Source organism: Amycolatopsis sp. cmx-11-12 (assembly GCF_046269425.1).
In the GTDB taxonomy this organism is placed as follows: Bacteria; Actinomycetota; Actinomycetes; order Mycobacteriales; family Pseudonocardiaceae; genus Amycolatopsis.
Window position 1 is genome coordinate 1 of sequence record NZ_JADNQM010000013.1, and the last position, 115,343, is coordinate 115,343.

85 protein-coding genes, 4 tRNA genes and 2 pseudogenes (1 of these 91 running past the window's edge) are annotated in these 115,343 nt (G+C 68.6%); 48 read left to right on the forward strand and 43 right to left on the reverse strand.

What is annotated here, in order from left to right:
* Window positions 1-528 precede the first annotated feature (528 nt).
* A complete protein-coding gene (locus tag ACLARN_RS19315) occupies window positions 529-1,551 on the forward strand; it encodes an RICIN domain-containing protein (protein WP_409492823.1) in 1,023 nt (340 codons plus the stop codon).
* 277 nt (window positions 1,552-1,828) lie between these two features.
* Entirely contained in the window at window positions 1,829-2,026 is a 198-nt protein-coding gene (locus ACLARN_RS19320) for a hypothetical protein (protein ID WP_409492824.1), read from the forward strand.
* 46 nt (window positions 2,027-2,072) lie between these two features.
* Here the strand turns inward: ACLARN_RS19320 and ACLARN_RS19325 are convergent, their stop codons facing one another.
* Both ACLARN_RS19325 and ACLARN_RS19330 read right to left on the reverse strand, forming a co-directional pair.
* On the reverse strand, window positions 2,073-4,139 hold the full coding sequence (locus tag ACLARN_RS19325) for a M48 family metalloprotease (RefSeq protein WP_409492825.1): 2,067 nt from the start codon (window positions 4,137-4,139) through the stop codon (window positions 2,073-2,075).
* Window positions 4,126-4,575: a hypothetical protein gene (locus tag ACLARN_RS19330; RefSeq protein WP_409492826.1), complete on the reverse strand. Its 450-nt coding sequence runs from the start codon at window positions 4,573-4,575 to the stop codon at window positions 4,126-4,128. The genes ACLARN_RS19325 and ACLARN_RS19330 overlap by 14 nt, the downstream gene beginning before the upstream one ends.
* Window positions 4,576-4,926: 351 nt before the next feature.
* Here ACLARN_RS19330 and ACLARN_RS19335 point away from each other — a divergent pair, with 351 nt between their 5' ends.
* Window positions 4,927-5,193: a hypothetical protein gene (locus ACLARN_RS19335; RefSeq protein ID WP_409492827.1), complete on the forward strand. Its 267-nt coding sequence runs from the start codon at window positions 4,927-4,929 to the stop codon at window positions 5,191-5,193.
* A gap of 300 nt (window positions 5,194-5,493) precedes the next feature.
* Here the strand turns inward: ACLARN_RS19335 and ACLARN_RS19340 are convergent, their stop codons facing one another.
* From ACLARN_RS19340 to ACLARN_RS19365, 6 genes are read right to left on the reverse strand one after another with little or no spacing between them, the layout of a single operon-like run.
* On the reverse strand, window positions 5,494-7,767 hold the full coding sequence (locus tag ACLARN_RS19340; protein WP_409492828.1) for a lantibiotic dehydratase: 2,274 nt from the start codon (window positions 7,765-7,767) through the stop codon (window positions 5,494-5,496).
* Window positions 7,767-8,036 carry a phosphopantetheine-binding protein gene (locus ACLARN_RS19345; RefSeq protein ID WP_409492829.1) on the reverse strand — a complete coding sequence of 90 codons (270 nt, stop codon included), beginning with the start codon at window positions 8,034-8,036 and terminating at the stop codon, window positions 7,767-7,769. The genes ACLARN_RS19340 and ACLARN_RS19345 overlap by 1 nt, the downstream gene beginning before the upstream one ends.
* Window positions 8,033-9,256, reverse strand: a complete 1,224-nt coding sequence (locus ACLARN_RS19350; RefSeq protein WP_409492830.1) for an MFS transporter — start codon at window positions 9,254-9,256, stop codon at window positions 8,033-8,035. Before ACLARN_RS19350 ends, ACLARN_RS19345 begins: the two co-directional genes overlap by 4 nt.
* Entirely contained in the window at window positions 9,253-16,116 is a 6,864-nt protein-coding gene (locus ACLARN_RS19355) for an amino acid adenylation domain-containing protein (RefSeq protein WP_409492831.1), read from the reverse strand. Before ACLARN_RS19355 ends, ACLARN_RS19350 begins: the two co-directional genes overlap by 4 nt.
* A gap of 4 nt (window positions 16,117-16,120) precedes the next feature.
* A complete protein-coding gene (locus ACLARN_RS19360) occupies window positions 16,121-23,884 on the reverse strand; it encodes an amino acid adenylation domain-containing protein (protein WP_409492832.1) in 7,764 nt (2,587 codons plus the stop codon).
* A gap of 4 nt (window positions 23,885-23,888) precedes the next feature.
* Window positions 23,889-24,086 carry an MbtH family protein gene (locus ACLARN_RS19365; RefSeq protein WP_409492833.1) on the reverse strand — a complete coding sequence of 66 codons (198 nt, stop codon included), beginning with the start codon at window positions 24,084-24,086 and terminating at the stop codon, window positions 23,889-23,891.
* Between the two features lie 270 nt (window positions 24,087-24,356).
* Here ACLARN_RS19365 and ACLARN_RS19370 point away from each other — a divergent pair, with 270 nt between their 5' ends.
* On the forward strand, window positions 24,357-25,925 hold the full coding sequence (locus tag ACLARN_RS19370; RefSeq protein ID WP_409492834.1) for an amino acid adenylation domain-containing protein: 1,569 nt from the start codon (window positions 24,357-24,359) through the stop codon (window positions 25,923-25,925).
* On the opposite strand, the gene ACLARN_RS19375 is transcribed toward ACLARN_RS19370, so the two are convergent.
* From ACLARN_RS19375 to ACLARN_RS19385, 3 genes are read right to left on the reverse strand one after another with little or no spacing between them, the layout of a single operon-like run.
* Entirely contained in the window at window positions 25,870-29,190 is a 3,321-nt protein-coding gene (locus ACLARN_RS19375; protein ID WP_409492835.1) for an ATP-binding protein, read from the reverse strand. The two genes, ACLARN_RS19370 and ACLARN_RS19375, sit on opposite strands and share 56 nt — an antisense overlap.
* A gap of 25 nt (window positions 29,191-29,215) precedes the next feature.
* Entirely contained in the window at window positions 29,216-30,595 is a 1,380-nt protein-coding gene (locus ACLARN_RS19380; protein WP_409492836.1) for a M1 family metallopeptidase, read from the reverse strand.
* 50 nt (window positions 30,596-30,645) lie between these two features.
* Window positions 30,646-32,061, reverse strand: a complete 1,416-nt coding sequence (locus ACLARN_RS19385) for a M1 family metallopeptidase (protein WP_409492837.1) — start codon at window positions 32,059-32,061, stop codon at window positions 30,646-30,648.
* Between the two features lie 74 nt (window positions 32,062-32,135).
* Here ACLARN_RS19385 and ACLARN_RS19390 point away from each other — a divergent pair.
* Window positions 32,136-32,575: pseudogene (locus tag ACLARN_RS19390) on the forward strand (IS5/IS1182 family transposase); the annotation flags it as partial.
* 9 nt (window positions 32,576-32,584) lie between these two features.
* Here ACLARN_RS19390 and ACLARN_RS19395 read toward each other — a convergent pair.
* From ACLARN_RS19395 to ACLARN_RS19410, 4 genes and pseudogenes are all read right to left on the reverse strand, one after another.
* Window positions 32,585-32,719 (reverse strand): hypothetical protein, encoded by a 135-nt coding sequence (locus ACLARN_RS19395; protein WP_409492838.1) that lies wholly within the window; start codon window positions 32,717-32,719, stop codon window positions 32,585-32,587.
* Between the two features lie 492 nt (window positions 32,720-33,211).
* Complete coding sequence (locus ACLARN_RS19400; protein WP_409492839.1) at window positions 33,212-33,457, reverse strand: hypothetical protein; 246 nt, start codon at window positions 33,455-33,457, stop codon at window positions 33,212-33,214.
* 118 nt (window positions 33,458-33,575) lie between these two features.
* Window positions 33,576-34,286, reverse strand: a pseudogene (locus ACLARN_RS19405) (DMT family transporter); the annotation flags it as partial.
* Between the two features lie 398 nt (window positions 34,287-34,684).
* Window positions 34,685-36,217 (reverse strand): trypsin-like serine protease, encoded by a 1,533-nt coding sequence (locus ACLARN_RS19410; protein WP_409492840.1) that lies wholly within the window; start codon window positions 36,215-36,217, stop codon window positions 34,685-34,687.
* A gap of 547 nt (window positions 36,218-36,764) precedes the next feature.
* On the opposite strand from ACLARN_RS19410, the gene ACLARN_RS19415 reads away from it, so the two are divergent.
* Together ACLARN_RS19415 and ACLARN_RS19420 are read left to right on the forward strand one after the other, a co-directional pair.
* Window positions 36,765-36,980 carry a hypothetical protein gene (locus ACLARN_RS19415; protein WP_409492841.1) on the forward strand — a complete coding sequence of 72 codons (216 nt, stop codon included), beginning with the start codon at window positions 36,765-36,767 and terminating at the stop codon, window positions 36,978-36,980.
* 285 nt (window positions 36,981-37,265) lie between these two features.
* Window positions 37,266-37,388: a hypothetical protein gene (locus ACLARN_RS19420; protein ID WP_409492842.1), complete on the forward strand. Its 123-nt coding sequence runs from the start codon at window positions 37,266-37,268 to the stop codon at window positions 37,386-37,388.
* Between the two features lie 96 nt (window positions 37,389-37,484).
* Here the strand turns inward: ACLARN_RS19420 and ACLARN_RS19425 are convergent.
* The 4 genes from ACLARN_RS19425 to ACLARN_RS19440 form a co-directional block, all read right to left on the reverse strand.
* Window positions 37,485-37,559: transfer RNA gene (locus ACLARN_RS19425), tRNA-Val, on the reverse strand.
* Between the two features lies 1 nt (window position 37,560).
* Window positions 37,561-37,631 (reverse strand) — tRNA-Cys (locus tag ACLARN_RS19430).
* Between the two features lie 25 nt (window positions 37,632-37,656).
* Window positions 37,657-37,729: transfer RNA gene (locus ACLARN_RS19435), tRNA-Gly, on the reverse strand.
* Between the two features lie 136 nt (window positions 37,730-37,865).
* Window positions 37,866-38,291, reverse strand: a complete 426-nt coding sequence (locus ACLARN_RS19440) for an SsgA family sporulation/cell division regulator (protein WP_005159130.1) — start codon at window positions 38,289-38,291, stop codon at window positions 37,866-37,868.
* A gap of 400 nt (window positions 38,292-38,691) precedes the next feature.
* Here ACLARN_RS19440 and ACLARN_RS19445 point away from each other — a divergent pair.
* The 5 genes from ACLARN_RS19445 (at window position 38,692) to ACLARN_RS19465 (ending at window position 44,628) form a co-directional block, all read left to right on the forward strand.
* Window positions 38,692-38,763, forward strand: a tRNA-Val gene (locus tag ACLARN_RS19445).
* Between the two features lie 883 nt (window positions 38,764-39,646).
* Window positions 39,647-41,173: a sugar transferase gene (locus ACLARN_RS19450; protein WP_409492843.1), complete on the forward strand. Its 1,527-nt coding sequence runs from the start codon at window positions 39,647-39,649 to the stop codon at window positions 41,171-41,173.
* Window positions 41,174-41,281: 108 nt separating this feature from the next.
* Window positions 41,282-41,896 carry a malonic semialdehyde reductase gene (locus tag ACLARN_RS19455; RefSeq protein ID WP_409492844.1) on the forward strand — a complete coding sequence of 205 codons (615 nt, stop codon included), beginning with the start codon at window positions 41,282-41,284 and terminating at the stop codon, window positions 41,894-41,896.
* Window positions 41,897-42,034: 138 nt separating this feature from the next.
* Complete coding sequence (gene thrS, locus ACLARN_RS19460) at window positions 42,035-44,095, forward strand: threonine--tRNA ligase (protein WP_409492845.1); 2,061 nt, start codon at window positions 42,035-42,037, stop codon at window positions 44,093-44,095.
* Complete coding sequence (locus ACLARN_RS19465) at window positions 44,092-44,628, forward strand: HIT family protein (protein ID WP_409492846.1); 537 nt, start codon at window positions 44,092-44,094, stop codon at window positions 44,626-44,628. The genes thrS and ACLARN_RS19465 overlap by 4 nt, the downstream gene beginning before the upstream one ends.
* Before the next feature lie 207 nt (window positions 44,629-44,835).
* Here ACLARN_RS19465 and ACLARN_RS19470 read toward each other — a convergent pair whose 3' ends face one another.
* Window positions 44,836-45,378, reverse strand: coding sequence for a YceI family protein (locus ACLARN_RS19470; RefSeq protein WP_184891747.1), 543 nt, complete (start codon window positions 45,376-45,378; stop codon window positions 44,836-44,838).
* 117 nt (window positions 45,379-45,495) lie between these two features.
* Between ACLARN_RS19470 and ACLARN_RS19475 the strand changes: the two genes are divergently transcribed.
* The 6 genes from ACLARN_RS19475 to ACLARN_RS19500 all read left to right on the forward strand — a co-directional run bounded on the left by ACLARN_RS19475 (window position 45,496) and on the right by ACLARN_RS19500 (window position 49,815).
* Window positions 45,496-46,038 carry a MarR family winged helix-turn-helix transcriptional regulator gene (locus ACLARN_RS19475; protein WP_409492847.1) on the forward strand — a complete coding sequence of 181 codons (543 nt, stop codon included), beginning with the start codon at window positions 45,496-45,498 and terminating at the stop codon, window positions 46,036-46,038.
* 102 nt (window positions 46,039-46,140) lie between these two features.
* Entirely contained in the window at window positions 46,141-46,782 is a 642-nt protein-coding gene (gene pgsA / locus ACLARN_RS19480; protein ID WP_037307085.1) for a phosphatidylinositol phosphate synthase, read from the forward strand.
* The gene (locus ACLARN_RS19485) at window positions 46,779-47,696 is read left to right on the forward strand and encodes a phosphatidylinositol mannoside acyltransferase (protein WP_409492848.1); all 918 of its coding nucleotides are present in this window, start codon (window positions 46,779-46,781) and stop codon (window positions 47,694-47,696) included. The genes pgsA and ACLARN_RS19485 overlap by 4 nt, the downstream gene beginning before the upstream one ends.
* A gap of 22 nt (window positions 47,697-47,718) precedes the next feature.
* On the forward strand, window positions 47,719-48,864 hold the full coding sequence (locus ACLARN_RS19490) for a glycosyltransferase family 4 protein (protein ID WP_409492849.1): 1,146 nt from the start codon (window positions 47,719-47,721) through the stop codon (window positions 48,862-48,864).
* On the forward strand, window positions 48,861-49,343 hold the full coding sequence (locus ACLARN_RS19495; RefSeq protein WP_409492850.1) for an NUDIX hydrolase: 483 nt from the start codon (window positions 48,861-48,863) through the stop codon (window positions 49,341-49,343). Before ACLARN_RS19490 ends, ACLARN_RS19495 begins: the two co-directional genes overlap by 4 nt.
* A 13-nt stretch (window positions 49,344-49,356) precedes the next feature.
* Window positions 49,357-49,815: an XdhC family protein gene (locus tag ACLARN_RS19500; protein WP_409492851.1), complete on the forward strand. Its 459-nt coding sequence runs from the start codon at window positions 49,357-49,359 to the stop codon at window positions 49,813-49,815.
* Here ACLARN_RS19500 and ACLARN_RS19505 read toward each other — a convergent pair.
* Window positions 49,812-51,920, reverse strand: a complete 2,109-nt coding sequence (locus ACLARN_RS19505) for an elongation factor G-like protein EF-G2 (protein ID WP_409492852.1) — start codon at window positions 51,918-51,920, stop codon at window positions 49,812-49,814. The two genes, ACLARN_RS19500 and ACLARN_RS19505, sit on opposite strands and share 4 nt — an antisense overlap.
* Before the next feature lie 164 nt (window positions 51,921-52,084).
* On the opposite strand from ACLARN_RS19505, the gene ACLARN_RS19510 reads away from it, so the two are divergent.
* Together ACLARN_RS19510 and pdxS are read left to right on the forward strand one after the other, a co-directional pair.
* Complete coding sequence (locus tag ACLARN_RS19510; RefSeq protein WP_409492853.1) at window positions 52,085-53,503, forward strand: FAD-binding oxidoreductase; 1,419 nt, start codon at window positions 52,085-52,087, stop codon at window positions 53,501-53,503.
* 191 nt (window positions 53,504-53,694) lie between these two features.
* Window positions 53,695-54,609: a pyridoxal 5'-phosphate synthase lyase subunit PdxS gene (gene pdxS / locus ACLARN_RS19515; RefSeq protein ID WP_409492854.1), complete on the forward strand. Its 915-nt coding sequence runs from the start codon at window positions 53,695-53,697 to the stop codon at window positions 54,607-54,609.
* Between the two features lie 63 nt (window positions 54,610-54,672).
* On the opposite strand, the gene ACLARN_RS19520 is transcribed toward pdxS, so the two are convergent.
* Window positions 54,673-55,833 (reverse strand): epoxide hydrolase family protein, encoded by a 1,161-nt coding sequence (locus ACLARN_RS19520; protein WP_409492855.1) that lies wholly within the window; start codon window positions 55,831-55,833, stop codon window positions 54,673-54,675.
* A 110-nt stretch (window positions 55,834-55,943) separates the two neighbouring features.
* Window positions 55,944-56,882, reverse strand: a complete 939-nt coding sequence (locus ACLARN_RS19525; RefSeq protein WP_409492856.1) for a cyclase family protein — start codon at window positions 56,880-56,882, stop codon at window positions 55,944-55,946.
* Between the two features lie 461 nt (window positions 56,883-57,343).
* On the opposite strand from ACLARN_RS19525, the gene ACLARN_RS19530 reads away from it, so the two are divergent.
* A complete protein-coding gene (locus ACLARN_RS19530) occupies window positions 57,344-57,652 on the forward strand; it encodes a YciI family protein (protein WP_143253076.1) in 309 nt (102 codons plus the stop codon).
* Window positions 57,649-58,881 carry an RNA polymerase sigma factor gene (locus ACLARN_RS19535; RefSeq protein WP_409492857.1) on the forward strand — a complete coding sequence of 411 codons (1,233 nt, stop codon included), beginning with the start codon at window positions 57,649-57,651 and terminating at the stop codon, window positions 58,879-58,881. Before ACLARN_RS19530 ends, ACLARN_RS19535 begins: the two co-directional genes overlap by 4 nt.
* Before the next feature lie 223 nt (window positions 58,882-59,104).
* Here the strand turns inward: ACLARN_RS19535 and ACLARN_RS19540 are convergent, their stop codons facing one another.
* The gene (locus tag ACLARN_RS19540; protein ID WP_409492858.1) at window positions 59,105-60,406 is read right to left on the reverse strand and encodes a glycosyltransferase 87 family protein; all 1,302 of its coding nucleotides are present in this window, start codon (window positions 60,404-60,406) and stop codon (window positions 59,105-59,107) included.
* Window positions 60,407-60,713: 307 nt separating this feature from the next.
* Here ACLARN_RS19540 and ACLARN_RS19545 point away from each other — a divergent pair, with 307 nt between their 5' ends.
* The 4 genes from ACLARN_RS19545 to ACLARN_RS19560 all read left to right on the forward strand — a co-directional run bounded on the left by ACLARN_RS19545 (window position 60,714) and on the right by ACLARN_RS19560 (window position 65,353).
* The gene (locus ACLARN_RS19545; RefSeq protein ID WP_409492859.1) at window positions 60,714-61,577 is read left to right on the forward strand and encodes a phytanoyl-CoA dioxygenase family protein; all 864 of its coding nucleotides are present in this window, start codon (window positions 60,714-60,716) and stop codon (window positions 61,575-61,577) included.
* 11 nt (window positions 61,578-61,588) lie between these two features.
* On the forward strand, window positions 61,589-62,896 hold the full coding sequence (locus ACLARN_RS19550) for a hypothetical protein (protein WP_409492860.1): 1,308 nt from the start codon (window positions 61,589-61,591) through the stop codon (window positions 62,894-62,896).
* Window positions 62,897-62,928: 32 nt separating this feature from the next.
* Window positions 62,929-63,750 carry a TIGR03084 family metal-binding protein gene (locus tag ACLARN_RS19555; RefSeq protein WP_409492861.1) on the forward strand — a complete coding sequence of 274 codons (822 nt, stop codon included), beginning with the start codon at window positions 62,929-62,931 and terminating at the stop codon, window positions 63,748-63,750.
* A 313-nt stretch (window positions 63,751-64,063) separates the two neighbouring features.
* The gene (locus tag ACLARN_RS19560; RefSeq protein WP_409492981.1) at window positions 64,064-65,353 is read left to right on the forward strand and encodes a glycosyltransferase; all 1,290 of its coding nucleotides are present in this window, start codon (window positions 64,064-64,066) and stop codon (window positions 65,351-65,353) included.
* A 491-nt stretch (window positions 65,354-65,844) separates the two neighbouring features.
* Here the strand turns inward: ACLARN_RS19560 and ACLARN_RS19565 are convergent, their stop codons facing one another.
* The 3 genes from ACLARN_RS19565 to ACLARN_RS19575 all read right to left on the reverse strand — a co-directional run bounded on the left by ACLARN_RS19565 (window position 65,845) and on the right by ACLARN_RS19575 (window position 68,877).
* Window positions 65,845-67,008: an aminotransferase class I/II-fold pyridoxal phosphate-dependent enzyme gene (locus ACLARN_RS19565; RefSeq protein ID WP_409492862.1), complete on the reverse strand. Its 1,164-nt coding sequence runs from the start codon at window positions 67,006-67,008 to the stop codon at window positions 65,845-65,847.
* A 63-nt stretch (window positions 67,009-67,071) separates the two neighbouring features.
* On the reverse strand, window positions 67,072-67,485 hold the full coding sequence (locus ACLARN_RS19570; protein WP_409492863.1) for an SgcJ/EcaC family oxidoreductase: 414 nt from the start codon (window positions 67,483-67,485) through the stop codon (window positions 67,072-67,074).
* A gap of 96 nt (window positions 67,486-67,581) precedes the next feature.
* A complete protein-coding gene (locus ACLARN_RS19575) occupies window positions 67,582-68,877 on the reverse strand; it encodes a cytochrome P450 family protein (RefSeq protein WP_409492864.1) in 1,296 nt (431 codons plus the stop codon).
* Window positions 68,878-69,044: 167 nt separating this feature from the next.
* On the opposite strand from ACLARN_RS19575, the gene ACLARN_RS19580 reads away from it, so the two are divergent.
* Window positions 69,045-70,193 carry an epoxide hydrolase family protein gene (locus ACLARN_RS19580; RefSeq protein ID WP_409492865.1) on the forward strand — a complete coding sequence of 383 codons (1,149 nt, stop codon included), beginning with the start codon at window positions 69,045-69,047 and terminating at the stop codon, window positions 70,191-70,193.
* Window positions 70,194-70,246: 53 nt separating this feature from the next.
* Here the strand turns inward: ACLARN_RS19580 and ACLARN_RS19585 are convergent, their stop codons facing one another.
* Window positions 70,247-71,644 (reverse strand): FAD-dependent oxidoreductase, encoded by a 1,398-nt coding sequence (locus tag ACLARN_RS19585; protein ID WP_409492866.1) that lies wholly within the window; start codon window positions 71,642-71,644, stop codon window positions 70,247-70,249.
* 454 nt (window positions 71,645-72,098) lie between these two features.
* On the opposite strand from ACLARN_RS19585, the gene ACLARN_RS19590 reads away from it, so the two are divergent.
* Window positions 72,099-72,947: a TauD/TfdA dioxygenase family protein gene (locus ACLARN_RS19590; protein WP_409492867.1), complete on the forward strand. Its 849-nt coding sequence runs from the start codon at window positions 72,099-72,101 to the stop codon at window positions 72,945-72,947.
* A gap of 562 nt (window positions 72,948-73,509) precedes the next feature.
* Window positions 73,510-75,099 carry an MFS transporter gene (locus ACLARN_RS19595; RefSeq protein ID WP_409492868.1) on the forward strand — a complete coding sequence of 530 codons (1,590 nt, stop codon included), beginning with the start codon at window positions 73,510-73,512 and terminating at the stop codon, window positions 75,097-75,099.
* A 233-nt stretch (window positions 75,100-75,332) separates the two neighbouring features.
* Here the strand turns inward: ACLARN_RS19595 and ACLARN_RS19600 are convergent, their stop codons facing one another.
* Genes ACLARN_RS19600 through ACLARN_RS19635 form a run of 8 tightly spaced genes read right to left on the reverse strand, consistent with a single transcriptional unit; the run spans window position 75,333 to window position 85,113 of the window.
* Complete coding sequence (locus ACLARN_RS19600; RefSeq protein WP_409492869.1) at window positions 75,333-76,358, reverse strand: carboxymuconolactone decarboxylase family protein; 1,026 nt, start codon at window positions 76,356-76,358, stop codon at window positions 75,333-75,335.
* A 2-nt stretch (window positions 76,359-76,360) separates the two neighbouring features.
* Window positions 76,361-78,013 carry a GMC family oxidoreductase N-terminal domain-containing protein gene (locus tag ACLARN_RS19605; protein WP_409492870.1) on the reverse strand — a complete coding sequence of 551 codons (1,653 nt, stop codon included), beginning with the start codon at window positions 78,011-78,013 and terminating at the stop codon, window positions 76,361-76,363.
* On the reverse strand, window positions 78,010-78,576 hold the full coding sequence (locus ACLARN_RS19610) for a DUF5987 family protein (protein ID WP_409492871.1): 567 nt from the start codon (window positions 78,574-78,576) through the stop codon (window positions 78,010-78,012). The genes ACLARN_RS19605 and ACLARN_RS19610 overlap by 4 nt, the downstream gene beginning before the upstream one ends.
* A 37-nt stretch (window positions 78,577-78,613) precedes the next feature.
* Window positions 78,614-79,975, reverse strand: a complete 1,362-nt coding sequence (locus ACLARN_RS19615; protein ID WP_409492872.1) for a cytochrome P450 — start codon at window positions 79,973-79,975, stop codon at window positions 78,614-78,616.
* A complete protein-coding gene (locus ACLARN_RS19620; RefSeq protein WP_409492873.1) occupies window positions 79,972-81,045 on the reverse strand; it encodes an enediyne biosynthesis protein in 1,074 nt (357 codons plus the stop codon). Before ACLARN_RS19620 ends, ACLARN_RS19615 begins: the two co-directional genes overlap by 4 nt.
* 10 nt (window positions 81,046-81,055) lie before the next feature.
* The gene (locus tag ACLARN_RS19625; protein ID WP_409492874.1) at window positions 81,056-83,029 is read right to left on the reverse strand and encodes a CRTAC1 family protein; all 1,974 of its coding nucleotides are present in this window, start codon (window positions 83,027-83,029) and stop codon (window positions 81,056-81,058) included.
* A 3-nt stretch (window positions 83,030-83,032) separates the two neighbouring features.
* A complete protein-coding gene (locus ACLARN_RS19630) occupies window positions 83,033-84,055 on the reverse strand; it encodes a DUF1702 family protein (RefSeq protein WP_409492875.1) in 1,023 nt (340 codons plus the stop codon).
* Between the two features lie 53 nt (window positions 84,056-84,108).
* Window positions 84,109-85,113, reverse strand: a complete 1,005-nt coding sequence (locus ACLARN_RS19635; protein ID WP_409492876.1) for a DUF1702 family protein — start codon at window positions 85,111-85,113, stop codon at window positions 84,109-84,111.
* A 759-nt stretch (window positions 85,114-85,872) separates the two neighbouring features.
* Here ACLARN_RS19635 and ACLARN_RS19640 point away from each other — a divergent pair.
* The 4 genes from ACLARN_RS19640 (at window position 85,873) to ACLARN_RS19655 (ending at window position 94,384) form a co-directional block, all read left to right on the forward strand.
* On the forward strand, window positions 85,873-91,671 hold the full coding sequence (locus ACLARN_RS19640; protein WP_409492877.1) for an SDR family NAD(P)-dependent oxidoreductase: 5,799 nt from the start codon (window positions 85,873-85,875) through the stop codon (window positions 91,669-91,671).
* A 1-nt stretch (window position 91,672) separates the two neighbouring features.
* Window positions 91,673-92,122: an acyl-CoA thioesterase gene (locus tag ACLARN_RS19645; protein ID WP_409492878.1), complete on the forward strand. Its 450-nt coding sequence runs from the start codon at window positions 91,673-91,675 to the stop codon at window positions 92,120-92,122.
* The gene (locus ACLARN_RS19650) at window positions 92,122-92,697 is read left to right on the forward strand and encodes a flavin reductase family protein (RefSeq protein WP_409492879.1); all 576 of its coding nucleotides are present in this window, start codon (window positions 92,122-92,124) and stop codon (window positions 92,695-92,697) included. The genes ACLARN_RS19645 and ACLARN_RS19650 overlap by 1 nt, the downstream gene beginning before the upstream one ends.
* Before the next feature lie 145 nt (window positions 92,698-92,842).
* Window positions 92,843-94,384: an acyl-CoA carboxylase subunit beta gene (locus ACLARN_RS19655; protein WP_409492982.1), complete on the forward strand. Its 1,542-nt coding sequence runs from the start codon at window positions 92,843-92,845 to the stop codon at window positions 94,382-94,384.
* Between the two features lie 126 nt (window positions 94,385-94,510).
* Here ACLARN_RS19655 and ACLARN_RS19660 read toward each other — a convergent pair whose 3' ends face one another.
* The 4 genes from ACLARN_RS19660 to ACLARN_RS19675 all read right to left on the reverse strand — a co-directional run bounded on the left by ACLARN_RS19660 (window position 94,511) and on the right by ACLARN_RS19675 (window position 98,371).
* Complete coding sequence (locus ACLARN_RS19660) at window positions 94,511-95,233, reverse strand: helix-turn-helix transcriptional regulator (RefSeq protein WP_409492880.1); 723 nt, start codon at window positions 95,231-95,233, stop codon at window positions 94,511-94,513.
* 445 nt (window positions 95,234-95,678) lie between these two features.
* On the reverse strand, window positions 95,679-96,530 hold the full coding sequence (locus ACLARN_RS19665; protein WP_409492881.1) for an alpha/beta fold hydrolase: 852 nt from the start codon (window positions 96,528-96,530) through the stop codon (window positions 95,679-95,681).
* A gap of 168 nt (window positions 96,531-96,698) precedes the next feature.
* Window positions 96,699-97,763, reverse strand: coding sequence for a P1 family peptidase (locus tag ACLARN_RS19670; RefSeq protein ID WP_409492882.1), 1,065 nt, complete (start codon window positions 97,761-97,763; stop codon window positions 96,699-96,701).
* Window positions 97,760-98,371: a TetR/AcrR family transcriptional regulator gene (locus ACLARN_RS19675; protein ID WP_409492883.1), complete on the reverse strand. Its 612-nt coding sequence runs from the start codon at window positions 98,369-98,371 to the stop codon at window positions 97,760-97,762. Before ACLARN_RS19675 ends, ACLARN_RS19670 begins: the two co-directional genes overlap by 4 nt.
* A gap of 142 nt (window positions 98,372-98,513) precedes the next feature.
* On the opposite strand from ACLARN_RS19675, the gene ACLARN_RS19680 reads away from it, so the two are divergent.
* Entirely contained in the window at window positions 98,514-99,893 is a 1,380-nt protein-coding gene (locus tag ACLARN_RS19680; RefSeq protein WP_409492884.1) for an APC family permease, read from the forward strand.
* Here ACLARN_RS19680 and ACLARN_RS19685 read toward each other — a convergent pair whose 3' ends face one another.
* Window positions 99,894-100,460, reverse strand: coding sequence for a helix-turn-helix domain-containing protein (locus ACLARN_RS19685; protein WP_219151444.1), 567 nt, complete (start codon window positions 100,458-100,460; stop codon window positions 99,894-99,896). It lies immediately after the preceding gene.
* 68 nt (window positions 100,461-100,528) lie between these two features.
* On the opposite strand from ACLARN_RS19685, the gene ACLARN_RS19690 reads away from it, so the two are divergent.
* From ACLARN_RS19690 to ACLARN_RS19710, 5 genes are all read left to right on the forward strand, one after another.
* Window positions 100,529-101,242: an AzlC family ABC transporter permease gene (locus ACLARN_RS19690; protein WP_409492885.1), complete on the forward strand. Its 714-nt coding sequence runs from the start codon at window positions 100,529-100,531 to the stop codon at window positions 101,240-101,242.
* The gene (locus ACLARN_RS19695) at window positions 101,242-101,562 is read left to right on the forward strand and encodes an AzlD domain-containing protein (protein WP_409492886.1); all 321 of its coding nucleotides are present in this window, start codon (window positions 101,242-101,244) and stop codon (window positions 101,560-101,562) included. The genes ACLARN_RS19690 and ACLARN_RS19695 overlap by 1 nt, the downstream gene beginning before the upstream one ends.
* A gap of 54 nt (window positions 101,563-101,616) precedes the next feature.
* Window positions 101,617-102,246 carry a pyridoxal 5'-phosphate synthase glutaminase subunit PdxT gene (gene pdxT, locus ACLARN_RS19700; RefSeq protein WP_409492887.1) on the forward strand — a complete coding sequence of 210 codons (630 nt, stop codon included), beginning with the start codon at window positions 101,617-101,619 and terminating at the stop codon, window positions 102,244-102,246.
* A 51-nt stretch (window positions 102,247-102,297) separates the two neighbouring features.
* Window positions 102,298-103,047, forward strand: a complete 750-nt coding sequence (locus ACLARN_RS19705; protein ID WP_076161730.1) for a YebC/PmpR family DNA-binding transcriptional regulator — start codon at window positions 102,298-102,300, stop codon at window positions 103,045-103,047.
* Between the two features lie 67 nt (window positions 103,048-103,114).
* Window positions 103,115-103,645, forward strand: coding sequence for a DUF4262 domain-containing protein (locus tag ACLARN_RS19710; RefSeq protein WP_409492888.1), 531 nt, complete (start codon window positions 103,115-103,117; stop codon window positions 103,643-103,645).
* A 151-nt stretch (window positions 103,646-103,796) separates the two neighbouring features.
* Here the strand turns inward: ACLARN_RS19710 and ACLARN_RS19715 are convergent, their stop codons facing one another.
* Window positions 103,797-104,243, reverse strand: a complete 447-nt coding sequence (locus ACLARN_RS19715) for a cupin domain-containing protein (RefSeq protein ID WP_409492889.1) — start codon at window positions 104,241-104,243, stop codon at window positions 103,797-103,799.
* Window positions 104,244-104,329: 86 nt separating this feature from the next.
* On the opposite strand from ACLARN_RS19715, the gene ruvC reads away from it, so the two are divergent.
* The 9 genes from ruvC (at window position 104,330) to ACLARN_RS19760 (ending at window position 114,402) form a co-directional block, all read left to right on the forward strand.
* Complete coding sequence (ruvC, locus tag ACLARN_RS19720) at window positions 104,330-104,929, forward strand: crossover junction endodeoxyribonuclease RuvC (protein ID WP_409492890.1); 600 nt, start codon at window positions 104,330-104,332, stop codon at window positions 104,927-104,929.
* Window positions 104,926-105,525, forward strand: coding sequence for a Holliday junction branch migration protein RuvA (ruvA, locus tag ACLARN_RS19725; protein ID WP_409492891.1), 600 nt, complete (start codon window positions 104,926-104,928; stop codon window positions 105,523-105,525). Before ruvC ends, ruvA begins: the two co-directional genes overlap by 4 nt.
* A gap of 8 nt (window positions 105,526-105,533) precedes the next feature.
* A complete protein-coding gene (gene ruvB / locus ACLARN_RS19730) occupies window positions 105,534-106,607 on the forward strand; it encodes a Holliday junction branch migration DNA helicase RuvB (protein WP_409492892.1) in 1,074 nt (357 codons plus the stop codon).
* Window positions 106,608-106,752: 145 nt separating this feature from the next.
* Window positions 106,753-107,151 carry a preprotein translocase subunit YajC gene (yajC, locus tag ACLARN_RS19735; protein ID WP_409492893.1) on the forward strand — a complete coding sequence of 133 codons (399 nt, stop codon included), beginning with the start codon at window positions 106,753-106,755 and terminating at the stop codon, window positions 107,149-107,151.
* A gap of 404 nt (window positions 107,152-107,555) precedes the next feature.
* On the forward strand, window positions 107,556-109,265 hold the full coding sequence (secD, locus tag ACLARN_RS19740) for a protein translocase subunit SecD (protein ID WP_409492894.1): 1,710 nt from the start codon (window positions 107,556-107,558) through the stop codon (window positions 109,263-109,265).
* Between the two features lie 56 nt (window positions 109,266-109,321).
* Window positions 109,322-110,467: a protein translocase subunit SecF gene (secF, locus tag ACLARN_RS19745; RefSeq protein ID WP_409492983.1), complete on the forward strand. Its 1,146-nt coding sequence runs from the start codon at window positions 109,322-109,324 to the stop codon at window positions 110,465-110,467.
* Window positions 110,468-110,579: 112 nt separating this feature from the next.
* Complete coding sequence (locus ACLARN_RS19750; protein WP_409492984.1) at window positions 110,580-111,098, forward strand: adenine phosphoribosyltransferase; 519 nt, start codon at window positions 110,580-110,582, stop codon at window positions 111,096-111,098.
* A gap of 78 nt (window positions 111,099-111,176) precedes the next feature.
* Complete coding sequence (locus ACLARN_RS19755; RefSeq protein ID WP_409492895.1) at window positions 111,177-113,516, forward strand: RelA/SpoT family protein; 2,340 nt, start codon at window positions 111,177-111,179, stop codon at window positions 113,514-113,516.
* A gap of 106 nt (window positions 113,517-113,622) precedes the next feature.
* On the forward strand, window positions 113,623-114,402 hold the full coding sequence (locus tag ACLARN_RS19760; protein WP_409492896.1) for an enoyl-CoA hydratase/isomerase family protein: 780 nt from the start codon (window positions 113,623-113,625) through the stop codon (window positions 114,400-114,402).
* A gap of 91 nt (window positions 114,403-114,493) precedes the next feature.
* Here the strand turns inward: ACLARN_RS19760 and ACLARN_RS19765 are convergent, their stop codons facing one another.
* Window positions 114,494-115,343, reverse strand: the 3' portion of a protein-coding gene (locus tag ACLARN_RS19765) for a peptidylprolyl isomerase (protein WP_409492897.1). Its footprint extends 8 nt past the window's final position; the window shows 850 of its 858 coding nt (coding positions 9-858); its start codon lies off the right edge, out of view — the gene reads right to left on this strand; it ends in the stop codon at window positions 114,494-114,496.

Below are 115,343 nucleotides of genomic sequence, written 5' to 3' on the forward strand. Positions count from 1 at the left end.
TTTACGCTGGGACCCGCGGCCACCAGCCGATCAGGGTTAGTCCACACAACCGACCATGATCAACTGGTGGCCGCACCTGTCTACGGGCAGCCCACCAGCGACATCACGAAGTCCGGCTGGAGTACTAGGGCGTGTCCGGTGGATCTTGGGTTGGCGTTTCGGCGCCGTGAGTCGTAACTGGACCGACCCGCGTGCAGTCCCGCCGCCCTCTGACCAGAGTGGTCTGTGAAGGTGACCTCACGGACCAGAAACCGAATCGCCACCCACGAAAGGCAACTCCACCCCTCATCAGCGTCCTCACAACCAAGATCCACCAGACACGGCCTGGTGCCCCGTCCAGCAAGGTTCGCGGGGAATGCCGGCGAACCTTGCCAGACGCTGGTTGGTGAGTGCTCCCAGCAGTCGTGCATTTGACAGCTATCCGTTTGAAATGCGCACCATGAAAGGACCGCACCGGTGGCAAAAACAGCAGCGAGACGCACGAGATTCTCGCGGAGAAGGTTACCTGTCATAATTGCGGTGTTGTGCGTGGCCACGGGGACCATGTCCATCCCGGCTACCGCCGCGTCTCAGGAGGACTTCGCCACCATGGCGCTGATCCAGCTGACGCTCACCTCCGTCAAGGACGGCCGTCTCCTGGATGTCAAGGATGGTGCCCGCAACGACGGCGCGGCCATCGTCGTTAACAAGGCGCCAGGCTCTGCCCAGTCGTGGCGCATCAACACCGGAGCCAACCCTGCCTTGGGATTCACCATCGTCAACGACACCACCGGCAAGTGCCTTGACGCGCCCAGGCTGTACCAGCAGTTGCAGCAGCAACCCTGTGATGGACGCGCGAGCGAGAAGTGGTACTTCCAGCCGGTCACCGGATCGGGGCAGAAGGCCTTCATGATCCGCCACGAGGCCGACAACTCCTGCTTGTCGCCGCAGACCCCCGATCATAGCGACAACGGGGTCTATACCGACGAATGTAGCGGCACACCTCTTCAGCAATGGACCATCCCCGCCGACGTCTACACGAAGGCGTTGAGCACGGCCGTTGACTACGCCGCCGCCCGGTGCACCAAGGACACCTCGACCTGCTCGTGGTCCACGACCACCCAACAGCGCCCGGTGCTCCTGCCGCAGGTTTGTGTCTCGCCAGTGTGGTACAACGACACGTCCGACACGATACCGTGGACCTTCACCCTCACCACCTCCACGGGCTGGACGAACACAGTCGGTTTCAAGCTGAGCGCAAGTCTGCAGCTCGGCTCCGACGCCCTTCCCATCAAGGTCATGGTCGCCGGCGAGGTCCACGGCGAGACCTCGTTGAACCTCAAGGAAGACTTGGGTAACAGCCTGACCGTCTCCGTGCAGGCCAGGAAGTACGGATGGGTCGCGTTGTCCGAACTGGCGACGCAGGTCACCGGTACCTGGACGTTCGACACGCAAGGTTTCGCGTGGACCATCGAAGACACCATTACCGTGCCCCTCAAGCACGATTCCAACGGCGGCGCGAGCGTCTACCACGCCAAGACCAGGCCGGAGTTCACCAACTGCGCCGCATAGAAGCCTGGCTCTGACTGGGTGATGTGGCCCCATTCGGACCGTCCGGTCAGGATGGGGCCATTGCGTCTGGTTGAGCCACGCATGACGAAAGGATCGCAAGATCTGGGTAACAGTCTGCTGGTGACCGTGCCCCTCATCGGCAGTACGGATCGGTCGCGTTGTCCGAACCGGCGACGACGGTCGTGCCGCGGGTGGCATGGCGAGATCGGGGCATGCCGCGCCACCGCCACCACACTCCCCGCGACCCGAACGCACCCGGCCTGGAGGAACGGCAGGCGTGGTCACCAACGAGGCACTCGCCAGACTGGACGTCACCCGCGCCCGGCTCGGTCAGGGCAACATCACTGGAGCGCTCGCGGCCGCCGAACCCGTCCTCGGCCTGGACCCGCAGCTACGGATCCGGCAGATCGACAACACCATCAGCCTGGTGCGCGCGGACGCACGGGCACTCGCGCGACGCGGCCCGGCTCGATGACCGCCTCACCGGCTACCTGACGTCGGCCGCGGGTGGTTCGCGAGACTTAGGTGAGGACGTTTCCCAGGTGCATGACGATCGTGGTGGTGCCCGCGGTCGTGGCGAGTGCGAGTGCCGGCCGGTGCCAGGTGCGGGTACGGAGCCACCGGCTGGGGAGCAGGGTGATGGGCAGTGCGAGGCAGAGGATGGCGAGGGTGGACAAGGCCATGGCCGAGGTGAGGTAGGGGATGAGGTCGTGCTGGGGGTCTCGTGTCAGGAGGCATCCGGTGGTGGTGAGGAGAGCGGCCAGTGGGGCGGCGGCGAGTGAGTTCCCGAGTCCGTTGCGGCCGTGGAGTGCGGTGAGGGTGAGTACGCATGCCGTTGCCGCGCTGACGGCGATCCACCAGTCGAGCCGGTCCAGGGCCAGCGGGTCGGTGTGATTGACGTTGACGGGCAGCAGTTCGCGTCCGGCCAATGCCGCGGCCGTAGCGGCGACACTGGTCGCGAGCAGTGAGAGCCGTTGGCGGTTCCAGTACCAGGCGAGACCGGCGATGACGATCAAGCCGAGTGCGGCCGGTTCTTGCCACGCCGCGGTCATGCCCGCGATCGCTACCCCGAAGAACCAGTTCTCGGCGATGGTGATCAGGGTGCCGGAGGTCATTCCGATCCACCAGGCGCCGGTGAACAACGCGGTGTTGAGCACGGCGGCGAGGATCCAGATCCGGCGTGGCGTGGGGACGGCGCCGGCGTGGGCAGCCCAGAGTGCGGCGAGGGCGAGGCTCAGGCAGGCGGCTCCGGCCATGGCGAGTGAGACGGCGACGAGTTGCGGCCAGTCGCCGAAGGGGCTCAGGTCGGTGGTGCCGGTGCGGGAGAAGTCGGTCAGGAAGCCCAAGGCCACACCCAGCGGCAGGCTGAGGGTGACACCTGCCAGGGTGAGGGCGGAGCGCTGGGGGGTTCGCCAGAGCGCGGTGCCCCAGCCCGCCGCGGTCAGCACACCGGCGAGCAAGCACGACAGCGGTACCGCGTAGGTCTGGGAATTCTCTCCTGTGCCGAGGAGCGTGGGGAGTGCCACCAGGGTCGCCGTCTGGGCGGCCATCGCGGCGAGCGCACCGTAGACGACACCGTCGAGGACCCGGGTCTGTCCGGGAAGATCGCCTGCGTCGAGCACGGCGATGCGTCGCGCGGGCGGGGGATGGATGGCCCTGGCCCGGTGCCACCAGGACATCCGCCTGGTGGTGGTGCGGCTGAGCAACGCCCGTAACGGTGCCGACGGGGTCCCTCGCACGGAGCGGAGGTCGGCTTCGTGCTCGCGTGAACGCAGGACGCTGGTGGAGACCAGTGCGGTCAGGATGAGCACCAGCGCCGCGCGAGCCGCGTATTCGGCCCAGAACGGTGTCCACAGCGTGTGCGGGGACGCCGTGTCACTGCTCAGCAATACCCGGATTTCGGTGGTGGCCATGGGAAGCAGCAGGACGGGCGGTAATGCCCACCAGACACCTCGGGTGAGCCACACCAGGCCGACGTCGCCGGCCGCGACATGGGCGCTTTCGTGCCGCACGATCGCCTCGGCCTGCTCAGCGGGCGCGGTCACGATTCCGGGTGGGAGCACCATCCGGGTCCGGCGCAGGAACCGGATGGTGAACGCCTCCCGCAACGCCAGCGAGCCGAAGACGACCTGCGGGGGTGCCGCGTGGCGGTGCATCGAGCGCACCGCTCGCTCCGCGCGTTCCTGCCACACCGCCGGTGCGGGCCGGACGGGACCCGCGCGGCGAAACAGGCGCCACGGCAACAACTGTGTCAGCGCGAGACCGAGCAGAAGTACCAGGACCGCACCGCTGAGCGAGACCAGTCCCTTGCGTCGTTCGGCGGGTGCCAGGCACTGCAGGAACTGCTGTGACTTCTCCACGCTTTGGGCTGGTGTGTCTCCGGCAGTGACTGGAGGTGTCGCCGCCCGGCAAGTCAGGAAGGCGTCCCGCCACGCCAATCCCAGGAACTGGCCGTGGAGAAGGCTTCCGACGAGCACTCCGGCGAGCAGCAGCACCACGATGAGCAGCGCGTACCGCCCGCGCCCCGCGGACGGTACGGATGCGGTTCCCGTATCGACGCCGGGCGGTCGCTGATCAGTCGTCGTCACTGGCAGGTTTTCCGGGCAGTAGCGCGTCGCTGACCTTGCCCGCGATTTCGCGTGCCACCTCGGGACTGGCTCCCGTGCCGGTCAGATGGATCGTGATGACCATGGTGAGGTCGGCGTCGGCATTCGCCGGAGGGGGAGCGTCGTCGGTAATTCGTCCTGCCTTGCGCGCGGCCCATGCCTTGGTGAGCCGGTCGCGTACCGCGTCCAGCGTCTTGTCAGCCGCTTTCTCCACGAGAACGTTCCCGAGATAGGCCGCCGCCGCGAGAACGTACGGCGTCATCAGCACCAGATCGACACCGATACCCACCGGCGCACGCAGGGTCTCCGGATTTAGCAGACTGTCCGGGTCACGCCGATACTCGTCCACGACGGCGTCGAACAGGTCGAGCTCGGGCGGATAGTGCGTGCCGACGATCTCGCGGGCGAGATTCAGCACGTCTGGATCACCAAGCGGAACCGCCGAGGGCGACGGACGGCGCAAACCCATAAGAAGCCCCTATCTCGTCAGCACGGCCCACGCCGCGATACCGGTACCTGTCGCGACGGACACCGCCTCTGTTACGAGAGGTCTTTAACTGAAACAATTCAAGCGATCGATTCGCCATGATCGTGCCGAGGTGCTGTCACTCGCTCGGGCCGCCGGCGTCCAGCGATTTTGCTGATCTGTACCTAGGTTTGAGTTTGATCGGGTTCGTTGGGGTGTGGCCGGTGTCATGGCCTGTTGGTAGTTGCACCCGTCCGGCCATGTGGTGTCGTTGTCGGCCAGCGCGTCGCGCAGTGAGGCTTGGTGAGATCGGCTTCAGCGAAGACCGGCACCTACACCAAGATCTGGTACACCGACAGCGGCGGCAATACGGTCACGAACTATGCCTACGCCGACTCGAGCTTCCAGGCTGGCCAGAGCTTCACACTCAAGCGCAACGACGAGCACACTCTCATCGCCTCCCGCGGCTCAGCCGACGATCCCGACGGACCGGGAAACCCGTACCTCTGCGACGCCTACGCAATGCAGCACAACGTGGGCGGCGAACCGTATGACATTTGTGGAGCGTAGCCGCGTCCAGCACCTTCATGCCGCCCGTCCGTGACAACCATGTCGCAGGATACGCGAGCCAATGAGAGTTACAGGCTGACTCGCGCTAGGCGGCAAGCGATAGCACTAGCAAGTATCGGGCCGAGGTGATCCGGCCTGCGCGCCGACTGCTACTGGTCTCGAGTGTCGTCACGCTGGCCTTGAACGTGGCTGAGCCGCTTATCGCGGGGGACATCGGGCGAGCGCACCTAGTTCGAATGCCGTGGATCGCGGTGGCACTGGCCGGTGACCCGCTTCGTGCGATCCCGATGCGGTGCAAGGTCAGGGTTGCTGATCCACCGCGACGAGGCGGAGTTCGGCGGTGTAGGTGTCACCGTGGCCGTCTGCCAGCCACGTCTGTTCTGGGGTGGGCAGCATTTCGGTGATGGTGAGGGTCGCATCCGGGTCTTTCCTGGTCAGCCGCCGGATGGCTTTCGCCAGGATCTGGACGTAGACCGGGCTGTCGAAGTCGACGTAGAGCGGCCTTGGTTCGGTCGGCGAGACGGCGAAGACGAAGCGGGGCAACCGGTTAGCCCGCGCCCATTGCCGGGCGCGGAGGAACCGTTCGGACTCGGTTTTCGACTCGGCGAAGGAGAGTTCGCCCGCCCGCGGGCGCCAGGTCTCCCGGGCCACGACCAGACGGTCGACCGTGGTCCGCGGGGTGTGGGGTAGGTCTGGGACGGGTTGGAAGGCGTCCATCACCAGCCGTGTCAGCACCTGGGAGAACACCTCCAGGACGTCGAACTCCTGGCCGTCGGGCAGTTGGACGACGACGCGCCCGTCACGTTCGGAGACCACGGCGTCCGCGCTCAGCGCGACTCGCGGCCGCGACGGGTCGGCGGTGTGGTCGAGCAGTGCGACCTGGTAGTCCTGGTCCCGTACCAGCGACTGGCGGGTCCTGGCGGACAACCGGGTGTGATTCTCCTTGGCCAGCAACGGAAGCAGCCTTGGGCCAGGGAAGTCGCCGGTGGTCAGGTCCAGCAGTTCGGTGACCTCGGGATGCTGGGTCAGGAACACGGACGCGCCCATCGTGTTGATCGCGGTATGCAGCTCGCCGAGCACGACCTGGAAATCCCCGCGTGCCACGGCTTCCTTGCTGTCCGCCAGCAGCAGCACATCCGGGCTGACGTACCGCGAAGCCGCCCAGCCGGGAGTGCCCGGCGGTACCGGGAACAGGCGTTCCACCTCGGGGCGCAGTGAATCGGCCGACAGGGTCACCCGGCCGCCCTCGTCGGGCAGGAGTGAGGACCATCGTCGCCGGAAGTCTGCTCGGATGTCCGCGGCGTCGGCCGGGGCGTCCCCGTGCAGCAACGGCATGCATGCGAACCAGAAGGAGGCCAGGTCGACCGGCCCGGGGCCGAGTCCGGCCAGGATGGTCCTGGCGCGTTCCGAGGTGCGTCGGGCCAGTTCGGTGGCCATCCACCTCGCACTGGTCAGGAAGAGTTCCAACGGTGCGAGTGCCTCGGCCATCCGGCTGCCGAGCAGGACCCGGGCACCCCGGCGGGCGTCGGAGTAGGCCACCGCCCGGCACGGCGCGACCCGTGCCCCCTTTTCCCGCAGGGACGCCACGTCGGTCAGGCCGGTGAAGTCGTCGCCGAGCGCGGACAACGTGGCGCCCAGCGAATCGGCGTCCGCCGCGCGACGGACTTCGCCGAGCCGGAACTCCAGCAGCTCCAGCGTTTCCAGGCACTCGCGGCGCAGCCCGTCCTCGCCGATCCGTTCCAGCAGGGCGCGCAACGCCCGTTCCGGGTGGGGCCCGGCCGGTACCTCCAGCCGCCAGGTCATCCAGCGGTCGCCGCACATCCGCTCCAGGATCCGGGCCGTGTCCTCGACACCGGTACGGCGGCCGATCTCGTCCGCGGTGAGTGTGCCGTCGCACAGCACGAAGATCTTCTCCTCCTCCGGGCCGACCGGTACCGGTGGCCTGCCCGGGACACACACCTGGCCACCGTCGAGCCGGACGAACGGCACCCGCCGTGGCGCGAGCCAGCGGCGGAGACCCGGTTTCCCGTCGAGCGTCTTGGCCAGCGAGTCGATCGCCCAGCTCGACAGGTACACCTCGGAGCTTTCGATCAGCTCCGGCGAGGTGGTGACCCGGAGCCCGGTCAGCGCCGGGTCGAACCGGCCCCAGCCCACCGGCCCGAAGAACCCGATCGTGTCGTTCTTGACGCAGAACCGCTGCCAGTAGCGGGCGACGAGTTCCTCGCGTTTGCGCGGCATGTTCGTCCGGCCCTCGACGGTGGGCGTCCAGGCAAGGAAGGGCGTGAGCGTTTGCTCCACCACGGACTGGTTCTGCCAGGTGATCGCGGTCCGGAACCGATCGTCCGCGGCGATCTCTTGGAGGACGAACGCGGTGTCGACCGCCGCCTGGTGGTAGGCGTCCTCGAAGGCGGCACGCTGGGCGCTGTCCGGTGCTTCCCCCGCGATCGCGTCCGCCGCCTCGCCCAGACCCTCGGGGGCGAGGCGGAGCACGCCCTCCGCGGGGAAGCCGGCGCCCCGAAGCACCAGCTGCGGCCAGAGTGACCACCGGCCGCCGATCGGGACCAGCGCGCCCATCACGCCCGCCCGGCGGCGATCGCGAGCACCGCGTCGGTCAGAAGGTCGGGCGAGGGATTGGTGAACACCGCACCCAGCGGCAGCTCGACGCCCAGCTCCCGGTGCACGCCGACGGTCAGTTCGAACGCCGCCATGGAGTCGCCGTCGGATTCGAAGAAGTCGCTGTCGGCGGTGAGCGTGTCGTTGTCGAGGGCCGCTCGGTACAGCCGCAGGATGACCGCGGCCGTCTCCGTGTGTGTCCGTTCGACGGTCGGTGCTTTCTCGTTCATCGGTACTGCCTTTCCGGTGCTGGTGTCGATGCTGTGGTCGGTGCCGGGCCCGGCCGCCAGGCCGCGGCGACGAAGATGGCGCTGGCGAAGGTCGCCGCCAGCGCGACGAGGTAAAGCACCGGGTCGAGCCCGGCACGCTCGATGAGGAACCCCGCGAGGAGGAACCCGGCAGGTCCGCCGAAGGCGTTGACGGTGATCACCGCCTGAAGCACCTTCGGCCGCCACGCCGGGGGGACGCGGGTGGTCAGCAGGGTGAAGTAGGGCGCGTTCAGCACGGGTACCGCGGCCGCCGACAGCGTGAGCGCGGCCAGCAGCCAGGGCAGCGGGGCACCGGTGACCAGCACCCACAGCGGCAGCGCGATCACGACGGCCGCGACCGCGGCGAGCATCCGGGGCGGGCAGCGCGGCGCCACCAGGTAGGCGGTGACCGAGCCGGCCACCGCACCACCCCCGGAACAGGCGACGAGCAGGCCGCCGACCGCCGGGTCGCCGTCGAAGCGCTGGAAGGCCAGCAGCGGCAAGGCGATCCACAGCATCCGGAACAGCAGGCCGTAGAGCACGCTCGACACGGCGGCCAGCCCCAGGAACCGGTCCCCGCGTAGATATCCCAACCCGGCCAGTAGCCCGCGCGGGGCTTCGGCGGTTGCCTGCCCCGATCCGACGGCGGGTACGGCGAACAGGAGCAGAGCCGACACCGCGTAGGTGGCCGCGTCGGCGAGCAGCACCTGCCCGGGTGACATGGTGGTCAGCAGCAGCCCGGCCGCCGCGGGGCCGGCGAACGCGGCGAGGTTCACCGTTCCTTCGAGCACGCTGTTGACCCGGGTCACCGCCATGGCGTCACCGCGCACCAGTTCCGTGCCCAGCAGCCGTTGTGCGGCCAGATAGGGAATCGTGAACACCCCGAGCACCACGACGATCCCGATCAGCAGGCCGAAGCTGAGCGCCTGGGCGGCGTGCAGCACCGGCACCAGCGCGATCACCGGCGCCCGCGCGACGTCGCACCACACCATTACCCGGCGAGGCCCGAACCGTTGCACCACCTCACCACCGAGCAGGCCGAACAAGGCGGTGGGCAGGATCTGCGCGGCGAAGACCAGCCCGGCCCGCCCCGCCGACCCGGTCTGCTCCAGCACGAACCACGGCAGCGCCAGCATGCTCATCTGCGAGCCGAAGGCGGAGATCCCTCCCGCCAGCAGCAACGCGCGTACCGGCCACCTCAAAGCGGCCGCTCGTCCAGCGCCCGGCGGATGATCGCGGCCACTTCCGGTGCCGACGAGTCCACGATGTCCATGTGACCGCCGTCGACGGTGTGCACGGCCAGCCCGGTGGTCAGCCCCGTCCACAGTTCGACCTGGCGGGCGTGCCCGTCGTCGGTCCGGTCGCGGGCCAGGACCAGGACGGCGGGCCCGTCGTAGTGGCCGTGCCGATGCTCCGCCAGCGCCTGGAGCAGGGCCCGCCACATCCGCAGCGGCAGTCCCGCCACCGATTCGGTGGTCACCCCCATCGCCTGGGAGCGCCGGAGCAGGTCCAGGATCCGGGCCAGCTGCCGGTCGCGTTCGGGGGAGAGGCCGTGCGGGAGCGTCGCCACCAGTTCTTCGGCCTCCCGGAGAAAGCCGACCTGTTCGGTGACCCGGCTTGCCTCCGCGGCCGTCGGCATCGGCGGGTCCAGCAACAGCAGCGGGTCGACCCGGCGTCCCGCCGCGCGCAGCTGCCGGGCCATCTCGTGGGCGAGCACCGCGCCGAAGGACCAGCCGCACAACGCGAACGGCGCCTCCTGTCCGGTGGCCAGCAGGTCGGCGACGTAAACCTTTGCCAGCGCCTCCACCGTTTCCGGCGTTTCGCGGTCCCCGTCGGAGCCGGGGGCCTGGAACGCCAGTACCGGGCGGTCCTGGCCGGTCAACGTCGCCAGCTTGACGTACCAGCGGACACTGCCGCCGGTGGGATGCACCAGATAGAGCGGGGCGCCGGGGCCGCCCGCGCGCAGCCGGACGAGGTTCGCCGACGGCGGCGGGCTCGCCGGCGCGGACGCGGCGAGCGCGGTGACCAGGCCCCTGATCGTCGGATGCTCCAGCACCATCGGGACGGTCAGGGTGATGCCCGCGTTCTGGGCCGCCGCGCGCATGTCGAGCAGGGTCATCGAGTCGCCGCCGAGGTCGAAGAAGTCGTCGGTGACCCCCACTTCGTCCAGATCCAGTACCTCCGCCCAGATCGTGGCGAGCGTGCTCTCGGTCGCCGACGCGGCGGTGACCCGTGGTCGTGTCTCCTCCTGATCGGGTTCCGGGAGGGGAAGCCGGGTGCGATCGACGATCCCGTCGGAGGTCAGCGGGAATTCACCGAGCCAGGTCCAGGACTCCGGCACGAGGGGTGCGGGCAGGTGTTCGGCGGCGAACGGCCGCAGATCGGCGCGGACACCGGTCAGGTAGGCGGACAGGCGCCCCTCGATCGGCACCACCAGCGCGTCGCGCACCTGGGGGTGCCGGCACAGGACAGCGCGGATCCGGGCGGTGTCGGCTCGCACGCCCCGCACCCGGATCTGGTCCGCCTCGAGGCCGAGCACGTGGAGCGTACGGCTCCCGTCCACCCATCCGAGATCGCCGGTGCGGCAGAATCGCCCGCCGGGATGATCGGCCAGATGGATCTCACCGACGACCCCGGCGGGTGCCGGATGGCCCTGACCATCGAGCACGGTGATCCGCGCACCCGGCGCGGGCCGGTAACCCGATGCCTCCTTACGCGCGACGAAAAGTCCTGTCTCGGTGCTGCCATAGCCGGTGACCACGGTGATTCGGTCCGGCAGCGCGTCCAGGCACCACGGCGGCAGTTCCCCGCTCACCCACAGTTCGTCCACTTCGGACAGACAGTGCGGGTCCTCGGTGAGCAGCCGGGCGCCAAGGGCGGCCGTGAGCGTCAGCCGTCCGACCCGGTGTCGCGCGATCAGCGCTCGCACCTGTCCGGCATCGGGCAGGGAAGCGGGGCTGGGCACGAACAGGCCTCCGCCTAGCAACGGCCCCCAGAACGCGTCCTCGTCCGGCCCCAGGTTCAGGCTCACTTTCGCGGTGCGTGGGACGCGGTTCAGGATCGCCCGGTGCGACAGCGCGCGGCCGTCGGGTTCACTCGAGGCCCCGCGCGGCAGGACGGCGAGGTCCGCGTCGACCACTTCCGCGGGCTCCGCCGATTTCACGTCCGTCAAGGGAAGGACGGGAACCGGATCGAACGCCGCCCCGGAAACCGTCGGCACCACCGCCTGTGCACCGCGCGCCACCGGAGACGAGGCGTCGGCACCGGACAGTGGGACCACGACCGCGCCGGCCTTGAGTACCCCCAGCCAGGCGACCGCCCGCTCGGCCGGTTCCGGGACGAACACTCCCACCGGGGCACCGGGCCGGATACCGTACCCGGCGAGATCCGCCGCCACGGCGTCGGATCGCCGGTCCAGTTCGGTATAGGACAACGCGGGCGCGACCGCGACCCGGTCGGGTGTCCGCCGGGCCTGCGCGCGGAAGGCCTCGTGCAGGGTGGTTTCCCGAGGATCCGTGCCGGGGCCGGTCAACGGCTGCACGTCGTCCTCGCCGAGGAACGCCGAACCGAACGGGCCAGGGCCGTCTTCGGCGATGGCCGTCAGCACGGCCAGATGGAGCCTGGCGATGGCCTCGGCCCGAGCCGGGGAGAGGACCGCCTTGTCGGCCTGGAGCGTCATCAGCCTGGGGTGGAAGGTGACGGCCAGCGGCAGATCGGTGTAGGCGACCTCCCGCATGTCGTCGGAGACCTCCGCGCCGATGTTGTGGAAGCTGACGTAGTTGACCAGCGTGGTGATGACCCGGTGGCCCTGGTCCCTGGTCATCGACGCGGTGGGGTAGCGGCGGTACGGCTGGATGTCGCGTTCCTTCGCGAACACCGCGCGCAGGAACTCCCGCCAGGTCGCGGGCGTCTCGGTGACACCGAACGGCGCGAGGGTGAGGAACAGCCCACGCATCCGCTCGGCCCCTGGCAGTTCGGGACGGCCGTTGCAGGTCAGCCCGGTCGACACCGCGGTGGTGCCCGAGAGGATCTGCATGGCGCGCAGGTGTGCCGCGATCATCACCGTCTTGAGCGGCACCCCGGCGGCCGCGGCGGCGGTGTGCAGGCGTTCGGTCAGCTCCTCCAGTGGCGCCTCGATCTCGTGGACGCCCTGGTCGTCCCCTGGATCGGTGGCGGACTCGGGCAGGGTCACCGGGGTGAGCGCCCGCGCCTGTCCCGCCCAGTACTCCCTTGCCTCGAAGGACTTCTTGGCCTGCGCTTCGAGCGCGACGTACTCGGAGAACGGGGGCGGCGGCCGGAAGGGGGGCACCGTCCGGCCGGTGACCCCGGCGTCGTAAAGCTCCCGCAGATCGGCCAGCAGGGAGGTCAAGCTCCAGCCGTCGATGATCGCGTGGTTGTCGGTGACGGTCAGGCGGGCCCACCGGTCGGTCATCCGGTGCACGGCCAGCCGCAGGAGCGGCGGCCGGTCCAGATCGAGCGGTGTGGCGCTCTCCTGCCGGAAGAACTCGGTGTAGGCGGCGTCGCGCCTGTCCTCGGGAAGCGCACGCAGATCCACCACGAGCGGCCGGTGCTCGCCGCGCGGGTGCACCAGCGCCAGCGGTTCGCCGAAACCACCCGGCGCCAGGGATGTCCGCAGGATTTCGTGGCGTGCCACAAGTTCCGCGACCGCTTGGTCGAGCGCGTCGCGGGAGAACGGCGTGAAGTGGTCCACGAGGAAACCGGTGACGTTGTGGTACGGCGTCCGCCCTGGCCGCGCGGTCATCTCGTAAAGGATGGCGCGCTGCATCATCGTCTGCGGGTAGGCGTCGGCCAGTCCCTCCGGCAGGCGCCGACGGTCCTCGGGAGTGAGCAGGCTGAACGGGGTCACCGCCGGACGCGGCTCACCTGCCTCCGGCGCGGCTTCGGCCAGCGCGGCCACCGTCCGGTGCCGGAACAGGTCGTGCACGCTGATCCGCAGGCCTGCCTCCGCGGCGCGCCCGGCCACCCTCAGCGCCAGGATCGAGTCACCGCCCAGGTCGAAGAAGTCGTCCTCGGCGCCGACCCGGCCGACACCCAGCACCTCGGCGAACACCGCGGCCACCCGCTGCTCGGCAGGGGTCCTCGGTGCCGGTCCCGTGCCCCCGGAATCGGGGCGGGTCCTGTCCGGCTCGGGCAGCCGGGCGAGATCGACCTTCCCGTTGGCGGTCAGCGGGAACTCGTCCAGCCAGACGAACACCGACGGCACCAGGTGATCGGGCAGGTCCTTCCGGAGCCGGGCCCGCACCTCCCCGACGGGACGGCGCACGCCGGTCAGATAGGCGAGCAGTCGGGGGGCGCCGTACTCGTCCGGCCGGGCCGTCACCACCGCCGCGCGGACCCCGTCGAGGCGGGCGAGCGCGCTTTCCACCTCGCCCGGTTCCACCCGGAACCCGCGGATCTTCACCTGCTGATCGGAGCGGCCCAGGTAGTCCAGCGTGCCGTCCGCGCGCGTCCGCGCCAGGTCCCCGCTGCGGTAGAGCCGGGAACCGGGCCGGCCGAACGGATCGGCGACGAACCGTGCCGCCGTCAGGCCAGGACGGCCCAGGTACCCGCGTGCCAGTCCGGCTCCCGCGATGTACAGCTCACCCCGCACTCCAGGTGGCACCGGCCGCAGGCGGTCGTCGAGGAGATGGATCCGGCGGCCGGGGAACGGCCCGCCCACCGGGCTCACCGGGGCGGACAGATCCGCCGAGGTGAGCCGGTGCAGTGTCACGTGCACGGTGGTCTCGGTGATCCCGTACATGTTGACCAGTTCGATACGGTCCAGGCCCAGTCGATCAGTCCAGTCCGCCAGTTCGGACGGCGCGAGTGCTTCGCCGCCGAACACCACCCGGCGCAGGCGCAGTTCCGCCCGACGGTCCGCGAGCACCGGCGCGAGATGACCGAAGGCGGTGGGCGTCTGGCTGAGCACGGTGACTCCGGCACGGACGATCAGGTCCGCGAACGCCTCGGGAGCGCGCACGGTCTCGGCCGGGGCGATGACCACGCGGCCGCCGGAGAGCAGCGCGCCCCACAGTTCCCAGACGGAGAAGTCGAAGGCGAACGAGTGCGCGCACGCCCAGACGTCGCCGGAGGAAGTCGGCAGGCTCTCGCGATTGGCCTCGATCAGAGTGGTCACGTTGGCGTGGGTGACGCCGACGCCCTTGGGCACCCCGGTGGATCCGGACGTGTGGATCACGTACGCCAGGTCGTCGGGACTCAGCGGTACCCCGGGGTCGTGCGTGGGGTACCCCGCCGGTGTGGCGTCCAGCCGTAGGACCGCGGTCGCCCGGCCGGCGAGCAGTGCGTCCGTGGCGGTCTCGGCCAGGGTGACCAGAACCTTGGCGTCCACATCGGACAGTGCGAAGCGCAGTCTTGCCTCGGGGTGCGCCAGATCGAGCGGGACGTAGACGGCGCCGGCCCGGAGCACGCCGAGCGCGGCCACCGCCAGATCCACCGCCCGGGGTAGTCCGATCGCGACCCGGTCACCCCGGCGGACGCCCAGCCCCAGTAGCCGGTGGGCGAGCTGGTTCGCCCGGGTGTCGAGGTCGCGGTAGGTCAGTTCCTCGTCCCCGCAGACGACGGCGACCGCGTCCGCGCTCTCCGGCATCCGCTCCCGGAACACGGTGTGCACGAGCGATCCCACCGGATCCGGTCCGCCGTCGAGCCCGGCCGCCAGCAGTTCCGCCTCGGCGGCGGGAAGGACCGGCAGCGAGACGATCGGCACCGTCGCGTCGCGCGCGATCCCGCCGAGCAGCTCGGCGTATCCCCGGGCCATCCTGGCGGCGGTTTCCCGGTCGAACAGGTCGGTCGAGTACTCCAGCGACCCCCTGAGCCCGCCGGACCGTTCGCGGGCGAGGCTCAGCACGAGGTCGAACTTGGCCGTGTCCGTGGTGAAACCCAGCGGTTCGGCCCGGACACCGTCGAACTCCGGGCCCGGCGAGGGAACCTCGGTGTCGAGGTTGAACACCGCCTGGCACAAGGGATCCCGGCCTGGCCGCAGCTCCCGCGCGAGGTGTTCGAAGGGCAGATCCTGGCGCTCGAAGGCGGCAAGGCACCGTTCGCGGGTGCGGCCGAGAAGACCGATGAAATCCGGTTCCCCGGAGAGATCCCCGCGGATCAGGACGGTGTTGGCGAAGAACCCGATGACGTCCTCGTAGCCGGCCCCGGGGCGGTTGGCCGTCGCGGTGCCCACGACGAGGTCGTGCTGTCCGGAGAAGCGGCCGAGCAGCACCTGGAAGGCGGCCATCCCGGCCATGAACAGGGTGCAGCCGTGCTCCCGGGCCAGCGTGCCGAGCGCGTCGGCCACCGCCGGTTCGACCGCGAAGGCGGCCAGCGCTCCCCGGTCCGAGCGATCGGTGGACCGGGGACGGTCGACCGGCAGGTCCAGCGCCGGGACGCCGTCCAGTTCCTGTTTCCAGAACCTCAGCCGCCGTTCGCCTTCCGGGCCTTCGATCAGCGCGTGCTGCCGACGTGCGAAGTCGGCGAACCGGAGGGCGGGTGGCGGGAGCGACCGGCGGTGGTACAGCTCGGTGAACTCGCGGAGCAGGATCGTGGCGGACCAGCCGTCGAACACGGCGTGGTGGACACGGAACACGAGTACGTGCCCGCCAGCGGCGAGCCGGAGCACGGCGACCTTGAGCAGTGGCCCCTCGGCCAGGTCGAGCGGCTCGTCGACCAGGTCCCGGATCAGATCCCTGGCGGCCGGCAGCCCGGTCACCTCGTGCACCGCGACGGAACCGGCCGAGTCTGGCAGCACCTCCTGCCACACTCGGCCGTCGCGGTAGGCGAACCGCGTGCGCAGGGCGTCGTGCCGGGCGACGAGGGCGTCGGTGGCCTCACGGACGCGGTCCACCGCCAGCGGGCCGGGCACATGCAGGGCGAGCGGAACGGTGTAGGCCGCGCTGCCGCCGAACAGCTCGTCGTGGAACCACAACCCGGTCTGGGCCGGGGTCGCGGGCAGTGGCCCGGACGGCCGCGCCGGGGAAGCCTGGCCGGGAGAATTGCCGCCGAGCAGCATTCCGGCGAGGCGAGCACGCAGCTCGGTCGCGTCGAGATCCGTCATCGTGTCACCGGTCCTTCGTTTCGGAGTGCGCGGCGACCGCCTCGGCGATCTCCTCGTCGGTCATGTCCCGCACGCGCGCCCACACCAGCTCCTCCACCACGGTGGCCAGATCGCGGACCGTCGGATGCCGGAACACCGCGGGGAGCGGGAGTTCGATCCCGAACGCCGCGTGGGCACGGGCACACACACGGTTCGCCGCCAGCGAATGCCCGCCCAGGCCGAAGAAGTCGTCCAGTGCGCCCACCCCGGTGACACCGAGGACTTCCGCGAAGATCCGGGCCACGGCCTGTTCGGTGGGTGACTCCGGGACGGCGTCCGGTGGGGTGGCGTGCCCGGCGGGCGCCGGCAGCCGGGCCTCGTCGAGCTTCCCGTTGGTCGTCAACGGCAGTTCGGCCAGCTGGACGAAGACCGAGGGGACCAGGTGCCCGGGCAGCCTCGAGGCGAGGAACCGGCGCAGTTCGGCGGTGTCGACCGGAACCCCGGTCAGATAGGCGGCCAGTTTCCGGTCTCCCGGCACATCTTCGCGGGCGATCACCGCGGCCGCGCGCACAGCGGGGTGCGCGGTGAGGGCCGACTCGATCTCACCCGGCTCGATCCGGAATCCGCGGATCTTGACCTGCCGGTCGGCACGGCCGTGGAACTCCAGCGTGTCGTCCGACCGGAGCCGGGCCAGGTCTCCGGTGCGGTAGAGGCGGGCGCCGGGCGGTCCCCACGGATCGGCCACGAACCGCTGCGCGGTGAGCCCCGGGCGGCCCAGATAGCCTCGGGCCACTCCGGCCCCACCCAGGTACACCTCCCCGACGACCCCGCCTGGTACCAGGACGAGCCGGTCGTCGAGCAGGCGTACCTCGCGGCCGGGAAACGGCACGCCGATGGGTACCCGCTCGCCGGTCCAGTCGCGGTGCGCGGTGAAGGCCGTCGCGGTGATGGTGGATTCGGTCGGGCCGTAGGTGTTGACCACCGGGATGTCCGTGGCCGCCAGCCAGCGGCGCAGTGTCCCGGCGGGCACCGTGTCGCCGCCCAGCACGAGCAGTCGCAACGACGGCGGAGCCGGCCGGATCCCGTCGGCGAGCACGGTCACCAGGTCCTCCCAGTAGGCCGGGGTCAGCTCGCACACCGTGATCTCGTCGTCGGCCAGTGTCCCGGCCAGTTCGACCGCGCCGAGCACGTCGTCGCCGCGCAGCACCACGGTCGACCCCGACGTCAGCGCGGGAAGGATCTGCTCCAGCGAGGCGTCGAAACTGGTCGAGGCCAGCTGCAGGACCCGGTCGCCGTCGAGGGCGTACAGCTCCCGCGCGGCCTGGCAGTGCGCGGCGAGGGAACGGTGCTCGACCACCACGCCTTTGGGAGTTCCGGTCGAGCCGGAGGTGTGGATCACGTAGGCGGCGTCGCGGGGCCCTCCCAGTGGTTCCGGGTTCTCGGCGGTGGCGATGTCGTCGAGGGTGTCCGTGCGCACCACGGGCAGGTCCAGCCCGCCGAACCGCCCGGCGACGTCCCCGGTGGTGACCAGCACGGCCGCCGCCGTGTCGGCGAGCGTCCAGCGCAACCGCTCGTCGGGGTACGCCGGGTCGAGCGGAAGGTAGGTGCCGCCCGACTTCAGCACGGCGAGCAGGGCGGCGACGGTGTCCGCGGATCGCGGGAGGCAGACCGCGACCGTGACCTCCGTCCCGGCACCGGCGGCGCGGAGCCGGTGGGCGAGGCGATTGGCCCGCCGGTTCAGTTCGGCATAGTCGGTGTCCACGCCGTCGAATCGGACCGCCGCCCGGCCCGGGGTCTTCAGGACCTGCTGTTCGAACGCCTGGTGGACCGGTGGCGGTGACTCCGGCGCCGGGGCGCGCAGCGCGGCGACACGCGCTCGTTCGCCGTCGGAGAGCAGGGGAAGGTCGCGGACCGGCGTGCCGGGGGCCGCGACCGCCCCGGCGAGGAGTACGGCGTAGCTCTCCGCCAGCCGCGCGGCCGTCGCCCGGTCGAACAGATCGGTGGCGTACACCAGATGTCCGACGAGGTCGCCGGTGGTGGCGTCCTCGGCGAGGGTGAGCCCGAGATCTTCCTTGGCGGACAAGCTTTTCAGCGGCAGCCGCGCCAGTGTCGCCTCGCCGAGTCGGAGGTCCGTCGCACCCGTTTCCAGGGCGAACATGGCTTGGTAGAGCGGAGTCCGGCTCGGATCGCGAGGCGGGGCGACGGCGCGGACCACCCGGTCGAACGGAAGTGCCTGGTGGCTCAGTGCGGTGAGGACCCGTTCCCGGGTGCGTGCCAGGAACTCCGCGAACGGCGGATCCTCGCCAAGGTCGGCCCGGATGACCACGGTGGTGGCGAAGTAACCCATCACGTCGGCGTATTCGGCGTGGTCGCGATGGGCTCCTGTGATCGCCGCGGTGACGTCGTGCTGACCGCTCCACCGCGACAGCAGCACGTGAAACGCCGCCAGACCGGTCATGAACAGCGTGACGCCGCTGTGTCGGCTGAGCGCTTCGGCTCGCTCACGCAGTGGGGCGGGGATCGTGAACCGCACGACGTCCCCGTTCGCCGAGCGCAGCGCGGGCCGTGGACGGTCGGTGGGCAGGGCGAGTGGCTCCACGCCGGTCAGTTCGGCACGCCAGAACTGTTCGGATCCGGCCAGGAGCCCGGATTCGAGGGCGGACCGCTCCCACCGGACGTGATCGGCGAATCGGCGGGCGGGCGCCGGCGGTTTCCCGCCTGTGGTGAACACGGCCAGTTCCCGCAGGAGCACCGCCACCGACCAGCCATCGACGGCGATGTGGTGCATCGACACGACGAGTCTGCGTTCGCCGTCCGGGGAACGCAGGACCCTGGTCCGGATCGGCGGCTGGGCCGCGAGGTCGAACGGGCGGCGTAACTCGGCCTCGACGGCGTCGTCCAGGCAGCCGACGTCCAGCACTTCGATGGCGATGGACGTGGTCGGATCGACGAGGGCGACGGGCTCATCACCCTCGACCACGTATCGGGTGCGCAGTACCTCGTGCCGCCGCACGATGTCGGTGAGCGCGCGGCGCAAGCCCGCGAGGTCGACCTCGTCCGGCAGTCGGTACACCAGCGGCACGGTGTACTCGACACTGTCCGGATCCAGGCGCTGAGCCAGCCACAGCCGTCGCTCGCCCGACGACAGCTCGCGTCGGTGCTCACCGGCGAGGGAAGCCTCCGGCCCGGCCGGTGGCGCGGGTGCGCCGGCGATTCGCCCGGCGAGCGCGGCGATGGTGGGGCATTCGAACAGGTCGCGCAGCCGGAGCCCTGCCCCGAGTACGCTACGGGCGCGGGCGGCGATCTTGCCTGCCAGCAGCGAATCGCCGCCGAGGTCGAAGAAGTTCTCGTCGATCCCGACCTCGGCGTGTCCGAGGGTCTCCGCCCAGATCGTGGCCAAGGCGCGTTCGGCCGGGGTCCGGGGCGCCAGAGTGCTCCGGTGCGGCGTTCTGCCGGAGATTCTGGCGGCGGGAGCGGAGCGGCCGAGCTTCAGGTCTGCCCCACCGGTGATGTCCTCTAGGGCACGCAGGAAGCCTTCGGCCATCCGCGCGACACGGTTTTCGTCGAACAGGCTCGTCGCGTAGGTCAGCGCGGCCGCGATCCCGGTGGCGCCCTCGTCGAACACCAGCGAGAGGGTGATGTCCTCCTTGGCCGCCGCGGAGGGCGGCGGCACCCGGCGAAGGACCGCGTCGCCCAGCCGGGGTGGCGCCGGACGGTGCTCCAGCGTGAACATCGTCTGGTACAGCGGATGCCTGCCCGGATCCCGTCGCCCGCCCGCCGCGCGGACCACCTCGTCGAAAGGGAGATCCTGGCCGGCGAGCGCGTCGACGACCTGGTCCCTGGTGCGGCTGAGCAAGTCGCCCGGCGAGTCCGCGAGATCGGCGCGGACGGCCACGGTGTTGACCAGGCAGCCGATCACCCCGTCGAACTCGGCGTGTTCGCGGTTGGCCGAGACCGTGCCGACGGCGAAATCGTGGTGCCCGCCGAGCCTGGCCAGTGTGACCTGCCAGGCGGCGAGGCCGAGCACGAACGGGGTGATGCCCTGTGCCGTCGCGGTTTCCTCCACCGTCGAGCGCAGGGCGGCGGGCACGGTGAACCGCCACACCGCGCCGGCGGTGGAGCGCAGCGGGGGACGTGGACGATCCGTCGGGAGCACGAGCGGGCCGACTCCCCGGAGCCGATCCGCCCAGAACCGGTGCAGCCGCGCCGATTCGGTCGAAAGCAGGGCTTGCCGCTGCCACGACGCGAAGTCGGAGACCTGTGCCGCGTCGCCGGGGAGGGCACGCCCCGCGTACAGCTCGGCGAGGTCGTTCAGGAAGACCTGCGCGGACCAGCCGTCGAACACGATGTGATGGACCGCGACGACGAACACCGAGGCCGCGGAACCGTTGTTCACCAGGGAGAACCGCACCAGTGGACCGGTCTCCAGGTCGATCGGCGTGGCGGCTTCCGTGGCGAGGAACGCCTCGATTCCGGCGGATGGCCGGTCGAGGGTGTGCAGCGTGGCCGGGCCAGGCGGGTCGATGAGGCGGACCGGTTCCCCGGCGCCGATCCGGTAGCGGGTGCGCAGGGCAAGATGTCGTCCGGACAGCGTGGTGAGGGCTCGCCGCAGCGCGGTCTCGTCCAAAGGTCCGTCCACTGTGTACGCGAGGGTGATGACGTACTCGGCGCTGTCGGGATCGAGTTGGTGGGCCAGCAGCAGCCGTCGTTCGTTCGCCGAGAGGAGTGCGGTGTCCGGATCGGTGAGAGGCCGCAGGGAGGCCGCCTCGGTGGTCGCGGCGGCGAATTCCGCGAGTGTCCGGTGCCGGAACAGCGCGGCCATGCCCACCGAGGTCCCGAGTTCGGTCCGCAGACGCGCGATCACCCGGCCCGCAGTGAGGGAATGCCCGCCCAGCGCGAAGAAGTCGTCGTCCCGCCCCACCAGGGGCACCGACAGCACGTCCTGCCAGACCTTCGCGACCGCCCGTTCCGCGGCGGTCGCGGGAGGCCGGTGGCCGCCGGCGGGTTCCGGTGCGGGGGCGGGCAGCGCGGCGCGGTCGACCTTGCCGTTCGGCGTCAGGGGTAACCGGTCCACCGGGATGAAGAACGCCGGAACCAGGTAGCCGGGCAATACCGAGCGGGCGAAGTCACGCAACGACTCGGCGCCGCCGGTGAAATGGGCGATGAGCCGCCCGTCCCGGACGGTGACCACCACCGCGCCGACGTCCGGATGCGCCGCCAGCGCGGACTCGATCTCGGCGGGTTCGACGCGGTGGCCCCGGATCTTGACCTGTTCGTCCGCGCGGCCGAGGAACTCCAGGTCGCCGCTTTCGCGGAGCCGGACCAGATCTCCGGTGCGGTACCAGCGGCGGCCACCAGGAGCGGCGATGAACCGCTCGGCTGTGTGTGCCGCACGCCGGGAGTACCCGCCGGCCAGTGCGTCGCCGCCGAGGTAGAGCTCACCGGTCGCGCCCGCTGGAACCGGGCGCAGACGGTCGTCGAGGACGTGGGCGGTGCGCCCGTCCAGCGGCGTGCCGATCGGGACGCCGTGCTCCGACCAGTTCGCGGGCACGGTGAAGGCGGTGGCGGTGACCACGCCCTCGGTCGGGCCGTACGCGTTGACCACGCGGGCGGAGGGGAAGCGCGCCCGCCAGCCGGTGAGCTGGGCCCCGGTCAGGGTTTCCGCGCCGAGAACGAGGAGCCGGGGTGCCCAGCCGGCGCCGTCCAGCCCGTCCAGTTCGGCCAAGAGCGCGTCGGCGTAGGACGGGGTCACGTTGAGCACCGTCGGCCGGGTGCGGAGCAGTTCGGCGGCGGTCTCGTCCACCGCGCGGGGATCGGTGATCACCACGCACGCCGCTCCGGAGACCAGCGGGACGAGAATCTGTTCGAGGGAGACGTCGAACGCGCTGTTGGCGATCTGGGCGATCCGGTCGCCGTGGTGTACGCCGAAGGCGGCGGCCACCGCACTCAGATGGGTGGCCAGCGCGCCTCGGTCGACCTCTACGCCCTTGGGGGTTCCGCTGGAGCCGGAGGTGTAGATCAGGTAGGCCGGGTCCCGGCTCGGCTCCACCGGACGCGGGAGATCGGGAACGCCGTCCGGAACCGAGGGAGAGACCAGCGTGACACCGGCGAAACGTTCCAACGCCTCAGGGCTGTCCTCGGCGACGACCAGGCGTACCCCGGCGTCCTCCAGGGTCCATCGGGTCCGTGACACCGGATGGGCCGGGTCGAGTGGCACGTACGTCCCGCCGGTGCGCAGTACGGCCAGCAGGCCGACCACCAGTCCGGGGGACCGGGAGCCGGACACCCCGACGCGGGTACCGGGTCCCGCACCGAGCGCGCGCAGTTTCCCGGCGAGAAGGTGCGCGCGCCGGTCGAGTTCGGCGTAGGGGAGCGTAACGGGACCGCATACCACGGCGGGTGCGCCGGGGGCTCGTGCCACCCAGCGGTCGAACGAGGCGGTCACCGATTCGGGAGGGGCCACGGCAGGGGCGTCCAGCAGTGCGTGATGCGGCCCGGTGAGCACCGGCAGGTCCTCGATCCCGGCCGAGGTGCCGGTCGCAGCCAGCGCCGAGAGCAGGTTCCGGAAACCGTCGGCGAACCGGTTCGCCCAGCCTGGTTCGAACAGTTCGGTGTCGTAGGTGACCTCGATGTCGAGCCCGCCGTCGCGGTGGACGAGGGATACCGCGAGATCGGTGTTCACGCCCTGGGTGCGCAGCGGGTACGAGCTGACCTCGACACCGGCCATCGTGTCGTTCGTCCGCCGCTCGACGCCGAACATGGCCTGGAACAGCGGGGTCCGGCCCGGATCCAGCTCGGGCCGCAGTTCGCGGACCACGTCTTCGAACGGGACGTCGCCGTGCGCGAAGGCTTCCAGCACCCGGTCGCGGGTACGTTCCAGCAGCGTCCCGAAACCGGGCTCGCCGGTCAGATCCGCCCGGACCACCAAGGTGTTGACGGCAAACCCGATCCGTGACGCCGTCCCGGCACCGACGGCGCTGGCCACCCCGACCGAGAGATCACGCTGCCCGGTGAACCGTGACAGCAGGATCTGGAACGCCGTCAGCCCGGTCATGAACAGGGTGGCCTGGTGCGGTCCGCCCAGCTTGCGGAGCAGCCGGGCCTCCTCGCCGCCGAGAGACACCCGCGCGATGGCCCCCGCGCCGGTCCGCACGGCCGGCCGGGGCCGGTCGCCGCGCAGGGCGAGCGGTTCCAGGCCACTGAGCCGGTCACGCCAGTAGTCCAACTGTGCGGCGAATCCGGCCTCCTCCTCGCGCGGCTCGGACCGGTCAGGCGCCGGAAGCCGTGCCTCCCGGCCGTGCACCGCCGCCTCGTACAGCTCGGCGAACTCGCGGCGGAAGACCCCGGCGGATCTGCCGTCGAACACCAGGTGGTGCACCGACAGCAGCAGGACGTGCCGGTCTTCGGCCAGCCGCAGCAACGAGACCCGCAGCGGCGGGCCCGATGTCAGGTCGAACGGGGTCACGCCCTCGGTGTCGACGTACCGGTCCAATGCCTCCTCCGCGGGCCCGGGTCCGCCGGTGAGCGGGATCAGCGGCACCGGGACGGGCGCGGGCGGCTCGACGATCCGCATCGGGTCGTCACCTTCGAGCACGAACCGGGTCCGGAGCGCGGCGTGCCTCGCCACCACCCCGGTCACCGCTCGGCGGACCGCTTCGACGTCGAGTTCTCCCTGAAGCAGCCAGGGATAGCGCTGGTTGTAGCCGCGGTAGCCGGGGGCGAGCTGCAGCCGGAACCACAGCCCGCGCTGCCCGGCGGTCAGTGGCAGGGAGGGGCGGGGGTCGCTCATCGTGTCAGCCGTCTGCCAGGCTGCGCGGACGCAGCTCGGTCCAGACCCGCTCGATGTGGTCCACGCACCGTTGCCGGTCTGTCTCGCTCAGCTCCACCCGCCAGCCCTCGGGGACTTCGGCGAAGGCGGGCCACAGCGAGCGCTGGTCCTCGTGGTTGACGAGCACCAGGAAGCGGCCGTCGGGGTCGTCGAAGGGGTTCATGGGCCGCCGTTTCTGCCTGCCGTTCGTGGACAGCCGCCACTGTCACAACCCGGGGCGGTCCGGCACATGCGTGGTGGGCACCCATAACCGCGTTCGCCGACGTCGGCACGCATGAGCGGGTACCGGGGTTCACCGGTTCGGCGCAGCGATACGCGACGCCCGGACAGCGAGCGGCCGTCCGGCATGGGTGTTCGCCACGGATGTGGCCGTACCGGCGTCCCGGTACGTTCGGCCGGGTCAGGCCCGGGGATCGAATACAGGGGAGACGCAGTGCCCGATCGCACGCTGTATCAATGGTTCGCCGAGTCGGTGTCCATCCATTCCGGACTCCCGGCGGTAGAGGCCCCGGAGGTCGTCCTCAGCTACACCGAGCTGGCGGAGCGGGCCGAGGCGCTGGCCGCGTACCTCGTGCGGACGGCGGGCCGCGTACCGCGCCGGATCGGCCTGCTGGCCGGGCAGGACCTGGTGGCCGTGGTGGGGTATCTCGCGGTGCAGCGCCTGGACGCGGTCATGGTGCCGCTCAACCCCGCCTACCCGGTGGCCCGGAACGCGACCGTGTGCCGGATCGCCGGGGTCGACACGGTGATGGTGAGCCCGGCGGGCGCCGCGCAGTGCGACGCCGGGCTGGGCGGGGACCTGACGGCCGTGCTCCGGATCAGCGAGGCCGAACTGCTCGGGTTGCCACCGGCAGGCGATGTCCTGCCGCCCCGCGCGGCGACCACCGACGACCTCGCCTACGTCATGTTCACCTCGGGTTCCACCGGGGTGCCCAAGGGCGTGCCGACCCGGCACCGCAACATCTCCCCGTACATCGAGCACAACCGGCGGCGGTACGAGGTGGAACCGGGATCCCGGCTCTCCAACACCTTCGACCTCACCTTCGACCCGTCCGTGTTCGACCTGATCGTCACCTGGGCGGGCGGCGGCACGCTGGTGGTGCCCGGCCCGCGTGAACTCCTCACCCCGGTCGACTACCTGATCCAGCGGCGGATCACGCACTGGTTCTCCGTGCCCTCGGTGATTTCGGTGTGCGCGGACCTGGGCACCCTGCCCGACGGCACGGATCCGGCCGCCACCGCCACCTCGCTGCGCCACAGCGTCTTCATCGGCGAACCGCTGACCCACGGTCAGGCGGAGGCGTGGCGGCGCGTCGCGCCACAGGGGGCCATCCACAATTCCTACGGCCCCACTGAGGTCGCCGTGGCGTGTGCCGAGTACCGGTTGCCGTCGGATCCCGCTGACTGGCCGTCGACCTCCAACGGAACGCTACCCATCGGCGCCGTCTATCCGCACCTGGAGTTCGTGGTGCTCGACGACCGGGGCGAACCGGCAAGGGAAGGGGAACTGTGCGTGCGGGGCGGCCAGCGCATGGACGGTTACCTCGACTCCGCCGATGACCTCGGACGCTTTCTCCTGGCAGGCCCGTCAGGCGTCGACGAGTACCTCGGACAGGGCCCGCTGACCCCGGAGCACTACTACCGCACGGGCGACCTGGTGCGCTGGGAAGACGATGTCCTGGTCTGCCTCGGGCGGCGGGACAACCAGGTCAAGGTGCACGGCTACCGGGTCGAGCTCGGCGAAATCGAAGCGGCGTTGCGCCGCCACCCCGGCGTACGGCAGGCGGTAGTGCTCGCCACGCCTTCCGGCGCCGACAACGAGCTGACCGGGTACTACACCGGCCCGGACCCGGGCGCGTCCACCGTACGCCGGTGGCTGCGCACCCAGGTCCCGCCGCATATGGTGCCCCGGCGTTGCGTCCACTGCGAAACGCTGCCGCTGACGGTCAACGGGAAGATCGACCGTCGTGCGCTGTCGGCACTCGCGCCGGTTCCGGGGTGATCCGGAGGACTCCCGCGGTGACCGCGAACCGCCCGAGTTCGATACGGCCCGACAACCCCGTCTTGGCGATCAGGCTCGACACGTGCCGTTCGACCGTGCGGTGGGACAGGTGCAGCAGGTCGGCGATCTCCCGGTTGCTGAGCCGGTCCATCAGTAGCCGCAGCACCTCGTACTCGCGCGCGGTCACCCCGGCCGCCCGCACCGCCGCCGGGACGACCGCGGCACCGGCCCGCCGCAGCAGGGAAACTGCTGCCTGCGCAACGGGGAGGCCGTCGAAGTGCTTCTCCACCGCGCGCAGCCAGCGCACCGGCGCACCCCACCCATCGGCCAGGGCTGCTTCGCCGACCAGTCGCAACCCGAGATGCCGCGCGTTCGGATAGGGGGCCCCGAGGGTGACGGCTTCGGTGACCGCGACCTCCGCCTCCGCCCGGTCGCCCCGACGGCCCAGCAGGATGGCCCGCGCGAAGGCCGCGAACTGCCGGTCCCAGCGCAGATGATGCGCAGGGTCGGCGGTCACGGCCTCCCACCCGGCCAGATCGAGGTCTCCACGCAAGGCGCGCAGCACCAGCGCCAGCCCGTGCCTGCCCGAGTGGTGCGGGACCGAGAGGGAGACCACCTGGGCTCGCGTTGCCAGGTCCAGCTCGCGCGTGGCGCGATCCCGGTCCTCGGTGAGCAGGGCGCAGAAGGCCCCGGACAGGCCGTGCACCCAGCCGGAATGCTGGGGCTGGAAACCTCCCTGCGCCTGGAGGGCGAAGATCGCCGCGGCCAGCTCGGCGGGCCGTCCGCGGTGACCGGCCAGTACCGTCCGGACGAGAAGCGCCTGCTGGGTGAGCCGGTGCAGGCGCAGCCGGGTCGCGTTCGCCAGCAGGCGGTCCAGCAGTTCTTCCGCGGTGGTGAACTCTCCGCGCAGCACCGCCACCAGCGCCAAGCTCAGGGTGCCCTGGTGGCGGAGGGACTCCGCGCCCACTTCGCCGGTTCGCTCCACGACACGGCGCAGCCCGTCGACCTCCCCGGTGCTCATGGCCTCCCAGGACCGAAGGTGCACCAGCGCGCGGAGTTCGTCGAGCGGCCGGTGGTGGTGCCCGGCCACGGCCACGCCGTGGGTGAAGCACTCTTTAGCTCGGCCTGGATCGTGCAGGGCGAGCAGACGTCCCAGCAGCGGCCATCCCCGGCAGGCCGCTTCGGGCAGATCCGCGGCCCCCGCCGCTGCGATGAGCCGCGCGACCGTGCTCGACAGCTTCCGCAACCGGCCGGGCATCGCCGCGTCCAGCGAGAATCGCAGTTCGGCCAGCTCCGCCTGGATGTATCCGTTTTCCCTGAGTTCGTCGCCCAGCGCGGCTTTCGCACGTTTCACCAGGCCCAGTGCCACCCGTGTCCGCCCGGTCTGCCACGCGGCGGCGGCGAGCCGGAGGTGCAGCCTTGCCCCCGCGGAGCCGGACAGGCAGCGGGCCAGCTCGTCCACCGAACCCGCCAGACCCATCGCGCGGTCGGCGAGCCCGGCTTCGACCAGGGCGTCGAGCCGGACATCCCAGGCCGACGCCCTGGCTTCGGACGCGTCTTGGGCTGGCAGGAGAACGGCCCGGTCGGCGAGGTCCATGGCTGTGCTCAGCCGGGCCCTCGCCAGCTGTCTTCGTGCTTCCTCGGTGAACAACCGGCTGGCGGCCAACGGCTCCTTGGCGCGGGAGCGTAGGGCCGCACTGGCAGGGCACCACAGCCCGGGAAGCCCGGGGTGCGTGGTTTCCACGGCGCCGGCCACCCGCCGCGCCAGCTCCGCGTGCCGGTCCGGGGACAGCTGGGCGAGCAGTGCGGTGACCAGGAGCGGATGCAGGAACGGGACCCGGGAGCCCGAAGGCCGTCCGGACGCGTAGGCCTTGCGTCTCAGCAGCCCAGACAGCTTCTTCCTGATCTCTCCGGGTTCGAGGCCGGTCGCCGCCCCCAGCACCGTCGGGGAGTAGCGGCGGCCCAGCACCGCTGCCAGCAGCAGCAGCTCACGGGTCACCGGATCGAGGGTGGCCGACCATTCCTCCAGGGCTTTGACCAGTTCACCCGAAGCTTCACCGGTACGAGAGGTCACCAACCGTGTGCCACCTTCGTCGGTGGTCAGGTGACCGCCACGTGCCAGATCACCGGTGATGGCCCTGATCAGCAGCGGGATGCCGGAACTGCCCAACCAGACGATGTCGGCAACCGTCGTGGGCACTTCTTCGACGCCGAGGTGCGAGCACACCAGACGCCGGGTGGCGGTGTAGCCGAGGGGCGACACGGAGAGGAACCTTCCGCTGTGCCGGGTGGTCACCGCGTCGGCCAGGGCCAGTGCCACCGATCCCGGCTCGGAGCCGATCGTGGCCAGCAGCAGGACCGGTTCGCTCCGGAGATTGTCGATCAGATACTCGACGACCGCCAGCGTCTCGTAGTCGGCGTCGTGGAGGTCTTCCAGTACCAGCAGGCAGCCCTGCCCTTGCGAGGCCCGGGACAGGAGCCGCAGCACTGCCTCGCCCAGCAGCACGGGTGACGGATCCGGCTGCTCGGGCTCCCCGGCACACTCGGGGAACAGGGCCGCCAGTGCCGGCTGCTGGGTACGCAGCGCGTCGACGTCGAGATCATCGGACCCGCGGACCAGAGAAAGCACCGCCTCGGTCAAGGGACGCAAAGCGACCGAGCGGCCGATCGAGCTGCCCCGGCCCAGTCCCCACGCCATCCCGGCGGCGACGGCCATCTCGGCAGCGGCCGCGGCCAGCCGGGACTTGCCCACCCCCTTCTTGCCGACGAGGAGCAGTGCGGTGCCTTTCCCGGTACCGGTCCGGCGCAGTGCGTCCCGGATTTCCTGTTCCACCCCTTTTCTCCCGATGAGCCCAGAATCCGATTCTTGCGCATGGTCGACGTCGGTCATGCAGTTCCTTCCCCCCGGTCGGACTCGCAGTCCATCAGGAACGAGCCCGGAAGGGCAATCCACCAAAAGGCCGGAGGTTTCGCAAACGCTGGTGGCCATCGAGTCGTCGAGGCGGCGGAGGCTAATCGGCAAGTGACAGGTGGCGAAGTCTGCTATTTTGTTCATTCTTGCGGTTTTTGGGGAATGCGGGCAGAAATGGCGTGGGAGCTGGCGGCCTGATCGGCATTCCGACTGAACGTTCATCGTGGATTCCCGGCCTGTACCCGTGCCACAACTCGATCTTGGTTCGCTGACCTGCTGTTTTCCGCCGCGATGGATGCACGTGGAGAACGGCAGGATCACCGCCATCCGCGTCACCTTCGACCCGCGCGGCATCCTGCCGCGGGCTGACCGAAACAGCTCACGGCCGCAGCGGGCCGGGGTAGAGGTACCGGTCAGCCGGGATCGTGGTGCTCCGCGTCCAGGCCTTGAAGAAGTCGTCGAGGTCCACTCCGGACACCCGCTTGGCCAGCTGTTCGAACTCCGGCCACGAGGCATTGCCGCCCCGGTGCAGGTTCTGCCAGATGGGCAGCACCCGGAAGAACGCGTCATCGCCGATACTGCGGCGCAGCGCGTGCAACATCAGCGGCCCGGTCCGGTACACCGCGGACAGGTAGGTGCCCGCGCCGGGATCGTAGAGCGGCACCTTCCAGAAGTTCGGCTTGTCCCTGTTGGCGGCGATGAGCTCGCGGTACTGAGCGTCCAGGTCCTTGCCTTCTTTGGCCTCGCTCCACAGCCACTGGGCGTAGGTGGCAAAGCACTCGGCAACGCAGATGTCGCGCCATTTCCGGCCGGTCACATTGTTGCCGAACCACTGGTGAGCCTGCTCGTGCACAATCAGGCGGACCACGTCGTGCCACGCGGTCCCCGGATACAGGGGGCGACTTTGGGTTTCCAGTCCCAGTGCGATGTCCTCGTTGAAGTAGATCCCGCCTGCCGAGGAGAGCGGGTACTTCCCGAACTTGGACGAGAGGAAGTCGATGATCTCCGGAACGCGGTCGCCGTGTTCGCGGGCCGCGGCCTCCGCACCCGGGGCATAGGCGCTGATCACCGGGGTTCCGTCGGCCAACGCGGCGTTGACGACGGTGAACTTGGCGATCGCCAGCACCGCGGTCCAGGTGGCCAGCGGGCTGTCCTCGCGCCAGCGGAAGGTGGTCCGGCCCTGCTCGGTGGTGGTGGGGCCTGGCCTGCCGTTGCCGACTGCCGTCCACCCCTGGGGCACGGTCGCGGTCAGCGCGAAGGTGGCCTTGTCCGAGGGATGGTCGTTGGACGGGAACCAACTGGTGGCCGAATGCGGCTCGCCGAGCATGAACATGCCACCGGTCTCCGGGTTGTACCGGGCGTCGCCGTTCTTGCCCGAGTACACCACCCGCACGTCGAACCGGGCGCCCTGGCGGATCGGCCGGGCCGGGGTGACCACCAGTTCGTGCTCCCCGACCCGGGCGAACTCCCGGGCAGGCACGCCGTTGACGGTGATCGCGGAGATGTCGAAGGTCGGGGTGAAGTCCAGGTTGAACCGGTCAAGCCCGGTGGTCGCGGTGGCCGACACCGTGGTGTCCCCGGTGAGCTGATCCGGCTTGTCCGGGTCATAGCCCACCTTCACGTCGTAGTGGCCGACGCGGTAGCCGCCGTTGCCGTCCTGCGGCCAGTACGGATCGCCGATCCCGTCTCCACCGATCCCGGCGAAGGCGACTGAGGCGTTCAAGGTCAGGCTGGTGAGCAGTGCTCCCAGCGTCAGCATGCGTCGTTTCCCAACTGGCAACACGGAGATCTCCTTGGGGCAGCGTGGATTCAGGAGGCGGAGGTGCCGGACTTCCAGTCGGGGTGACCGGGCATCGGTGGTGTCTTCGTGCCGTACAGCCAGTCCTTGAGCAGCCCGCTGACATCGCGCCCGGACACTTGGCTCGCGACGGCGATGTAGTCGGCCGTGCTCACCACACCGTCCTTGAACCGCGACACCACCGCGCGTTCGATCCGCTCGAAGGTCTGCGCGCCGACGGTCTGGCGCAGCGCGTACAGCGCCAGCGCGCCACCGACGCGCTGGGTCTGGCCGGACACCGGCTTGGGCCTCGCCGGGGCCCCTTCGCTGTCGCGGACTTCCTGGTCCATGGCGTAGTTCATGCGCATGTCCGCGGCGAACGCATCAGGGGAGCCGGGATTGGTCTGCTCGGAGTCGTACCAGGTGCCGTAGAAGTGGGCGTGCCCCTCGGCGGTCCAGTCGTCGTTGAGCTTCACGGGGGTGACCGAAGCGCCGAACCACTGGTGGTTCAGCTCATGGGCTCGCAGGTAGTCCATCGGGCCACTGGCCAGTGACGACGCCGAGATGGTTGTCATCGTCTGGCTCTCGTACGGACTGATGGTGCCCAGCGGGGCGAAGATCCCGTAGGTGCCGAAGGGGTACGCGCCCAGCCTCGCGGTCTGCCACCGCAACTGATCATCGGTCCTGGCCAGCGTCTGCTTGAGCTGGCCTGCCTGGGCGGTCGGCACGACATCGCGGATGGTGACCCCGTCCGGGCCGGGGCGGGTGGTCAGCGAATAGGGGCCGACCGCGATCTGACCGTCGTGCGCGGGCATCGGGTGGGCCATGCGATAGGTGCGGGCGGTCCGGCCGCCGGGGAGCTGCCGGGTCTGGGCCAGGTCGCCGTTGGCGACCCCGGTCAGGTGCGCCGGAGCGGTGACGCTGATGGTGTACGTGGCCTTGTCCGCGATGTCGTTCTTGCACGGATACACGTGGTGCACGGTCTGGTAGCGCTGCGGATCGATGGCGAAGCCGTCCTCGATCTCCCGCCACGGACCGTGGTTGTCCGGCCCGTTGGACCTGGTGACCACGAAGTCGACGGTGACCGAGAACTCCGCGCCGTCGGCCAGCGGCTTCGGCGTGACGAGCACCCGTTCGCCACCGGCCTGGAACCTGGCCGGTCGGCCGTTCACCGTGACCCGGCTGACCCGGCCGCCGCCGAAGTCCAGTGCGAACCGCGACAGCGCACCGGTGGCCCTGGCCTTGAGCGTGGTGGTGCCTTCCATGTCCTTGGAGTCGGAGCGGTACTCAAGGCCCACGTCGTAGTGCAGCGCGTCGTACCTCATGAGGTCCTGCGCGTCGACGGTTCTCGCAGTGTCTGTTGTGGAGGCTGTGGCGTCTGTACCGGCGGCCAGTACGGCGGTGGCGCCAACCAGGCCGAGCGTGATCAAGCGGTAGGTAGGTTTCACAGCCGTGAAGGTAGGGCCCGCACGTCCTGGGCCAGCCTCCGTCGTGTCTCAGTTGTGTCGCAGCGGCAACAGCCCTAGCTGAGAGGTTCGGGGTCACCGTGCCCACGGCACATCGCCGCTTCACCGAGTGGACCAAAGCCGGTCTGTGGCGCCGGTTGCACCGCGGGGTGCTGGACGAGTTGGGCAGCCAAGGCCTGATCGAAGATCCACGTGCTGACCGACCGCGCCGGGATCCCCTTGTCGGTAGCCGTGTCCGCCACCAACACCAACGACTCCCACGCTCCCAAGCCCCTGGTGATGGCGATCCCCGCGATCAAGTCCCGCCGCGGACCCCTCCGCCGCACACCGGCCAAGCTCCACGGTGACCTGGGTGATCGAACGATCCATCGCCTGGCTGTTCGGCTACCACCGACTCAACATCCGCTACGACCGCTACGCCAACCACTTCTGCGCCTTCCTCACCCTCGCCGCCACACTCACCTGCTACAAGAAACTCCGAAAAGCAGCCACATGAGACACGCTCTTAGCTCGGCAGGTTCGACCAGGTGGTCACCCAGTCGTATACCTCTTGTGCCGGGCGATTGAGGACGATGCGGTTTTCGACGAACCGGATGTTCAAGTTGTCCGAGATCTGGGGGACGTACAATTCCACTGACACAACTTCTCCTTTTCCGATCAGGCGCGGGATTTCCGGCGCCTGGAGTCTTTCTCGATTCCGGCGACAGGTCATCTCACCGGCCGGCCGTTACCGTCCACAAGCGACAGTCTCCCGGCCAAGCCGCGGTCACCGGGAGGGAGCGTGCTGCTTGGCCTGCTACCTGTTCGGCAGAAACACGCCGTCGGCGAGTGCGCCGGTGCGGCCGCCGGGAACCGCCTGAGCCCTGTGTTGGTGGCCAGTTTGCGGGGAGTTGTCTGGCCGCGCGCTCGATTACGTAGCGTGGCTCTCGACAGACGTGGCCGTAGCCTGTGGAGACCCTGCCCGTCCGTCGGCTGGAGTGGCTTCGATCTGTCGGTTGCCAAGACCGAGGGGCCACCATGTTGCCAGTCGCGGGACCACCGACACCCAGCGCAGAAGTGGAATGGGTTACTACGCGGCTCGGTGGGCCACCGCCGCGTTCCTGAACGACCGATCGACGGCTTGTGAGGACGCTCAGCTTTCGGTTGGCGCGTGCCCGGGTTCCGCTCGCCGGAAGCGTGGATGGGTCACCAGCACCAGTGCGAGGAACGTGATCGCGATGCTGGCGAACGTGGCCACCGACGGCCCTCGGCCGGGCGTGAACACGTCCAGCACGACCGCGCCGAGCAGCTGCCCTGCCACGCTGGCCAAGCTGAACACCAGCACACCGATGTGCCGAACGGCGATCGTGGCCACCGCGATGACCCCGACGCCGATCACCCCGGCCAGGTAGAGCAGCGGCTGCCAAGGGCAGGCGCCCCGGCGAACCCCAGCCGGACACGACCCGCACGGTCAAGACACAAGCCAGCGAGGTGGCCGCGACGGCGAAGTTGACCAGAGTGGCAGGCCACGGCGATCCGGCGATCACCCCGAGCCGCCCGTTCAGCGCCGACTGGACCGCGACCGCGGCACCAGCGAGCACCGGCAACACCACCGGCAACACCGTCCCGGTTCCACCCCCTGTGCCGTGCCCAGCCACCGCGACCGCCACCACGCAGGCCACCGCACCCGCCGCCCGCGCCACCGTGATGCGGCGCCGCCCACCGGGCCCGGTCACGAACCGATCCACGACCAGACCACCGACAGCCGAGCCACCCACCACGGCCACAGTGAACACTGCCACCCCGACAGCGCCGACGCTGATTCCTTGCCCGGCCACAAACAACGCTCCACAGACACCGCCCGCCAGGTGCCACCACCGTAGATCGCCGTCGCGCACTGCCGCACGCATCAGCCGCAGCCCGCGCCGTCCGGCCGGGCGCAGTGGAACAACCAGCAACAGCAGGACAAGGCCGACGACCGTGGACGCCAGCGTCGCCGCGATCCCGTCTCCCACCCGTGAACCGAGTTCTCCGTTCAACCGGGCCTGAACCGCCAACCCCACACCAGCGATCACCGCCCCGGCCACCGGAACCACACCCCGCCCCGTCACTGGCCGAACAGTGACAGCCCTGACTCCCACCCGGGCGCAAAAGTCGCCAACACCACAGACAACTCCCCGTCTGCGGGCCGATCCCCACCACGTCCGCTCATCGACAGAAGAGCGCATTCGCGGCAGTGGAAGGCTGACGCGCAGTCACGCTATCGAGAACGTGTTCTTACAACGACGCCGAGCTGCAAGATGGTCCTATCGCTGGCAACACGGTGGTCCCGCGACCTCGTGCTGGCGGTCGAGGTGCGATCAAATCTCGCAGCATGACTAGCACGGCCGCGGCGGCCGACGAACCTGCTGCGATCACTGACCGTGCAACTGGCCGCCAGCGGGGAATCGAGCTGGCCGTCCACGGGGAATTCCGACTGGCCACTGACAGCCCTGGCCCTGGGCGGAACGGACTCTCGGATTCCCGGCGAGGAACCCTCAGTTTCGCTGAACCCACGGGAGCCAGGGGACACCGTGGTATCCGATAAATTTCCGGCGAGTATGAATCTGACCTGCGGAGACTTTGACTAGGCCGAGCTCGTAGCTATGGTTGCGTCGTTCAACCGTCGTGGTGCCGCTTGTGGTTGTGGTCGACCAGGCTTCGGCGCTGGTGCGCCCGCGGCCAGGTGCTTGACCTGCTGGCCGTAGCGGGCGCCCTGGTGCGCCGATACCGTGCCGTCCGCTGCGACCTCGCAGGGGTTGTTCGCCGTGCACTGCTCGCCGCTGTCGTTGCCTGTGCTGTGCACGCCGACGATTGTGACGCCGTCCCTCAGCACGATCGGCGAGCCTGATCCGCCGTGCGAGGGCCCGCACTCTGGGTCGTAGCGGTAGGCGTTGTCCTGCGTGTAACCCTCTTCGCGCAGGTGCGGGACGACGGCGTCGATCGTGCACGCGAAGCGGTTGCCGTTGCCCGACGAGATGATGTCGACGCGTTCGCCTGGCTTGGCTGACCGGCCCGAAAGTGTGAAGACCTTTACGCCCTTGGCTTTGAGCTGCGCGTAGGTCTGGTCGAGCTCGAACAACGCGGTGTCGGTGCCGGTCATGGTCGCCGATACGAGACGTGTCGTCTGGGCTTTGGCCTGGAGGTAGCCTTGGCGGTCGCCGATGGTCACCGTGAGCTTCATCGCGACGTCCTCCAGGGTCTGGCCGGGGGCCGGGCGTTCGGGAACGCAGTGGCCGTTGGTCAGCAGCAGCGCCGGGTCGTTGTTCTTCGTCTTGCCGGTCCTGACGACGGACGCGGAGCACCCGCCCAGAGACGCGGCGCCTTCGAGGTTGGGGACCGGGGTGTCCGGCGGGTTGAGCCTGCCGGTGACGACGTCGTCGATCCAGCCCTTGAAGTAGTGGACGTCGGTGTACATGACGGGCCGGTCGTCGCCTCCCGCGCCGCTCACGACACCTGCGATCACCCAGCGGCCACCATCGCGGACGAGTCCAGGGCCACCGGAGTCCATGTTCGTGGCCGCGACGCTGCCGTCGAGCGCGCCGACGCAGAGTTCGCGGTCCGCGTAGATGCCGTCGCAGGCCGAGGCGGGCTGGACCACGGTGTCGGCTTCGCGCAGCTTCTTCGGGTAGCACTCCGGTGCACGGCGGTCGCACGTCATGCCCCAGCCGAGAATTCGGGTCTTCGTGCCGTCGGCGGGTCTCGCCGACGGTAGTGCGACGGGCTTGGTCTTCGCGGGCTTCTTCAGCTTCAGCAGGCCGATGTCGCCTTCGTGGACGGGGTAGGGCGAGTAGGTGATGAACCGTTCGACCTCGATCACCTCGCCGCCGCTGCCCGCGTCAGTCGTGCCGAGTCGGACTGTCCAGTTCTTGGGCCTGCCAACCTGGGCGAGGCTGGGGTTGTTCTTCGTGCAGTGGCCCGCCGTGACGGCCCAGCTCGGAGCCACGAGCGTCACACCGCAGGTGTGGCCGTCCTCGCGCGGCGAGTCGGGCCGTTGCAGTGAGCCGGAGAACGAGTAGGGCGCCGGGGCTTCGGTACCGCCTCTGATCGCCAGGGCAGGGGTGCCGGTGGTGATCATCGCGATGACCGCGAAGCTCATCACCAGTAGGCGTTTTCTCATGTCACCGAGGTTCTCGAACCGATGTCCGCGTGGAGTGATCACTGTGCGACAACTGCGCACGGACGTCGTTACGCAACGATGACATGGCGAGAACGTCCCCATGAGACCCGTCCGGAAGGCTGAAGGACATGCCGCGCGTACTGCTGATCCGCGTGCGATTCCGTCGATGGCAGTGCGGCGCTGGCGTCGTCGATCCGGGATCTCGCCAACGCGATCCGTGCGTTGGCCGAGCAGGCGTCGCGTGATTCGAAGGCGTTGCTCACTGCGGAGGACGTCGGAGCGTTGCTCGGCTTGTCACCGAGGACGTTGAAGGACCGGGCTGCGGCCGGAGTTTTCCGCATCGCCGGTTCGGTAAGCACTACCGGTTCAGCCGGGAGGACGTCGCGGAGATCGTCGAGCTGACGAAGAGCGCGGTGTGTTCGATATGGCTTATGCGCAACCGACTGGAGGTAGTACGCCGGGCTGGCGCGCTCGGTTCAAACGTCCTGATGGGACGTGGGGGAGCAGGTCGGGTTTCAACACCGAGAAGGCCGCCGAGGCGTGGGGTGTGGAGCAGGAGGCGCTGATTCGGCGCAACTTGTGGCTGGATCCGCGTGAGGCGGAGATGTTGTTCGGTGTGTTCGCCGAGGAGTTCATGGACGCGGTTGGTCCGCGGCTGGAGCCGACGACGTTGGCGAAGTACAGGTCCTTTCTGGACAACCATCTGCTGCCGCAGTGGCCGTTGGCGGGGATCTTCAACAGCTATGTGGAGATTGAGAAGTAGCTCTCGGAGGCTTCTACGGAGAACTGATCGACAGCCACAGCTTCCCGTTCGTTCTCTGTAGCGCTGAGGGTGCGCCGTTGCGGCGGTCGAACTTCCGCAACCGGTACTGACGCCCGTCGGGAATGGCAGTGACGCTGAACACACGCGGTCGGCCGAAGTGGTGCAGCCGATCCTGCCGCCCTTCACCTTCCACGAGGGACGGCATCCCCGAGGTCGCCCGTCAGGCGCGGCTGGGTCAGAAAATGAAAGGCATCGCGAGGGTCTACGACCACGTGGACTCCGCTGATGCGCCGTCAGATCCTGCAAGCGCTCGAAACCCGCTGGATCGGCTCGCTGGTCGCCCTCACCCCGAGTGAGCGCACGAAGCTGGGGGGAGTGGTTCCCGTACCTGCACGCCACCTTCCGTGACGGGCATCTGGAGACCGCCCCGAAAGCCATCGCCATTGAACGACTGAAGCCCCGCCCCTCCAAGGAGGAGCAGGGCTTCTGACCTGCGAAAACAGATGGTGCGCGATACTGGGATTGAACCAGTGACCTCTTCCGTGTCAGGGAAGCGCTCTCCCGCTGAGCTAATCGCGCGAGGTGGAGACGGGATTCGAACCCGTGTACACGGCTTTGCAGGCCGTTGCCTCGCCTCTCGGCCACTCCACCGTGTCAGGCCCGAGAAGGCCTTCCGAGCGGATGACGGGATTCGAACCCGCGACCCTCACCTTGGCAAGGTGATGCGCTACCAGCTGCGCTACATCCGCACATCCTCGGTCCAGGTGGGAGTTCAGACCCTCGCGGTTCTGTCTCTCACCCCGTCGCCGTGGTGTGTGTGAACACTATCCGACCCCGAAAACGGCTCCGCAACCGGGGTGCCACTTGCTGTTCGCAAGCCCGTCATCAGGCCAGATCGTTGGGGATGAGGTGGGTCAGGGCGTCGTCGACGTCGACCCACAGGTGCTCGTTGCCGGGCAGCACGACGTCGTACGTCCGGTCGAGGAAGTCGGCCAGCTCCTGAGCGGACGCCTCGAACATGGCGTGCCCGGAGGGCGAGTTCAGTTCGATGAGGACGGACTCGGGATCTTCGACGGAGGGGCGGATGCGTACGTCGCCGTCGCCGGCGTCGGCCAGGAGTCCGTCGGCGAGGAGATCGCGGGCGTAGACCCACTCGACCCAGCCGGCGCGGCCGGTGCGGAAGGCGGCGACGACCGCGTACGGGTCGCGTGTGTCGTATCGCAGTTCCACCTTGACCGGAACCGCGGGCGTCCGCGGCGCCAGGAGGTCGAACACCGCCGTCGAGCGGAGCGTCACGTGATCGTTGCGCATCGTCCTACCCTTCGTCTCCTTCCCGGCCCGGTCGAACCGAGTGGCGATGATGTGACGTATCGGCCGGCCGATCGGAACGCGGTTTTGCCGCAGATCACCCGGACGGGGTCATCGGACCCCGGATCCATACTCCGTCACCCCATCATCACCCGCGCGACGCGCAGCCCTACATGCGCCCTGCAGGCAGTCCACAGGTACATACTGCGCGGTTTACTCGTCACGCGATAGCACCGTCGCACGAATGTCGAAACGCGTCGCAGGCGCCCCCTGGCCTCGACAACCCCGGCTAGCTCGTGGTTGTTCGCTCCGTATTTGCTGGTGAGCGGAGTGTGGTCGGAGCGAACCACCCGTTTGCAGGCGCCCTAAAGTCGTGAGGTAGTGTCTGTCGGACACCGCGAGCGGGCGATTAGCTCAGCGGGAGAGCGCTTCGTTCACACCGAAGAGGTCGCTGGTTCGATCCCAGTATCGCCCACCGGATGAAGGCCCTGGACCACTCGGTCCGGGGCCTTGATTCATTCTCGGACAGTGGTGGCGGGGAGTCGTCCGGCGGTATTCGATCCCCAGGTCGGGCGCGGGTTATGTGGGGGCGGTACTTCTACCGTCGCGGGCAGGCCCGGTGACACGGCTGAATTCGCCTGGTGCGCGGGGGATCGTCGGATCGAGTGGCTTCGGAGTCGGCAGGTCCGGCCGGTGTGGACATTCGACACAGGTCTTGTGTCGCGCGGTGAAAGTGTCGCACGAGGGGGTCGTCGAGACGACATTGTGATCCTGGGCACGATTTGCCCTCCCAGAAGGTCTAGACCACGGTGGAAGTGACGTGGAGCATGGTTGAGCGGCTCACCCGTCCGGCTCCGGTGGCGGATCGCCGTGACGCTGACGTGATGTGACGAAACGCCACCCCCGTGACCGATTGACAAGGTAGGTCGGGACGCGGTGAGCGCGCCTCGGTGGCCGTGGTGCTCCCAGGGGGTGGAATCCACAGTGGACCGGCCGGAGATCGACTTCGCCGGACCGTCCATTATGGAGTTTTCGGGGCTGTTCGGCCGTTCGGGCGCGCAGTGCTCCAAGTGGCCGGGAAAGTCGGGAATTCGTGACTACTTTGCGTAGTTGTTCGGCGGATACGATCTATTACGCATCGTCATCATCTTGTTATCAACAGGCCATTCATTTGCCGGAAGCTCCGGCAGGGTGTGGCTGGAAATCCTTGTAACGATGGCCGGAGAGTGGCCGATACCTTGGCGTGTGTCGCCCCATCGGCCGCTGCGGGACCTTGAGAATCGATCACTCTTCGAAATCGCTCTCATTTACTCAGCGTGTTGGTCCGGCGTTCGGGAATCCCCACTCCGGGAGGTCTGATGGAAGAGTCGGTGCGGCCGTCGTCCACCGTTAACGGGACGCCGCAGCACATCGACCTTCAGTCGATCCCGCTTCCCCCGCAAAGGGGTGCGGGCATCGCCGCGGCGGTCGACACGACGTCGGCGCGGCCGCCATACGCGGCCTGGGAATCGCGCTACCGCGCCTGGGTCATCGGTAGTGACGTTTTCACCGCCTTCGCGCTCATCGTGATGAGCGCCTTCTTGATCGATCGATCCGATCCGCACGACATGCACGCACTCGGTACCGCGGCGGCCTTCCTGTTCGGGTTGTCGGTCTGTCGCGCCTGGAGTCCGCGCGTGCTGGGCGAAGGCGCGGAGGAGTACCGGACGCTGGGGCGGGGTCTGGTGGCCACCGCGGTCCTCGTCGCGCTGGGCGGCCTGCTCTTCGGCGCGCTCGCCGTGCAGCCGTGGGTCTTCATCGTCGTCCCGATGATCTCGGTCTTCATGTTCCTGCAGCGGTACGCGCTGAGACAGGTGCTGCACCGGCGCAGACGGCTCGGTGAATGCCTGCTGCCGGTGCTCGCGGCCGGCAGCGCCGACACGGTCGCCGATCTCATCGCCCGCACCAAGGCCGACCCTCACGTCGGCTGGCGGGTGGAAGCGGTCTGCACGTACTCCGGTGCCGGTGCGGAGCGGGGGAGCGGTGAGGTGGAAGGCGTTCCGGTCGTCGGGAAGCTCGACGACCTCGCGGGCCATGTCCGCCGTGGCGGCTACCGCGTGGTCGCCGTGACCGCCGACCAGCACTGGAACCCGAAACGCCTGCAACGGCTCGCCTGGGACCTTGAAGGCACCTCCGCCGAGATGGTGGTCGCCCCGATGCTGATGGAGGTGGCCGGCCCCCGGCTGAACGTCTCCGGCGTGCTCGGCATGCCGCTGCTGCGCGTCAGTGCGCCGATGTTCACCGGTGGCCGCCGTCTGGTCAAGGAAGCGCTCGACAGGTTCGGCTCCGCCCTGCTCCTCACCCTCATTTCCCCGCTGTTGCTGGCGATCGCGGTCGCGATCAAGCTCGACGACCGCGGTCCGGTGATCTACCGGCAGCGTCGCGTCGGCCGCGACGGCCACACCTTCACGATGCTGAAGTTCCGCACCATGGTCACCAACGCCGACAAGCTCAAGCAGGAACTCCAGTCGGACAACGAAGGCGCGGGACCGCTGTTCAAAATGCGCAAGGATCCGCGGATCACACGGGTCGGCGGCATGCTTCGCCGGTACTCGCTCGACGAACTGCCGCAGTTGCTCAACGTCGTGAGCGGCCGCATGTCCCTCGTCGGTCCTCGTCCGCCGTTGCCGGAGGAGACCGCGAAGTACGCCCCCGACGCGCGCCGCCGTCTGCTGGTGAAGCCTGGGCTGACCGGGCTCTGGCAGGTCAGCGGCCGCAGCGACCTCAGCTGGGCCGAGAGCATCCGCCTCGACCTGCGCTACGTCGAGGACTGGTCGCTCGCCCTTGACCTGGTGATCCTCTGGAAGACCTTCCGCGCCGTGGTGCAGGGGCGAGGAGCCTACTGACGCGTTCCTGTGACCGGTCCCACACATAGCGATAGTTGAACGAGAAATAGTTCAGCGCTCAACTAGGTTGGGACGGGTACAGGACGCGTACGGAAGGAAGATCCACCCATGACCACCAGCGTTGAGTCGGCCGAAACCCTGAACCTCCCGCAGGACGTGCAGGACCTGCTGTTCCGCGAAGCCCGCACCGCGAACAACTTCAGTGACGAGCCGGTGACCGACGAGCAGATCCGCGCGATCTACGAACTGGTCAAGTGGGCCCCGACGTCGATGAACAACCAGCCGCTGCGCGCGCTGGTGATCCGCACCGAAGAGGGCAAGAAGCGCCTCTCCCCGCTGCTGTCCGAGGGCAACCGCGCCAAGACCGAGGCCGCGCCGGTGACCGTCGTGCTGGCCGCCGACACCGAGTTCCACGAGAACCTCCCGCGCGTGTTCCCGCACTTCCCCGGCGCGAAGGACCTGTTCGCCGACGAGGCGGGCCGCACCGAGGTCGCCAAGCTCAACGCGCTGCTGCAGGTCGGCTATTTCATCATCGGCGTCCGCGCCGCCGGACTGGCCGCCGGCCCGATGACCGGCTTCGACCGCGAAGGCATCGACAAGGAGTTCTTCGCGGACAAGCCGTGGAAGTCCCTCGTCGTGATCAACGTCGGCAAGCCGGGCGAGAACCCCTGGTTCGACCGCCTGCCGCGGCTGGACTTCGACGAGGTCGTCGAGACCGTCTGACCTCGCCGCTCGACACGCGAAGGCCTTCTTCCAACGGGAAGGAGGCCTTCGTCGTGTTAGGGGTAATGCGCGTGAGCCGCGCCGCACGTGACGACTAACATCACGGGAACCATCCGCTTTCACCGCGAGGAGTCCATCGTGTCCCAGCCGTCGTCAGTAGCAGCCGCAACCGCCCCGCGCGTGGTGGTACCGGCGGGCACTACGGCGGGCACCGCGGTCCGAGAGGCGGGGCTGCCGACCAAGGGGCCGGACACGATCGTCGTCGTGCGTGACACCGAGGGCAACCTCCGTGATCTGTCCTGGGCGCCGGAGTCCGAGGTCGAGGTCGAGGCCGTCGCCGCCAGCACCGAAGACGGCCGCAGCGTGATTCGTCACTCGGCCGCCCACGTGCTCGCCCAGGCCGTGCAGCAGCAGTTCCCGCAGGCCAAGCTCGGCATCGGCCCGCCGGTCAAGGACGGCTTCTACTACGACTTCGCCGTCGACACCCCGTTCACCCCGGAAGACCTGCAGGCGCTGGAAAAGCGCATGAAGCAGATCGTCAAGGGCTCGCAGCAGTTCTCCCGCCGCGTCTTCGACTCGGTCGACGAGGCCAAGAAGGAACTGGCGGACGAGCCGTTCAAGCTCGAACTGGTCGACATCAAGTCCGATGTGGACACCACCGAGGTGATGGAGGTCGGCGGCGGCGAGCTGACCATCTACGACAACCTCGACCCGCGCACCAAGGAGCGCGTGTGGAGCGACCTCTGCCGCGGGCCGCACGTGCCGACCACCAAGTTCATCCCGGCGTTCAAGCTCACCCGGGTCGCCGCGGCGTACTGGCGCGGCGACGACAAGAACCCGCAGTTGCAGCGGATCTACGGCACCGCATGGGAATCCACCGAGGCGCAGGACGTCTATCTGGAGCGTCTCGCCGAGGCGGAACGCCGCGACCACCGCAAGCTGGGCGTCGAGCTGGACCTGTTCTCCTTCCCCGACGAGATCGGCTCGGGGCTGCCCGTGTTCCACCCCAAGGGCGGGATCATCCGGCAGGAGATGGAGAACTACTCACGCCAGCGGCACGTCGAGGCCGGGTACGACTTCGTCTACTCGCCGCACATCACCAAGGGCGCGCTCTTCGAGACCTCCGGCCACCTCGACTGGTATCGCGACGGCATGTACCCGGCGATGCACCTCGACGCCGAGCACAACGAGGACGGTACGGTCCGCAAGCCGGGCCAGGACTACTACCTCAAGCCGATGAACTGCCCGTTCCACGACCTGATCTTCCGCTCGCGCGGGCGTTCCTACCGGGAACTGCCGCTGCGGATGTTCGAGTTCGGCTCGGTGTACCGCTACGAGAAGTCCGGCGTGATCCACGGGCTCACCCGCGTCCGGGGTATGACGCAGGACGACGCGCACATCTTCTGCACCCTGGAGCAGGTCCCCGGTGAGCTGAAGTCCCTTTTGGACTTCGTGCTGAACCTGTTGCGCGACTACGGTCTCGACGACTTCTACCTCGAACTGTCCACTCGGAACGAAGAGAAGTACATCGGCTCCGAAGAGGTGTGGGCCGAGGCGACCGAGGTGCTGCGCACCGCCGCCGTGGACTCCGGGCTCGAACTGGTGCCGGACCCGGGCGGCGCGGCGTTCTACGGTCCGAAGATCTCCGTGCAGGCCAAGGACGCGCTGGGCCGCACGTGGCAGATGTCGACCATCCAGCTGGACTTCATGCTGCCCGAGAAGTTCGAGCTGGAGTACACCGCCGGCGACGGCAGCCGTCAGCGCCCGGTGATGATCCACCGCGCGCTGTTCGGCTCGATCGAGCGGTTCTTCGGCGTGCTGACCGAGCACTACGCCGGCGCGTTCCCGGCGTGGCTGTCGCCGGTCCAGGTGGTCGGCATCCCGATCACCGAGGACCAGGTCGAGCATCTGCGCGGGGTCGAGAAGGCATTGCGGGCCAAGGGGATCCGGGTCAACGTCGACGCGAGCGACGACCGGATGCAGAAGAAGATCCGCACCCACACCACGCAGAAGGTGCCCTTCATGCTCCTGGCGGGCGCGAAGGACGTCGAGGCGGGAGCGGTGTCGTTCCGGTTCCGCGACGGTGGCCAGATCAACGGCGTCCCGGTGGCCGACGCGGTCGAGGTGATCGCCGGCTGGGTCCAGCGTCGCGAGAACTCCTCGCCGACGGTGGCGGGCTTGGAGACGGTCCTCCGGTGACGGGCCCCGATGGCCCTGAAGTCGTCGGACAGGACGGAGTGGGGGTTCCGGACGCTTTGCAGCGCCTGTGGACCCCGCACCGGCTCGCTTACGTGCAGGGCTCGAAGAAGCCCGACGAGGGCTGTCCGTTCTGTCGTCTTCCCGAGAAGAGTGACGAGGACGCGCTGATCCTCGCGCGCGGGAAGACGGTGTATGCGGTGCTGAACCTGTACCCGTACAACCCCGGTCATCTGATGGCCGTGCCGTACCGCCATGTCGCGGACTACCCGGACCTGACGCCGGAGGAGACCGTCGAGGTGGCCGAGTTCACCCAGCACGCGATGCGGGTGATCCGGGAGGTTTCTTCGGCGCACGGGTTCAACATCGGGATGAACCAGGGCGTGATCGCCGGCGCGGGGATCGCCGCGCATCTGCATCAGCACGTGGTGCCGCGGTGGGGCGGCGACGCGAACTTCATGCCGGTGATCGGGCACACGAAGGTGCTGCCGCAGCTGCTGGGGGAGACGCGGCAGCTGCTGGCGGATGCCTGGTAGGTCGGCTCTCAAGTACGTGAAGGCCCCCTTCCTTGCGTTAGGCGCAAGGAAGGGGGCCTTCACGTCATCACCGGGTCATCGGTGCAGTGAGTCGTGCGTGATGCCTGTCGCAAGTAGTCCTCTGGTTGCGGTCCTTGCACACGCAACTACCGCAACTAGAGGACTACTTGCGTCCAGGCACTCATGACCCACCGGTCGAAGCGCGACTCAGGCGTTGAGCGCGGCCTGGAGCTCGATGTCGATCTTGACCTTCTCGGACAGGAAGGCGTTGCCCTCCGGGCCGATGCCGAAGTCGCGGCGGTTCACGGTGGCGGTGGCCGAGACGCCGAGGGTGGTGGCGTTGTCGTTGGCCGGGTTGGTGCCGATGCCGTTGAACTCGGCCTCGAGCGAGACCGGGACGCTCTTGCCGCGCCAGGTGAGTTCGCCGTCGATGACGTAGTCGCCGCCGTCCTCGCGGATGCCGGTCGAGCGGAAGGTGATGACCGGGTGCTCGTCGACGTGGAAGAAGTCCTCGGACTTGAGGTGCGTGTCACGCCCGTCGACACCGCTGGCGACCGACGAGGCGTCGATCTCGACGGTGACCGAGGAGTCGAGGATGTTGTCGGCGGTGACGACCTCGCCGGTGAAGGCGGTGAAGTTGCCGCGGGACTTCGCCAGGCCGAGGTGCTTCACGGTGTAGGCGATGTCGGAGTGGGCCGTGTCGACCGTCCACTTGCCTGCGACGTAGCCCGGGATTTCGGTGGTGGTCATGAAGTGGATCTCCAAAAGTCTGTGGTGTGCCTGTGGTGAACTCTCAGCTGGTTGAGCGCTCAACCGCTACTGTAGCGCAGTTTGGTTGAGCGTTCAACCAGGAGTAGTATGGGCTGCATGTCCGAACCCCGATGGCTCTCCGACGAGGAGCAAAAAGTCTGGCGTGCCTTCTCCGCCGCCACGCAGATGCTGCAAGCGCATCTGGAGGGCCAGCTCCAGCACGAGGCGGGCATGCCCCACACCTACTACGAAGTGCTCGTCGCCCTGTCGGAGGCGCCGGGCCGTCAGCTGCGGATGAGTGAACTCGCCAGCGCGCGCAAGGCGTCGCGCAGCAGGCTTTCGCACGCTGTCGCGCGGCTCGAGGCGAACGGCTGGGTGCGCCGTGAGTCCTGTCCCACCGACAAACGCGGTTCCTGGGCGGTGCTCACCGCCGAGGGTTTCGCCGCGCTGGAGAAGGCCGCGCCCGGCCACGTCGAGGCCGTCCGCGAGAGCCTCTTCGACCCGCTGACTCCCGATCAGGTGAAGGCGCTCGGGGAGATCAGCGCGGCCCTGCTGGAGCGGTTGTCGCCGAAATGTGCCGCCGCGGAGGCGGAACTCGCCCTGCGGGAAGACTCTCTCGCCGACATCGAAGAGTCGGCCGAACTGGCCAAAGCGGACTGAGCGGAAGCCGGTCCAGGGGCGGGCGCGACGACGGGTGTCGGTGCGGGTGGATAGGCTTCGGGCACCATCCGACCCTGCTGCTTAGGTGCACCTGAAGAACCGATGCTCAACATTTTCGCGCGCGCCTCCGTTTCCCGCGTCACCGACCCGATGGGGAAGGTGCTCGTGCGCGCCGGTCTGACCCCGAACGCGATGACCGTCATCGGCACGGCCGGGGCGGTGCTCTGCGCGCTGGCGTTCTTCCCCAACGACATGCTGCTGTGGGGCACCTTCACCGTCTGGGGCTTCGCGATGCTGGACCTGCTCGACGGCGCGATGGCCCGCGCCCGCGGGTACGGTACGGCGTTCGGGGCCGTCCTCGACGCGACCTGCGACAGACTGGTCGACGGCGCGTTGTTCGCCGCGATCGCGTGGTGGTGCTTCGTCCACGACGACAATCGCCCCGCCGCGGCCGCCGCACTGATCTGCCTGGTGCTCGCGCAGGTCATCTCCTACGTCAAGGCCCGTGCCGAGGCCTCCGGGCTGGAGGCGGACGGCGGGCTCGTCGAACGCGCGGAACGGCTGATCATCGCCCTGGTGGGAACCGGACTGCACGGTCTGGGCGTTCCGTACACCGTGGACATCACCCTCTGGCTGCTCGCGGTCCTTTCCGTGATCACCCTCCTGCAGCGCACGGCCGCGGTGGCCAAGGCGGCGAGGGCCGCCAAGGCGGCCGGGCCACCCGCCACGGAAGGCGGGTCATGAGCGGGTTCTCCCAGCGGCTCGGCGACTTCGGTTACGCGGCGGGCTGGCGGCTCGCGCGCTGGCTGCCGGAGCAGGTCGGCTCGATGACCTTCGGGCTCGGCGCCGATCTCGCGGTCCGGCGGGACGGCGGCGGGGTGCGCCAGCTCCGGAGCAATCTCGCCAGGGTCGTGCCGCAGGCCGATGGTGTCGAACTCGACGAACTGACCCACCGCGCGATGCGGTCCTACGCTCGCTATTGGCACGAGATGTTCCGGCTGCCTTCGATGGACCACAAGGAGGTCAGCCGCAAGGTCGCCCAGTCGATCACCGGGGTCGAGAACCTCGACGCCGCCCTCGCCGAGGGCAACGGCGCGGTGATGGCGCTGCCGCACAGCGGGAACTGGGACGCGGCGGGTGTCTGGCTCGCGGACTACCTCGGCGGCTTCACCACGGTCGCGGAGCGGCTGAAACCCGAATCGCTGTACCAGCGGTTCGTGTCCTATCGGGAATCCCTCGGTTTCGAGATCGTGCCGCTGACCGGCGACAGCTCCGCGATGCGCGTGCTGCTCAAGCGGCTGCGGGAGAACAAGGCCATCTGCCTGGTGGGGGACAGGGATCTGACGAATTCCGGGGTACCGGTCAAATTCTTCGGCGAGCAGACCCGGATGCCCGGCGGCCCGGCCCGGCTGGCCGCCACCACCGGCGCCGCGCTGATCCCGGCGGGCTGCTGGTTCACCGAGGACGGCTGGCAGATCCGGCTGCACCCGCGGATCCGGGTCACGAACCGGTCCGAGGTCCCGGCGGCCACGCAGGCGCTGGCGGACATCTTCGCCGGTGACATCGCCGCGCATCCGGCGGACTGGCACATGATGCAGAAGTTCTGGCTCTCCGATTTCGACGCCGGGGAACAGGCCGACCTCGGCGAAGCGAGTTGAGCCGATGGCTCAGGCGCGGGTCATGAAGATCGGGATCGTCTGCCCGTACTCGTTCGACGTGCCGGGCGGCGTGCAGGGGCATGTCATCGATCTCGCGAAGGCGCTTCTCGCGCGCGGACACGAGGTCTCGGTGCTCGCGCCCGCGGACGAGGACTCCGACGTCCCGGATTTCGTCGTCCCCGCAGGGAAGGCGCTCGGCATCCCGTACAACGGATCGGTCGCGCGGCTCCAGTTCGGCCCGGTGTCCTACGCCAGGGTGCGGCGGTGGATCCGCGACGGCGAGTTCGACGTCCTGCATCTGCACGAGCCCGCCGCGCCGAGTCTTTCCCTGCTGGCGCTGAAGGTCGCGGACGGCCCGATCGTGGCGACCTTCCACACCGCGACGACACGTTCGCGCACCCTGGCGGCGTTTCAGCCGGTGCTGCGGCCGCTGCTGGAGAAGATCACCGCGCGGATCGCGGTGTCGGCGCTGGCCCGCCGGGTCCAGGTCGAACACGCCGGCGGTGACGCGGTCGAGGTGCCCAACGGCGTCGACGTCGACTTCTTCTCCCGCGCGCTCCCGCTGGACGGCTACCCGCGAGCGGGCGGCACGGTCGGGTTCGTCGGGCGGTACACCGAGTCCCGCAAGGGGATGGGCGTGCTGCTGGAGGCGTTGCGGATACTGCTGCCGGAGTTCGAGGACCTGCGGATGCTGGTCGTCGGCCGCGGCGACGCCGATCAGCTCCGGCGCGACGCCGGGCCGGAACTGGCGTCGCATATCGACCTGCTCGGCCAGGTCGACGACGAGACGAAGGCGCGGGCGCTGCGCAGCGTCGACGTCTACTGCGCGCCGAACACGGGCGGCGAAAGTTTCGGGATGATCCTCACCGAGGCGATGGCGGCAGGCACCCCGGTGCTGGCGAGCGGACTGGATTCGTTCCGCCGGGTCCTCGACGACGGCAAGGCCGGGATGCTGACCGAAACCGGCGACGCGGTGGCGCTGGCCGACGGGTTGCGTGAGCTGCTCGGCGACCCGGCCCGGCGGGCGTCGCTGGCGGCGGCCGCGGGGGAGCGGGTCGCGATGTTCGACTGGTCCGTCGTCACCACGCAGGTCCTGCGGGTGTACGAGACGGCGATCGCCGCCGATCCCCGGCGGGTCGGCGCGGGCGAACGCGAGTTCAGCCGATGACGACCTGGGTGTGGCTCGGCGGCCTGCTGGCCGCGATCGTGGTGCTGGGCGGGCTGTTCCTGCTCGCGACGGCGAACCGGCTGGACCGGCTGCACGTCCGCACGGACGCGGGCTGGGCGGCTCTCGACGCCGCCCTCGCGCGCCGCGCCGTCGTCGCCAGGGCGGCCGCGGTGATCCTGGCGGACGAAGAACTGCGCGCGCTGGCCGAACGGGCCGAACACGCCGAGCGCCCGGATCGCGAAGCCGAGGAGAGCGAACTGACGCTGCGGCTGGCGCAGATCGACCGGACGGCGTTGCCTCGCCCCTTGGCCGAGGAACTGAACGACGCCGAACACCGCGTCGTCATCGCGCGGCGGGTGCACAACGACGCCGTCCGTGACACGCTGCATCTGCGCCGCCGCCGGAAGGTCCGCTACTTCGGCCTCGCCGGTACCGCCCGGCTCCCGGAGTACTTCGAAATCGCCGAGCCCGACCTGTAGGAGGACGAAACCCATGAGCGAGCGGGTGCTGGTTGTGGTGTTCGCGACGCCGGTCGCGTCGTTCCTTCTGCGCTACGGCAAGGATCTCGGCTACACGACGGTGCTGGTCGAGCCGGACGGCGCGCGGGCGACAGACGTCGAAAACGGCATCGAGGCCGTCTCGACGGTGCCAGGACTCGGAGCGGACGCCGACGTGGTCGTCACCGATCACGACCGGCCCGAACTCGGCGAGGTGCTCAAGGCCGTGCTGGACCACCCGGCCCGGTGGGTCGGCGTGCTGGGCAATCCGCGCCACGCCGGCCCGCACGTCATCGCGCTCAAGGCGCTGGACGTTCCGGACACCGAAATCGCGCGGGTGCATCGTCCGGTCGGGCTGAACATCGGCTCGCGTACGCCGCCGGAGATCGCCGTCGCCACCCTGGCCGGTCTGCTGGCCGACCGGAACGGGCGTCCGGGCGGCTTTGAGTTTTAAAGGGCCACCGCTCCTTCCGGCATCGGCTCGAAGCGGGCGTGCTTGCGCGTGAACGTCGCCGTGCCCGAGGTCAGCGAACGCAGGTCGATCGCGTAGCGCAGTAGCTCCGCGGCGGGCACTTCGGCGCGGATCACCGTGCGGCCGCCTTCACCCGATTCGGTGCCAAGAACGCGGCCACGCCGGGACGAGAGGTCACCCAGGACGGTGCCCAGATGCTCGTCCGGAAGCCGCACCGCCACCTCTTCGAGTGGTTCGAGCAAGGCGATCTTCCCGGCCGCTGCCGCCTCCTTCAGCGCCAGCGCACCCGCCGTCTGGAACGCGGCGTCCGACGAGTCGACGCTGTGCGCCTTGCCGTCGACGAGGGTCACCCGGATGTCGATCAGCGGATGGCCGTCGAGCAGCCCTCGCTGGGCTTGGGCCCGCACGCCCTTTTCGACACTCGGGATGAACTGGTGCGGCACCGAGCCGCCGACGACCTTGTCCACGAACTCGAACCCCGAACCTCTCGGCAGCGGCTGGACCTCGATGTCGCAGACGGCGAACTGGCCGTGCCCGCCGGACTGCTTGACGTGCCGCCCGTGACCGCGACCAGGCCCGGCGAAGGTCGAACGCAGACTGATGCGGACGGGTTCGGTGTCCACGTCGGCGCCTCCCGCGCGCAGCCGCGACAGCACGACGTCGGCGTGCGCCTCGCCCATGCACCACAGCACGAGCTGGTTGGTCTCGGCGTTGCGGTCCAGCCGCAGTGTCGGGTCGCCCGCGACGAGCCGGGAAAGGTTGCGCGCCAGTGTGTCCTCGTCGCTGCGGGTCTTCGCGATGACGGCGACCGGCAGCAGCGGCTCCGGCATCGTCCACGGTTTCATGATCAGCGGGTCTTCTGGTGAGGAGACGGTGTCGCCCGTTTCCGCCGAGCCGACCTTGGTGAGCGCGCAGAGATCGCCCGCGACGCAGTACGGGACTTCGCGCAGGTTCACGCCGAGCGGCGAGTACAGATGCGCGACCCGCTCGTCGGCGTCGTGATCCTCGTGCCCGCGTTCGGCCAGACCGTGGCCCGAGACGTGCACCGGGCGTTCCGGGCGAAGCGTCCCGGAGAACACCCGCACCAGCGACACCCGGCCCACGTAGGAATCGACCGCGGTCCGGACCACCTCGGCGGCGAGGGGGCCGTCGGGATCGGCGCGGAGACTCGCGCGCGGTTCACCGGTGGGCGAGGTGACCTCCGGCGGGACGTGCTCCAGAGGCGACGGGAAGGCGCGCACGATCCCGTCGAGGACCTCGGCCAGCCCGACACCGGTCGTCGCGCACACCGGGATCACCGGATGGAAGGAACCGCGGGCGACGGCGGTTTCGAGATCGGCGATCAGGGTGTCCTCGGGGATCTCCTCACCGGCGAGATACCGGTCCATCAGGGACTCGTCCTCGCTCTCGGCGATGACCCCCTCGATCAGTTCGTTGCGGGCTTCGGTCACCCGGGCGAGTTCGTCCCCGTCCGGCTCGCCGACCGCGGGAGGGAAGCCTGCCGAATAGTCGAAGTAGCGGCGCGTGATGAGCCCGACGAGCCCGTCGCGAGCGGGCAGGTACAGCGGCAGGACGCCGGCACCGAAAGCCGCCTGGCAGGCCGCGATCTCGCCTTCGGGGTCGGCGCGGTGGTGGTCGAGCCGGGAGACGACTACCGCCCTCGGCATCCCGACGGCCGCGCATTCCTCCCAGACCGCGATCGTGGCCGCGTCGACGCCCTCCGCGGCGCAGACCACGAACAGCGCCGCGTCCGCGGCACGGAGTCCGGCTCGCAGTTCGCCGACGAAATCGGCGTATCCGGGGGTGTCGATGAGGTTGATCTTGTGGTCCTGGTGCAGCACCGGCGCGACCGAGAGGCCGACCGACCGCTGTTGCCGGACCGCGGCGGGGTCGTGGTCGCACACCGTGGTGCCCTCCACGACGGAGCCCGCCCGCGTCACCGTGCCGGACGCGGCGAGCAGTGCCTCGGCGAGCGTCGTCTTGCCGGAGCCGGACGGGCCGACCAGGACGACGTTGCGCACTTTCGCCGGGTCGGCCACAGCGACGGCGGCCCCGGAGTCCCCGTTCTTGCTCTGTTTGTCGGCCATGCCGGTCTCCTCACCACACGACGCCGCGAACAGGTGTGTCCTCGATCACACACCCGCGACGGCCGTCGCGGCAAGGTGACCGGCAAGGGACCCCCCGAATGTCGACCCGCCGTTATGCTCGATGGCGGACACCCGGAGGCGATTCCGACGGTGGGGGATGAGCGATGGAGCTCGACAGGCGGACGATTCTGCGACTGGCAGGCGCGGTTCCGGCGCTGGCCGCGGTACCGGTGGCGCTTCCCGAGGGTGGTGGCCCGTGGGAGCGACTGCGTGCCCACCTGGCGGGTGAACTGTTCCGGCCCGGTGATCCCGGCTACGACGAAGCGCGGCTCGGGTTCTTCAGCCTTTACGACCATCGGATGCCCGACGGGGTCGCAGTATGTGCGAACGAGGACGACGTCCGGCGTTGTGTCGAGTTCGCGGCGAGGCACCGGATCCCGATCGCGGCCCGCTCCGGCGGGCACAGCTACGCCGGGTACTCCATTGTGGACAAAGGTCTCGTCGTCGATCTTTCCCGGCTGAACACGGTCGAGATCCTGCCTGGTGGCCGGGCGGCGATCGGAGCGGGAGCGATGCTGGGCCAGGTGTACGAGGCCTTGGCGGCGGCGGGCCGCGCGTTGCCCGCCGGCAGCTGCCCGGCGGTCGGGATCGCCGGGCTGGCGCTCGGCGGTGGCATCGGCGTCCTGGGCCGCAAATACGGGCTGACCTGCGACAGAATCGAGTCCGTGCGCTTCGTCGGCGCGGATGGGAAGCCACACTTGGTGTCGGCGGAGACCGCGCCGGACCTGCTGTGGGCGCTGCGCGGCGGTGGCGGCGGCAACTTCGGCATCGTCACCTCGTTCACCTTCACGACGGCGGCCGCGCGCACGCTGGCGAACTTCGAGCTGACCTTTCCGCCCGCGGTGCTCGCCGACCTCGTCGCGGCGTGGCAGGAATGGCAGCCCGCGATGCCGGACGAACTGTGGTCCGGGATGGGGCTCGGGTCGCAGGCCGCGAACTGCGGCGGCTGTTTCGTGGGGCCCGCCGCGCAGGTGAACCCGCTGCTCGACGACCTCGTCCGCCGCGTCGGCACTCAGCCGACCAAGCGCGTGGTGACCGAACAGGGGCACCTCGCCACGATGCGCGCTTTCGCCGAAGAGGTGAATTTCCCCGCCGCGGTGGCGGCACGGGGCGAGTACGTCTCGACGTCGAGGATGCTGACCCATCCGGTGCGCGATCCCGGCGCGCTGGCGTCGCTGCTGACCAGCGATCCCAGGCTGTACTCGATCGTCGACGCGTACGGCGGGGCGATCGCGAGGGTGCCGTCGAGCGAGTCGTGCTTCCCGCACCGGTCCGCGCTGGGCAGCATCCAGATCACCCGTGGGCTGGACGGCGGCGAGGCGGTCGCGCGACAGTCGATCGGCCGCGTCAGGGACGAGCTCGGCCGGGAATTCGGGCAGGCCGGGTACGTCAACTACATCGACCCGGAGATGCCGGACTGGGCGAAGGCGTACTACGGCGACAGCCTGCCGCGGCTGCGCCGGGTGGCGCGGAAGTACGACCCGGACGGCCTGTTCGCCTTCGAACAAGGCCTGGCGCGCTAGCTCCCTCTTCGCAACTCGTCCTCTGGTTGCGGTAGTTGCGCGTGCAACTACCGCAACTAGAGGACGAGTTGCGGGCTAGATCACTTAGTGGACTGCTGAAATTGCCGCGAACTGGCCTGCTTGAGAGGTCCAAAAGCGGCCTACCCTCGGAAGCGTCACCCCACCTCGTGCGCTTTCCGAAAGGTCCAGCAGTGTCTGACGACTCCACGAACACGGCCACCACCTCGCTCACCGGCACCGCCCGGGTCAAGCGCGGGATGGCGGAGATGCTCAAGGGCGGTGTGATCATGGACGTGGTCACCGCCGAGCAGGCGAAGATCGCCGAAGACGCCGGTGCCGTCGCGGTGATGGCGCTCGAGCGGGTCCCCGCGGATATCCGCGCGCAGGGCGGCGTCGCCAGGATGAGCGACCCGGATCTGATCGACGGCATCATCGAGGCCGTCTCGATCCCGGTCATGGCGAAGGCCCGCATCGGCCACTTCGTCGAGGCTCAGCTGCTTCAGTCGCTCGGCGTCGACTACATCGACGAGTCCGAGGTGCTGACCCCAGCCGACTACGAGAACCACATCGACAAGTGGGCCTTCACCGTGCCCTTCGTCTGTGGTGCGACCAATCTCGGTGAGGCGCTGCGCCGGATCAACGAGGGCGCGGCGATGATCCGCTCCAAGGGCGAGGCCGGCACCGGCGACGTCTCGAACGCGACCACGCACATGCGCAAGATCCGCGCGGAGCTGCGTCGCCTCTCCTCGCTGCCCGAGGACGAGCTTTACGTTGCGGCGAAGGAACTCCAGGCGCCGTACGACCTCGTCAAGGAGGTCGCGGAGAAGGGCAAGCTCCCCGTCGTGCTGTTCACCGCGGGCGGCCTCGCGACCCCGGCCGACGCCGCGATGATGATGCAGCTCGGCGCCGAAGGCGTGTTCGTCGGCTCCGGCATCTTCAAGTCCGGCAACCCGGCGCAGCGCGCCGAGGCGATCGTCAAGGCCACCACGTTCTACGACGACCCGGACGTCATCGCGAAGGTTTCGCGCGGCCTCGGCGAGGCGATGGTCGGCATCAACGTCGACGACGTCCCCGAGCCTCACCGCCTTTCCGAGCGCGGCTGGTAAAGCCGGCTCCGTTGCTCGAGAGGCCCCGTGGATATCTGTCCGCGGGGCCTCTCTGGTGTGCTGTCAAGCCTTCTTCAGTGCTCGGGCGAACATCCGTAGGTCGTCGATGAAGAGGTCCGGCTCTTCCATCGCGGGGTAGTGCCCACCGCGGTCGTACTCGGTCCAGTGGATGATCGACGGGAAGTCGCGTTCGGCGAAGCGGCGGATGGCCACGAAGGCGGCGTGGGGGAACACCGCCACTCCGAGCGGGACGGGCAGCGGCGGGAAACGGCCGACCTGCGCGTTGATCGGAAGCTGCTCGACGCTTTCGTAGTACGTCTGGGCCGACGAGCCCGCGGTCGCCGTCAGCCAGTAGATCGTGACGATGGTCAGCAACAGGTCCTTGTCGACCGCGTCCTCGGGCGCTTCCGCCGAATCGGTCCAGTCCTTGAACTTCTCGGCGATGTAGGCGAGCTGCCCGACCGGCGAGTCGGTCAGGGCGTAGGAGACGGTGTTCGGCCGCGTCGAGTGGAGCTTCATCGTTCCCGACAGGTCGTCGTAGAAACGTTGAGACTGTGCCAGGCGGGCCTGGTCGCGTTCGTTCAGGCCGTCGAGTTCCCCCGGCTCCCCGCTGGGGGTGGTGGGGAGCATGTTGACGTGGACTCCGGCGACGTGCTCAGCGTCCATCATGCCGGTCATGAGTGAGATCGGGACGCCGAAGTCGCCGCCTTGCGTGACGTACCGCTCGTACCCGAGCCGTCGCATCAGCTCGACCCACGCGGCCGCGATCCGGGGGAGGCCCCAGCCCGCGCCCGGTGTCGAGCCGGAGAACCCGTAGCCGGGAATGGACGGGATGACCAGGTGGAAGGCGTCGGCGGGGTCGCCGCCGTTGGCCCGCGGATCGGTCAGTGGCTCGATGACGTCGAGGAACTCGGCGACGGAGCCGGGCCAGCCGTGGGTGACGAGCAGCGGTGTCGCGTCGGGCTCGGGCGAGCGCACGTGCAGGAAGTGCACGTTCGCTCCGTCGATCTCGGTGATGTACTGCGGGAATCGGTTCAGCCGCGCTTCCGCGGCGCGCCAGTCGTACGAGGTGCGCCAGTATTCGGCCAGCTCCTTGAGGTAGGCCGTCGGCACACCCCGGGTCCAGCCTTCACCTGGCAGGTTCTCCGGCCAGCGGGTGGTGCTGATCCGGCGGTTCAGGTCGTCCAGGTCCGCCTGTGGGATTTCGACGCGGAAAGGCTTCATATCGGCTCCATGTCGCTGAATGCCCTGAAAAGAAAAGGAGGTCGCGGTCCATTCATCTTCTCATCGAGGTGGCTGGGGACGCATATCAAGAAATGCCGGGATTCGCCGTCCTATTTTATGACGATCGGGTTGATCGGCGACCCTATGGCGTGCGTGATCTTGAGGGGCGGAGCCGCGAAGAAGAAATCCCAGACCCCGTCGCGGTGACAGTCTTCGGCGAGCTCCTCGAAATCGAGGATTTCCCCGAGAGACATACCCATGTCGCGGATCAGGATCAGGTGCACGCCGAGGAACACGTCCGGTGACTCTCCCGGCAGCACCTCTATCGCCCAGTTGTCCGAACCGACGGCCGCCACCTCACGTTCGTGCAGCCAAGCGCAGCACGCTTGCCCGAGACCGGGTTCGCCCGCCATGAACGCCGCCGGATCGCCCTCGCTGAGGAACTTCCGGCGCCAGCCGGTACGGATCAGGAGGATGTCGCCCGTGCCGACTTCGACGCCGCCCTGCCTCTCGCACGCCTCGTCGAGGTCTTCCGGCTCGATGACTGTTCCCGCTTCCAGCCAGTCGACGCCTTTGAGCGCGGCGATGTCGAGAAGTACGCCGCGTCCGGCGATCCCTTTGGCCTGCTTCTCGATGGAGCAGTGTTCGGCTCCCTTCGTGGTGATGCTGTCGGCGGGAAAGCCGTTGTACAGCAGGCCGTCGTAGTGAACGTGGGCCAGGGCGTCCCACTGTGAGGCGCATTGCAGTGGCATGAGGACGTAGTCGTCCGCGAACTTGAAGCCACCGGGGAAGTCCTGTCCGGCGCCGGTCTCCGACATCATGTGCAGGGGGTTGCTCCGGAAGGCGCCGTCCTGCGGGCCGCTCTTGTCGAACGGGATGCCGAGGTCGAAGATCGCTCCCCGGCGGATGAGGCGTCCGGCGGCCACCAGCCGCTCCGGGGTGATGAAGTTGATGGTGCCCCGTTCGTCTTCGGGGCCCCAGCGCCCCCAGTTTCGGAGCCGCTCACCGACGACCCGGAAGTCTTCGAGTCGTGTGTGCTGTCGCGTCATTACCGCCTCCGGCGGGGATTCAGGTACTGGTCGGTTTCCGGGGTTAAGGGAAAGCCGGCGTCGGAACGTGCCAGTCGCTGCAACGCAAGGCTAAGTCATGTGCCGTTGCCGCTCAAGCAATTGTCCGGGGAATAGCGCCGTGATGGGGAAATGGGCATTTTGTAAGGAGGCGGGGGTCGTTTTGGTGAGTACTGTCCGTATCGGCTGCTTCAGACGCCGGCCGCTCGAAAGCGCGGGGCGTGCTAGAGGTGGCTCGCGCGATCCCCGGATCGCTGACCGAGACGAATCGGCCGGGAGGGTGGCTCATGATCACGGTGGGTGACCTGGGCGAGGTGTCCGGCCCCCGTCGAGGTGACATCCGGCGGATCCGGCGAAATAATCGGCCGGGGATGTCCTCCCGGGCGGGTTCCGTTCGTCGTAGTGGTGAGATGTTCCCGAAGAACGGAGAGACTGTGAAGTACATGCTCCTTATCTGTGTCGGTGACGAGGTCGACGTGCCCCCGGACACGCCGAACATCGAGCAGTGGCTGGAGAAGGTGGGCAGCCGTCGTCTGCACGGGTCGGAGATGCGGCCGATCAGCGACGCGACGACCGTCCGGACACGCGGTGGTGACGTCCTCTTGTCCAGCGGGCCGTTCGCCGAGACCGCCGAGCACATCGCCGGCTACGACCTGATCGAGTGCGCGGACCTGGACGAAGCGACCGAGATCGCGGCCGCGCACCCTGTCGCCCACTTCGGGTCGGTCGAGGTACGGCCGCTTCACGAGTGAGTTTCGAAGCTGAGATCGCCGCTGTCTTCCGGGCGGAGCGGGGTCGCATCGTGGCGACCTTGATCCGGCTGACCGGTGACTGGGATCTGGCCGAGGAGTGTGTGCAGGACGCCTTCGCGCGAGCGCTCGAGCGCTGGCCGCGCGAGGGCGTCCCGCGCCGGCCCGGGGCCTGGCTCACCACGGTCGCGCGGAACGGTGCGTTCGATCGGTTGCGGCGCAAGGCCAATGAAGCCACGGTGGTGCGAGAGGCGGCGATTCGTTCCTTGTTCGACGAACCGATGGATCTCGACGACAGTGGTATCCAGGACGACCAGTTGCGGCTGATCTTCACCTGCTGCCATCCGGCGTTGCCGCCGGAGGCCAGGGTCGCGCTCACTCTTCGCGTCATCACCGGCCTGACCACCGCCGAGATCGCGAGTGCGTTCATGGTGAGTGAAGCGACGATGACCAAACGGCTCGTCCGCGCCAAGCAGAAGATCCGCAACGCGGGGATTCCCTACCGGGTCCCGCCCGCGCATCTGTTGCCGGAACGCACCGGCGCGGTCCTCGCCGTGCTGTACCTGCTCTTCAGTGAAGGCTACGCCGCGTCGGCGGGTGCGGAACTGATCCGGCAGCAACTCTGCGCCGACGCGATCGACCTGGCCACGACGCTCAGCCAGCTGATGCCCGACGAACCGGAGGCTCTCGGCCTGCTCGCGCTCATGCTGCTGCACGATGCGCGGCGGGAAGGCCGCGTGGACGACTCCGGTGAGCTGGTGCCGTTGGAACAGCAGGACCGGACCCGGTGGGACACCGGGAAGATAGCCCGCGGCGTCGAACTCCTCGAGACCGCCCTGCGCAGGGGAAGTCCCGGGCCGTACCAGATCCAGGCGGCGATCGCCGCCTGCCACGCCACCGCCGCGGAGACGGCGGCCATCGACTGGGCGCAGATCGCGCAGCTCTACGGTCAGCTGGTGACCATGAACCGTTCGGCGGTGGTCGAGCTGAACCGCGCCGTGGCGGTGGCCATGGCCGACGGCCCGGCCGAAGGGCTCGCGCTGGTGGACGCGCTGACGGAGGCGGGGGAGCTGGACGGCTACCACCTCCTGCCCGCCACCCGCGCCGATCTGCTCCGGCGGATGGACCGGCGCGGCGAGGCCGCGGCCGCCTATCACCAGGCTCTCGTGCTGGCGCCGACGGACACCGAACGGCGCTACCTCGCCAAGCGACTCAGCGAGGTCACGGTCTGAACATGGCTGTCCCGTGGTGATGGGCGGCCGGTCCGCCCATCACCACGGAATGCTGCTTAGTGGTTGCCATCGGATGTCCTTCGGGGGTATTCGGCGGATCCAGGTTTCCGCTGGGCGTGCGGCCGCGAGGTCCTCGTACCGGTGTTGTACTCGGGCCTTGCGGCCGCGCGTCCAGCGGGAAGCTGGGCCGTCGAGACCCCCGGAGGACTTCCGATGGTGACCACTAAGGCAACCCGATCGGCCTGCTCGAGGGCAGGAATCCCTGACCGTCGAATGAGGACTCCGGCTGCTTCAGCCGCCGCAGCCACACCGGCAGGGTCACCAACCCCAGTACGATCAGCCCCAGCAGACCCCCGAGGGACGCGACCAGGTTTCCGGACGGGGTGGTCTGCACGGCCACGTCTCCCTGCATTCGCTGCACGGGGTCGTACAACGCGAGAGCCGAATGCGCCACCACGGCGACCGCGATCACCCTCGGTAAAAGTTTCCCGGTGCGCCAGGTCGCGAAAGTCAGCCACACCAAGGCCGGCACCAGCCAGATGGCGTGATGCGGCCAGGTCACCGGCGAGACCACCAAGGCCGTGAAGGCCACCACCAGCATGCCCAGCATGGCCTGCCCCCGCCGCGCCGCCCAGACCGCGGCCGCCAGACCCAGCAGACCGACAGGCACCGTGACCAACGGTACCCAGCCCAGCACGGCCGAAGTCGCGGACAGCCGGGAGAACAATCCGGACAGCGAATGATTCACCAATGCCGGGAAGTCGGACACCAAACGCTCGGAACTGGCGAATATTTCGCCGAACCAGTATCGCCGGGAATCCCCGGGCAACACCGCGAACGCGACGGCAATCGTGAAAATCATCCCCAGCACGGCCCGCAGCGCATCCCGCCAGCGGCCGATACAGACCAGGTACACCATGAAGATCAACGGCGTGAGCTTGATCCCGGCCGCGACGCCTATCGCGAAACCGCGCCACCGGTCGGGCATCGACCGCGAGAAGTCGGCGAGGACCAGCGCCACCAGCACCATGTTGATCTGCCCGAGATCGAAATTCACCAGTACCGGGTCGAGCAGAAAGTAGGACGGCACCATCGTCGCCACTACCAGCGTCGTGCGCAGTTTCCGGTTCACCAAGTCGACCATGCCGAAGGACAACCACAGGATGGCGCCGAGCAGCAACGCGGTCGCGAAATTCCAGAGCACTTCGGCGACCGCGCGGTCGAACAGGGAGAAAGGCACGATGAGCAGTCCCGCGAACGTCGGATAGGCGAACTGTGAGTCCGCGACGATTCCGGCATGCGCCTTGATGTCGTACATCGAGAGACCGTTCAGCACCGCCTCCCCGGCGGCGTGGTAGACCGCGAAGTCGTTCATCCACCATGGTCTCAGCGGTTTGATCACCGTCGCCAGCATCACGGTCATCGCCGCGGACACGGCTACTATGGCACCCAGGGTGAGAAGGCGATTCCGCGACTTCTCGCGCCCCTTCTCGAAATCGTGACCGGCGACCTCGGGCTCCGGCATGACCAACCCCTATCCATGAAAGGCGTCGCGCGAGTGACGACGCACTCGCCGTGGCGACGCTCTGAGGTCTTTTACGGGATCGGCCCCAGGCTGTCGGAAAGGTTAACAAGGTCGCTGTTCTCGCGTCAACAAATGTCGTTTCCGGAACAGGGCACATCAAAAGGTGGCACCGTCGGCGCGGTGGTGCACACTAAAAAGAGCGGCGGCCTGGTCGGAAATCGGCGTTATTCGCGGGTGGTCGAAAAATGTGTTCTGCCGCTTTCAATGGGGAGTGTCAACGTACGACATCGGATCGAAAGGCGTATCAATGACTCACGTCGACACCGGGTTCACAGGTGCTCCGCCCGAGCCGCTGGACGCCGCGATGATCGAGCGATATCGCCGCGACGGCTTTCTGCTGCTCCCGCCGGAATACCTGACACAGAACGTTTTCGACACGATCACCGCCGCGGTACCGAACCTGCTGGCGGAGGACAGCCCCCGGCGGATCCTGGAGCGCGACGAGACCACGGTGCGCTCCGTCTACGGGGTGCACCAGACCGATTCGATCATGGCCGAGCTGCCGAGGATGCCCGCGCTGCTCGGCGCCGCACGGCAGATCCTGGACGACGATGTGTACGTCCACCAGTCGAAGATCAACCTGAAGGCGCCTTTCGCCGGTGATCAGTGGGAATGGCATCAGGACTACATCTACTGGTTGCAGAGCGACGGGTTGCGCAAGCCCGATCTGGTCAACGTCGCGATCTTCCTCGACGAGGTGACCGAGTTCAACGGGCCGCTCACCTTCGTCAAGTCCTCGCACCGGAGCGGTCTGCTCACCAGGATCGGGGCCGACGGCATGCCGCTCGGATACGAGGACGCGCCTGCCTGGGTGGCCACGTTGACCGCCGACGAGAAGTTCCAGGTTGGCACCTCGGTCGTCGAGGAGATGGCCCGTGCCAACGGGCTCGTCAGCCCGAAGGGACCGGCCGGCTCGATGTTGTTCTTCGACCCGAACATCCTGCACGCGTCGGCTCCCAACATCTCGCCGTTCCGGCGAGCCATGTTGATGTACGTGTTCAACGGTGTCCGCAATGTCCCCCGTGACGTGTCGGACCCGAGGCCGTCCTTCCTGGCCGAACCGGACACGACACCGCTTCAGCCGCTGTTCTCCGTCTCCGACTCGAAATAGGGGTGTTGGCAATGCCGGGAGTGATCGAATTAATTATCCCGAATCAGGCCGAGTACTTTCTGCGAAATCCCGCGCTGCACCTCACGGGGGAACAACGCGAAGAGGTGATCCGGTTCGGGGGCACCTACGAATGCGAGCATTCGGTGTTCTGGAGCACGAATCCGCGGGTCCTGCTTCTCCCCGCGGGCTATGACGCCGAGTGGTTCGACGACGTCCACGCCGCGCTCGGCCTGCAACCGCCGCCGGTGGTTTCCCCGGACGCGCGGTCGGGGCTGCTCGTGCGGGATCTGCTCCAGGACGGCGCCGCGCAGGCCGTACTGCGCAAGCACCTGTCCGGATGCGTCCAGGTCAACTTGACGATGACCGGCCCTACCCCCGACATCTACCTGCTGGCCGCGATGCTGCGGGGCTGGGGTCTGACGGTCGAACTCGACGGGGTGACCGAAGAGCACTACTGGAGCAGCCTGTACCTCGACTCCAAGGTGAGCTGTCTGGACCTCGCGCGGCAGCTGCCGGGAGTCCTGGTGTCGGACGGGTTGATCGTCGACAACTGGACGGAGCTGGAGGGGGCCGTGGGCGTCATGACGGCGCGCTACGGCCGGGCCATCGTCCGGAGCCTCCACGGTGTCGCGGGGAACGGAACCCTCGTCGTCAAGGGCGGCGGCTCGCTGGACACCGTTGCCAAGGACTCGTTCTTCACCTTCCCGCTCGTCGTCCAGGAGTTCATCGAGCACGCCGCGGACGTCGGCTGCCCCGCCGTCGACGTGCTGGTCGGCGAAGACGGCGTCGAGGACGTCGTGCTTTGCTCGCTGACGGTCGAGGACGGACACCTGTTCCGCAGTGTCAACGTCGGCCAGGACGCGTTGCCCGCCGTGTGGGCCGAACGTGTCGACCAGGTCGCTCACGAACTGGGCACGGCGGCCCGCGACCTGGGCTACCGGGGCTGGATGTGCGTGGACTGCGTCGCGGGGGCCGACGAAAAGCTGTACGTGACGGAGATCAACGCGAGGCGAAGCGGGTCCACCCACGCCGGCGGCCTGCTCCGGCAGTGGGGTGCCGAACGGGACCTCACCCTGTCCGCGCACTTCATGGTGCCGGTCCCGGAGGGGACGACCTACCGCGAGCACATCAAGCCCGTCTTCGAGCGGTTGTGGGCCTCCGGAGTGCGTGCGTACCCGACCACCGTGCGGGGTGTCGGCTGGCCCGACCCGATCATCGCGGTGATCGCGGCCGCCCCCACCGCGGAGGAGGCGGAACGCATCGTCGCCGGCATCAGGGAGGCGGTCAGCCCGGCCGCCGCTTCGGGGAACGCGTCCTAGCCGCCAAGACAATCTCTTGAGAGGAAAGGCATGTGAACGGATCCCCTGACGTGTTCGACGCGTTGCGAGCCGAAGGCGACGCGGTGGACGGGATGGTCGCCGGACTCGACGCGGAGCAGTGGCGGTCACCCACTCCCGCTCCAGGCTGGACGGTCGCGCACCAGATCGCCCATCTGACGGCGACCTTCCGGATGGCGGGCCTGGCGGGGTCGGCCCCCGACCGGTTCGTGGCGGTCATGTCCGAGCTCGACGACGACTTCACGAAGAACGTGGCGAACGCGCTCGCCGAGTACCTGGCGGAACCCGCGGACGTGCTGCTCGAACGCTGGCGGCTCGAACGCGAAAGCGCGGCGAAAGCACTCGAGGCGGTACCGGCCGGCACGCTCGTCCCGTGGCTGGTGAACCCGTTGCCCGCCCAGGTGCTGGCGAGTGCCGGGATCATGGAGTTGTTCGCACACGGGCAGGACATCGCCGACGCGCTCGGGGTCGACCGTGACCACGATGACCTGCTGCTCGGTCACCTGACCGCGTTCGCCGCGCGGACCTGGACCTTCGGCTACCTCTCCCGCGGTCTGCCGGTGCCGGAGACCGAGTTCAGGTTCGAGCTGACCAGCCCGTCCGGGACGACCTGGGTGTATGGGCCGGAGGACGCGCCGCAGCGAATCACCGGTCAGGCGAGGGACTTCTGTCTCCTGGTGACCCGGCGCAGGCATCGTGACGACCTCGCGGTCACCGCGAGCGGTGATGTGGCCGAGCATTGGCTGGACATCGCGCAGGCCTACCGCGGCCCGGCGGGGGAAGGGCGCGAACCGGGGCAGCACGGGCGAGGTCGTAACCCGAATCGGAAGGCATGACGATCATCGTCTCCAGCGACGAAGCCGAGTCAGCCGCGGCATTCTCGGCTGAACGCTCCTCGTTCGCCGCGCTCCCGCTCGCGGCCTCGGTGCCTCCCGGTACCGAGGCCGCGGGCGGGATCGCGTGGCGGGCTTCCGGTGACCGCGGTGGATCCCGGCTCCAGGAACACGTCCGGAACAGACGGATCCGCTGCTTCCCCGGCAGCGGCGAAAAGACCATTGTGGACGGTGTCGCCGTCCGTGACCCGAGCCGGGGAAGCCGATGCCGGAACAAGAGAACGACACAGGCGAGACGCAAGCCGGCCTCGGCCCGATGGTCGAGGCCGGTGACACGACAGCCGCTGTCGCCTTCCGCGCCGAACCCGGCCACCGGCCCGCCATCGCTTCCACCGGGAGCCTGATCCTCGACGTCGCCATCCCGGTCTACAACGAGGAAACCGACCTCGAACCGTGCATCCGGCGGCTGCGCGACCACCTCGTGGAGCAGTTCCCGTACCCCTTTCGGATCACGATCGCCGACAACGGCAGTACCGACGGCACGCTGGGCATTGCCGAACGGCTGAGCCGCGAGTTCGACGACGTCGAGGTCTGTCACCTCGACGAAAAAGGGAAAGGCCGCGCCCTTCGCGCTGTCTGGTCCACTTCGGACGCTCCGGTGCTCGCCTACATGGACGTCGACCTCTCGACCGATCTGGCCGCACTCGGCCCTCTCGTCGCGCCGCTGCTGTCCGGGCATTCCGACCTCGCCATCGGCAGCAGGCTCGCCCGTGGCGCGCGAGTGGTGCGCGGACCGAAACGGGAACTCATTTCCCGCTGCTACAACCTGATCCTGCGCGGCACACTGGCGGCGCGGTTCAGCGACGCGCAATGCGGTTTCAAGGCGATCCGCGCCGACGTCGCCGAGCGGCTGCTCCCCCACGTCCAGGACACCGGCTGGTTCTTCGACACCGAACTGCTCGTGCTGGCGCAAAAGGCTCGGCTACGGATCCACGAAGTCCCGGTCGACTGGATCGACGACCCGGATTCGTCGGTGGACATCATCGCTACCGCGACCGCCGACCTCAAAGGCATCGTGCGGCTGACGAAGGCGACGTTGACCGGCCGGGTCCCCATCAGCGGTCTGCGCGAGCAACTCGGCCGCGCGCCGATCCAGGTACAGGCACCAGGAGTAGCACCGAGCCTGGTGCGGCAGCTGGTTCGGTTCGCCGCTGTCGGTGTCGCCAGCACCATCGCGTACCTCCTGCTTTTCCTGCTGCTGCGGACATTCACCGGCGCGCAGGCGGCGAACCTCGTGGCGCTGCTGGTGACGGCGATCGGCAACACCGCGCTCAACCGGCGCCTGACCTTCGGCATCCGCGGCTGGAAAGGCTCCGGACTGCACCAGTTCCAAGGTCTGATCGTGTTCGGCATCGGGCTCGGGCTCACCAGCGGCGCGCTCGCCTTCGTACATTCGTTGTCCGCAACGGGATTGCCGCTCGAGATCATCGCACTGGTGCTCGCGAACCTCACGGCCACCGTACTGCGTTTCCTGTTGCTGCGCGGCTGGGTGTTCCGCTCCCGTCGCCAGCCCGCCGTCGAGCCCGCCGTCGAGCGGGAGAGCTGACCGCGGGCCAGGGCGCCGGCGTCACGGCCGCCCCAGTGTCACCAGGGATCACAGTGGCGGGTAGCGAAGGACTCTTTCACTACCTTCAGGGTCAGGGTTCCAGCAAAGTCGTATACCGGCCGATCAGGTGGGGCCTCAGGGACTTACGGCCTCGCCCGAAAATCGTGCATATTGCCACGATGCGCGTGTCGCGAAAGCCACTTTCGGGACACCAGACGTCCCGAAAGTGGCTTTCGCGACACGCCACGTTCGCCCGGCAATGCCCGGTCCCGATGTCAAAAACGACGCCAGCCAGCAGCTATATGACTTTGCCGGAACCCTGACCTCGAATCCAGTCCGCGCGCAGCGCGTCCGTTGAGAGCGGCGGCGGGGGCATGGATGGAGTAGGCAAGGAGGCCTTCACGGCCAGGTGAACACGTGTCGCGAGCGCCATCGCCGAAAAGGCGCTCACTCCGTCTCCGGAGCGAGCGCCTTTTCGTCCACCGGGCCGATCACCAGGTGACCGAGCTGATGCGGCGTACCGCCTCTTCGATCGCCTCCATCCCGGTGCAGACCGTCAAGCGGACGTACCCTTCCCCGCCCGGGCCGAAGCCGGTGGCGGGGATTCCGAGTACGCCGGCGTCTTCCAGCAGGCGCTTCGCGAAGCCGCTGCTGTCGAGGCCCGGCGGGTTTCGCACGAGGCAGTAGAAGGTCGCCTTGGGGCGGAGGACATCGAGTCCGGCGGCCTCCAGACCGTCGCACAAGGTGTGCATGCGGGTCCGGTAGGTCTCGCGCAGCTGCCGGGGGTAGTCGGAGGTGTCGTCGAGGGCGGCGGCCGCCGCGTGCTGCACCGCGCCGAACGTGCCGGAGTCGGTGTTGGTCTTCACCGCCCGCAGGGCTGCCACGATCTCCGCGTTGCCCGCGGCGAACCCGACTCGCCATCCCGGCATGTTGTACGTCTTGGACAGCGAGTGGAACTCGATCCCGCACTCCATCGCCCCCGGCGACGCCAGAAAGGAAGGAGGCGGTTCGGTGTCGTAGTAGATCTCCGTGTAGGCCGCGTCGGAAGCCACCACGAGGTCGTGGGTGCGGGCGAAGCGTGCCAGCTCGTCGAAGAACTCACTGGTGGCGAGTGCGGCCGTCGGGTTGTTCGGGTAACACACCCAGAACAGCTTCGCGCGGGCCAGGATGTCGAGGGGGATCTCATCGAGGTTCGGCAGGAAACCGTGCTCGGGCCGCAAGGGCACCCGATACACTTCGCCGCCGCAGAAGCGTGCCCAGGTCTCGTAGACCGGGTACGCGGGGTCGGGCACCAGCACCACGTCCCCCGGCTCGATGTAGGCCAGCGTTAGGTGCGCCATCGCTTCCTTGTTCCCCAGCGTCACCAGGACCTCGGTGTCCGGATCCGTGGTCACCCCGAATCTCCGGTCCAGGAAGTTCGCGGCCGCCGTACGCATCTCGCCGGTGCCGGCGTACGGGGGATAGCGGTGCGACCTGGGGTCCATGACGGCCTGCTGGATGGCGGCCACCACCGGGGGCGGGGTGGGCAGGTCGCTGTCCCCGACCCCGAGCGGTACGGGCGCTACCCCTGAAGATTCGGCCAGCGCTCGTGTGTCGTCGATGAAGGAGAACAGGTAGTCCTCCACCTCGAGCAACCGCTTGGCAGGGCTTGGCATCGAAGTACCTCCGGATCGCCTAGGAATTTGTTGCCGAAGCCGCTCTCCGCGCCACGGCAGGGATCAAGCCGGTCCGGGGACGTCCCGGGGACTGTTCTGGTAGGCGGTGAGCAGCCACTCCCCGCCGGTCTTCACCGCCACCCAGGTGGCACGGATGGCGCGTTCCGGTGAGGGTTCGGTCTCGCCGGAGGCGAGCACGCCGCCCTGGGTGATCAGCACGGCGAGGTCTCCGTCGATACGCAGGTCGACCGGCTGCCCGGTGACCCGGGTGCCCTCGAGCTCGTGCGCGAACGCCGCGGTCATGTGGGCGCGGATCGCCTCGGTGCCCTTGCAGTAGACGCCGGGCAGGATCATGGTGCCGTCGGTGGTGAACAGCCTCGCGAAGGCGGCCGCGTCGTGTGCCGCCCACGCCGTGACCAGCCGCCGCGGGATGTCCGTAACCGCGGCCTGGTCCGCGGGAAGATCAGTGGTCGTCATCGTCGTCTCGCTTTCTCGCATCCGGAACTGTCGCGAAACCCGGCGCGGAGGGCCGGGCGGGGAGAGGGCACTGCCCCGCCGGGACAGCGCCCTCGTTCACCGGACTTCGGCAGGGGCCAGCAATCGCACGGGCAGCGTCTTCCAGCCGTTCATGATGAACGTGCCCTGCGGTTGCAGCTCCTCCGCGTCGAGGGCCAGCGACAGGCCGGGGAACCGCTCGAACAACGCGGGCAACGCGACCTGTGCTTCGAGCCGGGCGAGCGGCGCGCCGAAGCAGAAATGCGTGCCGTAGCCGAAACTGAGGTGGTCCTTGTCGGTCCGGGTGATGTCCCATTCGCCGGCGTTCGCGCCGTGCAGTTCCGGGTCGCGGCCGATGGCGGCGTACCCCATCAGAATCGGGTCGCCCTTGGGAATCGTCACCCCTTCGAGTTCGATGTCCTCGACGGCGAACCGCAGCGGCAACATGTTGATGGGTGATTCGGCGCGAAGCGTCTCCTCGATCACGTCGTCCCAGGACGCCCGCCCGTCCTCGACCATCGCACGCTGATCGGGGTGGGTGAGCAACTTGTGGACGGCGTGCGTGACCAGGTTCATCACCGTTTCCGAACCCGCGCCGAGCGCGACGAACAGCGTGCCGATCAGCTCGTTGTCCGTCATGCCCGCCTCACCGTCCTCCTCGGCGGAGGCGATCAGGTCGGTGGTGAGGTCGTCGCCGGGGTGCTGGCGCTTCGCTTCGAGGAGCTGTTGGAACTGCGCGGTCCAGTCACGGACGTTCGCCTCCGCCTCCTCCGGCGTGATGGAGGAGTCCGTGGTCATTTCCCCGCCGCGCAGGATGGCGGCACGGGATTCTTCGGGGATCCCGAACAGGTCGCAGATGATCGACGCGGGCAGCCGGTAGCAGAACATCCGCTTCAGGTCCACGACCTCGCCGGGCGGGACCGCGGCCAGGTCGTCCAGCAGCTTCGTCACGGTCTTCTCGATGTAGGGCTGCATGGCCCGGACCCGGCGCGGCGTGAACGCCTTGACGACCGGACGCCGCAACCGGGTGTGGTCCGCGCCGTAGGTGGTGGTCATGTTGTCCATGGCCGTCCAGCTCGCCAGCGGCCAGTCCGAGCGGATCTCGCCGTTGATGTAGGCATCCCAATGCTGGCGGGGATTCTTGGAGACGCGCGGGTCGGTCAGCAGTTTCATGGCGAGATCGTGACCGACGACCGTCCAGGCCCGAATTCCCTGCGGAAGCTCGACCTGTGCTATCGGACCTTGTTCGCGGAGGTGCGCGCCCTCGGCGTGCACGTCCTTTCCGGTGGTGTCCAGAATTACGGGACAACGGCTTTCCATGGAAACCTCTCCAAGGGGACGTTCGGCGATGAGGTCGAAACCGACATTACGCATTCACTATCCTTGTGCCACCTCACGATGTGCCTCATCGACTTCGGTTCCCCGAGCTGCTTGAGCGGTGGAAGCCGGAAGGCGTAACGTCGTTCAGCGACGCATTTTCCCGGAACTGAAAAAGTCCGGGTCGCGATTGATCCCGGCCGACCGAAAGGCAGGAACCCTTCGTGGATCCCTTCCGTATCGAGATTCCCCGAGCGGAGCTCGACGATCTGCGGCGCAGGCTCGCCGCCACCCGGTGGCCGTCGAGGCCCACCGCGGAGGACTGGTCCCGCGGAGTTCCGCTCCGCTACCTCAAGGAGCTCGTCGACTACTGGCGCACCGGTTACGACTGGCGCGCCGCCGAAGCGCGGATCAACAAGTTTTCCCAGTATCGCACCGAAATCGACGGAGCGACCGTACATCTGCTGCACGTGCGCTCGTCGGAGCCGCATGCCCTGCCGCTGATCCTCACCCACGGCTGGCCGAGTTCGGTCGTCGAGTTCCTCGACGTCATCGGCCCGTTGTCGGACCCAGCGGCATACGGTGGAGATCCGGCCGATGCCTTCGATCTGGTCATTCCCTCCATTCCGGGATACGGGTTCTCTGGTCCGGACCTGGCGCCCGGCTGGGATATCCGCAGGGTGGGCCGCGCCTGGGCGGAATTGATGAACAGGCTCGGTTACCGGCGGTACGGTGCGCAGGGCGGGGATTTCGGTTCACTGATTTCGCTGGAACTCGGCCGTGTCGATCCCGATCACGTCGTCGGCGTGCATACGAGCATGCTGGTCGCGTTGCCCTCGGGTGATCCGGAAGAAGTGGCGGGGTTGAGTCCGGCCGATCAGGTGAAGCTGGATCGGCACGTTCTTTTCGAAACGGAACTCTCGGGTTATTTCAAGCTTCAGGCGACCAGGCCGCAGACGGTTTCCTACGGCTTGACGGATTCCCCGGTCGGACAGCTCGCCTGGATCATCGAAAAGTTCTGGGAATGGACCGACTCGGCGGAAAGCCCGGAGGACGCGGTCAGCCGCGACACCCTGCTCACGAACGCCATGATCTACTGGCTGACCGGGACCGGCGGTTCCTCGGCCCAGCTCTATTACGAGTACCGCCGTCAGCTGACCGCCGGGCCGCCCGATCCGCCGATCACCGTGCCGGTCGGGGTGGCCGTGTTCCCGCACGACATGGTCCTGCCGATCCGACGGCTCGCCGACCGGGACATCAAGACCATCACCCACTGGTCCGAGTTCGAGCGCGGTGGCCATTTCAGCGCGTTGGAGCAGCCTGAGCTGTACGTGGAAGACCTGCGGAAGTTCTTCCGCGGCCTCCGGGACTGACGGACGGGGGAGTGGCTGCCCCGCGACGACGTCGCCGGGCAGCCACTCGCCGGTCAGCCGAGATGCCGGGCAGTCACGCCGGACGACGGTTCGCGCTCGAGCCAGGACTTCCCGGGAGCCGGCCGCCGCACGGCGTGCCGCAACACCCGGGCGAGCATCCCCGGCCGCATGAGCGCCTGAGGCGGGTCGAGGAGCCCGGCCACCCGCATGAAGCCTTCGGTGACCTTGGGGTCCTTCGTCGCGGCGTACTGCAACCGGGCCATGTAGGCGTTCCCCACCTTGGCCTTGATCGAGCGGTGGCCCTCGACGCCGGGGAAATCCAGATCGCCGTTGACGGACACCTCCCATGGCATGTCGATGATCTGGCCGATCTCGGTGAAGAATTCGGCGGGCCGTGGACTGCCGCCCCGGCGCAGCTGCCGCCGGAGCGCGGCCGCCTCCATCGCGGCGACGGTCATGCCCTGCCCGTACACGGGGTTGAAGCTGCAGACCGCGTCTCCCAGCACGAGCAGCCCGTCCGGGAACGCGGGCAGCAGTTCGTAACGCCGTCGCACACTGGCCGGGAAACGGAAGGTCACCGGGTCGTTCACCGGCTTGGCGCCGACGATCGCGTCGTAGACGTCCGGAATGGGCAGGGACCGGACGAACTCCAGGAATCCCGCCTCGTCCGTGGGCGGATGGTCGCCGAGGATGCCGGTCAGGGAGAGGTTGACCAGGTCGGGACCGCTCCTGCCGAAGAACGCGCCCCTGGGGTGGGCGGGCGACGCGATCGGGTTGATGGACGGGACGCCGCCGAGGATGCCGTCGGTGAGTTCGTACTGCCGGGTGGTGTAGGCGAGCCCGATCTTCACCCTGTCCTCGTCCGGCCTGCGGTAGCCGAACTCCTCCAGCCAGGCGGGGGTGCGGGAACCCCGCCCGGTGGTGTCGACCACCAGATCCGCCGTCAGTGTCTCTTCGCCGGTGCCGCCGTCCCGCGCCTCGATCTTGACCCCGGTGACGCGGGTGTAGTCCCGGCTGGGGACCAGTTCCCGGATGTCGTGACGCTCACGGAAGGTCACGTTTGGCAGCGCGGCGACCTGTCGCCGGACGTGCTCCTCGAGCATCGGCCGGGGCGCCAGCACGGAGATCAGCCCGGTTCGCGCCGGCTTCAGCCGTCGCGCGTTCAGGTACCAGTGCATCTCGCCGAGGTCGCAACTGGGCACGCCGGCCGCGGCAAGGCCGTCGGTGAGACCGGGGAACAACTCCTCCAGGATCAGGTGCCCGCGCGCGTGCAACGCGTGCGCGTGGATCGTGTGCGGCGCACCCCGCCGGGGCCGGTCCACGCCGAGCACCTCGTCCCGGTCGACGACCAGGACCTCGGCGTACGATTCCGCCAGCACCCGCGCCGCCAGGATCCCGGCCATGCTGCCGCCCAGCACCACGGCCCGCTTTCCGGTCTGGTTGTTGGTCATGGCTCGTCTCTCCGTCTCGCTCGTTCTGCGACGCCCGAAGGCACTGGACGTCGACGGCAAACACAGGTCGGGCTGCTCCGCCGCGGCGAAAGGCTTCCGGCGGTCTGATTCCTTCGAGCGGACACGCGGATCGGCACGATCGAATCGCCGGGTCCTTCTCGGCGAGGATCGGGAATGGGGGCAAAGGCCGGAGCAGTTCCTTGACCATCTCATCGGACCGACCGGGGTCACGTATCACGAAGTGCCGTGTGCCGGTGCGGTTCGCCGTCCGGTGCGGTAATACCGGCCGGTGGGCACTATTTGAGGTGCACCGGCTTCTCGATCACGACGACAATCGGCGGTATGCCCAGGTCGGCGGAATGGTGGCATCGGCCGGACTTCGTCGAGCTGAACTCCGTGCCAAATCCTGCCGGGTGACGTCCCGGCACCGGTGAATCCTGGAGGGTTCAGGCTTATGGCCGATTATCAGTCGAAACCGATCTCGTCAACCTTCGGTGCCCAGATCACGGGGCTGGACCTCGCCGCGCCGATCGATCAGGACACGGTGGACAGCCTGGTCGAAGACCTGATCAAGTATCGGGTCCTCGTGGTCCCCGGTCAGAAGCTGGGGCACGCCGACCACATTCGCGTCAGCCGCCTCTTCGGGCCGCTCGACGTCTACCCGGTGTCGAAGTACGTGGTTCCGGAATATCCCGAGGTGCTGACGATCAGCAATATCTTCGAGAACGGAATCCCCATCGGCCTTTATGACGGCGACGAACAGGAAGAATGGCATACCGATTATTCCTTCAAGAAAGTGATGAGCAAGGCTTCGATGCTCTATTCGGTGATCGCGCCCGAGGTGGGCGGCGATACGCTCTTCGCCGACACGACGGCGGCCTACGATGAGCTCTCCGACGACCTCAAGAACCGCATCAGGGGATTGCGCGCCGTGCATTCCATGGCGCACCTGGTCGCCGAGGAACTGAAAACCAATCCGCACAAGAAGCCGCTGACGCCGGAAGAGCTCGAGCGGACGCCCGACATGGAGCAGCCGCTGGTGCGGGCGCATCCGGTCACCGGGCGCGAATCGCTGCTGCTGGGCAGCATGATCATCAGTGAGATCGTCGGGCTGGACCCGGCGGAGAGCACCGCCCTGCTGGACGAACTGCACGCCCACGCGACCGCGGACCGGTACGTCTACCGCCACCACTGGGAGGTGGGCGACCTGGTCATCTGGGACAACCAGGCCACGATGCACACCCGTACCCCGTGCGACAGCAAGCGCCACCAGCGGCTCCTGTACCGGACCACGGTGATGTAGCGCGGTCCCGGTCATGATCGCGTGAAGTGCAACCCCGCGAACGCCCCTTCGGCGCGAACCAAGATCGTGAAGGCCTCCTTGCCTACAGGGTCAGGGTCCGGCAAAGTCGAGATTTTGCAGCTCGTAGTTGTTGCTTGTGGGGTACGGCGAACGCGTCATGGGGGCGTGGTCCGGCACTTGGTCCTGGTGTCCCCAATGTGGCATTGGAGACGCTCAGTGTCTCCAATGCCACATTGGGGACACCAAACGAACCGGGAGATTCGCGCCAAGCGCCTCTGAGCAGAGGCCTTCACAACCTTGACGGTACGGACATACGGCATTCAATCGGACGATGTGACTCGAAAAACGTCCTCTGTGGACAGTCGCAGCGCCTCACTGAGCTTCACGTGATTTTCACGGAATCAACCGTCTAGTGTCGCGTGATCCTGCAGGTCTTACCCGTGATCAGACGGCGATTTCCGGAGATCGCCGTCCGAGCAACGAAACCAAACGTCAAGCAAGCAGGATCACGCGACGCTAGTCCCTCACCGGGAATCCCGGCAGGTCTGGAAAGGAACTTCTGATGGGTGTGAACGCGGCGGACACCGCCGGTCCGAGCGCCGGGCGGCGGGAGTGGATCGGTCTCGTCGTCCTCGCGCTGCCGACCCTGCTGTTGTCGCTGGACTTCAGCGTGATCTACCTGGCCGTTCCGGACCTGAGCGTCGACCTCGGGGCCGACAGTACCCAGCAGTTGTGGATCGCCGACATCTACGGCTTCATGATGGCCGGTTTCCTGGTGACCATGGGCACCGTCGGCGACCGCATCGGGCGTCGCAAGCTGCTGCTGATCGGCGCGGTGCTGTTCGGACTCGCGTCGATCCTCGCCGCGTTCTCCACCAGCGCCGGGATGCTGATCGTGGCCAGGGCGCTGATGGGGATCAGCGGCGCGACCTTGATGCCGTCGACGCTGGCCCTGATCAGCACGATGTTCAAGAACCCCAGGCAGATGGGGGTCGCGATCGCCGCGTGGATGGCGTGTTTCATGGGTGGCATGGCGCTGGGGCCGGTGGTCGGCGGTGCGCTGCTGGACAGCTTCTGGTGGGGCTCGGTGTTCCTGCTCGGCGTACCGGTGATGGTGGTACTGCTCGCGGTCGGGCCGGTGCTGCTGCCGGAGTCCCGTGACCCGGACCCCGGGAAACTGGACCTGGTCAGCGTGGCGTTGTCCCTGCTCGCCGTTCTTCCGTTCGTCTACGGCCTCAAGGAACTCCTCAAGGCGGGCTTCGCCGTCCTCCCGGTCGTGTCGCTCGTGCTGGGCGCCGTCTTCGCGGTCGCCTTCGTGAGCCGGCAGCGGAAACTCACGGATCCGCTGATGGACCTGAGTCTGTTCCGCGACCGCGCGTTCAGCACCGCGCTGCTGGTCGGCTCGATGATCCCGGCATTGCAGGGTGGCACGTACTTCCTGATCGCCCAGCACCTTCAGGACGTCGAGGGCCTTTCACCGATTTCGGCGGGGCTCTGGCTGGCGCCCTCGTCGGCGATCATGATCGGGACCATCCTCGTCGCCCCCGTGCTCGCCCGCCGCGTCCGGCCCGCGTACCTGTTCTGCGTCGGCCTGCTGATCGCGGCGGCGGGATTCGTGGTTCTCACCCGGATCGACGGGCCGGGACATCTGCTGGAACTCTGGATCGGGTACGCGATCATGGCCCTCGGTGTCGGGCTCCCCGCCGGGCTGGGGACCGCGCTGGTACTGGGAGCCGCCCCGCAGGAGAAGGCGGGTTCCGCCTCGGCCGTGTCCGAGGCGGGCAACGACCTCGGGGTGGCGATGGGGGTGGCCGTGCTCGGCAGCATCTGCACCCTCGTCTACCGCGGCGAGTTCACCGGCCAGGTACCGGGCGGGTTGCCGCCGTCCGCGACGGCGGCCGCGGACAACCTCGCGGCCGCGGTACCGGTGGCCGGGCAGCTGCCGTCACCGCAGGGCCCGGAGTTGCTCGCGGCCGCCCGCGCCGCGTTCACCACCGGCCTCAACACCGTCGCGATCATCTGTAGCGCGCTTTTCGTCGCGCTCGCGGTGCTCAGCATGGTCGCGCTCCGGCACGTCCCGGCGACCGGTACCGAGGCTGCCGACACCGAGCCTGCCGATACCGCGGCGGAGCAGTCGTCGCGGCAGCAGTAAGTGTCTGTTGGTGAACCCGCTTCCGCGATCGCGTCGCCCACGGCGCGGCCTGGTCAGACTTCTTACGGTGGCGACAGGGGCGCCCTGCCACCGTGATAGCGGGGCCTTCGGCCGGGGCGGGTTCACTCGTGATGTCCCTTTCACGTAGCACGTCGCAGCTCCGCCAACAGGCAGTAAGGCCCGCAAGTGAAAGGCCCGGCAGGGAAACCCTGCCGGGCCTTTCACTTGCGGGCTCACGTCGTGGGCACCAGCCACGATCCGGTCCGGCGGGCGGCGGTGAAGCTCGCCCACGACGTGAGTTCCAGCAGCGAGCGGCGGTTCCTGCCGCCAGCCAGATACGTCCCGATGAGCTCGTCACCGACCTGATGAGGGGAGAGCGCGGTCAGCAAGGCGAGGAGCCCCGCTGTCCGGTCGCCACTGTCCAAACCGGACGTGAACTCCGTCGCCCACGCCCGGCTGAGACTCGGCGGCTTGCCGTCCCACTGCCCGGTCACGTCGAGCACGAGTGCCCGGACCCCGCCGGGAACCGAGCGCTCCCCGGCGGCTTCGTACGCCTGGGCCGCACGGGCGTAGGCGGCCGAGATCGTGGTGTTGCCCGCCGCCCACGCCAGGTCGCCGGGCAACTCGGCCTCGGGCAGCAGGGTGAGCGAAGCACCCGGCTCGACGGTGACACGCGCCGCGGCCCCCATCATCTTGCCGAGCAGCTTCAGCGCGCCGGCGCGGGCGATGCCCGGCACCCCGGGCGGCAGCGGACTGTCCCGCAGGTACAGGGTCGCCATCCGGTTGATGTACTGGAAGGCGACCGCTGTCCCCGCGTACTCCGGGAGCGCGGCCGCCGGGAACGGCGCGGGCCGTGAGGCCGCGCCGTCCCGCGTCGCCACCGCGCGCGCCCAGTCCTCGAGCGACGCCAGCTCCCCGTCACGGGCGGGCGCCAGGCCCGCCAGCGTCGCTTGGTGCACGCTGACGCAGTAGGGACATTCGTTGCCTGCCGATACGGCGGCGGCCACGGTCTCCTTGCCTGCCCGGCCGGCCACACCGTCCGCGACCAGTACCTCGCGCAGCAGGATCCAGGTCGCCGCGAGCAGGTCCGGGGCGGGGGAGTGCAGTGAGACCGGCGGGGCGATCAGGCCGAAGTCGCGTTCGCACTGGCCGTAGATCGTCCGCACCCGGCCCGTGGCGGCGCCGGGCCGGACGGCCTCGATGTGCTGGATGTGGGCTATGGACCGCCGTCCGGCGGTCTTCAGCGGCGTGCTTGCCATCGCTAACGCACCGCCAGATCCGATACCAGCGGCAGCGTGCCCCGGCGGCCCGCGGTCTCACCGAGGGGCGAGGGCGCGCCGTACTTCACGGAGACGCCGCGGTCCTTCGCGGCTTGGACGATCCCGGGCATGGCGCGTTCGGCGAGTGCCGCGATGGTCAGCGCGGGGTTGACCGTCAGCGCGCCGGGCACCGCGGAGCCGTCGGTGACGAAGATGCCGGGATGCCCGCGCAACTCGTGCCGGTCGTCCAACGCCGACGTGGCGGGGTCGTCGCCGATCCGGCAGGACGCCAGCGGGTGCACGGTGTACGCGCCGACGACGTCGTTGGTCCACGGCATGACCTTGGCCAGTCCGTCGCGTTCCATCACCACCTTGACGGCCGCGTCCGAGATCTCCCAGCCGTGCCTGGTGTTCGCGGTCGGCTCGTAGCTGATCGTGCCGCGGCCGAGCATCTGCTGCGAGATCCGGTGGGCGTTGCCGGTCGGCGGTGGCGGGCCGAACACACCTTCGTTGTCGTCCTCGCTCATGGTGAACGTGGTCAGCCACGACTGCCACTTGCGGACGATCTCCTTCTTCTCCCGCCCGAACCAGCTCGGCCCGGCCGCGCCGGGGACCTGCGCCAGGATCGTGCCGAAACCCGGCGGGAAGTACAGCTGTTCCAACGAGAACCGCGAGTACTCGGGCAGACTGGCGTCCAGGTTGTCCCAGCTCGCCACACACGGGCCCTTGCCGATCTGGTTGGCTTCGTAGGCCCGGCCGTCGCCCCGGTCGAGGCCGAACAGCTCACGGGCCTTGTCCTCGTCGACGATCGCGGTGTTGAGCCGTTCCCCGTTGCCGGAGAAGTAGCGGCCGACCGCGTCCGGCATCCCGCCGAGCGCGGCTTCGGACCGTTGCAGGATCACCGGTGTCGCGCCGGCGCCCGCCGCCATGATCACGATCTTGGCGTCGATGACGCCCTCGTCGTGGAGGATCCGGTAATCCTCCGCGTCGACGGTCGAATAGTGCACCCGGTAGCCGTGGTCGGTGCGCGAGAGCCGCTGCACCTCGTGCAGGGGCCGGATCTCGGCACCGTGCGCGACCGCGGCCGGCAGGTAGTTGAGCAGCAGCGAGCGTTTGGCGTCGAATCGGCAGCCGGACATCATCCAGTTGCAGTTGGTGCAGCGGTCGACGTCGATGGCGACGGGCACCGGGTTGGCCGTGCGGCCGGAGTGGTTGCACGCGGCCGCGAACAGCCCGCCGGCGTAGGTCACCTGGTTCCAGTCCGACATGGACACCGGCAAGGCCTCCGAGACGCGGTCGTACCACGGCTCGAGGGTGTCGCGGGAGATCGACGAGGGCCACATGCGGCGCCCGATCGAGCCGTGGCGGTCGAAGACGAACTTCGGCGCGCGAGGCATGGCGGCGAAGTAGACGACGCTGCCGCCGCCGACACAGTTGCCGCCCAGCAGGCTCATGCCGTCGCCGACCACGAAGTCGAAGATCCGGGTGTAGGAGGAGCCGAGCAGGAAGTCGTGCTCGAACTCCTCACTGCGCACCCACGGTCCGCGTTCGAGCATGACGACCTTGGCGCCGCCGGCGGCCAGGTGGTAGGCGGCGATGGCGCCGCCGAAACCCGTGCCGATCACGAGGACGTCGGTGGATTCCGTGCTGTTCATGCGGGGCTCCCCGAGGCTGTGGTGTCAGGGTGGAGTTCGGCGAACTTCCGCCGGTAGGAGTACGCGGGGAAACGCCAGAGGCCGTCGGCGTCCGGAGGCGCGAAACCGGTGGCGGCCAGTCCCGGATGCCCGGCGGCGAGCGCGTCCGCGGTGTGCATGTGCGCGGCCGTGTCGAAGGCCATGTTGCTGAACAGGGCCAAACCGACCCAGGCCTCCTTCTCGGGGTGTCCCGGCGCGAGCAGTTCGCCGACCAGTTCGGTCCGGTCGTCGAAGGAAAGCGCGACGAACGGGGGAACCTCGGGGTCCAAAGTGGTCTCGAGGTCGGCGGCGCGGGCCGTCGCGTGTCCATTGAGGACGGTGGTCAAACCGTCCAGCAGGTCGACGAGACCGGCCGCCGGCGTCTCCAGCAGTTCGATCGCACCCGCCGCCACGGCGCCCTGTCCGGTGGACGCGCCCGCGACCGCCCGGTCGTCCGGCGTGCGTTTCTCCCCGGGGATGATGGTGTCCGCGAACGCTTCGAGCGTCATCGTTCGCCTGCGGCGTTCCGCACTGTCCGATGGCATGACTGTCTCCTCGTAGGCGAGTTTCGGGTTGCCGCGATCAGGCGCGGCGGACCGACATCGGGAGCCGGTCACGGATGCGAAGGGAAAGCATCGCTTCCGGAACGACGCGGTACCCGGGGGTTTTGACCAGCTTGAGCGCGCGGGTGACACTCGCGATGACGAAGACCGCTTCGAGCATGCCCAGGCTGTTTCCGACGCAGAAGCGGGGACCGGCGCCGAACGGGATGTAGGCGTACCGGGGCCGGTCGGTCGTGTTCGCCGGGTCGAACCGGTCCGGGTCGAACTTCGACGGCGCGTCCCAGAACGCCGGATGGCGGTGCAGCGTGTACGGACTGACGATCACGTCGGCCCCGGCGGGCACCGCGTAGCCGCCGACCACGTCGGCCTCCTGCGCGATCCTGGGCAGCAGCCACACCGGCGGGTAGAGGCGCATGACCTCTTCCACCACCGCCGCGGTGTAGGTCAGCCGGTGCAGGTCCGCGTAGACCGGCGGCCGGTCGCCCAGCACCTCGACCGCTTCGGCGTGCAGCCGCTCCCACACCTCGGGATGACGGTCGAGCAGGGCGAATGCCCAGCCGAGTGTGCTCGCCGTTGTCTCGTGCCCCGCCAGCAGCAAGGTGATCAGCTCGTCCCGCGCCCGTTGACCGGCGGTCAGCGGATCGTCGTCTTCGGCGGCGGAAGCGATCAGCCGGGTCAGGACGTCGTCGGCGCCCGGGACCGGGCTCCGACGACGTTCCGCCAGCAACCTGTCGGCGACTCCGCGCAGGTTGTCACGGGCCGCACGGAAACGGCGCTGCTTGGCCAGTGGCAGCCAGGACGGCACCAGGTTCATCGTCACGGCTTCGAACATCGCCTGGTTCTGCACGGCTTCGAACGAATGCCCCACCGCGTCGAAGCGGCCGAGGTCTGTGTCCAGCAGGGTCCGGCCGAGCACCCCGAGGGTCAGCTGGGTCATCTCCTGCAGGACGTCGACGGGTTCGCCGTGTTCGTGTGCCCTGAGCCTGGCCACCAGTTTCCCGGCCTCGTCGGCGACGATGTCCGCCTGCCGGGCGATGCGCTTGTGCTGGAAGACCGGTTGGATGGTCTTGCGCTGTTTGCGCCACAGGTCGCCTTCGCTGGTCAGCAGGCCGTCACCGAGTGCCCGTCGTGACTCCGCCAGGCCGATGCCCTTGTGGTAGTTCGCGCTGTTGTCCGCGAGCACGTACTTGGCGTAGTCCGGGTGGTTGAACAGGTACATCGCCTTCGGCCCGATGGCGATCCGCACGGCGTCACCGTGCCGCTCTGCCGCCGACGACATCAGTTCGAGCCGGTCGGTGAACAGCATCCTCAGCAAGTTGAGCGTGGCCCGGCGCGGTGGGCCTGGGGGTACCTCGCGCCGGACCACAAGCTTGGTGGTCATGTGCGCACAGCCGGGGAGTCGTCCTTCAGCCGCGCACCGGTCTGTCCGTTGCCGTTGCCGTTGCTGCTGCCGTTGCCTGACAGGGCCACGGCCTCGGCTTCTCCCGATCCCGCTTTACGCAGCTCCGCTTCACGCTGTGTCCTGGCCTTGTCGACGAAGTGCAGCGACCAGAAGAACAAACCGCGGATCAGGCAAACCGCCGCCGTGGCGAAGAAAAGGCCGTAAGCCACGTGGGCGACCATGAAGAAGCCGTAGAGCAGGGCGATGCCGGAGCCGAACGCCACCTGCGACGCGGGTTTCGAGGGAGTGGTGCCGGGGTCGGTGACCATGTAGTTGGTGAAGAGCACGAACGCGACACCGGTCATCATGCCGAGCGCCGCCGGGATGGAGGTGTCGAACAGCCAGCCTCGCACGATCGCTTGCAGGGCGAACGTGGCCAGCCAGGCCCCGATCAGCCACATCCGGCCGGTCAGCTTCGCGTTGAGGATGGTCCCGGAGATCAGGATGATCGCCACGATCAGCCAGCCGATCCAGGTGTCCACGTTCTCGGTGAAGTGGTAGGGCGGGGCGATGCTCGCCCACGGGAACAGCAGCAGGATGACGCAGATCCCGAGGTTCGATGGGTTCATGTAGTGCCGCAGCCGGCCGCGTACCGGCGCCCGCAGGATCCATTTCGCGCTGACCGCGACCACGACACCGAACACCATCACTTCGATGTGGTCATTGACGTAGGTCAGCATGTTGAGCGCGAGGCCGGTGATATGGGCCGGGAACAGGAACTCCATCATTCCCTTGGGGCCCCCGCCGGCGAAGCGGGTCGCCCGCCCTTCCATCCTCGCGCCGACGAGCTCCAAGACGATTTCGGTGGCGTAGGCGGTGGCCAGCGCGACCAGTGGCCACGACCAGGGTTGTTCGAAGCCCAGCAAGGTGTAGCCGAGGATGTTGAAGATCGTGATCGAGATGGCGAACCGCCGCAGGGCCGTGATCACTTTCGGATCGTGCCGCGGAGCGGTGCTCTTGCCGTTCTGGACGCCGTTCTTCGTGTGGGCGTCGGTTGCGTGCTCGGTCATGTCGGTCACCTCATTTCTTCAGGGGTTCGGCTTGCGCGCCGAGCCGCAGGTCGTGCCAGCCCGCGTTCAACGACAGGTCCTGCTGCCGTACCTGACCGGTGCGGTCGCGCCATTGCAGGTGGACCTGTACCGGCCCGGACACCTTTTCGCCGAGGCCGATGTGCAGCTCGTGACTGCGTTTGCCGGAGTGACCGCTGCCGCCGTCCACCCGGCCGATGAGCTTGCGCCCGTCCGCGGTGGTGACGGTCGCCTCGGCACCGATCACCGGCGAGCCGGTGGCGGCGGAAGGTCCGGCCGAGGACGGTGCGTCGTGGGAAAGCCGCAAGCCGAGGAAGGAGCCGGTGTCCGGACTGTCGTTGTGGTAGAAAACCGGCGCTTCCCACTGCCGGGCGACGGCGAGGTCGAGGCGGCCGTCACCGTCGGCGTCGCCGGTGGCGATGCCACGGGTGGGCACCGGTACGGCCAGTCCGAGCTTCGGCGCGAGGTCGGTGTAGCGGCCGTCGGAACCCTTGACGAAGAAGTGCAGCGTCTGGTCGCCGGCGAGGTCGTCGCCCGCCTTGAGATTGGGCCACCACAACGGATTGTCGAGCAGTCCGTCGTTCGCCGTCGCGAGTTCCTGAAGCTGCGGCCAGCGGTTGACCGCGCCCTTGACGAAGCCGGTGGCCTGCGCGATCGCCGGGTCACCGCTGTTGTCGAAGTCGGCGATCTTGACGTCCCAGCCCCAGCCGGACCAGGCGGTCCCCGCTTCCGTGCTGCGGTCGGCGTAGGGTGCCACGCCCTTGCTCATCTCGGCCCGCATCCCGGCGTGATCCTTGGCGTCGGCCATGAAGTGGAAGTTGCTTTCCTGGATGCCGAACGTGGTGGTGATGTTGCTGACGAACGCGTCGTTGAGGCCGTCGTGATTCAGGTCGCCGAAGTCCACGCCCATGCCCTTGAACGAGTCGTTGCCGAGCCTTTTGGACTTGGGCACTCCCGGGGTGTGCGCCCCGATCACGTCGGTGAAGGCGAACTGGCCGGGCTTGGACTGGTTGTACAGCAAGTGATCCGGGCCGAAGTCGTTGGCGACGTAGAGTTCCGGCAACAGATCGCCGTCGAGGTCGGTCGCGCTGGCCGCGAGCGACCAGCCGGTGTTCGCCAGCCCTGGCAGCACGTTGTCGAAGCTCTTGAAATTGGCGCTCGGCCGGTCGCCGCCGCTCGCCCCGGTCCAGCGGAACAGGTACTTGCCGCCGCTGTTGTGGGCGTGTGACATCGAGTGGTTCATCTCGACCCCGGTGCTCACGCGGTCGTCGAGCACCGGACCGTCGGGGAAGTAATTGCCGATGAAGATGTCCTGGTGCCCGTCACCGTCGAAGTCACCGACCGTGGCGGCGTTGGTGTTCCACAGTGGACCCGTGTAGCGCCCGGCGTCGGAGTTGTCGCCGGGGACCAGTTCGGTGGCCTGGTAGGTGGAGCCGTCGAGCCGGGTGGCGGTGGGCTTGGCGAGGTAGAGGATCGGCGTGCGGCCCCAGTAGTAGGCCAGCAGGTCCATCCGGCCGTCCTCGTTGAAGTCGCCGGGCACGCAGCCCATGGGCGCCATGATGTCGCTCGTCGGCAGCGGTGCCGGGTCCAGTGCGAACGGGGCGTAGCGGTCGCTGCCCGCGCCCGGCGTCGGGGTGATCACGACCTGATCGCTGCGCGGGTCGACCAGGCACAGGTCGTTGGCGCGGCGGTCACCGTCGAGGTCGTTCATCGCGACCGCCGCGCCGACCGAGGAGATCCACGCGCGAATGTGCTCGTAGTCCTTGTTCACCTTGCGGATGCTCTGGTGCTTGGCCGCGGCGGGCAGCGCGATCGTCATCGGGGTGAACGCGTACTTGCTCGCCATGCGGTCCTGATCGGCGGAGGCGGCCACCGGGAGGCGCACCAGCAGGTATCCGATCACCAGCAGCACCACCGCGAGGATGCCGGGTAGCTGCCTGCGCAGCGGGCCGAACGTCGTGGTCATCGGTCAACACCTTCCGAGAGAGACGAATTGGTCGGCTGTCTGCCGGCGCCAGATCTCGTAGGCGGCGACTCCGGCCTGCGGCTCGGCCGAGCCCGGGCGGGCGCGGACGGTGAGTTGGGCGGCCTCGTGCGGGTTCATGCCGCAGAGGATCTCGGTGGCGACGCCGGTGTGCGGGACCACCAGTCCCGCCCGGACGCGGGCTTCGGCGGCGAAGGCGCTGGCCTGCGCGACGAGTGGCCAGTGTTCGCCAGATCGCTTCCGCAGCAGCTGGAGTTCTTCCCTGTCCACGCCGCCCGCGTAGGTGGCCGCGAGGGCCGCTCCGCTGTAGAGGTCTTCGTGCCGCCGTGGCGCGAACCCTTCGATCTGGGTGCAGACCCGTTCGGCGTCCGTGCCGCAGACGAACCACAAAGCCCGCCCGATGCCCTGGTCGAGCACCCGGTTGGCATACGAGGCCGGTTCGTCCGGCCAGGAGAACGCGCTGTCGACGAACTGTTCCCCGACGTACTTGGCGGTGTGGAAGTAGGCCTGGTGGAACCCGTAGCCGTCGAGGAGGAGCCAGCGGAGCAACGGGTCGTACGCGGTGATGTCGGGCCAGAGGAACCGGGGAAGCCTCGCCAACGCCCACCCCACGCCGATGTAGGCCATGTAGACGTGTTGTGAGCTTCGGGCGGCCAGCGCGTCGAGGACCCGGCGGCCGCTGGTCAGGGGCAACGCGTCCATGACGGCGAAGCCCATCGCCGCGCCTTCGTAGGCGAAGCCGCGGAAGCGTGACGGCACCTGTTCCAGTTCGGTCTCCGCCTCGGCGACCGTACGAGCCTCCGCGGCGAATCCGTACCCGGTGAGGAATGTTCTACCCACGGTTTCCAGCAAGTCCTTGCTGGCCGCTGTCTTCACGTGAAATCCGCGTGTTTCGACCTGTGTCGCCTTGACACCTGGTGTCAGGATTTGTCGCCTGAGTGCTCTGAACATGGCGGCCAATGGATTCTCCGCTCGTGGACTGGAATGCGATTCGTTTTCGGGCAGCATGCTGATTCCGGTGCCGCTGGCACCGGGTTGACGTTTTCTGCTTTTCGGGTTTTCTACTTTTCGGAACGGGACAGCTTTTCCCGTGGCGTGGCCGGTTCCGCGAACCTGTCACGGATCCCGCGTCGCCAGAGTTCGTAGGCGGGCACGCCGTTCTCGCCGGTGGTGACGGCTGTCGCGCCCGCCACTTCGAGCAGTTCGCCGGGACTGCGGCCGGTCAAGGCCCTGCTGGCGACTTCGGTGTGCGGCGGGCTGTATCCCGCCAGTGTGCGGGCACTGACCGCGAAGACCGACCCCACCGCCACCGACGCCGCATGGCCGCCGGATGCCTTTCTCAGCGCGATCAGGCCGGGTTCGGCGCACCCGCCGGCGAAAGTGGCGGCCAGGCCCACGCCCGACCAGAGATCGGCGTGGCGCGGCTCGGGGAACCTGGTGACGGCGGCGGTCACCGCCTCCGGGGCCCCGCCGTGCATGAACCACAGCGCCCGGCCGATGCCCTGGTCCACCGCCCGGCTGAAGTAGTCCGGCGCCCCCTGCCAGGGATAAGGCTTGGGTACCTCCTGGCGGTCCACCCAGCGTTTCTTGTCGAAGTAGGCGAGATCGAACCCGTAACCGTCGACCGCCAGCCAGCTCATGGCCGGGTGGAACAGCGAGTCGTCCAGTGACGGCAGCACCTTCTTCCACAGCATTCTCGGCAGTTTCGCCATGGCGAAACCGATCCCGATGTAGGCGAGCAGAAGATGCGGTGCCCCCGGCCCCCGGAGGAGGTCGCGGGTGCGGTGCCCGCCGCCCATCGCGTCGAGCACGGTGAACGCCATGGTGGCTCCCTCGTAGGCGAACCCACGCATTTCCGGTTCGATCAGCTCGAGTTTGCGTTCGAGTTCCCACAGGCTTCGCGTGTCTATACCCCATTCGAATCCGCAGACGACCGCCTGCGGTATCGCTTCCAGCCTGCGGACGGCGTCGGAATCCGTCACGTCGAAACCGCGGGTGGCGAAGGAGACTTCACTCAGCGCGGGGGTCAGGACGAGTCTGCGCAGTGAACCTGATGTGGTGGGCATGGTTCCTCCTGATAAGCGATCGTGGCTCAAGCGGTCGGTGGCGTCATCTCAAGCCATGCCCGCTTCTTCGTTTTGATTCAATTGTCAGGAGCGCGTGCCACGTGGATGAACACGCGGGTGGCAGAAGGTGTTTCCGCGACAGGCGGGAACCGGGGGAAATGTCCCTTGTGTTTCGATGCGGCCGCCCCACTTCGCGCGGCCGAGTGATCCATGCTACCGACTTCCGCATTTGTTTCGAATGGTCGTCGCGAACAAGGGCAGACGTGAAGTCGTCGGGCAGGCGAACGGCCCAGCGGGGTCGCTTTCGGTGAGCATCGCCTGGTCAGGCCGCTCCGCCAAACGGGACGTCGTTGCAACCTTCGGGTGGGGGCGCCCGAAAAACGGGTGAACGGCGAATCCTTGTGTGACGCTCGGTCACTCGTCCGAGGAGATTGCTCCGAAGGGGTCCCGGGCGGTCGCCGCGCACACCAGAGGGTTTCGCGATTAATTCGAGAACATTTGTTGTGACTTGTCCGTCGTTTCGGTGGGCACGGCTGAAGGCGGAGGTTTCGCCTGCCTGGGGCAGACTGTGGACATCAGGGGTGCACGCCGCCGGTGAGTGTCGATCCGCCGTCGCCGCGTGCCGAATGGAATTCTCCGCACCGAGTAAGGGGATCCATGTTCTGCGTTCCATCGCGATTAAACGAATGCCGGCTGAGGCGGATCGATGGCGGTGGAACCGGCCGGTCAACGGGCAATCACCGTGGAGGTGGTGAAAGCGTGAGCAGCACCAGGATCGCGATCGTCGGTATCGGGCTGTGCTACCCGGACGCGGGCTCGCCCCGCGAACTGTGGGAGAACGTGCTGGCAGGACGCCGAGCCTTCCGGCGGCTGCCGGACGAGCGGATGAACCACGCGGACTACTACTCGCCGGACCCGGCGGCGCCGGACCGGTTCTATTCGGCGAAAGCCGCTGTACTGCGCGACTTCGAGTTCGACCGGGCACGCTACAAGGTGTCCGGTGGAACCTACCGCGCGACGGATCTGACCCACTGGCTCGCACTCGACGTCGCCGCGCAGGCGCTGACCGACGCGGGTTACGCCGACGGTGAGGGGCTTCCGCGGCAGTCGACGGGCGTCGTTCTCGGCAACAGTCTCACCGGGGAGTTCTCCCGCGCCAACATCATGCGGCTCCGCTGGCCGTACGTCCGCCGGACGCTCGCGGCGGCGCTGGCCGAGAAGGGATGGACCCCGGAGGAGTCGGGCGAGTTCCTCCGCGAGTTCGAAACCCGCTACAAGGAACCGTTCCCGCCGATCAACGAGGACTCACTGGCCGGGGGACTGGCGAACACCATCGCCGGCCGGATCTGCAACCACTTCGACCTGCGCGGTGGCGGCTACACGGTCGACGGCGCGTGCTCCTCCTCTCTGCTGTCCGTCGCCACGGCGGCGAAGGCGCTGGAGGACGGTGACCTCGACGTCGTGCTGGCCGGTGGTGTCGACCTGTCCATCGATCCCTTCGAGGTGATCGGGTTCGCGAAGACCGGTGCGCTCGCCAAGAGTGAGATGAAGGTCTATTCCAAGGACTCCAACGGTTTCTGGCCGGGGGAGGGGTCGGGACAGCTGGTGCTGATGCGGGAGTCCGACGCGATCGAGCAAGGGAAGCGGATCTACGCCACGATCACCGGCTGGGGCGTTTCCTCCGACGGCAAGGGCGGGATCACCCGGCCCGAGGCGGACGGCCACCGGCTCGCGCTCTCGCGCGCCTACCGCCGGGCGGGCTACGGGTTGGAGTCGGTCTCCTACTTCGAGGGGCACGGCACCGGGACCGCTCTCGGCGACGCCACGGAAATCGACGCGCTGTCTTCGGCACGCCGGGACGCGGGGCCGTCGGCCCGTCCGGCCGCGCTCAGCACCGTGAAGGGCAACCTCGGGCACACGAAGGCCGCTGCCGGGGTCGCCGGCCTGATCAAGGCGTCCCTCGCGGTGTACCACCAGGTCATCCCGCCGGGTACCGGGTTCGGCGAACCGCACCCGAAGCTGCTCGACGACTCCGCCGCGCTGTACCTGCCGCGCAGCCCCGAACTGTGGCCCACGAGCGAGCCTGTCCGGGCCGGGGTCTCGGCGATGGGCTTTGGCGGGATCAACACCCATATCGCGGTCGAGGAGCCGCGTGGTGTCACGCGCCGCGCCGAGCTGGACGGCTGGACCGCGAACGCCGCGGCCGGACGTCAGGACGCCGAGGTCTGGCTGTTCGACGCGGCCGACACCGCGGAACTGCGGGAGCGGATCGCGAGGGCCGCCGCGGTCGCGGGCAAACTCGCGTTCGCCGAACTGGCCGACGTCGCGGCGGTTCTGGCCGGTGAACTCACCGGCGCCGCCGTCCGCGCCGCCGTGGTGGCGGCGAACCCCGAAGAAGCGGAGAAGCGTCTTGCCGGTCTGCTCGACCGGATCGACGCGGGGGAGGTCACCGTCTTCGAACCGGGTGAAGGCATCTTCCTCGGCCAGTCGGCCCGCACACCGGCGATCGCCTTCCTCTTCCCAGGGCAGGGTTCGGGCAAGGGCACTGCCGGTGCTCTCCGGCGGCGGTTCGAAGAGGCCGACGAGCCTTTCGTGACGGCGGGGCTGTCCGGGAACGGCGACCAGGTCGCGACGCAGGTCGCCCAGCCGAGGATCGTGGCGGGAGCGGTGGGCGCGCTACAAGTGTTGCGGCGCCTCGGAATCGAGGGTGCTGTCGCGGCGGGGCACAGCCTCGGCGAACTGAGCGCGCTGCATTGGGGCGGTGCCATGGACACCGCGCAGGTGTTGCGTCTGGCCGCGGTGCGCGGCGAAGTCATGGCCGCGGCCAGCCGCGGTGGCGGCACGATGGCGGGTCTCGCGACCGGCCCGGACGACGCGGCACGGCTGGCCGAAGGCGAGGACGTCGTCATCGCCGGGTTCAACGGGCCCTCCCAGACCGTGCTGTCCGGCGCTGTCGCGGCGATCGAGCGGGTTTGCGCCCGAGCGGCCGCGGCCGGGGTCACCGCCACCCGGATCGCGGTCTCCCACGCGTTCCACTCACCGCTCGTCGCGCCCGCGGCCGAGGCGATGACCGAGCGCCTCGCCGAGTTCGACTTCGCGCCGTTGACCGGCCGGGTGATCTCCACCGTGACCGGCACGGCCCTCACCGCGGGGACCGACCTGCGGGCGTTGCTGCGCGAGCAGGTCCTGGCCCCGGTGCGGTTCCACCAGGCGGCCGCCGAGGCCGCGGGCCAGGCTGACCTGGTGCTCGAGCTGGGGCCCGGCCGGGTGCTCGGCGGCCTGCTGGCCGAGATCGCGCCGGACAAACCGGTGTTGTCCCTCGACACCGACAATCCGTCACTCGTCCCGCTGCTGCGGATCGTCGCGGCGGCGTTCACCGCGGGCGCGCCGGTGGACACCGAGGCGCTCTTCGAGGGCCGGGTCGTCCGGCCGTTCCCGCTCGACGGCGGGTTCACCTTCCTGGCCAGTCCCTGTGAGGAGGCCCCGGAGAGCTCGATCGGGCAGACCATGCTCGCGGAGGAAGCACCCGTCGAGACCGCCGTCCCCTCATCCGACATCGGCCGGTCGACGCTCGACCTGCTGTGCAAACTGGTCGCCGACCGGCTGGAACTCCCGCCCGACGTCGTCGGCCCGGACACTCATCCGCTCGACGACCTGCATCTGAGCTCGATCACGGTCGGCCAGCTGATCAACGACGTGACCAGGGAGCTGGGCCGTCCGGCGCTGGCCGCGACGACGAACTTCGCCACGGTGAGCATCGGTGAGCTCGCGAAGATGATCGACGAGCTGGCCGCGACCGCGCAGGCGGACGAGTCGCCGGACAACGCGGAGCCGCCCGGTGTCGCGACCTGGGTGCGGGCCTTCTCTGTCGGCGAAGTCGCCGAACCCGTCCCCGCGGCCGACGACGCGACGAGCGCCGGCCCCGGCTCCTGGACCGTTCACACGGTGGCAGGTCATCCCCTCGCCGAACCCGTGCGCAGGGCGCTCGAGGCCGCGGCCGTCGGCGAGGGTGTGTTGCTGTGCCTGCCGCCCGAGTGCGACGAGTCGCATTCGGGACTGTTCCTCGAAGCGGCACGAGCGGCGCTGGCCGCGTCCGCGGGCAGCCGGTTCGCGGTGGTCCAGCACGGGCTGGGTGCGGACGGGCTGGCCAGGACGCTGTTCCTGGAGTCGGGCACCACGCCGACGACCGTGATCACCTTCGACGACCCGGCGATCGCGGCCGAGGCGGCGGCAGCGCTGGTGGCCACCGAGGTCGCCGCGACCACGGAATACACCGCGGTGCGCTACGCGGCGGACGGCACCCGGACGGTACCGGCGCTCACCGCGATGCTGCCGGACCGGGCCGGACCGTCCCCTTTGGACGCCACCGACGTGGTGCTGGCGACCGGGGGCGGCAAGGGCATCACCGCCGAGTGCGCACTGGCCATCGCCATGGACAGCGGTGCCAGGCTGGCCCTGTTCGGCAGGGCGGCGGTGCACGAGGACACCGAACTCGCCGCGAACCTGTCCAGAATGGACGCCGCGGGAGTCGAGTACCAGTACGAACAGGTCGACGTCACCTCGGCGGCGGAGGTCGCGGCCGGGGTGGCCCGGATCAAAGCCGGCCTGGGTGCCGTCACGGCCGTTCTCCACGGCGCCGGGCGCAACATGCCGGCCGCGATCGGCTCGCTGACCCCGGAGGAGTTCAGCGCGACCTTGGCGCCGAAGGTCTCGGGGCTGCGGAACGTGCTGGCCGCGGTCGACCAGGACCGGCTCAAGCTGCTGCTGACCTTCGGCAGCGTCATCGGCCGTGCCGGTCTACGCGGGGAAGCGCACTACGCCACCGCCAACGACTGGATGTCCGAGCTGACCGCGCGGTTCCAGCGGGAGCACCCGCGGGCCAGGGCGCTCGCGCTCGAGTGGTCGGTGTGGTCCGGTGCGGGCATGGGGGAGCGGCTGGGCGTGGTGGAGGCGCTGATGCGCGACGGGATCACGCCGATCTCGACCGAAGAGGGAATCGCGGTGCTGCGCCAGGCGCTGGGCGACCCGTCGGCAGGACCGGTGCTGGTGGTTTCGGGCAGGCTTGGCGGGCTGCCGACGCTGAACCTGCCCCGCCCCGAACTGCCGCTGCGCCGGTTCACCGACCGGGTTCTCGTGCACTACCCGGAGGTCGAACTCGTCACCGAAGCCGATCTGAGCGCGGGCAGCGACCCGTACCTCGCCGATCATCTGCTCGACGGCGACTATCTGTTCCCGGCGGTGCTGGGCATGGAGGCGATGGCGCAGGTCGGCGCCGCGGCCGTCGGGCACCGGAGCTCGCCCCTGCTTGAGAACGCCGAGTTCCTGCGCCCGATCGTCGTGCGCCCCGGCGGTGTCACGACCGTCCGGTTCGCGGCGCTCGTACGGGACGCCTCGACGGTGGAAGTGGTCATCCGCAGTGCCGAGACGGGCTTCAGCGCCGACCACTTCCGGGCCACCCTGAGGTATCCGCGTCCCCGGCTGATGGCGGCGGTCGACGGGGCCGAGCCTGCTCTGCCGCTGGTCCCGGTGGAACCGGTCAGCGACCTCTACGGCGGGGTGCTGTTCCAGGGAAAGCGGTTCCAACGGCTACAGGCCTACCGGCGCGTCGGAGCGCGACGTGCCGTCGCCGAAGTCTCGACGAGCTCGACGTCGGCGTGGTTCGCGCCGTTCCTGCCGCAGGAACTGGTACTGGCCGACCCGGGCACCCGGGACACGATGATGCACGCTTTGCAGTGCTGCGTCCCCGACGCCACGTTGCTGCCCGAACGCGTCGACCGGCTCCATCTGTCCGAAGTGGACGACCAGAACACGCCGTACGTCGTTCTCGACGCGCGTGAGCGGTCACAGGACGGGGACAGCTACATCTACGACATCGACGTCCGCGACCAGGTCGGGATCCTGGTCGAACGATGGGAAGGCCTCAAGCTCAGGGCGGTCCGCAAACGCGACGGCGCCGGCCCGTGGGTGCCGTCGCTGCTGGGGCCGTATCTCGAACGCTCCCTCGAAGACGTGCTCGGGGGCGGGCGCACGGTGGTGATCGAACCCGACCCGGTCCGGACGGACGCGGGTCCGCCCGCGGAGCGGCGGGCGCAGACGAAGCTCGCCGTGAGCCGGGCGCTGGGCCGCCCCGTCCAGGTGCGGTACCGGCCGGACGGGCGCCCCGAGACCGACGGCGCGGTCATCTCGGCTTCCCACACCGCCGGGCTGACCATGGCGGTGGTGGGCGAGGGACGGCTGGGTTGCGACATCGAGACGGTTCTGTCCCGCGCCGAAGCCGACTGGGCGGGCCTCCTGGGGCCGGACGGCGTCGCGGTCCGCGACCTGCTGTGTTCCTTGTCGGCGGACGACGAGGCGGTGGCGGGCACCCGCGTCTGGAGCGCGCTCGAGTGCGTGCGCAAAGCGGGTTCGGCCGGTCAGGCGCTGACCGTGGACCGGGTGCTGCCCCAGGGCTGGACGGTGCTTTCCGCCGGCGACACCCGTATCGCCACCTGGGTGACGACGATCTCCGGGGTGGCCGAGCCGGTGGTGTTCGCCGTGCTGGTGGGGAAGGAGTGGTGACATGTCCGGGTACTACGAGATCCGTCACATCGTCGGGTTCGAGGAGACGAACCTGGTCGGCAACGTCTACTACGTGAACTATCTGCGCTGGCAGGGACGATGCCGCGAGATGTTCCTCAAAGACAGGGCCCCGGCGGTGCTGGAGGAGGTACGCGACGACCTCAAGCTCTTCACGCTCAAGGTCGATTGCGAGTTCTTCGCGGAGATCACCGCCTTCGACGAACTGGCGGTACGGATGCGGCTCGAGGAACTGACGCAGACGCAGATCCAGTTCACCTTCGACTACGTACTGCTGGGGCGGGACGGCGAAGAGACGCTGGTCGCCCAGGGCCGTCAACGCATCGCTTGCATGCGAGGCCCCAACACGGCGACAGTCCCGACCAGGGTTCCTGAAGCGCTCCGCGACGCGCTCGCGCCTTATGCGGTGTCGACGGCGGCGGTGAGCCCCTGATGGGCGGCGACGTCACACCGGGGCCGGGGCGCGGCTCCCCGGTACTCGCCAGGAACCCGGTACCCACCCGGTTCCGCGAGACGATGTCCCGGTTCGCCACCGGGGTCACGGTCCTCACCACGGGTGGCGAACGGGTGCACGGGATGACCGCCAACGCGTTCACCTCGGTGTCGCTCGAACCGCCGCTGGTGCTGTGCTGTGTGTCCCGGGCGGCGGTGATGCACGAGGCGATCACCGCCACCGGGTCGTTCGGCGTATCCGTGCTGGGTGCCCGGCAGCAAGATCTGGCGAAGTACTTCGCCGGCCGGTCGCGGCCCCTGGGCGCCGCCCAGTTCGACCCCGTCGAGTGGGTACCGGGTCCGCGTACCGGCGCCCCTCTGCTGACCGGCGCGCTCGCCTGGCTCGAGTGCGAACTGGTCGACGGGCACCAGGGTGGGGACCACTCCATCTTCGTCGGGTCGGTCCTGGCGTCCACCGTGGGCGCCGGGCACGACGCGCTCGTCTTTTTCGGCGGAGCCTTCGGGCAGACGGACCAAGGGCAGGGCGTGGCCCGGCTCGACCGAGGAGGAACCTGATGCAGGCCAGCGGATCGCCGGGCACCGCCCGGGAAGGGACCAAAGTGGACAGAACGCCGTGGCCGGTGATCTCGTCTTGAGCACTTTCGAGCGAGAAGCCAGTCCGAGGATCCCGTTCGAAGAGCGTGCCGCCTCGGTCGTGTCGATGCGCGAGCTGCGCGAACGGCGGGACAGCCTGCACCGGGACACGCTCGCCGGCGGCCACACGGCCGTGGAACGACAGCGCGCGAGCGGGAAGCGCACCGCACGGGAGCGATTGGACCTCCTGCTCGACGAAGGATCGTTCGTCGAGCTCGGCCTGCATAGACGGCAGCTGCCGACAGGTCCGTTGAGTCCCCGTGAGCGGCCGCGGACCGATGGCGTGGTCGTGGGATCCGGGACGATCGAGGGCCGCCAGGTGTTCGTCTACGCCCAGGACTTCTCCATTTTCGGTGGCTCACTGGGCGAAGCGCACGCGGCGAAGATCCACAAGGTGATGGATCTGGCGCTGGAGACCGGTTCGCCGTTGATCGGGCTGAACGACAGCGGCGGTGCGCGGATCCAGGAGGGGGTGATGGCGTTGCACGGCTACGGCGGGATCTTTCGCCGTCAGGTCGCCGCCTCGGGCATCATCCCGCAGATCAGCGTGGTGCTCGGCCCCTGTGCGGGCGGCGCCACCTACTCGCCCGCGCTGGCCGACTTCACCTTCATGGTCCGTGACATCGCGAAGATGTACCTGACCGGCCCCGCGGTCGTGAAGGCCGTCACCGGCGAGCACGTCAGTCACGAGGAACTCGGCGGGGCCGGGGTGCACGGCGAGTCCTCGGGGGTGGCGACCTTCGTGTACGACGACGAACCGGGTTGCCTGGAAGATGTCCGTCACCTGGTCTCGCTGCTGCCGTCCAACAACATGGAGCTGCCACCTCGCTCCGCCGCGTCGGGCGCGGACACGGACGTGCGCCCCCGGCTGGCCGAGATCGTGCCCGCGGATCCGGCCAAGCCCTACGACGTCCGTGACGTGATCGCGGAGGTGACCGACGACGGCGCGTACTTCGAACTGCACGAGGGCTGGGCGGCCAACATCGTGTGCGCGTTCGCCCGCGTCGACGGTGAGGTGGTGGGGATCGTCGGCAACCAGCCGATCGTGCTCGCCGGAGTGCTGGACGCCGACGCGGCACAGAAGGCGGCACGGTTCGTGCGGTTTTGTGACGCCTTCGGTATTCCTCTGATCACCCTGGTGGACGTACCGGGCTTCCTGCCCGGCAGCGAACAGGAGCGCGGGGGCATCATCCGTCACGGAGCGAAGCTGCTCTACGCCTATTGCGAGGCGACCGTGCCACGCATCCAGGTGATCCTGCGAAAGGCATACGGCGGCGCCTACATCGTCATGGACTCCCGCTCAGTGGGCAACGACCTGTCCCTGGCCTGGCCCACCAACGAGATCGCCGTGATGGGCGCGGAGGGGGCGGTGGACATCCTGTTCCGCCGCGAACTCGCCGCCGTCGACGACCAGCGGGAGCTGCGTGCCGAGCTGCTGGCGCACTACACCGAACAGCTGATCCATCCGTACTACGCGGCCGAGCGGGGCCTGGTGGACGACGTGATCGACCCGGCGGAGACCCGGTCCCTGATCGCCAAGGGGCTGGCCATGTTGCGGGACAAGAGAAGGCAGCCTTTCCGGCGGAAACACGGAAACGTGCCGCTGTAGGCCAGGTGGCCCGGCCCGTTCGCGGCGGGCACAATGCGCGGTATCGAAATACAAGAGGGGCCCGGAGCGAATCCGGGCAATTCTTGTATTTCGTGCCGAAAGCCGCGAAAAGGTGAAGTCGGAAGGCTATCCGACTTCCGTGAGTATCGACGACCTGATTTCCAGCAGGGCGAGCACTACCGGGGGATCGATCATTCGCTTGGGCGTGAGAGTCAGATTCACCGGCCCGCAGGAGACGCCGGCGCCTACTGTTATGGGGCCATATGCGCCAACCGACAACCCGAGGTCGTCATCGACCGGGACGCGTAAAACCTCATTGCGGTCCTTGGACAACGAGTGCGACAGTACGTACCATTCCCCGTTCGGAACGTCGTCGATGCGAAAGTGGCCCGGCCTGTCGAGCACGGTGCACTTGATCGGGCGTCCTTGGGGGATGCGGCCAGGGAACACGCCTACGAACACCACGCCGAGTTCGTCCGGGTGCTGTGCCGTGACCTTCCCGTGCACCACGCCCGTGTTGTGGCTGTTCCTGCCGGCCCTGCCCTGGCAGCGCAGCTGGGCGACCCCGCCGCCGCTCCGGTACTCGGTCGGCGAGACCCCGACGGCCTTGCTGAACGTCGTGCTGAAGGTGCCGACGCTGGAGTAGCCGACCAAATGGCTCACTTCGATCACGTTGATGGAGGTCGTCAGCAGCAGCCGTTTGGCCTCTTGCAGCCTGATGGCGGTGAGGAAACGCCCAGGGGAAATTCCGGTCACTCGCTGAAACATTCTTGTGAAATAAAACTTGCTGAACATGGCGACTCGCGCCAGATCTTCGACTGTCACCTTTTCATTGAAATTCTCGAACATGTATCCGACTGCACGATCAACTGCACGCTCGGAAGAAGTCATACTTTCCCCAGTCCCCTTGTGACAACCGAACTCGTAATCCCTTCAATGTCACTTTAAAACAGTACCAAGCGATTCAGGGGTCGTCAAAGGAAGCGATCTTCTTATCATGGCGACCGAACCTCGCACTAGTGATCGCGGACTTGTTCACCGCAACGGCCCATGGTGCAATTCGCAGAGTGATCCCTTTAGCGTCAAGGGTCTTACGTGGCCAAAATAAGGGAGGTCCTGAGGAGGTGCGGGACCGGGACGGACGTGACCCAAAGTGACTTTGATCGGGTGATACTCCCAGCACCGTGGCCGATAAGGGCACGGGGGAAGACGTGGCGCTCACGAGTGCCTGTTGCGTTCGCGCCCCACCCGGGTGCGACGGGATTCGATCCCCATCGCACCCGGGTGGCTGCGGTCATTTCCGGGCGGTGTCCTGCAAAAGCCAGTCGAGCGCCTCGACCGCGGAGCTGAGGACCGAAATGTGCCCTTCGTCCGGCCGCAGCCAGAGCTTCGCCGAATCGCACCGGTTCGCCAGCCATTCGGCGTGCGCGCTGGGCGCGATCCGGTCCTGGCCGCCGTGGATCAGCAGTACCGGCGGACGCACCTGCCCGAGGTCGCAACCCCACTCCGCGACATAGGCCAGCTCGTCGTCCATCATGCCGCCGGGGTCACCCTGGATGGCCTTCTCCGCGACTTCACCCAGCCAAGACCATTCGCCCGAAAGCAGGTCGTGGTCAGCGGGCGTGAACTCGTCCGGGTCGAACTCACTGTCGGAGAGGAAGTCTTCCAGCTGTGCCCGCCCCTCCGAAGCGGCGCGAAGCCTTCTCTCACCGGAGGCGCTCATCCCCGCGAACCAGTCGAGTCCCTCGACTCCCACCGGGGCCAGCCCGGAAACGCAGACCGCGCCCAGTACGCGCTCGGGCAGCAGCGCGGCGCACGCCAGCGCGTGCGAGCCGCCGCCGGAATGCCCCATCACCGCGAACTTCTCGACACCCAGCGCGTCGGCGATCGCGGCCACGTCGGCTGCCACCGACGAGATGGCCCGGCCGGGGTGGGGCGTCGATCCGCCGTAGCCGGGCCGATCGTGCGAAACCCACCGCACGCCTCGTTCGGCCGCGGCGGCGAGCAGCGGCTCGGGTGGCGCGCCGACGTTCGGGGTGCCGTGATGCCAGAACACGAGAAGTCGCGTTTCGGTGTCGCCTGGGCCGGTGTCGTAGACGTGCAACGTGCGGCCGTCATTCAGTGCCAGGTCTGTTTCCGTCACCATGCGCAGAGCCTAGCCCAGGCAACCGCCCCGAATTCGGCGGCCAAGCCCACGACGGAAAGGGAGAACCCGCCCGAAAACAGTCGGCGAATGTATCGGTGGATCGCTTCTGCCACGACATCGGGAATCGTGGCACATTCTCCGGAATCGGCTCCCGTGAGCAGGGCCCGCTCAGGCGCGCCAGCGTGCTGTCGGCAGCGAGGGGACCCGGTGACCTCGGTGGCCGGTCATCTCCTCGTTCGCGACGAGCGCGTTGAGCACGGCTTCTTCGGTCGCCTGCACCACGGCTTCGAAGAACGGGTCGAGCCTGCCCCAGGGAACGAACCGGAGGTTCTCGTACTCGGCTTCCTCGGTCCGGGGGAAGCGGCTGGTGAGCGAGCCAGGGTTCGCCGTGCTGAACGCGAGGAAGAGGTCGCCGGAGAAGTGCGAGCCCGCGGTGCCGGTGCGGGCGAGGCCGAGCGGGACCCGGCGCGCGAGCGAGGTGCATTGGCCCGGCAACAGGGGAGCGTCGGTGCCCACGATCACGATCACCGACCCCGCGCCCGACGGCGCCGCCCACTTCTCCTCCATCGGGTTGTCCGCGCTCAGCTCGATTCCGACCGGTTCACCGCCGACGGTGAGTTCGCGGCGTGAGCCGAAGTTGGCCTGCACCAACACGCCCACGGTGTACTCGTCGTCCCCATAGGGCACCAGGCGGGAGGCCGTGCCGGTGCCGCCCTTGAAGCCGTAACAGGTCATCCCGGTTCCGCCGCCGACGGAGCCCTCGTCGACCGGGCCGGTCCGCGCGGCGTCGATCGCGTCGATGGCGTGTCCATTGTGGATGGTCGGCGCGGTGCTGTCGTTCAGGTAGCCGTCCCAGGTTTCGGCGACCACCGGCAGCAGCCATTCGGCCGCCACGTCGGGCCGTTCGCGCACCACCCAGTCGATCACGCCTCGGTGACAGGCGCCGACAGCGTGGGTGGAGGTGATCAGCACCGGCAGCGTCAGTGAACCGGTCTCGGCCAGCCAAGCGGTGCCGGTCATCTCGCCGTTGCCGTTGAGCGCGTATGTCCCGGCCGCGCACGGCACGGCGAAATCCGCGCGTCCGCGCGGCAGCACGGCGGTGACGCCGGTGCGCACGGACTCGCCTTCGACGAGTGTCGTGAAGCCGATCTCGACGCCGGGGACGTCGGTGAGCGCGTTGTGCTCGCCGGTCCGGCCTGGCAGGGGGACACCCAGATCGCGGGCGCGGGTCATGAACGTTCCTCCAGGGGATTCGTGGTGGCGGTGCGGGCGTAGGACAGCAACATCGCTTCGGCGGTCGCGGTTTCCAGCGTCGGCACGGCTTGGGTGAGGTGCAGGCCGTAGCCGTCTTCCAGCGCGACGAGGTTCCGCGCGATCGACACCGCGTCCGTGGTCAGCACGAACTCGCCGGTGGCGGCGCCGGCTTCGAGGATGCCGGTGTAGATCCGCACCTGCTGTTCGTAAAGCGTGATGTGCCGGGCGGCGTACACGGGATCGCGGCGGGCGATCGTGCCGAGTTCGTAGAGCAGCACGCAGAGTTCGTCGTCGGGGCCGGCGGGCAGGCCACTGCGGATCATCGAGAGCAGCCGTTCGCCAGGGGCCGTCTTCGCGCTCGCGGCCTGTTCCCTCGCCGAACAGAAGCGTGCCACCGCCTCACGCTGCACCTCCTGGAGCAGGTCGGCGAGGGTGGGGAAGTAGTACAGGACCGAACCCGACGACAATCCCGCGCCCTCGGCGATGTCCCGCAGCCGCAGGTTCAGCACGCCGCGTTCGAGGACGGCGCGTCCGGCCACCTCGATCAGTTCGGCCCGTCGCTCCGGTGCCTTGCTCGGTCTCGCCATGGGTTCATTCTTCGAACCTTCTTCAAAAAACGCAAGACCTGATCCGGATCAGGTCTTGACGTCACACGGTGAAGAGCCTTTGATGCGTGCTCAACAGTTCTTCGAAGGAGACTCAAAGAACCCACCTTCCAGGAGGTCGGCCGTGTCCACTCCCGCCCTACGCCGCGGTCTGCGCACCCTCGGCACGCTGCTCATCACGCTTTCCGCGATCAGTCCCGCCTCGTCGGTCTTCATCATCGCGCCGGGAGTGATCTCCGGCGCCGGGACGGGCGCCTTCTACAGCTTCGTGGCCGCCGCGGTCGTGGGCGTGTTCATGGCCTTCGTCTACGCCGAACTCGCGTCGGCCTTCCCGCTGGCCGGCGGGGAATACGCGATCGTCACCCGCACGCTCGGGAGGTTGCCAGGGTTCGCCGTACTGGGCCTGATGATCATCACGCAGGTGCTCATCGTGGCGGTGATCGCGCTCGGCGTCGGCACCTATCTCGGCGTGCTCATGCCCGGCGTACCCGGCCCGGTGATCGCCGCCGTGACCTGCGTGGTCGCGGCCGTGGTCGGCGTGTTCGACATCAAGCTCAACGCCTGGGTGACCGGGATCTTCCTCGCCATCGAGATCCTCGCGCTGATCGTGGTCAGCGCGCTCGGGCTGTTCAACCCGGCGCGGTCGTTCAGCGAGCTGCTCGCGCATCCGGTCGCCTTCGATGGGAGCCCGGCGACGGTCGGCGCCATCGCGATCGCCACCTCGGTCGCGATCTTCGCCTACAACGGCTACGGCTCGGCGGTGTACTTCGGCGAGGAGACGCAGGACGCCTCCCGCGGGATCGCCCGCGCGATCCTGCTGGCGCTCGGCATCACGGTGCTCGCCGAATTGATCCCGGTGACCGCGGTCCTGCTCGGCGCGCCCGACCTGAACGCGTTGTTCGCCTCGGAGAACATGTTGTCCTACTTCATCGACTCGCGTGGCGGCGGAACACTCGACACCGTGCTCGGCCTGGCGGTCGCGCTCGCGATCGTCAACGCGGTGCTGGCGATCGTGCTGATCAGCTCGCGGATGCTGTTCAGCAGCGGCCGCGACCGGGCGTGGCCTTCGCCGGTCAACCGGGCGCTGTCCGCGGTGCACCCGAAGTTCGGGACGCCATGGGTGGCCACCGTCGGCACCGGCCTGGTGGCCGCGCTGCTCTGCTTCGTCGACCCGAAACTGCTGCTCGTGGTGACGAGCACGTCGATCGTCGCGGTTTACGCGGCGCTGTGTCTCGGCGCGATCGTCGGCCGCCGCACCGGCGCCACGGCGCACGCCAAGTACCGGATGCCCTGGTTCCCGGTCGCGCCGGTGCTGGCGCTCGCCGTGCTGGTGTTCGTCGTCTACCAGAACCTGCTCGATCCGGCGGTGGGACGGCCGAGCCTGATCGTCACGGCCTGCGTCGCCCTGCTGTCGATCGCGTACTACGTCCTGGTGCTGCGGCGAAAAGGCGGCTGGAAGCTCGCCGCTGTCACGGAAGAGAAGGTCACCGAGGAGCACGCCTGATCAGGTGTACTCCGCGATCTCCACGCCGTACGTGCCCGGTTCGAGGGCCTCGAAGATGTGCGGGATGTCGCCGGGGTAGCAGATGTAGTCGCCGGGCAGCAGTTCGACCGGGTCGTCCTGCGGCCCGACCCTGGCCCGCCCGGCGCTGAGGATCATGTGCTCGACGATGCCGCTCATATGCGGATCCGAAAGCCGCGGCTTCCCGGGCTCGGCGCGAATCAGGTACACGTCGCGCCGGGCTCCGGGCGGGCAGGAACTGAGCAGCGTGCACGCGTAGTCGGCGTGTTCGGCGAACACCGTCGGCCCGCTGCCCGACCGGATGACCTGCACCCGGGGGCGCTCGGGCTCGACCACCCGGGAGAACGGGACGTCGAGCGCGACACACAGCGCCCAGATCGTCTCGACACTCGGGTTCCCGGCCCCGGACTCCAACTGGGAGAGCGTGGACTTCGCGATGCCGGCGCGTTTGGCGACCTCGGTGAGGGACAGCCCGGTGCGGGCGCGCTCCCGGCGCAGGGACATGGCGATGACGTCCAGTGGTGCGCCGTCGGACGCGGTCGGGGACATGCGTTCGCTCCATCGGTCGTTGCGTTCGCCTTGACGAACACGGGTGCGTTCGTTCATCGTATGACGCTATGCGTTCGATATGGCGAACAGCCACCCGTGTCCTGGGGCGCGATCTTCTCCGTGACATCGGACTGGTCTGCCTCGCCGACACCATTGTCGGCATCTCCTACGGCGCGATCGCCGTGGGCTCCGGCTTCCCGATCTGGGCGCCGATGCTGCTTTCCGTGCTGGTCTTCGCCGGTGCCTCGCAGTTCATGTTCGTCGGCATCATCGCCGCCGGCGGCAGCCCGGTCGCGGCCGTCGCGGCCGGTCTGCTGGCCAACGCCCGGCACCTGCCGTTCGGCTTCGCGATCGGCGACGTCCTGGGGAAGCGATGGTCGTCGAGGGTGGTCGGCAGTCACCTCATGATCGACGAATCGGTCGCGTTCGCGCTGGCTCAGCGCGACGAGGCCCGCCGTCGCGCGGCCTACTGGGTGTGCGGGATCGGGCTGTTCGTGTGCTGGAACGTCGGTGTCCTCGCCGGGGCGTTCGCCGGGACGGCGATCAGTGACACGGACGCCTTCGGGCTCGACGCGGCCTTCCCCGCGGTCCTGCTCGCGCTGGTCCTGCCGTCGCTGCGCGACCGCGCCACCCGGCTGCCGGTGTTCGTCGGGGTGGCCGTCGCACTGGCCACGACACCGTTTCTGCCCGCCGGGCTGCCGGTGCTGCTCGCGCTGGTCGGCGTGCTGGCCGGAGTGGCCGCGAAAGAACCCGCCGAACGCGAACCCGAGGGAGTGCACTGATGGATCCGCTCGAACTGATCATCGCGGGCGGTGTGCTCGCTGCCGGAACCTTCGCCTTCCGCTTCGCAGGACCGGTGCTGAAGGCGCGGTTCACCGTGTCACCCAAGGTCGAGAAACTGATGGCACGCTCGGCCGTCGTCCTGCTGGCCGCGCTGGTCGCGGTCGCCGCGCTCACCGAGGGGCACGAGTTCGCCGGATACGCCCGGCCCGCCGGTGTCCTGGTCGGCGGCGTGCTCGCCTGGCGCAAGGCGCCGTTCGCGCTGGTCGTCGTGGCGGCCGCCGCGACCGCCGCCCTGCTGCGGCTCGCCGGGGTCCCCTGACCTGGCCGTTCCCCGGAGCGCCTAAGCTAAGGGGAACGTTTTTCGGGAGGTCGGGTGGCGATCGCGACGGGGGCACGGCCGGTGGTCGGCGTGCTCGCACTGCAGGGTGACGTGCGGGAGCACGCCGAGATGGTGGAGCGCGCCGGTGCGCGCGCCCTGCCGGTCCGCCGCGCGAGCGAACTGTCCGAAGTGGACGGTCTGGTGCTGCCGGGCGGCGAGTCGACCACGATGTCGAGGCTGCTCGAGACCTTCGAACTGCTCGAACCCCTGCGCGAGCGCATCGCGGACGGACTGCCCGCGTTCGGCTCCTGCGCCGGGATGATCCTGCTCGCCCGCCAGGCCCTCGACGGTCGCCCTGACCAGCGGCAACTCGGCGGACTCGACGTCGTCGTCCGGCGGAACGCGTTCGGACGACAGGTCGATTCATTCGAGGCCGATCTCGACTTCACCGGTATCGAAGGCGGCCCGGTGCACGCTGTGTTCATCCGCGCCCCGTGGGTCGAAAAAGCGGGCGACGGTGTGGAGGTACTCGCCAGTGTCCCCGAAATGCCGGGCTCGGACGACACGACCGCTAGGATCGTCGCGGTCCGGCAGGGGGCGGTACTCGCCACGTCGTTCCACCCCGAACTCACCGGGGACGAGCGCGTGCACAGGCTGTTCGTCGACCTCGTGCGGCAGGCTTAGGCAAAACCGACACTGTGCTCAGCGGCGGGCACAGGAGTAGATGGAGGAGAGATGAGCGGCCACTCCAAGTGGGCCACCACGAAGCACAAGAAGGCCAACCTGGACGCGAAGCGCGGCAAGCTCTTCGCCCGGTTGATCAAGAACATCGAGGTGGCTGGACGGACCGGCGGTGGCGACCCGGATGGCAACCCGACGCTCTACGACGCCATCCAGAAGGCCAAGAAGAACTCGGTCCCGCAGGACAACATCGAGCGCGCGCGCAAGCGTGGTGCCGGTGAAGAAGCGGGCGGCGCCGACTGGCAGACCATCACCTACGAAGGCTACGGCCCGAACGGTGTGGCCGTGCTGATCGAATGCCTCACCGACAACAAGAACCGCGCCGCCATGGAGGTCCGGACCGCGCTCACCCGGAACAACGGCTCGCTCGCCGACCCGGGTTCGGTCTCCTACATGTTCAACCGCAAGGGCGTCGTGATCATGCCCAAGGGTGAGGCTGCCGAGGACGACGTCCTCATGGCCGTGCTCGACGCGGGCGCCGAAGAGGTCAACGACCTCGACGAGAACTTCGAGATCGTCTCCGAGGCCACGGACCTCGTCCCCGTCCGGAAAGCCTTGCAGGAGGCCGGTTTCGAGTACGAGTCCGCGGATCTCACGTTCCTGCCGTCGGTCAGTGTCCCGCTGGACGTCGAGGGCGCGAAGAAGGTCTTCAAGCTCATCGACGCCCTCGAAGATTGCGACGACGTGCAGAACGTTTATGCGAACTTCGACGTCTCCGACGAGGTCATGGCCGAGGTAGGCTGATCGTTTTTCCCGCCATGCCGCGGAAAATCCGTCCCGGGACTAGGTGCAGACACGGACGTGGGGCAGAATGTCGCGCGTGACGACCTCCGAAGCCGATGCCCTCACCGCCGAAGAAACCGAACTCATCCAATGGATCGAGTCTCAGGCGCAGGCGAGAGGGAACGCGGTCATCGCGGTCGAGGGCGACGAGGAGGAAGCGGCCTTCTGCTTCACCGCGTGCGCCTGGGCGCTGCACGGTGTCGCGGAAGCGGTCGTGATCGGCCTGCCCGAGAACATGGGGCCGGTCCTGCTCGACGCCTACGTCGACCGCGCGGCCGCCGGCGAGATCTTCGAGGTCGGCAGGCGCTACGACGATTTCTTCGAGGGCGCGCCGGTGGTCTTCGAACGGGTCGCGAAGGGGCACTATCCCGAGTACTTCGGGAGCGCGTTCCTGATCTACCCGGACGGGGACTTCCCGGCGCTGCAACTGCTCGTCGCCACGCCGGACGGGCATTTCCCGTGGCACCCGGACGCGCCGGAGGGCTTCGCGCGATACCAGCCGGTGCTGACCGAATCCGGTGACCCGGAGAGCTGGACACCGGGCGTCGACGGCCCCTGAGTCCACGGCCACCTGAACCCCCTCGGTACCGGCGCCCTTGCTCACTTGAAGTACATGAAGGCCCCCTTCCTTGCGCCAGGCGCAAGGAAGGGGGCCTTCATGTACTTGGGGAGAGTGCGCCGCGGCCGCAACTAGAGGGCTACTTGCGGCCTCAAGCAAGCCAGGGCGCCAGGTCCTCGGCGGCTCCCGGCCACTCCGCGGCCAGAGCGGCGGCGGACCGGAACTCCACGCAGTCGTCCGTGTAAGGCGGCACCACGACGGTGCCGAGCAGACTCCACTCACCGGTGCTCACGGACGCCTGCCATACCCCGGCGGGCACCACCACCTGCGGACGCTGACCGGCCGCGACGTCCGGTCCCAGCACCGGCCGGGAGATCCGCCCGTCCGGGAACAGCAGCAGCATCCGCACCGGGGCCCCGGCGTGATGGGCGTAGATCTCCAGCCGGTCCAAGCGGTGCGGAGCCGAGGTCTCCGGCGCCGCCAGCAGGTAGTAGATCGCCGAAGCGGTCTCGTCGCGCCAGCTCTGTGCCCAGCGCCCGCCCTCCACGGGTAGCGGCTGGAGACCCAGATGTGCGGTGAAGTCGGCAGGGCTCGGCATGTCTCCATCCTGCCGTCTCTTGGTCCAGGTAGCCTCAGGCTCGAACTGATGTTCGCCGTAACAGCCGGAGCAGCGGAGGGAAACGCGTGCGGGTACTCGGGGTCGACCCCGGTCTGACCAGGTGCGGGCTCGGAGTGGTCGACGGCGGCACGGGCCGCACCGTCCGCGCCGTGGCCGTCGACGTCGTGCGGACGCCGCCCGACGCCGACCTTTCCGTACGCCTGCTGGGGATCTCCGACGCCGCCGAGCGGTGGATGGATCGCTACAAACCCGAGGCCGTCGCGGTGGAACGCGTTTTCGCACAGCACAACGTGCGCACCGCGATGGGCACCGCGCAGGCGGGCGGCGTCGTCGCGCTCGCCGCGGCCAAACGCGGGCTGCCGGTCGTCTTCCACACGCCGAGTGAGGTCAAAGCGGCCGTCACCGGCTCCGGCCGCGCGGACAAGGCGCAGGTCACCAGTATGGTCATGCGGCTGCTCGGCCTCGAGGTCAAACCGCATCCGGCGGACGCCGCGGACGCGCTCGCGCTCGCCATCTGCCATCTGTGGCGCGAACCGATGCGGGTCCGGCTCGCCGAAGCCGAGGCAAGGGCGGCCGAGATCGCCAAGAACCACAAGGCCAGGCTCGCCGCCGCGGCACAGCGCGCCAAAAAACAGGAAGCCAAAACGCAGGGAGCGGCACGATGATCTCCTCGGTACGCGGAGAAATCCTCTCCATCAGCCTCGACCACGTCGTGATCGAAGTTGGGGGAGTGGGCTTCGCCGTGCAGGCCACCCCCGCCACTCTCGCGACGCTTCGCCGCGGCGAGGAGGCGATGCTGCACACCGCGCTCGTGGTCCGCGAGGATTCCCTGACGCTGTTCGGTTTCGCCGACGCCGACGCCCGCGAACTGTTCGGCCTGTTGCAGACGGTCTCCGGGATCGGCCCGCGGCTCGCGCTGGCGACGTTGGCCGTCCTCGACCCCGACAAGCTGCGCTCCGCGCTGGTCGAAGGCAACATCACCGTGCTCACCCAGGTGCCCGGCATCGGCCGCAAGGGGGCAGAGCGGCTCACGCTCGAACTGCGCGACAAGGTCACCGCGCTCGCCGGCCCGACCGACGGCTCCCCGCCGATCGTCGCGCCCGGCGCGCTGCGCGGTGAGGTCGTCGAGGCGCTCGCGGGTCTCGGCTTCCCGGCCAAGCAGGCCGAACAGGCCGTCGACAAGGCGCTCGGCGAGGGCGAAGGCCACACGACGTCCTCCGTGCTGCGCGCCGCGTTGGCCACCCTCGGACGTAAGCGGTAGCTCACCACATGGACTATGAGGCCGTGACGGATTTCGAGGCCGACGAGACCCTTTCGGCGCTGCCACAGACCGGCGAGGGCGAGGTCGAGACCACACTTCGCCCGCGCAAGCTTGACGAGTTCATCGGCCAGCCGCGAGTCCGTGAGCAGCTCGAACTCGTCCTGGAGAGTGCACGCCGCCGGGGTGTCCCGCCGGACCATGTCTTGTTCTCCGGCCCGCCAGGACTGGGCAAGACGAGTATGGCGATGATCGTCGCCGCCGAACTCAACGCCGCCATCCGGATCACTTCGGGGCCCGCACTGGAACGCGCGGGGGACCTCGCCGCGATGCTGTCCAACCTGGCGCCCGGCGACGTCCTGTTCATCGACGAGATCCACCGCATCGCCCGGCCAGCCGAGGAAATGCTGTACCTCGCGATGGAGGACTTCCGGGTCGACGTCGTCGTCGGCAAGGGGCCCGGCGCCACCAGCATCCCGCTGGAGATCGCGCCGTTCACGCTGGTCGGGGCCACGACGAGGTCCGGTTCGCTGACCGGCCCGCTGCGCGACCGGTTCGGTTTCACCGGCCAGATGGAGTTCTACACCGACAGCGAACTCGACCTCGTCGTGCGCAGGGCCGCCACGATTCTGGAGATCGAGATCGACCGCGACGGTTCCGCGGAGATCGCCCGCCGGTCCCGCGGCACACCCCGGATCGCGAACCGGCTGCTGCGCCGGGTACGCGACTACGCCGAGGTTCGCGCTGACGGGCACGCCACCCGCAAGGTCGTGCGCGCCGCGCTGGAGGTCTACGACGTCGACGAACTCGGCCTCGACAGGCTCGACCGCGCGGTGCTGACAGCGTTGGTCCGGTCCTTCGGCGGCGGCCCGGTCGGCGTGTCGACACTGGCCGTCGCGGTCGGGGAAGAACCGACTACCGTCGAAGAGGTGTGTGAGCCCTACCTGGTCCGCGCCGGTATGCTCGCCCGCACTCCTCGCGGCCGGGTCGCCACAGCGGCCGCGTGGGAACACCTCGGCCTGCCGGCTCCGCCCGGTGCCACACGCGGCGAGCAGGGCGGCCCGAACCTGTTCGACCAGGACTGACCGGACCGTTCACGCGGTACGAGGCCCGTGGTGGAGACGGGTGGTGGTGGAGTTTCCGCTGGCACCTGGCACACTCGGGTAGAGCACACCCCGCCAAATCGGACAAAACAGCGCACCGCGCGGCGTCCGCTCGAAATGGAGAGTCATGAACCAGTTATTGCTGCCGCTGCTCCTGATGCTCGTTGTGGCGATCCCACTCGTCATGGGCACCCGTAAGCAGAAGAAGGCGGCGGCAAAGCAGCAGGAGCTGCTCTCGAGCCTTGCTCCCGGTGACCGGGTGATGACCACCTCCGGTCTCTACGCGTCTGTCGCCGACGCCACCGCCGACACCACGATCGACCTCGAGATCGCCCCTGGTGTCGTGACCACCTGGCTCCGCCAGGCCGTTCGCGAGAAGATCGAGCCGGTCGTCGAGACCGACGAGGACACCCTCGACACCGATGAGGTCGTCGAAGAGCCGGTCATCGAGTCGAAGGACGAAGAGCGCGTCGAGGAGAAGTCCGGCGCGCAGATCGCTCCTCCGCTGGAGCACGGCAAGAAGTAGCACCGGGACATCCGGTGAACCCGCGACCGCGATCGACGTCGCCACGGCGCAGTCTGGACTGTCCGCTCGCAGTCGGCGGACAGGGCGCCGTGGCACCGCGATAGCGGGGCCTTCGGCCGGGGCGGGTTCGAGTCCGGTCACTTCTGGTGGGCGCGTTTCAGCTCCGCCGGCAAGGGGCCAAGGCCATCCCCGACACCAGACTTTCGTAGGTGCGGGGGCAACGCCGGGCTCACGCAGCACCGAGTACTGTCTCGGTGCTGCGTGCGTGTCCGTCGTCATAGTCGTGCCCGTTCACCGGGCATCGTCATCGAGGCAGGTTCGCGGTACCGCCGGACTCGGAGTCCGGTGAGTGAACAGCCAAGCCCATTGGGGAAACCCAGTCCGTCCGAGGAGACCGAAGCACAGTGGCCGCACCGGCCGGGCATCTCCGCCCGGGACGCTATCTCGCCTTCTTCGCCCTGATCGTGGTGGCGCTGTACGCCCTGGTGTTCTTCACCGGAAGCGGCAAGCCGACGCCGAAGCTCGGCATCGATCTGCAAGGCGGCACGAGGGTTACGCTGACCGCCCGCAATCCCGACGGCGGCGACCCTCCGCGAGATTCCCTCGAACAGGCCCGCTCGATCATCGAGCGCCGGGTCAACGGTATCGGCGTCAGCGGCACCGAGGTCGTCCTCGACGGCAGCAACGTCGTGATCACCGTCCCCGGCGAGCAGGGCGACCAGGCCAAGGCCCTGGGCAAGACCGCGAAACTGGGCTTCCGGAAGGTTGTGACGTCGCAGCCGGTGACCCCGGTTCCGCAGCCGTCAACTCCGCCCACTTCCGGTGCGCCTTCGTCGGCGCCGCCCGCGTCGTCGGGTGCCCCCGGCGTGAGCGCTCCGCCGAGCAGTCCGGCCAACGGTGGCGGTGCCGCCGCCGCCGGCGCGCCGCAGCAGCAGCCGGACGAGAATGCCGACGAGCGGACCAAGAGGGAGATCGACGAGGCCCGGAACCTCCGGCAGAACCCCGATCTGATGTCGCCGGACCAGGCGAAGCAGGCAGCGGCGGCCGAAAAGGCGTTCGCGGCACTCAACTGCGACCCCAAGATCGCGGACCCGCTTGTCGGTAACGACCTCACCGACAAGCCGCTGGTCGCCTGCGGTGACAAGAACACCATGAAGTATCTGCTGGAACCGGAGTTCCTTCCCGGAACGCAGATCTCCGACGCCTCTTCGTCCTACAGCACCCAGAACTCCCAGTGGGTCGTCAACCTGAACTTCAAGAGTGAGGGTTCCCAGATCTGGGGCGACTTCACCTCGAAGAACACCCAGAAGCAGGCGGCGTTCGTCCTCGACACGCAGGTCGTTTCCGCGCCGACCATCCAGTCCGCGATCCTCGGCGGTCAGACGGAGATCACCGGCCGGTTCAGCCAGACCGAGGCGAAGGATCTGGCGGATGTGCTGAAGTACGGTTCGCTGCCGCTGTCGTTCGAGTCCTCGGACGCGACCACGGTGTCCGCGACGCTGGGTCTCGCGTCGCTGCAGGCGGGCCTCATCGCCGGCGGTATCGGCCTGCTGGCCGTGTTCATCTACTGCATGTTCTATTACCGGCTGCTCGGCCTGCTGACGATCCTGTCGCTCGGGTTGTCGTTCGCGATCGTGTACGGGGTCCTGGTGCTGCTGGGGCGGTGGATCGGGTACACCCTCGACCTCGCGGGCGTGGCAGGCCTGATCATCGCCATCGGTATCACCGCGGACTCGTTCGTCATTTACTTCGAACGATTGAAGGACGAAATCCGCGAAGGCAGAACCTTCCGATCAGCGGTCCCGCGCGGCTGGTCTCGAGCCCAGCGCACGATTCTCGCGGCGGACGCGGTCAGCTTCCTCGCCGCGGCGGTCCTCTACCTGCTGGCCGTCGGTGACGTGAAGGGCTTCGCGTTCACTCTCGGCATGTCGACGGTCCTCGACCTCGTGGTCGTCTACCTCGTCACGCATCCGCTGGTCGCGATGGTGTCCCGGTCCAAGTCGAAGTTCCTGTCCAACCCCAAGAACCTCGGCCTCGGCGCCGTGCAGCAGCTGGGTTCGGACCGCAAGGCCGCTCGCGCCGTCTCCGGCCGTCCGAACGTGAAGGAGGCGTGACCGTGGTCGACGAGAAGAACACCACCGAGAACAAGCGCGAGAGCGTCTTCCACCGTATGTATGTGGGCAGCGGCGTCTTCAACGTCGTCGGCGTCCGCAAGCGTTGGTACCTCTTCTTCGGCGCGCTGGTGCTGGTGTGCATCGCGTCGATGGGGGTCAAGGGCTTCAACTTCGGCATCGACTTCGAAGGCGGCACCCAGATCCAGCTGCCCGCCAACGGCAAGAGCGGGCAGATCACCGAAGAGCGGGCCAAGGAGGTCTTCGCCTCCGCGCTGGGCAAGCCCGCCGACGAGGCGCAGAAGGTCGGCAGCGGTGTCTCGTCGACCATCCAGCTCCGTTCGGACACCTTGGACGCGGCCGAGGTCGCCGAGGTGAAGCAGGCCCTGTTCCGGGAACTGGGCCCGATCGGCTCCTCCGGCCAGCCCAGTGTCCAGGCGATCAGTGACAGCGCGGTGAGCGCGTCCTGGGGCGGGGAGATCTCCCGGCAGGCGCTGATCGCGCTCGGGGTCTTCCTGCTGGCGGTCACCTTGTTCCTGGCGTTGTACTTCGACCCTCGGATGGCGGCCGCGGCACTGGTCACCCTGCTGAACGACATCGTGGTGACGGCGGGTGTGTACTCGCTGATCGGTTTCGAGGTCACGCCGGCGACGGTGATCGGTCTGCTGACGATCCTCGGGTTCTCGCTGTACGACACGGTGGTGGTGTTCGACAAGGTCCGCGAGAACACGCGCGGCCTGCTCGGCCTGACCCGCCGGACGTACGGGGAAGCGGCGAACTTGGCGTTGAACCAGACGCTGATGCGTTCGTTCAACACCTCGTTGATCGCGGCGCTGCCGATCCTCGGTCTGCTGGTGATCGGCTACCTCCTGCTCGGTTCCGGCACCCTGCAGGAGCTCGCGCTCGTGCAGCTCACCGGCACCGTGGTCGGCGTGCTGTCGTCGGTCGCGCTGGCGACGCCGCTGCTGGTCGACTTCAAGATGCGTGACCCGAAGTACCGGCAGCAGGCCGATCGGGTCGCCTCGCGGCGCGCGAACCAGGCTCGCAAGGCCGCCGCCGAACGCGACGACGACTTCGACCCCAACGACGAAGAGGCGCTGGAAGCCGAACTCCGCAGGGAGAAGGCTTACGCCGCCGCGGCGAGCGTTCCGGCGCGGAACCAGAAGGCCCACAAGGGCCGTCCGCAGGGCAAGCGCAAGAGGTAACCGCAGGTTCGAAGCGTGTTATGAACGGACCTTTCATAACAAAATTTGTTATGAAAGGTCCGTTCATAACGTCCGGGGTACCGCAGCGGTGAGTTTGAGAGCAGGGAAGTACATGGAGCTGGACAAGGCACTCGACCTGATCGCCGACGTGCCGGACTTCCCGGAACCCGGCGTGCTGTTCCGGGACCTGAGCCCGTTGTTCGCCGACGCCGCCGGTTTCAAGGCCGTCACCGACGCGCTGGCCGCCACCCTCGATCCCGGCGTCGACCTGCTGGCGGGCGTGGAAGCGCGCGGGTTCCTGCTGGCCGCCGCCGTCGGCTACTCCCGCGGTCTCGGCGTCGCGCTGATCCGCAAGCCCGGCAAGCTTCCCAGAGTCGCGGGCAGGGTCGATTACAAGCTGGAATACGGCACGGCGACCGTCGAACTGCCCGAAGGCATCGTCGAGCCTGGTCAGCGTGTCGCGGTCCTCGACGACGTGCTCGCCACCGGCGGCACGGTCGCGGCGACCTGCAAACTGCTGGAAGACGCGAAGGCGCAGGTCACCGGGGTCTCGGTGGTCATGGAACTCGCCGCGCTCGGTGGTCGTTCCGTGCTTGAAGGGCGTCGTGTGGAGGCTCTCCGGGTGTGTTGAGCGGGCGTACCCAGTGTGCCGCGAGGGGGAACGGTTACCCTTGACGTCCGAAGGCCGCACGAAGCGCAGGAGGTGCGGGTGAGCCAAGAGCTCGATGCCGCGGTGTCCTCGAAGGACGGCACCGAGCAGAACGGTGCGGCGCGACAGGGGGCAGCGCCGACGCCATCCGCGACGCGCCGCGTCCGTGCCCGTCTCGCCCGCCGGATCACCGCACAGCGTGCCGCGCCGGTCAAGCAGGTTCTCGAGCCGCTCGCCGTCATCCACCGCGAGCTGCACCCCAACGCCGATCTCGCGCTGCTCCAGCGCGCCTACGACGTCGCCGAAGAGCTCCACCGTGAACAGCGGCGCAAGTCCGGCGACCCGTACATCACGCATCCGCTCGCGGTCGCGACCATTCTCGCCGAGCTCGGCATGGACACGACGACGCTGGTCGCGGCGCTGCTGCACGACACCGTCGAGGACACCGGATACTCGCTGGAGAGCCTGAAGGCGGACTTCGGCGAGAAGGTCGGCGAACTGGTCGACGGCGTCACCAAGCTGGACAAGGTCAAGCTCGGCACGGCCGCCGAGGCCGAGACCATCCGCAAGATGGTCATCGCGATGGCGCGCGACCCGCGCGTGCTGGTCATCAAGCTGTCCGACCGGCTGCACAACATGCGCACGATGCGTTTCCTGCCGCCGGAGAAGCAGGCCCGCAAGGCTCGCGAGACCCTGGAAGTCCTCGCCCCGCTGGCACACCGGCTCGGCATGGCGACGGTCAAATGGGAGCTGGAGGATCTGGCTTTCGCGATCCTGCAACCGAAGAAGTACGACGAGATCGTCCGCCTGGTCGCCGATCGCGCACCCTCGCGGGACACGTACCTGCGGTCCGTGATCACCGAGCTGACCGGCAACCTCGAAGGCTCGCGGATCACCGCCAAGGTCGAGGGACGGCCGAAGCACTACTACTCGATCCACCAGAAGATGATCGTCCGCGGGCGCGACCTCGACGACATCCACGACCTGGTCGGCGTGCGGATCCTGGTCGAGGACGTCCGCGACTGCTACGCCGCGATGGGTGTCGTCCACGCGCTGTGGCAGCCGGTCCCCGGCCGGTTCAAGGACTACATCGCACAGCCGCGTTTCGGCGTCTATCAGTCGTTGCACACCACGGTGATCGGCCCGGACGGCAAGCCGCTGGAAGTCCAGATCCGCACCTACGAGATGCACCGCACCGCCGAGTACGGCATCGCCGCGCACTGGCGGTACAAGGAAACCCGCGGTACCCACAGCGGCAACGCGGCCAACGCGGTGGACGTCGACGAGATGGCGTGGATGCGCCAGCTCCTCGACTGGCAGCGTGAAGCCGCGGACCCGGGTGACTTCCTCGAATCGCTACGCTACGAGCTCGCCTCGCGCGAGATCTTCGTGTTCACGCCCAAGGGTGACGTGATCACCCTGCCGGTCGATTCGACCCCGGTCGACTTCGCCTACGCCGTGCACACCGAGGTCGGCCACCGCTGCATCGGTGCCCGCGTCAACGGCAGGCTCGTCGCACTCGAGCGCAAGCTGGAGAACGGCGAGGTCATCGAGATCTTCACCTCGAAGGCCGAGACGGCAGGGCCGAGCCGCGACTGGTTGCAGTTCGCCGGTTCCCCCAAGGCACGCGCGAAGATCCGGCAGTGGTTCGCCAAGGAACGCCGCGACGAGGCGATCGAAGGCGGCAAGGAGGCCATCACCAAGGAGGTCCGCAAGGTCGGCCTCCCGATCCAGCGGCTGGTCTCCGCCGAGTCCATGGGCGCGGTCGCCACGGAACTGCGGCACCCCGACATCAGTTCGCTGTACGCGGCTGTCGGTGAGGGCCACACCAGCGCGAAACACGTCGTGCAGCGACTGGTCGCGCTCATCGGCGGGGTCGACGAGGCGGAGGAGGAGCTCGCCGAGCGCGCGACTCCGTCCACGGTCACCCGCCGCCGCGGCTCGAACGACGTCGGTGTCGTGGTGAAGGGCGCCGGCGACGTCTGGGCCAAACTCGCCCGCTGCTGCACGCCGGTGCCGGGTGACGAGATCCTCGGTTTCGTCACCCGCGGCGGTGGTGTCAGCGTCCACCGAACCGACTGCACCAACGCCGACGATTTGACCGCGCAGCCCGAGCGCCTGGTCGAAGTCCAATGGGCGCCGTCGGCGTCGTCGGTCTTCCTCGTCGCGATCCAGGTCGAGGCGCTGGACCGGCACCGCCTGCTCTCCGACGTCACCAAGGTGCTCGCGGACGAGAAGGTCAACATCCTGTCCGCGTCGGTGACCACGTCGCGTGACAGGGTCGCGGTCAGCCGGTTCTCGTTCGAGATGGGTGACCCGAAGCACCTCGGCCACGTGCTGAAGGTGGTCCGAGGTGTCGAAGGCGTCTACGACGTCTATCGGGTGACTTCAGCGTCTTAGCGTCCCCCGTTCGCCGAACTCGCGTGTGCGGTCTCCAAGCACGCGAGTGCGGGATCCGCCGAATACCCCCGAAGGACATCCGATGGCAACCACTTAGGGTGCGAACATGACTGAAGGGTTCGAGTTCACTCGTGACGGCGAGATCGCGCGACTGACTTTCACCAGGCCGGAGAAGATGAACGCGATCACCTACGGGATGTGGTCGGCGATCCCGGACGTGGTCGCGACGGTGGAGGCGGACCCGGCGATCAAGGTGCTGGTGCTGACCGGCGACGGCAAGCACTTCTCGGCGGGCGCGGATATCAGCGAGTTCCAGGAGCTGCGGTCCACCGCCGACGCGGCGGAGACCTACGACAAGGCGGTCGACGGTGCCGTGGCGGCCCTGACGGCGTCTCGGAAGCCGACGGTGGCGATGATCCAGGGGAACTGCATCGGCGGCGGCTGTCAGATCTCGGTCGCGTGCGACTTCCGGTTCGCGGCGGAAGGCTCACGCTTCGGCATCACGCCGGCGAAACTCGGCATCGTCTACCACTTCGGCTCGACGAGGCAGCTGGTCTCGCTGGTCGGCCCGGCGAACGCGAAGTACTTCCTGCTCTCGGGTGAACTCGTCGACGCTCGGCGGGCGCGGGAGATCGGGCTGCTCAACGACGTCTTCCCGGCCGACGAACTGGAGGCGTCGACGGCGAAGTTCGTCGAGACGCTGGCTTCGCGCTCACAGGCATCGGTGCGCGGGATGAACCGGATCATCGAGAAGATCGTCGCGGGACAAGAGGAATCCGACGCCGAGGTGGACGAGATCCGGCTCGGTGCCTTGCACGGCGAGGACTACGCGGAGGGAGTGGCCGCCTTTCTCGCGCGGCGGCCGCCGAAGTTCACCTACCGCTGAGGTCGGAGCCGAAGGGGACTTCCCCGCATCGCACGCGGTGAAGGGCGCTTTCCCTGCATGTCATGCGGGGAAAGCGCCCTTCAGCTTCACGTCAGGCGTTGACCGTGACGCCGGTGAACTTGACCTCGGTGTTGGGCGGGCCGGTGCCGTCGCCGGTGCCGGCCTGGGCGTTGATGCCCGCCTTCGCGACCTTGTCGAGCACCTTCAGGCCATCGTCGGAGATGCTGCCGAAGACCGAGTACTCCGCGGGCAGTTCGGCTTCGCCGTAGACCATGAAGAACTGGCTGCCACCGGAGTTCGGCTGCTGCGTCTTCGCCATCGCGAGGAGGCCGCGACCGTACTTGATCTCGGGGAACGCCTCGTCCGGCATCGTGTAGCCCGGACCGCCCATGCCGCTGGCCTCGGGGTCACCGCACTGCAACATCTGCAGGCCGGTGGTGCCGAGCCGGTGGCACTTGGTGTCGTTGAAATAGCCCTGCTGCGAGAGGCTGATGAAGCTCTGCACGGCGCACGGGGCGAGCGCCTTGTCGAGCGTCAGCGGGATGTCGCCCGCGGTGCTCTTCAGCACGACGTTGACCGTGCCGTTCGAAGAGACGTCCTTGCCTTCCGGCTTGTTCACCTGCTTCGAAGCCTTCTTGGTGGCGTCGGCCTTGTAGTCACAGGCCACCGGGTTCGCCAGCGGCGTCGCCCGCTTGGGCATCGGCGCGCGTTCGGTGGGGATGGTGACCTCGGGGGTCGGCGGAGCCGAGCTCGGGGAAGCGTCGGAGGCGGCGTCGTCACCAGTGTTACTGCTGACGATCCACCACACCGCGCCCGCCACGATCGCGACGACGCCGACGACCGCCACCGAGCCGACGATCTTGCGCCGCTTGGCCTTTTCGGCCTGTCGCACGATCTGTCGCTCGAGCTTGCGCTTCGCGGCTTCGCGGCGCTGCTGGTTG

What these genes read in the sequence shown, in the direction of transcription:
- ACLARN_RS19340 (WP_409492828.1), bottom strand. Translation starts at nt 7,767, where the DNA reads ATGGGCGCGCTGGTCCCGATCGGCGGCCGGTGGTCACTCTGGCCGCAG.
- ACLARN_RS19345 (WP_409492829.1), bottom strand. Translation starts at nt 8,036, where the DNA reads ATGAACGAGAAAGCACCGACCGTCGAACGGACACACACGGAGACGGCC.
- ACLARN_RS19355 (WP_409492831.1), bottom strand. Translation starts at nt 16,116, where the DNA reads ATGACGGATCTCGACGCGACCGAGCTGCGTGCTCGCCTCGCCGGAATG.
- ACLARN_RS19360 (WP_409492832.1), bottom strand. Translation starts at nt 23,884, where the DNA reads ATGAGCGACCCCCGCCCCTCCCTGCCACTGACCGCCGGGCAGCGCGGG.
- ACLARN_RS19365 (WP_409492833.1), bottom strand. Translation starts at nt 24,086, where the DNA reads ATGAACCCCTTCGACGACCCCGACGGCCGCTTCCTGGTGCTCGTCAAC.
- ACLARN_RS19375 (WP_409492835.1), bottom strand. Translation starts at nt 29,190, where the DNA reads ATGCCGCGCGGGTCGAAGGTGACGCGGATGGCGGTGATCCTGCCGTTC.
- ACLARN_RS19380 (WP_409492836.1), bottom strand. Translation starts at nt 30,595, where the DNA reads ATGCTGACGCTGGGAGCACTGCTCACCAGCCTGACCTTGAACGCCTCA.
- ACLARN_RS19410 (WP_409492840.1), bottom strand. Translation starts at nt 36,217, where the DNA reads ATGAGAAAACGCCTACTGGTGATGAGCTTCGCGGTCATCGCGATGATC.
- ACLARN_RS19420 (WP_409492842.1), top strand. Translation starts at nt 37,266, where the DNA reads ATGCGCCGTCAGATCCTGCAAGCGCTCGAAACCCGCTGGATCGGCTCG.
- ACLARN_RS19440 (WP_005159130.1), bottom strand. Translation starts at nt 38,291, where the DNA reads ATGCGCAACGATCACGTGACGCTCCGCTCGACGGCGGTGTTCGACCTC.
- ACLARN_RS19450 (WP_409492843.1), top strand. Translation starts at nt 39,647, where the DNA reads ATGGAAGAGTCGGTGCGGCCGTCGTCCACCGTTAACGGGACGCCGCAG.
- ACLARN_RS19455 (WP_409492844.1), top strand. Translation starts at nt 41,282, where the DNA reads ATGACCACCAGCGTTGAGTCGGCCGAAACCCTGAACCTCCCGCAGGAC.
- ACLARN_RS19470 (WP_184891747.1), bottom strand. Translation starts at nt 45,378, where the DNA reads ATGACCACCACCGAAATCCCGGGCTACGTCGCAGGCAAGTGGACGGTC.
- ACLARN_RS19475 (WP_409492847.1), top strand. Translation starts at nt 45,496, where the DNA reads ATGTCCGAACCCCGATGGCTCTCCGACGAGGAGCAAAAAGTCTGGCGT.
- pgsA (WP_037307085.1), top strand. Translation starts at nt 46,141, where the DNA reads ATGCTCAACATTTTCGCGCGCGCCTCCGTTTCCCGCGTCACCGACCCG.
- ACLARN_RS19485 (WP_409492848.1), top strand. Translation starts at nt 46,779, where the DNA reads ATGAGCGGGTTCTCCCAGCGGCTCGGCGACTTCGGTTACGCGGCGGGC.
- ACLARN_RS19490 (WP_409492849.1), top strand. Translation starts at nt 47,719, where the DNA reads ATGAAGATCGGGATCGTCTGCCCGTACTCGTTCGACGTGCCGGGCGGC.
- ACLARN_RS19495 (WP_409492850.1), top strand. Translation starts at nt 48,861, where the DNA reads ATGACGACCTGGGTGTGGCTCGGCGGCCTGCTGGCCGCGATCGTGGTG.
- ACLARN_RS19500 (WP_409492851.1), top strand. Translation starts at nt 49,357, where the DNA reads ATGAGCGAGCGGGTGCTGGTTGTGGTGTTCGCGACGCCGGTCGCGTCG.
- ACLARN_RS19505 (WP_409492852.1), bottom strand. Translation starts at nt 51,920, where the DNA reads ATGGCCGACAAACAGAGCAAGAACGGGGACTCCGGGGCCGCCGTCGCT.
- ACLARN_RS19510 (WP_409492853.1), top strand. Translation starts at nt 52,085, where the DNA reads ATGGAGCTCGACAGGCGGACGATTCTGCGACTGGCAGGCGCGGTTCCG.
- ACLARN_RS19520 (WP_409492855.1), bottom strand. Translation starts at nt 55,833, where the DNA reads ATGAAGCCTTTCCGCGTCGAAATCCCACAGGCGGACCTGGACGACCTG.
- ACLARN_RS19525 (WP_409492856.1), bottom strand. Translation starts at nt 56,882, where the DNA reads ATGACGCGACAGCACACACGACTCGAAGACTTCCGGGTCGTCGGTGAG.
- ACLARN_RS19530 (WP_143253076.1), top strand. Translation starts at nt 57,344, where the DNA reads ATGCTCCTTATCTGTGTCGGTGACGAGGTCGACGTGCCCCCGGACACG.
- ACLARN_RS19540 (WP_409492858.1), bottom strand. Translation starts at nt 60,406, where the DNA reads ATGCCGGAGCCCGAGGTCGCCGGTCACGATTTCGAGAAGGGGCGCGAG.
- ACLARN_RS19545 (WP_409492859.1), top strand. Translation starts at nt 60,714, where the DNA reads ATGACTCACGTCGACACCGGGTTCACAGGTGCTCCGCCCGAGCCGCTG.
- ACLARN_RS19550 (WP_409492860.1), top strand. Translation starts at nt 61,589, where the DNA reads ATGCCGGGAGTGATCGAATTAATTATCCCGAATCAGGCCGAGTACTTT.
- ACLARN_RS19560 (WP_409492981.1), top strand. Translation starts at nt 64,064, where the DNA reads ATGGTCGAGGCCGGTGACACGACAGCCGCTGTCGCCTTCCGCGCCGAA.
- ACLARN_RS19565 (WP_409492862.1), bottom strand. Translation starts at nt 67,008, where the DNA reads ATGCCAAGCCCTGCCAAGCGGTTGCTCGAGGTGGAGGACTACCTGTTC.
- ACLARN_RS19570 (WP_409492863.1), bottom strand. Translation starts at nt 67,485, where the DNA reads ATGACGACCACTGATCTTCCCGCGGACCAGGCCGCGGTTACGGACATC.
- ACLARN_RS19575 (WP_409492864.1), bottom strand. Translation starts at nt 68,877, where the DNA reads ATGCGTAATGTCGGTTTCGACCTCATCGCCGAACGTCCCCTTGGAGAG.
- ACLARN_RS19585 (WP_409492866.1), bottom strand. Translation starts at nt 71,644, where the DNA reads ATGACCAACAACCAGACCGGAAAGCGGGCCGTGGTGCTGGGCGGCAGC.
- ACLARN_RS19590 (WP_409492867.1), top strand. Translation starts at nt 72,099, where the DNA reads ATGGCCGATTATCAGTCGAAACCGATCTCGTCAACCTTCGGTGCCCAG.
- ACLARN_RS19595 (WP_409492868.1), top strand. Translation starts at nt 73,510, where the DNA reads ATGGGTGTGAACGCGGCGGACACCGCCGGTCCGAGCGCCGGGCGGCGG.
- ACLARN_RS19600 (WP_409492869.1), bottom strand. Translation starts at nt 76,358, where the DNA reads ATGGCAAGCACGCCGCTGAAGACCGCCGGACGGCGGTCCATAGCCCAC.
- ACLARN_RS19605 (WP_409492870.1), bottom strand. Translation starts at nt 78,013, where the DNA reads ATGAACAGCACGGAATCCACCGACGTCCTCGTGATCGGCACGGGTTTC.
- ACLARN_RS19610 (WP_409492871.1), bottom strand. Translation starts at nt 78,576, where the DNA reads ATGCCATCGGACAGTGCGGAACGCCGCAGGCGAACGATGACGCTCGAA.
- ACLARN_RS19615 (WP_409492872.1), bottom strand. Translation starts at nt 79,975, where the DNA reads ATGACCACCAAGCTTGTGGTCCGGCGCGAGGTACCCCCAGGCCCACCG.
- ACLARN_RS19620 (WP_409492873.1), bottom strand. Translation starts at nt 81,045, where the DNA reads ATGACCGAGCACGCAACCGACGCCCACACGAAGAACGGCGTCCAGAAC.
- ACLARN_RS19625 (WP_409492874.1), bottom strand. Translation starts at nt 83,029, where the DNA reads ATGACCACGACGTTCGGCCCGCTGCGCAGGCAGCTACCCGGCATCCTC.
- ACLARN_RS19630 (WP_409492875.1), bottom strand. Translation starts at nt 84,055, where the DNA reads ATGCTGCCCGAAAACGAATCGCATTCCAGTCCACGAGCGGAGAATCCA.
- ACLARN_RS19635 (WP_409492876.1), bottom strand. Translation starts at nt 85,113, where the DNA reads ATGCCCACCACATCAGGTTCACTGCGCAGACTCGTCCTGACCCCCGCG.
- ACLARN_RS19645 (WP_409492878.1), top strand. Translation starts at nt 91,673, where the DNA reads ATGTCCGGGTACTACGAGATCCGTCACATCGTCGGGTTCGAGGAGACG.
- ACLARN_RS19650 (WP_409492879.1), top strand. Translation starts at nt 92,122, where the DNA reads ATGGGCGGCGACGTCACACCGGGGCCGGGGCGCGGCTCCCCGGTACTC.
- ACLARN_RS19655 (WP_409492982.1), top strand. Translation starts at nt 92,843, where the DNA reads ATGCGCGAGCTGCGCGAACGGCGGGACAGCCTGCACCGGGACACGCTC.
- ACLARN_RS19660 (WP_409492880.1), bottom strand. Translation starts at nt 95,233, where the DNA reads ATGTTCGAGAATTTCAATGAAAAGGTGACAGTCGAAGATCTGGCGCGA.
- ACLARN_RS19665 (WP_409492881.1), bottom strand. Translation starts at nt 96,530, where the DNA reads ATGGTGACGGAAACAGACCTGGCACTGAATGACGGCCGCACGTTGCAC.
- ACLARN_RS19670 (WP_409492882.1), bottom strand. Translation starts at nt 97,763, where the DNA reads ATGACCCGCGCCCGCGATCTGGGTGTCCCCCTGCCAGGCCGGACCGGC.
- ACLARN_RS19675 (WP_409492883.1), bottom strand. Translation starts at nt 98,371, where the DNA reads ATGGCGAGACCGAGCAAGGCACCGGAGCGACGGGCCGAACTGATCGAG.
- ACLARN_RS19685 (WP_219151444.1), bottom strand. Translation starts at nt 100,460, where the DNA reads ATGTCCCCGACCGCGTCCGACGGCGCACCACTGGACGTCATCGCCATG.
- ACLARN_RS19690 (WP_409492885.1), top strand. Translation starts at nt 100,529, where the DNA reads ATGCGTTCGATATGGCGAACAGCCACCCGTGTCCTGGGGCGCGATCTT.
- ACLARN_RS19695 (WP_409492886.1), top strand. Translation starts at nt 101,242, where the DNA reads ATGGATCCGCTCGAACTGATCATCGCGGGCGGTGTGCTCGCTGCCGGA.
- ACLARN_RS19705 (WP_076161730.1), top strand. Translation starts at nt 102,298, where the DNA reads ATGAGCGGCCACTCCAAGTGGGCCACCACGAAGCACAAGAAGGCCAAC.
- ACLARN_RS19710 (WP_409492888.1), top strand. Translation starts at nt 103,115, where the DNA reads ATGTCGCGCGTGACGACCTCCGAAGCCGATGCCCTCACCGCCGAAGAA.
- ACLARN_RS19715 (WP_409492889.1), bottom strand. Translation starts at nt 104,243, where the DNA reads ATGCCGAGCCCTGCCGACTTCACCGCACATCTGGGTCTCCAGCCGCTA.
- ruvA (WP_409492891.1), top strand. Translation starts at nt 104,926, where the DNA reads ATGATCTCCTCGGTACGCGGAGAAATCCTCTCCATCAGCCTCGACCAC.
- ruvB (WP_409492892.1), top strand. Translation starts at nt 105,534, where the DNA reads ATGGACTATGAGGCCGTGACGGATTTCGAGGCCGACGAGACCCTTTCG.
- yajC (WP_409492893.1), top strand. Translation starts at nt 106,753, where the DNA reads ATGAACCAGTTATTGCTGCCGCTGCTCCTGATGCTCGTTGTGGCGATC.
- secF (WP_409492983.1), top strand. Translation starts at nt 109,322, where the DNA reads ATGTATGTGGGCAGCGGCGTCTTCAACGTCGTCGGCGTCCGCAAGCGT.
- ACLARN_RS19750 (WP_409492984.1), top strand. Translation starts at nt 110,580, where the DNA reads ATGGAGCTGGACAAGGCACTCGACCTGATCGCCGACGTGCCGGACTTC.
- ACLARN_RS19760 (WP_409492896.1), top strand. Translation starts at nt 113,623, where the DNA reads ATGACTGAAGGGTTCGAGTTCACTCGTGACGGCGAGATCGCGCGACTG.